The sequence below is a fragment of the Actinacidiphila rubida genome, from assembly GCF_900110255.1.
Taxonomy (GTDB): Bacteria; Actinomycetota; Actinomycetes; order Streptomycetales; family Streptomycetaceae; genus Actinacidiphila; species Actinacidiphila rubida.
Genome location: NZ_FODD01000019.1, coordinates 1 through 114,094 on the forward strand (window position 1 = coordinate 1; position 114,094 = coordinate 114,094).

The window sequence follows — 114,094 nt, forward strand, 5'->3', positions numbered from 1 at the left end:
ACCCGTATGCACATTTCCGAGGAGACGCTTCCGGAGCGCCCCCGACCCCACGGACAAAGGGCACGCATATCAGGGGCGCGGGGAACTGCGCGACAAGCCACGACGAACCGTGCGACGGGCAGGGCGGCCCGGGGGCACCCCGGATGCCGAAGGGGCGCGGGGAACTGCGCGAGCAACCCACCACCGGCCGGTGGACAGCGACGCGCGCGCAAGGGGCAGGACAGGCCCCGCAGGGGGCCGCAGGGGGCCGCGGAGGCCCAGACCCCCTGGCGCGAGCAAGACGGGGCAAAGCAGCGCGCAGCGCAAGGGCTGAGAGACTGGGCGGGAGCGACGGAACGGAACGACGTGAACGCGAACGAGACACCGCGCGCCCCGGAGGCGCGCCGAGCGTGGGCCCGGATCGACCTGGACGCCCTCCGGGCGAACGTGGCCGCGCTCCGGGCGAAGGCCCCCACCGCCGCGTTCATGGCGGTGGTGAAGGCCGACGCGTACGGCCACGGCATGGTCCCGTGCGCGCGCGCCGCCCTGGAGGCCGGCGCGCAGTGGCTGGGCGCGGCCACACCCGAGGAAGCGCTGGCGCTGCGCGCCGCCGGCCTCGGCGGCCGGATGCTGTGCTGGCTGTGGACGCCCGGCGGCCCCTGGCAGGACTGCGTCGAGGCGGACATCGACGTGACCGTGAGCGCCCGGTGGGCGCTCGCCGAGGTGGCGGACGCGGCCCGCAGGGCGAACCGCCCGGCCAGGGTGCAGCTGAAGATCGACGCGGGCCTGGGCCGCAACGGCGCGCAGCCGGCGGAGTGGCCGGACCTCGTGCGCGCGGCGCGGCAGGCGGAGCGGGACGGGCTGATCACCGTCACGGGGGTGTGGGCGCACTTCAGCTGCGCCGACGAGCCCGGCCACCCGTCGATCGCCCGCGAACTCGCCGTCTTCCGCACGGCCGTCGCGCAGGCGGAGGACGCGGGCCTGGAGCCCGAGGTGCGGCACATCGCGAACTCGCCGGGCACCCTCACGCTGCCGGAGGCGCACTACGACCTCGTCCGGCCGGGTGTCGCGATGTACGGGATCTCGCCGGTGCCGCAGACCGCCGGGCCGGAGGACTTCGGGCTGCGCCCGGTGATGACGCTCGCCGCCCGGCTGGCCAGCGTGAAGCAGGTGCCGGGCGGCCACGGCGTCAGCTACGGGCACCACTACGTGACGCCCGGGGCGACCACGCTTGCGCTGGTGCCGCTGGGGTACGCAGACGGTGTGCCCCGGCACGCGTCCGGTGCGGGCCCCGTGCTGGTGGCCGGGAAGTTGCGGACGGTGGCGGGACGGGTGGCGATGGACCAGTTCGTGGTGGACCTCGGCGGTGACCTCGCGTCACCGGGCGACGAGGCGGTGCTGTTCGGGCCGGGCGACGGCGGCGAGCCCACCGCGGAGGACTGGGCCCGGGCCTGCGGCACCATCGCGTACGAGATCGTCACCCGGATCGGCGCCCGGGTGCCGCGCGTCTACGCCGGCGCGCGCTGATGGTCGACGTCAAACGGGCCGGCCTGGTGGGTGCGGCCATCGGCGTGGTGGCCGCGGGCGCCGCGGCGGGCGTGGCGATCGAGCGGGTGACCGTCGGCCGCGGGGTGCGCCGCAAGGCGCGGCTGGCGCTGGACGCGGCCGGCTCGTACGGCGGCCTGCGCGGCACGCCGGGCACGGCGGTCGCCGAGGACGGCACGGAGCTGTACTTCGAGATCGACGAGGTGGAGGTGCCGGCCGAGCCGCAGCGCCCCAAGCGCGGCTGGCTGCGCGGCGGCCGGGGCCGCCAGGCGCCGCTGCCGGTGACGGTGGTCTTCTCGCACGGCTACTGCCTGAGCCAGGACGCCTGGCACTTCCAGCGGGCGGCGCTGCGCGGCGCGGTCCGCACGGTGTTCTGGGACCAGCGCAGCCACGGCCGCAGCGAGCACGGCCACGACCAGGCCGACGGCAAGCCGGTCAGCATCGACCAGCTGGGCCGCGACCTGAAGGCGGTGCTCGACGCGGCGGTGCCGGAGGGCCCGGTGGTCCTGGTGGGCCACTCGATGGGCGGTATGACGGTGATGGCGTTCGCCGACCAGTTCCACGCGTACGTGGCGGAGCGGGTCGCGGGCGTGGCGTTCGTGTCGACGTCGGCGGGGAAGCTGGCGGCGGTGACGTTCGGGCTGCCGGCGGCCGGCGCGCGGGCGTTCCGGGCGGTGGCGCCCGGGGTGCTGCGGATGCTGGGCAGCCAGGTGGACCTGGTGGAGCGGACCCGCCGGGCGACCGCGGACCTGTTCGCGGGGATCATCAAGCGCTACTCGTTCGGCGCCGACGACGTCGACCCGGTGGTCGCCCGGTTCGCCGAGCGCCTGATCGAGGCCACGCCGATCGACGTGGTCGCCGAGTTCTACCCGGCGTTCACCGAGCACGAGAAGGCCGACGCGCTGGCGGTGCTGGAGGGTCTGCCGGGTCTGGTGCTGGCCGGCGACAAGGACCTGCTCACGCCGAGCGCGCACAGCACCGAGATAGCCGAACGGCTGCCCGAGGCCGAACTCGTGCTGGTTCCGGGTGCGGGCCATCTGGTCCTGATGGAGCGACCCGAAGTGGTGAACGCGGCGCTCGCCCGGGTGATCGCGGAGGCCGCGGACACGGTGAGCGCGCCGGTCCCGTCGCGCCTTCGGGAGCTGACGGGCACGGTCGACGCGTAGCATTCGCCAATATGGGCACTCCGCACGACCGGTACCCCGCGGGTACCGCCGAAGACGTTCCGGCCGTCCGCATCACCGTCCGCACCGCCGACCGCATGCGGGAGCTGGGCCAGCGGCTGGCGGGCCTGCTCGCGCCCGGCGACCTGGTCCTGCTCAGCGGTGAGCTGGGCGCCGGCAAGACCACGCTGACCCGGGGCCTGGGCGAGGGCCTCAACGTGCGCGGGGCCGTGACCTCGCCGACGTTCGTCATAGCCCGCGTCCACCCGTCGCTGACCGGCGGCCCCGCGCTCGTCCACGTCGACGCCTACCGCCTGAGCGGCGGCCTCGACGAGATGGAGGACCTCGACCTCGACGTGTCGCTGCCGGAGTCGGTGGTGGTCGTGGAGTGGGGCGAGGGCAAGGTCGAGGAGCTGTCGGAGGCCCGGCTGCAGGTCGTGATCTCCCGCACCATCGGCGGGCCCCACGGCGGGGCGTCCGCCGACGGCGGTGTCGGTGCCGCGGACGCGGCGCCCTCGGCGGACGACGTGCGCGAGGTGACGGTCACCGGTGTCGGCCCCCGCTGGGCCCAGGAGGACCTGACCACCCTCGAGGGCTGACCCCCGGCTGGGCCGCCGACCGGTCCTGCACCTGCGCCCGGTCCGCGCCCACGCCCGTGGTTCGGCCGCGGCCGTCCCGTGGCCGCGCCTGCCGCCGGCCGCGGCCACCCCGCGGCCCTCTGTGGCCGGTCTGCGGCCGGTCTGCGCCCACGTCCGTCGGCAGGTCCGTGGCCGGTCTGTGGCCTCGCCTGCGGCCGGGCAGAGGCCAGCCAGTGGCCGGTCCCCGACCGCTCGATCGGCCACCTTCGAACGGCTCGCCGGGCCCACGCCTGCGACCGGTCCGCGGCCCGCCCCAGCCCTCTGCGGCCGCCTCCCCGGGCCAGCTCTGCGGCCGTCTCCGGGGCCGCTCCGAGCCCCCGTCCCCGCCCGGGCCGGGGGCGGGGGGTCCGGGGGGGCCTTTCGGGTCCTTCATCAGGGGGGCGGCCTGTCGCGGGCGGGTGCGCCGACAGCGTGTCGGGAACATGTTGCGCGGGGGTGGGCGGCCGTGGTCTGCTGGTACGGGCACCTGGTTAGGGCTGCCTAACTTCGTCTGCATGGGGAGGCGCGCATGTCGGCCCACGAGCCGCAGGACCAGCACCACGACGCTCCCGTCCCGCCCGTCCGGCCCGTGACCGCACCCGGCGCGAGCCGTGACGCCACCCCGTCGGTCCGCGATCTTCTGGCGTCCTGTGCCGCGGCCCGCACCGTCTCCACGCCGCCCGCGGACGGGCCGGCGGAACCGCCCGCCGCCGGCGCGCCCGCGCCCGCCGAGCCGTCACGTGGGCGCGACGCGGCCTGACGGCCGCTCGACACGCCCGCTCCCGCTCACCCGGACGGGTGATTTTCCGCCCCGGGTTCGCCCGGGGTCGGCTCAGGCGGCCGGCCGAGGCGGGAGTGGCGGCGGTGACTCCCGGCCGGCACCGGCGACACCGCCCCCGGCGTCCGCGCCGCCTCCGGCGTCCCCGCGGCGCCGTCGCTAGGACACGACCTCGACGGCCGTGCCGATCGTCGCGAACTGCCACAGCGCGGTGCCGTCGTCCCGGCTCTCCCGGATCGCGGACCCCGGCTGCGCGGCCGCCTTGCCCTTCGCGGCGCCCACGGCCGCGCTGAACCCGATGTTGGTGTCGCCGGACTGCGCGAAGAACACCACGTGCTCCACGGGCGCGCCGTCCCCGCCCATGCCGTGCGCGGCCCGCGCGAAGACCTGGTGGGTGCCGAGCGGCGGAGCCGGGTCGCCGGAGCGCACCGGGTAGCTGCGCACCACCCGCTCGGCCCCGCTGACCAGCCACACCCGTTCCCCGGCGATGCTGTAGACCACCCGCATCCCGGAGCCGCAGTCGGCCGGCACGCCCGCGTGCCCGCACGCGGTCACGCCGGAGCCGGCCGCCCGGCGGCCGGCGAGATAGGGGTTGGCGGGCGCCGACTCGGCGGCGACCGCGGTCAGCCCGGTGATGACGGCCAGGGCCGTGGCGGCGACCCCGGCCACCACGAAGCCGGGGGTGAACCGTGCCATGAGAGCTCCCTCGGGTCCGCGCCTGCTGCGGCGCCTCTGCCGGTGTGGGGACGGAACGGCGGCGCGCCGGCCCGCGGCCGCGCGGGAAACGGGCCCTCCGGCCGCGGCCGGGCGCCGTCCGGTCGGCACCGCCGTTCCCCGTGCCCGCCCGCTGTGAACCGCTATCAGGCGAAATGCACTCTTCCGACAGGCCTGGCGACCCCCTCCCGCCACCCGTGCGGCCGCATCCGGCGCCGTACCCTGGGGGCGTGCTGCTGCTTGCCTTCGACACCGCCACGCCCGCCGTCACCGCCGCCCTCCACGACGGGGAGCGGGTGCTCGCCGAGTCCACCGTGATCGACGCCCGCAGGCACGGCGAACTGCTGGTGCCCGCCGTCGACCGCGTGATGGCCGCCGCCGGCCACGCGCTGGCCGACATCACCGGCGTCGTCGTGGGCGTCGGCCCGGGCCCCTACACCGGGCTGCGGGTCGGACTGGTCACCGCGGCGTCGTTCGGCGACGCGCTGGACGTGCCGGTGCACGGTGTGTGCACGCTCGACGGGCTCGCCTGGGCGGCCGGCGAGGCGGGCCTCGAAGGTCCCTTCACCGTGGCCACCGACGCGCGGCGCAAGGAGGTCTACTGGGCCCGCTACGACGGCCCCGCGCGCCGGGTCACCGAGCCGGCCGTGGACCGTCCCGGCGACCTGCCCGCCGAGGTCGCCACCCTGCCCTCGGTCGGCGCCGGAGCGGCCCTCTACCCGGCGGTCTTCACCGACCACCGCTCCGACCCCGCCCACCAGTCGGCCGGCGCGCTGGCCGCGGTCGCGGTGCACCGCCTCGCCACCGGCGGGACGTTCCCGCCCGTGCTGCCGATGTACCTGCGGCGGCCCGACGCCCAGGTGCCCGCCGGCTACAAGGCGGTACTGCCGACGTGACCGAAGCCGTCCTGCGGGACATGCGCTGGTGGGACCTGGACGGCGTACTCGCGCTGGAACACGACCTGTTCCCCGAGGACGCCTGGTCGCGCGGCATGTTCTGGTCCGAACTCGCCGACACCGGGCACCCGGCGGCCAGCCGCACCTACCTCGTCGCCGAGGACGGTGCCGGGCGGCTCGTCGGGTACGCCGGGCTCGCCGCGATCGCCGGAACCGGCGACGTGCAGACCATCGCCGCCGCCCGCGACCACTGGGGCACCGGCCTGGGCGCCCGCCTGCTGACCGAGCTGCTCCGGGCCGCGACCGCCGCCGAGTGCCACGAGGTGCTGCTGGAGGTCCGGGTGGACAACCCGCGGGCGCAGCGCCTTTACGAGCGGTTCGGCTTCGCGGCGATCGGCGTCCGCAAGGGCTACTACCAGCCGGGCAACGTGGACGCGCTGGTCATGCGGCTCGCCGACCCGGCACTGAACACCGTTGAGGAAATCCATGGCTGACGAACCCCTTGTCCTCGGCATCGAGACCTCGTGCGACGAGACCGGTGTCGGCATCGTGCGCGGGCACACCCTGCTCGCCGACGCCGTCGCCTCCAGCGTCGACGAGCACGCGCGCTACGGCGGCGTCGTCCCCGAGGTCGCCAGCCGCGCGCACCTGGAGGCGATGGTCCCCACCATCCAGCGCGCCCTGAAGCAGGCCGGCGTCACCGCCCGCGACCTGGACGGCATCGCCGTCACCGCGGGCCCGGGCCTGGCCGGCGCCCTGCTGGTCGGGGTGTCGGCGGCGAAGGCGTACGCGTACGCCCTCGGCAAGCCGCTGTACGGCGTCAACCACCTGGCCTCCCACATCTGCGTCGACCAGCTGGAGCACGGCGCGCTGCCCGAGCCGACGATGGCGCTGCTGGTCTCCGGCGGCCACTCCTCGCTGCTCCTGGCGCCCGACATCACCAGCGACGTCCGCCCGCTCGGCGCGACGATCGACGACGCGGCGGGCGAGGCCTTCGACAAGGTCGCCCGGGTGCTGGGCCTCGGCTTCCCCGGCGGCCCGGTCATCGACCGCTACGCGCGCGAGGGCGACGCGCGGGCCATCGCGTTCCCGCGCGGCCTGACCGGCGGCCGGGACCCGCTGTACGACTTCTCCTTCTCCGGGCTGAAGACCGCGGTCGCCCGCTGGGTCGAGGCGCGGCGCCGGGACGGCCAGGACGTGCCGGTCGCCGACGTCGCCGCGTCCTTCCAGGAGGCCGTGGTGGACGTGCTGACCCGCAAGGCGGTCCGCGCCTGCCGTGACCACGGCGTCGACCACCTGATGATCGGCGGGGGAGTGGCCGCCAACTCCCGGCTGCGCGCGCTCGCCGAGCAGCGCTGCACCGACGCGGGCATCCGGCTGCGCGTGCCGCGGCCGGGGCTGTGCACGGACAACGGGGCGATGGTCGCCGCGCTCGGCGCCGAGATGGTCGCCCGCGGCCGCGCCGCCTCCACCCTCGACCTGCCCGCCGACTCCTCGCTGCCGGTCACCGAGATCTCCGTGCCGGGCTACGCCCAGCACCCCGCGCCGGTGCCCGCCGGCGCCGGTGCGGGACACGCGCACGACCACGCGCACGGGCACGACCACGTGCACGAGGTGAGCAAGGACAACCTCTACGGATGAACGTCCCCGGATGACCGTCACCCTGATGTGGGAGGCCGCCGCGGCCGACGGCCGCGGCGCCGCGCTGCTGTCCTGGGCGCGCGGGCAGGCCGCGGCGCTGCCCGGTGAACCGGCCCGCCGCGAGTTCCTGACGGCGCCCGGCGACCGGGTCCTGGTGATCACCTGGTGGGACGCGCCGTACGCGGCGGAACTGCCCGAACTGGCCGACCCGCCGCAGGAGTTGGTGCGCCGCGGAGTGCACCGCTGGCGGTTCGTGTCGGTGTCGGTGGAACCTGCGGACCGAAACACGCATCACCCGGAGTGAGTGCGCTGCCCGGCGACCGGTCTCGCCGGGCAGCGCACTCACTCCCGTCCAGCGCGTCCGGCTCCGAGGTAGGCGCTCCTTCCATGCGTGTCACTGTCATGCGTCCCCGACCGCGGCGGTTCCGCGCCGCCCTCACGGCTCTCGCGGTGGGCGGGCTGCTCGCCGCCGCGGGCTGCGCGGGACCGTCCTCGTCCGGCTCCACGGGCTCGCGGAGCCCCTCGGGCGGCCCGTCCGCGAGCGCGGCGCCCGGCAGCGGCGGCGGAAAGGCGGCGCCCGTCCCCAACCGGGCGGCGGCGTTCCGGAAGTGGGGCATACCGCTGCTCCCGCCGCCGCCCGCACCGCCCGCCGTCAAGCCGGTGCACACCGGCGGCCCGCAGATACCCGTGGTCAGCCGGATACCCACCCAGCAGAAGATCGTCTTCGTCACCTTCGACGACGGGGCCGAGAAGGACCCGAAGTTCGTGGACATGATGCGGGACCTGCGGATCCCGTTCACGATGTTCCTCACCGACGCGATCATCAAGAACGACTACGGCTACTTCCGCCCGCTGCAGGCCCTGGGCAACTCGATAGAGGACCACACCCTCACCCACCCCGACCTGCGCACCAGGAGCCTGGCGCAGCAGCGCTCCGAGATCTGCGGCCAGCAGACCCGGCTCACCGGCGAGTACGGCACCCGGCCCGGCCTCTTCCGCCCGCCCTACGGCGCGTACGACGCCGCGACGCGCACCGCCGCGCAGTCCTGCGGGGGCCTGCGGGCGATCATCCTGTGGCGCGAGTCCATGCAGATCAAGAAGGTGGCGTTCCAGGACCCCGGCAAGCGGTTCCACCCCGGCGACATCATCCTCGCCCACTTCCGCGGACCGTCCGAACTCAAGGGCGAGACGATGACGGTGATGGTCCGGAACATGCTGCGGGAGATCGCCCGGCAGGGCTACACGGTGGCCCGCCTGGAGGACTACGTCTGACCGCGGCTGACCGCGGCTGACCCTGTCCGACGGTCCGTCAGGCCCGCTGGTCGGCCGCCGTCGTCGCCCTTGCCGGTACCGCGGCCGGCCGGCCCAGCAGCATCGAGGGCGCGCCGTCCACCCGGGTCAGGAACACCGTCGCCGCGTTCGGGCCCTGCGGCTTCACGCGGCGCCGCACCTCCTCCGGCTCGACCGCGGAGCCGCGCTTCTTGACGGTGAGCGTGCCGACCTCGCGCTCGCGCAGGAGCGCCTTCAGCCGCTTGAGGTTGAACGGCAGCACGTCGGTGAGCTCGTACGCCGTCGCGTACGGGGTGGGGCGGGCGTCGTCGGCCGTAACGTAGGCGATGGTCGGGTCGATCAGGCCGCCGCCGAGCTGCTCGGCGACCGCGGCGACCAGGTGCGCGCGGATGACCGCGCCGTCCGGCTCGTACAGGAACCGGCCCGGCGCGCGGACCACCGCGTCCGGCAGGGCGCCCTCGCCGCTCAGGGCGGCCCCGGACGGCAGCAGCGTCGCCGTGACGGCACCGGGGGACGTGCCGAACCACAGCGCGGCCTCCTTCACGTCGCCGCGGTCCGAGACCCACTCGGCCTCGGCGTCGGCCGGGACGGCGTCGTGCGGGATGCCGGGTGCGACCTTCACGGCGGCGACCGGTGCGGTGCGGGCGGCGGCCACCGCCCACGACAGCGGCGGCGAGTAGGCCTCGGGGTCGAAGATGCGGCGGCCGGCGGCGCGGCCGCGGCGGGCCGGGTCGACGAAGACGGCGTCGGCGCCGGACGTGTCGACGTCGGCGACGTCCGCGCAGCGGACCTCGACGAGGTCGGCGAGACCGAGGGCCGCCGCGTTGGCGCGGGCGACCGCGCAGGTCAGCGGGTCGCGGTCGACGGCGAGTACGGAGATTCCGGCGCGGGCCAGCGCGATGGCGTCGCCGCCGACGCCGGCGCACAGGTCCGCGAGGCGGCGGACGCCGGCGGCGCGGAAGCGGGCGGCGCGGTGGGTGGCGACCGTGGTGCGGGTCGCCTGCTCGACGCCGTCCGGCGTGAAGTACATGCGGGCGGCGTCCGCGCCGAACTTCGCGGCGGCGCGCTGCCGCAGGCGGGCCTGGCCGAGGGCGGCGGACACCAGCGGCGCCGGGTGCTCCCGGCGCAGCCGGGTCGCTGCCGCGAGCTCGTCGGGGGGGTCGTACCCCTCCAGGCCGGCGAGGAGCGCCTGCCCCTCTTCCCCGAGCAGCGCTCCGAACTCCTCCACGTCCACGCCCCCATTCTCCCCGAAGCCCCGCACAGGGGTGCAGGCCCCCAGGGGCGCGAGGTCCCCCAGGCCCCGCCCGGGAGGTGCCCCCAACGCGACCAGCCGTCGCGGGTGCGCCGGATCGCCACCGGCCCGAGGGAGCAGCCCGGTCCGCCCCGGACCACCGGCCGGTGGCCGATCGCTCGCGCGGGGGCACCTGCGCCTCCCGGCCGAAGGCCGGGGGAACCTCTGCCCCCTGGAACGTTCCCCGTCGCCCGCACGGGGCGAACCGGCGTCAGGGAAGGGCGAACCGGTGCCCGTGGAGGGCGAACTCCGCGCGCCGGGAGGCGCACTCCGCGTCGGGAGGCGGCCCTCGCCCGGGGGAGGGCGGGGCCGGGGGCGGGGCGACACCTTGTCGCGCGCCTGGCACTCCGCTTGACCGAGTGCTAAGACCGTCCTAGTCTCGACCCTGGCACTCGGCCCTGCTGAGTGCCAGCACTCAGCGACGGGCAGGTCCGGCACCCGCGACGACGGGCCTACCAGGTCGCCGACCCTGACAGACACTCCCGTGAGCCCTTTGAAGGGGGAGGTCGGATCGTGACGACCGCCAGCACCAAGGTTGCCATCAAGCCGCTTGAGGACCGCATCGTGGTCCAGCCGCTCGATGCCGAGCAGACCACGGCCTCCGGCCTGGTCATCCCGGACACCGCCAAGGAGAAGCCCCAGGAGGGCGTCGTCCTGGCCGTGGGCCCGGGCCGCTTCGAGGACGGCAACCGCCTGCCGCTCGACGTCGCCGTCGGCGACGTCGTGCTGTACAGCAAGTACGGCGGCACCGAGGTGAAGTACAACGGCGAGGAGTACCTCGTCCTCTCGGCTCGCGACGTCCTCGCGATCGTCGAGAAGTAAGTCCAACGGCGCCAGCGCGCGACCGTGATCCCGCCCCGGGTTGTCCGTGTCCTTGAGGCCGGGCCCGGGGCGGTTTCCGTGACACACGACGACAAGACGAGGTAGTTCGCAGGCATGGCCAAGATTCTGAAGTTCGACGAGGACGCCCGTCGCGCCCTTGAGCGCGGCGTCAACAAGCTCGCCGACACCGTGAAGGTGACCATCGGCCCCAAGGGCCGCAATGTCGTCATCGACAAGAAGTTCGGCGCCCCGACCATCACCAACGACGGCGTGACCATCGCCCGCGAGGTGGAGCTCGAGGACCCGTACGAGAACCTGGGCGCCCAGCTCGTCAAGGAGGTGGCGACCAAGACCAACGACATCGCGGGTGACGGCACCACCACCGCGACCGTGCTGGCGCAGGCGCTGGTCCGCGAGGGCCTGCGCAACGTCGCCGCCGGCGCCTCCCCGGCCGCCCTGAAGAAGGGCATCGACGCCGCGGTCAAGGCCGTCTCCGACGAGTTGCTGGCCTCCGCCCGCGCGATCGAGGGCAAGGAGGACATCGCCGCCGTCGCCGCGCTGTCCGCGCAGGACAAGCAGGTCGGCGAGCTGATCGCCGAGGCGATGGACAAGGTCGGCAAGGACGGCGTCATCACCGTCGAGGAGTCCAACACCTTCGGTCTGGAGCTGGACTTCACCGAGGGCATGGCGTTCGACAAGGGTTACCTGTCGCCGTACTTCGTCACCGACCAGGAGCGTATGGAGGCCGTCCTCGACGACCCGTACATCCTGATCCACCAGGGCAAGATCTCCTCGATCCAGGACATGCTGCCGCTGCTGGAGAAGATCATCCAGGCCGGTGGCTCCAAGCCGCTGCTGATCATCGCCGAGGACGTCGACGGCGAGGCGCTGTCGACCCTGGTCGTCAACAAGATCCGCGGCACGTTCAACGCCGTCGCGGTCAAGGCGCCCGGCTTCGGCGACCGCCGCAAGGCCATGCTCGGTGACATCGCGACGCTGACCGGCGCCACGGTCATCGCCGAGGAGGTCGGCCTCAAGCTCGACCAGGCCGGTCTGGACCTGCTGGGCTCCGCCCGTCGCGTCACCGTCACCAAGGACGACACCACCATCGTCGACGGTGCCGGCGACAAGTCCGAGATCGACGGCCGCGTCGGCCAGATCAAGGCCGAGATCGCGACCACGGACTCCGACTGGGACCGCGAGAAGCTGCAGGAGCGCCTGGCCAAGCTGGCCGGCGGCGTCTGCGTCATCAAGGTCGGCGCGGCCACCGAGGTCGAGCTCAAGGAGAAGAAGCACCGTCTCGAGGACGCGATCTCCGCGACCCGTGCGGCCGTCGAGGAGGGCATCGTCTCCGGCGGTGGCTCCGCGCTCGTCCACGCGGTCAAGGTGCTCGAGGGCAACCTGGACAAGTCCGGCGACGAGGCCACCGGTGTCGCGGTCGTGCGCCGCGCCGCGGTCGAGCCGCTGCGCTGGATCGCCGAGAACGCCGGCCTCGAGGGCTACGTGATCACCGCCAAGGTGTCCGAGCTCGACAAGGGCCACGGCTTCAACGCGGCCACCGGCGAGTACGGCGACCTGGTCAAGGCCGGCGTCATCGACCCGGTCAAGGTCACCCGCTCCGCCCTGGAGAACGCGGCGTCCATCGCCTCCCTGCTGCTCACGACCGAGACCCTGGTCGTCGAGAAGAAGGAAGAGGAGCCCGCCGAGGCCGGTCACGGCCACGGCCACTCGCACTGACGCGAGCGCGCTCCGCACCGCGGCCTGAGGCCCGGCGTCCCCTCGGGGCGCTGGGCCTCACCCGTGCCGGGGCCCGTCAGGACGGCATGCTGACGACGCCGAGCTGGCGCATCATGCCGAGCGTGTCCCAGTGCCACCAGCCCTCGGCGATCAGCCGGTCGCGGAAGGCGAACGTGGTGGTGCCGGACATGTCGACGGTCCTGCCGCTCGCCGGGATGCCGCGCAGCGGGCCGGTGTTGGTGCCGTGCCACGTCCACCGGGTCGCCACCCGGTCGCCCTCGGCGATCTGGTCCTCGACGGTGAACGCGAAGTCGGGGAACGCGTCGCGGTAGCCGAGGGTCTCCTCGCGGAACGCGTCGACGCCGCGGGTCTCGGTGCCCTTGGCCATGTCGTGGTCGAGGTAGTCCTCGGCGAACAGCGCGCGGTACGCGGCCGGCTCGTCGCGCCCGCACGTGTCGAGCAGGAAGCTGCGCACGGCGTCCTTGTTGAGCTGCTCGTCGCGCACCACGTCGAGGTCGGTGAACGTCGGCGTCTCGTCGCAGAGCGCGACCATCTCCTCGAAGATCCGGCTGGTCTCGGGCAGGCCGGAGTTCCGCATCGCGTCCTCGTAGGACGGGAACTCCACGATCTCCACGTAGTGGCCGTCGGTGGCCCGGTCCCTGCCGACGACCGCGTGGGTGGCGGTGCGCCTGCCGCGCGTGACCTCGACCCAGGTGTCCATGAGCCGGTTCATTTCGTCGTACTTGCTGGTCTTGCAGTCGATGAGCTGGACGAACGTCATGGCGCCTCCTCGGTCCACGCCGGTCCACCTGTCCCCTGTCCATTTTAGGGCGGTTCGCGACGTGGACTCCGGGGCGTGGAGCGCGGCCGGGCGCCTCAGCGGGGCGTCCGCGGACCCGGCGGGTTCTTGGGGTCGTAGCGGCGGCCGGTGCGGGTGGACGCGGCGGCGAACATCCGGGTCGGGGTGTGCCGGGCCAGCGCGACGGCGAGCTTGTAGCGCGGGTCGGGCACGCTGACCGTGCGGCCGCGGGCCAGGTCGCGCAGGGCCGCCGCCACCACCTTGTCGGCGTCGAGCCACGCCCACGAGGGCAGCGCGTCCGCGTTCATGCCGGCCCGCGCGTGGAACTCGGTCCGTACGAAGCCCGGGCACAGCGCGAGGAGGCGGACACCGCTGCCGCGCAGTTCCTGCGCGGCTCCCTCGGTGAAGCGGACCACCCACGCCTTGCTCGCGCCGTACGTGCCGCGCGGCATGAACGCGGCGACCGACGCCACGTTGACGACGGCGCCGCGTCCGCGCTCCCGCATGCCCTCGGCGGCGGCCGCGGTCAGCCGCAGCACGGCCTCGCAGTGCAGCCGCAGCATGCGCAGCTCGTCGGCCATCGGGGCCACGAGGAACGTGCCGCGGTTGCCGAAGCCGGCGTTGTTGACGAGCAGGTCGACCGGCCGGGATGCGTCGCGCAGCCGCTCCTCGACGGCCGCGATACCCGGCTCCGTGGCGAGGTCGGCGGCCAGCACCTCGACCGCCACCCCGTACCGCTCCCGCAGCTCGTCCGCGGTCCGCCCGAGTCGCTCCTCGTCGCGCGAGACGAGTACCAACGCATGCCCTTTCGCGGCCAGTTGACGGGCGAACGCGGCTCCGATGCCCGCGGTGGGGCCGGTCACCAGTGAGGTGGTCATAGCCGAAGCCTAGGACGCGCCCCCGGGGGGCGGGAGCGCTATCGCGCCACGCCTCGGGACAGCCGGTCCTGGACGGACGTGAGGTACGACGTGTTGAGGGTGTCCCGTGCGGCGAGCACCCGCGGCAGCAGTGCGGGCTCGGTCGTCATCGCGCGGAACAGGAACGCGACGGTCACCTCGTGGTCCGGGCGCGACAGCACGGTGACGGGGTCGCCGGGCGCGACCGGCCCGGGGACCACGACGCGGAAGAACGGGCCGGGGCGGACGGCCTGCGTGAAGCGCTTCACCCAGCCCTTCTCGTCCAGCCGGCCGGCGAAGGTGCGGCACGGGATCCGTCCGGAGGTCACCTCCAGCACCAGGTGTTCGCCGATCCGCCAGCGCTCGCCAACCAGCGCGGCGTTGACGTCGATGCCGGTGGTGGTGAGGTTCTCGCCGAACATCCCGGGCATCAGGGGCCGGCCCAGCTCCCGCTCCCAGTGGTCCAGGTCCTCGCGGGCGTAGGCGTACACGGCCTGGTCGTCGCCGCCGTGGAAGCGCAGGTCGCAGACCGTGTCCCCGGCCAGGCCGCCGCCGGCCGAGCCGCGCGGGCCCGGCGCGGCCACCCGCACGGGGCCGTCCGCCGGGCGCTTGTCGATGCCGGTGACGCCGCCCGCGCTGTCCGTGTAGGGGACGGCCATAGGGCGGGAGACGTTCACGGAGAGCACGTGGGGCATGGGTGCACCTTACGAGGTCGCGTCGGGCCGGGTGCGGGACAGCCGGCGCCGGACCGCCTCGTGGTCCTCGGGTGGAAGTCCCGGCAGGTCGGCCAGCAGCGGCAGCAGCTCCGGCTCTGAGGTGAACGCCCGGAAGCTCTCGGCGACGGTCACCCGGCGGTCGTCCGGACGCGACTCCACGGTCAGCTCGTCGCCCGCCGCGAGCTCGCCGGGCTCGACGACCCGCAGGTACGGGCCCGGGCGGACGGCCCGCGTGAACGTCCGCAGCCAGCCCTCCTCGTCCAGCCAGCCGGCGAACGTCGCACACGGGATGCGCGGGCACGACACCTCCAGCAGCACCGAGCCGATCCGCCAGCGCTCGCCGATCAGCGCGGCGTTGACGTCGATGCCGGTGGTGGTGAGGTTCTCGCCGAACGCGCCGGAGGCCAGGGGGCGGCCCAGTTCCCCTTCCCAGTGGTCGAGGTCCTCCCGGGCGTACGCGTAGACCGCCTGGTAGTCGCCACCGTGGTGGCGGACGTCATGGACCCGGTCGCCGGCCAGGCCCACCGCGCCGGTGCCCTTCGGCCCCGGGGACGTCACCGCGACGGGGCCAGCCACCGGCTGCTTGTCGATGCCGGTCGACGGCAGGCGCTTCCACGGGTTCGGCCGCGGGCGCCCGACGTTGACGCTGAGGACGTGGGGCACGGTCAGCCCTCCCGGAGGTACGGGGTCGTGGTGCTGAGCTCGGCGAAGCCGAGGCGCTTCAGGATCGGGCGGCTGTCGTCGGAGGCGTCGACCTGCAGGTAGCGGATACCGCGGGTGGCGGCGAGGCCCGCCCGGTGGACGACGAGCGCGCGGTAGATGCCGCGGCCGCGCCACTCGGCGCGGGTGCCGCCGCCCCACAGGCTCGCGAAGTCCGTGCCCGGATGGACCTCCATCCGGGCCGAGCACACCGGCACGTCGCCGGCCATCGCCACGAGCAGTGTCAGCGTGCCGTCCGCGGTGCGCGGCAGCTCTTCGAGGAGGCGGGCGTGCAGGCGGGCGGCGCTGGTGCCGAAGGCCGCCTCGTGGGCGGCCGCGACGAGGGCGACGCCGGCGGCGTCGGTCACCGTCTCCAGCCGGACGCCGTCCGGCAGCCGGACGTCCCGCGGCAGCGCGGCCACCTCCGCGACCATCAGCGTCTCCCTCGGCTCCGCGACGAAGGCGGCGCGGCGCAGGCGGTCGCCGAGGTCCGCGGGGCGGTCGTGGCCGTACAGCTTCCACTCCAGCTCCTTGCCCTCCGGGCCGGACAGCCAGGTCACCTGCGCGTCGATCTCCGCGTCCGCGGTGGTCTCGTCGAGGTCGGACCAGATGACGGCGGCCCAGTCGCTGCCGCTGTGCCGGCGAACCCGTGCGGTGGGTTCGACGTGCACGTCGGGGCCCTCTGGTGCGGCGTCGCGGCGCATCTGGCGGTCGAACTCGGCGAGTACGTGTGCGTGGTCCATCCCCGCATTGCAGCACGTAGTGCTGCGTCCACCAACGGAATTACCTCGGGCCCCCCGGGGTTCGGCCGGCGGGTTGCCCCCGGGGCCTGCTCGTTTCCACCGGCCGGTGGGTGGCTCGGCTTCCGGGGTGCCCCTTGCGGTGCGTTGCCGTGTCCCGGCCGGTGGTGGGTTGCTCGCGCAGTTCCCCGCGCCCCCAATTTCGTGCCCTTTGTCCATGGGGTCGGGGGCGCTCCGGAAGCGTCTCCTCGGAAATGTGCATACGGGTACCGCCACCGACTTGCCCGGGGGCCGCGCACATTTCTCTGCGGGGAGCACTTCCTCCCCACCCCCTCCCGCTTAGACACCGTGCGGCGGGGGACATCGACACAGCCAATGTCCCCCGCAGACGGGGACGGGCCGGAGGGGGACGATCCGGGTGTGTCCCCGCAGAGCTTTGCAAGGCCCCGGCCCACCAATCTGGAAGAAGCCGCCATGCAAAGGTCGAGGAGACACTCCCGGAGTGGCCCCTGACCCCACCCACGGACGTGCACCGCCAGGGGCGCGGGGTCCCCCAGCCTTCGGCCGGGAGGTGCCCCCAACGCGACAAGCCACGACGGCGCGGCACAGGCCGGAACAAGCCCCGGGGGCACCCCGTTGGCCGAGCAAGCCCCGGAGGCACACCCCGTTGGGCCCCGGAGGGAGGTTCAGGAGAGCGCGGCCAGGGCGGTGGCGATGTCGGCGGGGGTGGTGAAGAGGTGCGGAGCGAACCGCAGGTTACCCGCGCGAGCGGAGAAGCGGATCCCCGCCGCGGCCAGCCGCGCCTCCGCGCCCTGCGGCATACCGGGAACGGCGACGATCGCCGACTCACCGGCGATCGGCGCATGGCCGAGCCCGGCCAGCCCGTCGCGAAGGCTCGCTGCCAGCGCCACGTCGTGCGCGTGGATCGCGGCGACGCCGATCTCCTCGATGAGGGAGAGCGACGCCGCCGCGCCGACGAAGGACAGGTACGCGGGGCGCGCGTCGAACTGCCGGGCGCCCGGGGCGAGCCGGGGGACGGGGCCGTAGCAGGAGGCCCACGGGTCGTCCGCCGCGTACCACCCGGCGAACGCCGGGGACAGCGTCTCCTCGGCCCCCTCCGCGACCGTCAGGAAGCATGCTCCGTGCGGGCTGAGCAGCCACTTGTAGCCGTGGCAGACGAGGTAGTCGTAGAGCGTGGCGTCCACCGGCAGCCAGCCCACCGACTGGGTGCCGTCCAGCAGCACCCGCGCGCCGTGCGCGTCCGCCGCCGCGCGGATCGCGGCCAGGTCGGCCACCCGCCCGTCCGCGGACTGCGCGGCGCTGACCGCGACCAGCGCGGTGCCCGGGCGGACCGCCTCGGCCACCGCCTCCAGCGGGACGATCCGCAGGTCGAGGCCGCCGCGCCCGGCGAAGGGCTGGACGAGCGAGCTGAAGTCGCCCTCGGCGACGACCACGTCGGCCCCTTCGGGCAACCCCGTGGCGATCAGGCCGACGGCCTGGGCGACGGTCCCGCCGAGCGCGACCCGCTCCACCGGCACGCCGGTGATCCGCGCGTACGCGGCCCGCGCGGCGGCGACCGCCGCCTCGTACCGGTCGGAGGAGGGCCGGCCCGCCTCCCACGCGTCCGTCGCCTCGCGCATCGCGGCCACCGCGCGCCGCGGCGGCACACCGAGGGTGGCGGTGTTCAGGTAGCCCGGTTCGAGCGTGGGGAATTCGGCGACGACCGCCGCCGCGAGTGCGTCCATGGCCCCAGCGTGGCCGCGCCCGCTCCCAAAGTCCATTGCGAAAAACTGCCAGGTACCCCTAAGCGCCGCTTATGGTTGAGGGATGATCGAGGCCCGTCACCTTCGTGTGCTGCGCGCTGTCGCGCGCACCGGCTCCTTCTCGGCCGCCGCCCGCGACCTCGGCTGCACCCAGCCGGCCGTCAGCCAGCAGATGAAGGCGCTGGAGCAGAGCGCCGGCACCCCGCTGCTGGTCCGCGGACCCCGCGAGATGCGCCTGACGCAGGCCGGCGAGGCCCTGGTCCGGCACGCGGCCGGCATCATCGCCGGGCTGACCGCCGCCGAGGAGGAGGTCGCCGCGATCGCCGGGCTGCGGGCCGGCCGGGTGCGTCTCGGCTCGTTCCCGTCGGGCAGTTCGACGCTCGTGCCGAGCGCCGTCGCGGAGATGCGCACCCATCACCCGGGCACCAAGATCTCGCTGGTGGAGGCCGAGCCGCCGCGCTCGGTGGACATGCTGCGCGCGGGCGACTGCGACATCACGCTCGCGTTCCGGTACGTCGACCTGCCGACGCCGTCCGAGGAGTCCTGGGAGGACCTGGTGGTCCGGCCGCTGCTCACGGACCGGCTGGTCGGCCTGGTCCCGGCCGGGCACCGGCTGGCCGGGCGGGAGGAGCCGGTGGCGATCGGCGACCTGGCCGAGGAGGAGTGGATCGCCGGCTGCCCGCGCTGCCGCCGGCATCTGGTGGAGGTGTGTGAGCGGGCCGGGTTCAGCCCGCGGATCGACTTCGCGACGGACGACTACCCGGCGGTCGTCGGCCTGGTGGCCGCGGGCCTGGGCGTCGCGGTGCTGCCGCAGCTGGCGCTGGAGTCGGTGCGGCCCAAGGGCGTCGCGGTGGTGGAGGTGCTGCCGGCCGTGGAGCGCGAGATCGTCGCCCTGACGCTGCCGGACCTCGCGCACGTGCCGGCCGTCGACATGATGCTCGGCCGCCTGGCCCGCGCCGCCCTGCGGCAGGGCGTCCGCCCGGACGCCGCCGCTCACGCCTGACGGGGCGGCGCCGCCGCGCCACCCCGTGCGTCCGTCTGCCCGGCCTCCGCTGCCGCAAGCCGCGCCGCCCCGTGCTGCCACGGGGCGACGGTGCGGCGATGACTGGAGAATCGATTTTTCAGGGGGAGAGCACGTGGCCGTGCTGGTACTCGGCCCGGTGCTCGTACGCGTGCTCGCGGCGCCTGCGGTGCCCGCCGGCGTGCACGTCGTGGTCCAGATCCCCGTCCAGCTCGTGGTCGTCGCGCTCGTCGTCGTCGCGGTCGGCGGACCGGTTCCGCGAGCGGCCCATCATGGCCTCGCGCTCGTCCTCGGTGAGCCCGCCCCAGACGCCGTAGGGCTCGCGTACGGCCAGGGCGTGCGTCGCGCACTCGGCGCGCACCGGGCAGCGCATGCACACCTCCTTGGCGGCGGCCTCACGCGCGCTCCGGGCGGCGCCCCGCTCGCCCTCGGGATGGAAGAACAACGAGCTGTCGACACCGCGGCAGGCGGCCACGAGCTGCCAGTCCCAGAGATCGGCGTTCGGTCCGGGAAGGCGGGAGAAGTCTGCCATTGCTCATCCCCTCGGAGCGTGCGTGAAGGTCATGGAGCTCGATCTTCCGACCGTCTCCGACCGTACATCTACTGTCGTAGTAGATGTAAATATGACTCATCGCCAATCTAGCGGCGATTACCCCGCACAACAGAAAAGAGCCGCCAAACAGTGCAAACCCTGACATCAGCGGCGTAACAGCCGATCGGCAGCATCCCGGTGCGAACCCGAGGGGCGCGCAGACCTCCTCCGGGCGCCAAGAAAGCGCTGTCTCACCCGTTCCGACCTGCGGCGTGGGCCTTCAGTACACGGACGATCACGTAGAGTGCCGATGACTACGACCAAACTTCGTAACTCTTTCGGGTGAGGGTCGTTGAGTGAGGCGGAAGCGGTTGGCGGAGCACATGAATCGGGCACCTGCCCGAGCCCGTCCATCGCATCGGTGAAGACACGGTGAAGATTCGTACTTCGTACAGCCTGGAGGCACAACGTGACGCGGTTCAGCTGCGGGGGGCGGCCATGACTTCCGTCCTCGTCTGCGACGACTCCCCGCTCGCCCGAGAGGCCCTGCGCCGCGCGGTGGCCACCGTGCCCGGCGTCGAGCGTGTAACCACCGCGGCCAACGGCGAGGAAGTCCTCCGCCGCTGGGGGGCCGACCGCTCGGACCTCATCCTCATGGATGTCCGCATGCCCGGCCTCGGCGGCGTGGAGACGGTGCGGCGGCTGCTGTCCGCCGACCCCGGCGCCCGCATCATCATGCTGACCGTCGCCGAGGATCTCGACGGCGTGGCCCTCGCGGTCGCCGCCGGCGCCCGCGGCTACCTGCACAAGGACGCCTCGCGCGCCGAACTGCGGGCCACGGTCACGCAGGCCCTGGCCGACCCCACCTGGCGGCTCGCCCCGCGCCGGCTGCGGTCGGCCGAGATGGGCGCGGCGCCCACGCTCACCGCACGCGAGATCCAGGTGCTGGAGGGCATGAGCCACGGACGGTCCAACGCGGAGATCGGCCGCGAGCTGTTCCTGTCCGAGGACACGGTGAAGACCCACGCCAGGCGGCTGTTCAAGAAGCTCGGCGCCTCGGACCGGGCCCACGCGGTGGCCCTCGGCTTCCGCTGGGGCCTGGTGCGCTGAACCGGGCCCGGCCCGGCTCCGCGCACTGTGGTGTCGCCCACAACTCCTCGGTTTCCCGGGGGAGGACGCATGCTTGACGTATGGACTTCCTCGGGGATCGGCGGGGGCCGCACATGGTGGAGATGACAGTGCCCGCGGCGACGCGGGCGGCGGGCACGGCCGCGGGCGCGGCGCCAAGTGCCGCGCGGGGCGCGGCGCCGGGTGCGGACGAGCCCGCGCATAACGCTTCGGTGCAGAAGTACGACCGCGATGCGGCGGAACGTCCCGCGGCGAGGCACCATGGGTGGATGCGCGACGACGACACCCCGGCCATCGGTGCCCTCGTTCGTCGTGCCGTCGACGGCGACGAGAGGGCCACGCACGACCTCCTCGCCCACGTCCACCCGCTGGCGGAGCGCTACTGCCGCACCAAGCTGTCCCGGCTGCCCGGCGACGCCCGGCACTTCGTGGACGACCTGGCGCAGGAGGTGTGCCTGGCGGTGCTGTGCGCGCTGCCGCGCTACCGGGACCTGGGGCGGCCGTTCGAGGCGTTCGTCGTCTCCATCGCCGCCCACAAGGTCGCCGATCTGCAGCGGGCCGCCATGCGCGGCCCCGGCGCCGCGGTGCCGTCGGACGAGATGCCGGAGAAGCCGGACGACTCGCTCGGGCCCGAGGAGCGCGCGCTGCTGAACAGCGACGCGGCCTGGGCCAAGAAGCTGCTCGACCGGCTGCCGGACCACCTGCGCGAGCTGGTGCTGCTGCGGGTCGCGGTCGGACTCAGCGCCGAGGAGACCGGACAGGTGCTCGGCATGTCGCCCGGAGCGGTACGTGTGGCGCAGCACCGCGCGCTCACCCGGCTGCGGGCGATCGCCGAGGAGACCGCGGGTGCGCACGCCGGGGACGCGTCGGGTCTCAGCGCGTGACGGCACACCCCGCATAAGCGGGCGTACCGGACGGTCAAGGGAATACCGGCGGAGCTACTACCATTGAAAATCTCGCCGGGCAAGACCATTCGGAAGGGTGTCATGTCGCTGAACGCCGACGGAGTAGCCGAGAAGTTCGCCACGCTCGGACTGACCTACGACGATGTGCTGCTCCTGCCGGGGGCGTCCGAGGTGCTGCCGAACGAGGTGGACATCTCGTCGCTCATCTCCCGCAACGTCAAGGTGAACATCCCGCTGCTGTCCGCGGCGATGGACAAGGTCACCGAGGCGCGGATGGCCATCGCGATGGCCCGCCAGGGCGGCGTGGGCGTGCTGCACCGCAACCTCTCGATCGAGGACCAGGTCAGCCAGGTCGACCTGGTCAAGCGGTCCGAGTCCGGGATGGTCACCGACCCGATCACGGTCCGCCCCGACGCCACGCTGGCCGACGCCGACGCGCTGTGCGCGCGCTTCCGGATCAGCGGCGTGCCCGTCACCGACGAGTCCGGCCGGCTGCTGGGCATCGTCACCAACCGCGACATGGCCTTCGAGAGCGACCGCGCCCGCCAGGTCCGCGAGGTCATGACCCCGATGCCGCTGGTCACCGGCGAGGTGGGCATCTCCGGCGTCGACGCGATGGCGCTGCTGCGCCGCCACAAGATCGAGAAGCTGCCGCTGGTCGACGCCGATGGCCGGCTGCGCGGCCTGATCACCGTCAAGGACTTCGTCAAGGCCGAGCAGTACCCGCACGCGGCGAAGGACGCCGAGGGCCGGCTGCTGGTCGGCGCGGCCGTCGGCGCGAGCCCCGAGGCCCTGGACCGCGCGCAGGCGCTGGTCGGGGCGGGCGTGGACTTCCTGGTCGTCGACACCTCGCACGGCCACAACAGCAACGCGCTGAACTGGATGGCGAAGATCAAGTCGAACGTCCCGGTGGACGTCGTCGGCGGCAACATCGCCACCCGCGACGGCGCGAAGGCGCTGATCGACGCGGGCGTGGACGGCGTCAAGGTGGGCGTCGGCCCCGGCTCCATCTGCACCACCCGCGTGGTCGCCGGCATCGGCGTGCCGCAGGTCACCGCGATCTACGAGGCCGCTCAGGCCTGCATCGACGCCGGGGTGCCGGTGATCGGCGACGGCGGCCTGCAGTACAGCGGCGACATCGGCAAGGCGCTGGCCGCGGGTGCGAGCAGCGTCATGCTGGGCAGCCTGCTGGCCGGCTGCGAGGAGTCCCCGGGCGAGCTGCTGTTCATCAACGGCAAGCAGTTCAAGTCCTACCGCGGCATGGGGTCGCTCGGCGCGATGCAGTCGCGCGGGCAGGGCCGCTCGTACTCCAAGGACCGCTACTTCCAGGCCGAGGTCTCCTCCGACGACAAGCTCGTGCCCGAGGGCGTCGAGGGCCAGGTGCCGTTCCGCGGCCCGCTGTCCGCGGTGCTGCACCAGCTGGTCGGCGGCCTGCGCCAGACCATGGGCTACGTCGGCGCGACGACCGTCGCGGAGATGGAGTCCAAGGGGCGGTTCGTGCGGATCACCGCGGCGGGGCTCAAGGAGTCCCACCCGCACGACATCCAGATGACCGTCGAGGCCCCCAACTACCACGGCTGAGGTCCTCGCGGAGCGTGCGCCGACCGTCAGGGGCGCGGGGTCTCCCCGCGCCCCTGACGGCTGACCCGGCCGTTCCGGTCGGAACGGGCGGGGGCGGCGTACGGGATACTGAGGGCGGAGCCAGAAAAGAGAGGCGCAGGACGTGACTGAGATCGAGATCGGCCGGGGCAAGCGGGGCCGCAGGGCCTACGCGTTCGACGACATCGCCGTGGTGCCGAGCCGGCGGACCCGGGACCCGAAGGAGGTCTCGATCGCCTGGCAGATCGACGCCTACCGCTTCGAGCTGCCGTTCCTCGCCGCGCCCATGGACTCGGTCGTCTCCCCGGAGACGGCGATCCGCATCGGCAACCTCGGCGGCCTGGGCGTGCTGAACCTCGAGGGCCTGTGGACCCGCTACGACGACCCCGAGCCGCTGCTCGCCGAGATCGCCGAGCTGGACGACCACCGCGCCACCGCCCGGCTGCAGGAGATCTACGGCGCGCCGATCCGCGAGGAGCTGATCGGGCAGCGCATCAAGGAGGTCCGCGACGCCGGCGTCGTCACCGCCGCCGCGCTGTCCCCGCAGCGCACCGCGCAGTTCTCCAAGGCCGTGGTCGACGCCGGCGTGGACCTGTTCGTGATCCGCGGCACCACCGTCTCCGCCGAGCACGTCTCCGGCTCGCACGAGCCGCTGAACCTCAAGCAGTTCATCTACGAGCTCGACGTGCCGGTGATCGTCGGCGGCTGCGCCACGTACACCGCGGCGCTGCACCTGATGCGGACCGGCGCGGCGGGCGTGCTCGTCGGGTTCGGCGGCGGCGCCGCCCACACCACCCGCAGCGTGCTGGGCATCCAGGTGCCGATGGCCACCGCGGTCGCCGACGTGGCCGCGGCCCGCCGCGACTACATGGACGAGTCCGGCGGCCGCTACGTGCACGTCATCGCCGACGGCGGCTTCGGTGCGAGCGGCGACCTGCCGAAGGCCGTCGCGTGCGGCGCGGACGCGGTGATGATGGGCTCGCCGCTGGCTCGGGCGACCGACGCCCCCGGCCGCGGGTTCCACTGGGGCATGGAGGCCGTCAACCCCGAGCTGCCGCGCGGCAAGCGGATGAACCTCGGCACCACGGGCACCACCGAGGAGATCCTGCTCGGCCCGTCCCACGCGCCCGACGGATCGATGAACTTCTTCGGCGCCCTGCGCCGGTCGATGGCCACCACCGGCTACTCGGACCTGAAGGAGTTCCAGCGCGTCGAGGTCACGGTCTCGCCGACCCACCACCGCTGAGCGCCCTCCCGGCAGGGAGTCACCACGCGCGTGGGGCCCGTACCGCGGATGCGGTACGGGCCCCACGCGCGGTGCGGTCAGCGCGCCAGGCGCTTGGTGAAGAGGAAGCCCTCGGCGCCCGCGATCGCGAAGAACAGGAAGTCCTTGGCGTCCATGGACTCCTTCCAGGCGTGCTGCAGAAAGCTGAAGTGCTGGGTGAAGACGTCGACGACGCCGACGTCGTTGGTGCTGGAAATGATCAGCGCGAGGCCGAACAACTGGCCCAGGTAGACGCCGAGCAGGGCCAGCGGGACGCCCACGAAGGGCAGCAACGGGTTGCGGCCACCGGCCTTGGCCAGTGCGAAGCCCACGAGTGCGCCCACGGCGAGTGCCGCGTAGCCGATCTCGTGCTTGATGCCCTTGATCAGCAGCCCGTACAGGAGGGCGGCGACGACGGTGGCGCCGAGACCGGCCAGGATGCCCAGGGCGGCATTGTCCCGCTGCGGCGCGAGCGGGGCCGGCGGCGGGTACGCGGCGGGGTTGAAGCCGGACTGCGGCGGGGCGCCGTAGGGGGACTGCGGCGGCGGGCCGTACGGGTTCTGGCCGGGCGCGGCTTGCTGCGGCGGTGCGGCGTACGGGTTCTGGCCGGGCGCTGGCTGCTGCGGCGGTGGGTAGTTGGCGCTCATGGACGTTCCCCCGGGGACGTGACCGAATCGCACGAACGAGCGGCGTGCGAAAGTGACGCCGAAATCTAGCAGCGGGGTACGACACCGGGACAAGGCGATTCATCCGGTCGTTACACGACCACTACACCCCGTACCGGAACCCTTCGGCCGCTCCCGGCCGGCTCCGGCTGTGTCCGAGTCGGGCCGGGCGCGTCCGTCACAGCCGGGCCGCGGCGCCCGCCGGGGTCGCGCCGCGGGTGTCGAGCAGCAGCTGGGCCTTGACCGCCAGCCCCTGCAAGTCGTAGGTGCGGTGGTGCTGCAGAAGGAGCGTCAGGTCGGCCTCGGCGGCCGCCTCCCACAGCGAGTCGGCACGCGGCACGGGCCGGTCCAGCACCCGCCACTGCGGCACGTACGGGTCGTGGTAGCCGAGTTGGGCGCCCAGTTCGATCAGCCGGGTCCCGATCTCGCGGGCGGGCGCGCCCTCCTGGTCGGCGAGGTCGGCCTTGTAGGTGACGCCGAGCAGCAGCACGCGGGCGCCGCGCAGCGACTTGCCGTGCTCGTTGAGCAGCGCGGCGGCCCGCTGGACGACGTACCTGGGCATCCGGGAGTTGACCTCCTGGGCGAGCTCGACCATCCGCAGCGGGTGGCCGGGCAGCCGGGAGCGGCCGTCGGCCGCGGCGGTGGCGAACGGCGGTGCCGCGCCGGGGTCCAGGGCCGGCGCGTGCCCGCCGACGCCCGGACCGGGCCGGAACGCCTGGAATCCGAACGGCTTGGTCTCGGCACAGCGGATGACGTCCCACACGTCGATGCCCAGGCCGTGGCAGAACACCGCCATCTCGTTGGCGAAGGCGATGTTGACGTGCCGGTAGTCGGTCTCGAGCAGCTTCACCGCCTCGGCCTCGCGCGGCCCGCGGGCGCGCACCACCCGCTCGGTGAGCCGGCCGTAGAAGGCGGCCGCCGCCTCGGTGCAGGCCGGGGTGAGACCGCCCACCACCTTGGGGGTGTTGGCGAGGTGGAAGGCGCGGTTGCCGGGGTCGAGGCGGCTGGGGGAGTAGGCCAGGTGGAAGTCCCGGCCGGCCCGCAGGCCGTGCGCCTCCAGCAGCGGCCGCAGGAACTCCTCGGTGGTGCCGGGGTAGACGGCCGACTCCAGGACGACGGTGGTGTGCGGACGCAGGTGCGCGGCGAGCGCGCGGGCGGCCGCCGCCACGGCGGTCAGGTCGGGGCTGCCGCCGTCGACGGCCTCGCCGAGCGGGGTGGGCGCGCAGATCACGGCGGTCCTGACCCGGCCGAGGACGGCCGGGTCGCTGCTGGCACGGAAGCCGCAGGCGAGCATGCGGCGCAGGTCGGCGGCGGCGAGGGCGCCCGGGGGGACGCGGCCGGCGTTGATGTCGGCGACCACCGCGGGGTCGGCGTCGTAGCCGATGACGCCGACGCCGGCGGCGGTGGCCGCCTGGGCGAGGGGGAGTCCGGTGTGGCCGAGTCCGAGTACGGCGAGGTCTGCGGGCATGGCTTCAGTCCTCCACGAATGGCCCCAGGAAGAGCGTTAAAACAGGCTAACCAGACAAATCACTGATATGACCAAGCGGCGCGCCGTACAGGGCCGCAGCCGCACTCCGGCGGCATATTCGGCCGCACCCCGGCGGCACCACCGGCCGCACCCCGGCGCCACCACCGGCCAGGCGTCGGCGGGTCGTCCTCCCCGCTCCCCGCGCGGCCGGTCCCGGCCCGGCGTCGGCTGGCCCCTCACCGGCATCACCGTCACTATCGAGAGGGCATCAGGAAACGACGCGGAAGCGGGCCGACCCCCGGCACCGCAGTCACGGAGGTACGGATGCGTACGACAACCCTCGGCCCGTCTGACCGGTCGGACGCGCTCGCCCGGATGGCCGAGCAGGAGCTCGACGTCCTCGTGGTGGGCGGCGGCGTGGTGGGCGCGGGAACCGCGCTGGACGCGACCACCCGCGGCCTGACGACCGGGCTGGTGGAGGCCCGCGACTGGGCGTCCGGCACCTCCAGCAGGTCCAGCAAGCTCATCCACGGCGGCCTGCGCTATCTGGAGATGCTCGACTTCGCGCTGGTCCGCGAGGCGCTCAAGGAGCGCGGCCTGCTGCTGGAGAAGCTCGCCCCGCACCTGGTGCGGCCGGTGCCGTTCCTGTACCCGCTGCAGCACAAGGGGTGGGAGCGGATCTACGCCGGATCGGGCGTGGCGCTGTACGACGGCATGTCGATCTCCTCCGGGCACGGCCGCGGCCTGCCCCTGCACCGCCACCTGTCCCGCAAGCACGCCCTGCGGGTGGCGCCCTGCCTGCGCAAGGACGCCCTGGTGGGCGCCCTGCAGTACTACGACGCCCAGGTCGACGACGCCCGGCTGGTGGTCACGCTGGCGCGCACCGCGGCCGAGTACGGCGCGCAGGTCGCCAACGGCGCGAAGGTCGTCGCGTTCCTGCGCGAGGGCGAGCGGGTGGTGGGCGCCCGGGTGCAGGACGTGGAGGCCGGCGGCGAGTACGAGGTCAGGGCCCGCCAGGTGGTCAACGCCACCGGCGTGTGGACCGACGACACGCAGGCGCTGATCGGCGAGCGCGGCCAGTTCCACGTCCGCGCCTCCAAGGGCGTCCACCTGGTGGTGCCCAAGGACCGCATCCACTCCACCACCGGCCTGATCCTGCGCACCGAGAAGAGCGTGCTGTTCGTCATCCCCTGGGGCCGGCACTGGATCGTCGGCACCACGGACACCGACTGGGACCTGGACAAGGCGCACCCGGCGGCGTCCAGCGCCGACATCGACTACGTGCTCGAACACGTCAACTCCGTGTTGTCGACGCCGCTGACCAGGGACGACGTGCAGGGGGTGTACGCGGGTCTGCGCCCGCTGCTGGCCGGCGAGTCCGACGCGACGAGCAAGCTGTCGCGCGAGCACACCGTCGCGCACCCCGTTCCCGGCCTGGTGGTGGTGGCCGGCGGCAAGTACACGACGTACCGGGTGATGGCCAAGGACGCGGTGGACGAGGCCGTGCACGGCCTCAGCCAGCGGGTCGCGCCGTGCTGCACCGAGGAGGTGCCGCTGCTGGGCGCCGACGGCTACCAGGCGTTGTGGAACGCCCGTGCCCGCACCGCGGCCCGCACCGGCGTGCACGTCGCCCGGGTGGAGCATCTGCTCAACCGGTACGGCTCGCTGTCCGAGGAGGTGCTGGACCTCATCGCCGACGACGCCTCGCTGGGCGCCCCGCTCACCGGCGCGGACGACTACCTGCGGGCCGAGATCGTGTACGCGGCCAAGGCCGAGGGCGCGCGCCATCTCGAGGACGTGCTGACCCGCAGGACCCGGATCTCCATCGAGACGTTCGACCGCGGCACGCGCACCGCGCGCGAGGCCGCCGAGCTGATGGCACCCGTCCTGGGCTGGGACCAGGCGCAGATCGACCGCGAGGTGGAGCACTACGAGAAGCGCGTCGAGGCCGAGCGCGAGTCGCAGCTCCAACCCGACGACCAGACCGCGGATGCCGCCCGGTTGGGCGCTCCGGATATCGTTCCTCTCTAGGCGGATTGCCTGGGCGCGGAAGCACGCACGCGCGATCGGGGGAGCAGGCGGAGGAGCGCAGATGGTCGGGCAGGTCGACGAGGGACGATTGGTAGCGGGCCGCTACCGGCTGCTGGAGCGGATAGGGCGCGGCGGGATGGGCACCGTGTGGCGCGCCGAGGACGAACTCCTCGGCCGCCAGGTGGCCGTGAAGAAACTGCACCCGCCGCAACCCCACATGGCCGACGACGAACTCGCCACGCTCTTCGAGCGCACCCGCCGCGAGGCCCGGGCCGCGGCCCGCATCAGCCACCCCAACGTGATCGTCGTGCACGACGTGGTCGACGACGCGGGACTGCCGTCGATCGTCATGGAGTACGTCCCGTCCGTCACCCTCGGCGAACTGCTCAAGGAGCAGGGCCCGCTGCCCGTCGAGGAGGCCGCCAGGATCGGCCGCGGCATGATCGCCGCACTGCGCGCCGCCCACTCGGCCGGCGTGCTCCACCGGGACGTCAAGCCCGGCAACGTGCTGCTCGGCGGGACCGGCGGCAGCGGCTACCCGGCCGGCGAGGAGGGCGCGCGGGGAGGGGGCAGGATCGTCCTCACCGACTTCGGCATCGCCCAGGCGTCCGGGACGTCCACGCTGACCCGCACCGGCGAACTGATCGGCTCCATCGACTTCCTGTCGCCCGAGCGGATCCGCGGCACCGTGCCCGGGCCCGAGGCCGACCTGTGGGCGCTGGGCGCCACGCTCTACCAGGCCGTGGACGGCAGTTCGCCGTTCCGCAGGCCCACCGCGATCGAGACCGCGTACGCGATCGCCGAGGACGTCGTGGAGCCGCCGGCCGGCGCGGGCGCGCTCACCGAGGTCATCCGCGGCCTGCTGGCCAAGGAGCCGGAGCGGCGGCTGTCGGCCGAGCAGGCCGAACGGATGCTGCGGCTGCCGGTGGCCGACGAGGACACCGCGCTCGTCGGGCGGTTCACCTCCCGGCCGGCCGCGCAGGAGGCGCCGACCGCGATCGTCCCGCACCCGCGGGACGAGGCCGGCCAACCCCCTTATCCCCAGGCCCAGTACGCCCAGTCCCCGTACGCGGCGCCCGCGTACGGCACCGGCACCGGCAGCGGCACCGGCCCGCTGCCGCAGGCGACCGGCCCGCAGCAGCCCCCGCGCGACACCGGCGGGCAGCACCTCCCGCCGGGCCGCCGCAAGCGCCGGGTGGCGCCCTGGCTGGCCGGCGCGCTCGCGGTCGCGGTGCTGGCGGCCGGAGCCGCCTTCGCGGTGCGCCAGATGCGCGACGACAACGCCACCGGTACGCCCCCGGCGCCCACCACCACACCGACGCCGACCGGGCCCCCGCCCACCACGGCGGCGCCCACCACCACGCCCGCGACTCCGGTGACCAGCCCGCCGCCGCCCGTGCCCGACGGCTACCGGCTGGTCGACATGCCCGAGCGCGGCTACTCCGTGCCGGTGCCCGACAAGTGGCACCGCAAGGTCAGCCAGGGCGGCGACCAGATGGACTTCGTCGACCCCACGGGCCGGGTCGACCTCAAGGTCAGCGCCCTGGAGTACGGCACCAGCAGCCCGCTGGACCACTGGAAGTCCCTGGAGCCGCAGACCGCGAGCCAGGTCGGCCCCAGCTACCATCGCGAACGGCTCGACTCCACCGAGCAGTTCGGGGACCCGGCGGCGATCTGGGAGTTCACCTTCCAGGGCTCGGTGCGCAAGTACCACGCGATCGATCTGGGCTTCGGCAAGCCGGGCGGCACCGAGTACGCGATCTACCTGTCGGCCCCGGACTCCTCCTGGCAGAAGTACCGCGAGGTCTTCGACACCGCCGTGGCCGGATTCCGGCTCTCCGCCGGATAGGCCGAGTTCGCCGGACAGGTCGCGTTGGCCGGGTTCGCATCCCCGTCCCCGCTTCGGGGATGATGGGTACTCACGCCGTTCGACCAGGATCCCGGATCCTTGAAAGCAGCACCGCACGGCGCCGACGCAGCACCGTCACACGACGCCCACGACAGCCCCCGGAAGATGCCGGCACACCAGAGGGACACCATGACCGACGCCGAACGTACCGACGGACGCCTCCTCGCCGGCCGGTACCGCCTCGGCGGCATGCTCGGCAAGGGCGGCATGGGCACGGTGTGGCGGGCCGTCGACGAGACGCTCGGCCGCACCGTCGCCGTCAAGGAGCTGCGCTTCCCCGGGAACGTCGACGAGGACGAGAAGCGCCGCCTGGTGACCCGCACCCTGCGCGAGGCCAAGGCGACCGCCCGCATCCGCAACACCGGCGCGATCACCGTCTTCGACGTGGTCAAGGAGGACGACCGGCCGTGGATCGTCATGGAGCTGGTCGAGGGCCGCTCGCTCGCCGACGTGATCCGCGAGGACGGCCCGCTGACCCCGCGCCGTGCCGCCGAGGTCGGCCTGGTGCTGCTGGACGTGCTGAAGGCCGCGCACGCCGAGGGCATCCTGCACCGCGACGTGAAGCCGTCCAACGTCCTGATCGCCGACGGCGGTTCGGCCGCCGGCACTGACACGGGCGGCGACCGGGTCGTGCTCAGCGACTTCGGCATCGCGCAGATCGACGGCGACCCGTCGGTGACGTCCACCGGCATGCTCGTCGGCGCGCCCTCGTACATCTCGCCGGAGCGGGCCCGCGGGCAGAAGCCCGGCCCGCCGGCCGACCTGTGGTCGCTCGGCGCCCTGCTGTACGCGGCGGTCGAGGGTCGTCCGCCGTACGACAAGGGCTCGGCGATCGCCACGCTCACCGCGGTGATGACCGAGCCCGTCGGCCCGATGACCAAGGCCGGGCCCCTCGCCGACGCCATCCGCGGACTGCTGGTCAAGGACCCCGCGCAGCGCCTCGATGACGCGGGCGCCCGCGCGCTGCTCACCGCGGTGGCCGCGATGCCGGACCGGCCGGCCGCGCCGCCCGCGGGCGGCGACAGTGCGCGCACCACGGTGATGGAGCGGCCCGCCACCGCGGCCGAGGGCGCGGCGGCCGGTGCTGCCGCGGCCGGTGCCGCCCCCGTCTCCGACGGCCGCACCTCCGCCCTGCCGCAGGACGCGGCGCCCGCCGCCGCGGCGGCGGGAGCCGGTGACCAGGCGCGGATGCGCGCGGCACTGCGGTCGGTGCGGAAGGCGGCGAAGCCGAAGCCCGCGCCGGAGCCGGGCACGCCCGCGACCACCCGCCGGCCCGCGCCCTCCTCGCTCAGCGACGTGGTGCCGCGCCGCGCGATGCTCATCGCCGCCGTCGTGGTCGCGATCGCCCTGATCGGCACGGTGATAGGGATCGTGGCCGCCAACTCCGGTGGCGGCAAGGGCGGTTCCGGCGACACCAAGAACGGGTCCACCGGAGGGGCGTCGACCACCCCCGCCACCACCGCCCCGGCCACCGGCGGCGGGCAGGACAAGAACGGCAAGGGCAAGGGGAAGGGCAACGGCAAGGGCGACGACCAGGGTGACCAGACGGACGCGGGCAAGACCCCGGCGTCCGGGCAGCCTTCGGCGGGCGCCCCGTCCCCGGGCACGGCCCCGGGAGCGGTGCCGGCCGGCTGGCACGTGGTGACGATCGCGAGCGCGCACTACTCCCTCGCCCTGCCGCCCGGCTGGAAGCAGCTGAAGACCGTGGAGGCCGGCGCCGGCGCCGTGTTCGGGATCCCCGGCCACACCTTCCCGCAGGTCCTCGTCGACTTCACTCCCACGCCGGGCAAGGACGCCGCCGCCCAATGGCGCACCAACGAGCCCGGGGTGGGAAGCCACACCCCCGGCTACCAGTTCCTCTCCATCAAGCCGGTCTCCTACCGGAACTACCCCACCGCCGCGGACTGGGAGTTCACGCGGTCCGGCGACGGTTCGCGGGTGCACGTCAGGAACCGCGGTTTCGTCGTGGACCGCACGCACGGCTACGCGATCATGGTGTCGCTGCCGGTGGACCAGTGGAACGGCGCCGGCGGTGCCGCGATCCTCAGCGGCTTCTACTCCTCGTTCAAGCCGACGGCCTGACCACCGGCCGCCTTAGCACGTATCGTGAGGAGGCGTGGACCGTCCGCATCCGCAAGTGTCCGGATCGGATCGGTTCATGGGGAAGAACGACCGGGCCGAAGGGGGGCACCGTGGACGACTACGCAGGGCGGGTGCTCGCCGGCCGCTACCGGCTGCCCAGGCCCGTCGCCGACGAGTTCGAACTCGCCGAGACCCGCGCGTTCGACACGTACAGCGGGCAGGAGGTGCTGGTCCACCAGGTCCTGCTGCCGGAGGTCGTGAGCGCCGAACTCCCCGACGGGCCGGGCGGGTTCGAAGATCCCGAGGAGCTGGGCGAGAGCGCGCGGCGGGCCCTGGAGGCGGCCCGCGCCGCGGCCGCCGTCCCCGACCATCCGCGCATGGTGCAGGTCTTCGACATCTTCGTCGAGGACGGCAGCCTGTGGATCGCCAGCGAACTGGTGCCGGGCCGCCCGCTGGCCGCGTTACTCGTCGAGCGCCCGCTCGACGCCTTCCGCGCCGCGGAGGTCGCCGCCGACGTGCTGACCGCGCTGCGCGCGCTGCACGCCTACGGCTGGACGCACCGCAACGTCACGGCCGGCACCGTGCTGGTCCTCGACGACGGGCGGGCCATGCTCACCGGGCTCGCGGCCGGCGCGGCCCAGGAGGCGCTGTGCGGCTACGACCCGGTGCCGGAAGAGGTGCTGGCCGGGCACGGCGGCACCGGGGGCACCGACGGCGACGAGCGCTCCGACGGCGAGGGCGGCGCCGAACCACCGCGCCGCGGGCCGCAGTCGGCGCTGGAGCAGGAGCGGGCCCGGCAGAACCGGATCACCGTCGTCGGAGCGGTCACCGAGCGCTGGTCGCCCGAGCAGGCCCACACGGTGCACGAGAACTGGCGGCTGTCGCCGCCGGTCGGCCCGGCGGCCGATCTGTGGGCGCTGGGGGCGCTGCTGTTCCGCAGCGTGCAGGGCCACCCGCCCTACCCCGAGGAATCCGCCGCGGAACTGGTGCAGTTGGTGTGCGCGGAGCCGCCGGCGTTCGCCGAGGACTGCGGGCCGCTGCGGCCGGTCGTGGAGTCGCTGCTGCGGCCCGACCCCGAAGAGCGCCCTGAACCGGAGGAGTTGGGCGGCTGGCTGCGCTCCCTGGTCCGCGCGGCGCCCGAACCCGACGTCGGCCAGGCCACCGTCCAGGTGCCGACCGATCCGGCGCGGCTGCCGGTCAAGCGGCGCCGCGGCGAGCTCGTGCGGCGCAGGCGCAAGGCGGCGGCCGCGGCGGCCGCCGCGGCCGAGGGCGCCGCGCAGCACCGCAGGCACGCCCGCGGCAAGCAGGCCAGGCCCGGGAAGCCGGCGAAGCCCGCCGGGCCGGCGAAGCCCGCGCGGTCCTCGGGGACCGTTCCGCAGCCCCGCGCGTCGGCGGCCCCGGCCGCGCCCGTCAGGTCCGGCGCCCGCATCCCGCGCCAGTCCGGCGCCGAGCGCAGCGAGATGCGCCAGGAGCAGCTGTACCACCGCGAGCAGGTCGTCTCGCGCCGTCCCGGTCGCGAGGACGCGCCGCGGCGGCTGGGCGCGGGCCTGCTGATCGCGGTGCTGGTCGTGCTCGTCGCCGTGGTGCTGTACGCGCTGCTGGCGATGCCGCACCGCGACGCGTCGAGCAACGGCGCCGGCGGGACCCGCACCGTGCCGGCCGCGATGTCCGGCGGCGGGGACGGCAAGAACGGCGACACGTCGAAGCCGGCCACCAGCGCACCGGCGACGCACGCGCCCACCCAGGCACCGACCACCCACGCCGCGCCGCCGCCGGCCGTCACCGCGCCGCCCGACCTGGGCAGCGACTTCGTGATGCGCACCGACCCGGCCGGCTTCACGGTCGCCGTCCACACCGGCTGGGCCCGCTCCGGCGAGAACGCCCACCACCAGGTCCGCTACGCCGGCAGCGACCTCCAGATGCTCGTCGTGCCGGGCCGCGACCGGGCCACCGGCGACAGCCAGGACCCGCTGGCCTACCAGCTGGTCGAGCCCGAGCTCGCCGACTTCCGCGCGTCCGCCTGGTCCTCGGCGTCCGGTCTGCAGACGCTGGACCTGCGCGGCCACAGTGCCGCCGAGGGCGAGTACACGTGGCGTGACGCCGACGACCGGACCGTCTACGCCCGCAACCTCGCGGTGCAGATCGGCGGCCGCTACCACGTCATCCTCATCACCGGCCCCGACGCCGAACGCGCCGCCGTCCAGCGCGCGTTCGACAAGGCCGTCGAGACCTACGCGTCAACCGGCTGACAGCCGCTCCGTGTTCCGGCGGCCGCGGGTTCGGTGGCCCTTGAGGGAGCGGGAGTTGCGGACGTCGCGAGGTGGTTGCGGACGCGTGAGGGGATGGTGGCCGTCGGGGGGCGGCGTGCCCGGTGTGCGGCATCATGGGCCGTATGGCAAGTGACGGGGGACAAGCCACGGCGGCACGGGAGCCACGGGACGTGGTGGCCGGGCGCTACCGGATCACCGGGCGGCTGGGCCGCGGCGGGATGGGCACGGTGTGGCGGGCCGACGACGAGTTGCTGCGGCGGCCCGTCGCGGTGAAGGAACTGCACCTGGCGGCCGGACTCCAGGTCGGGGTGACCGACGTGGAGTCCGGCCGGCAGCACGACCGGGCCCTGCGGGAGGCGCGGAGCGTGGCGCGGATCCGGCACCCGCACGTCGTGGTCGTGCACGACGTGGTGGAGCAGGACGGCCGGCCGTGGATCGTGATGGAGCTGGTCGAGGGACGCTCGCTGGCCGACGTGCTGCGCGAGGACGGGCCGCTGCGGCCGCGCGAGGCCGCGCGCATCTGCGGGGCCGTCGCGGGCGCGCTGCTCGCCGCGCACCAGCACGGCATCCAGCACCGGGACGTGAAGCCGGCGAACGTGCTGATCGAGCGGGCCTCGGGCCGCGTGGTGCTCACCGACTTCGGCATCGCCCGGATCCCGGGCAGCGCCACCATCAGCGACACCGGCTCGTTCGTCGGCTCCCCGGAGTACACCGCGCCGGAACGCATGGCGGGCCGCGGAGCGGGCCCCGAGTCGGACCTGTGGTCGCTGGGCGCGCTGCTGTGCGCCGCGGTGGACGGCCAGTCGCCGTTCCACCGGGAGTCCATCGCCGAGGTCGTGCACGCCGTGGCAATCGACGACATCACCCCGCCCGGCACCGTCGGCCCGCTGCTGCCGGTGGTGCGGGGCCTGCTCGACCGGGACCCGGCCCGGCGGATGGCCGCCGCCGAGGTGCGGACGGTGCTGATGGCGTACGCGGAGACCGGCGTCGAGCCGCCCACCCCGGAGGCGCCGACGCCCGAACTGCCCACGCCCGACCGCGGGCCCGTGCCCGTCGCCGGACCGCCCAGCAGCTCGCGCCGCAGGACCGCGGCCGTGCTCGCGGGCGCCGCGCTGATCGCCGTGGTGGCCGGTGCGACGGCGGCGCTGCTCGTCAACCGCGGGGACGCCGGCACGGGGCGGGCCGGGATGCCGCCCGCCACCGCACCCGGGACGACGGCGCCGGCAGCGCCGACGGCTTCGGCGGCGAAGCCCTCGACGGCCCCGGCACGTCCTGTCACCACCGCGAACCCCACCGCACCGGCGCTGCCCAGCGGCTACCGCCAGGTCACCGACCCGCGCGGCTTCTCCGTCGCGCTCCCCGCCCCCTACGAGCGCGAGCCCACCGGGGCGCGGGTGTACTACTGGCTGGTCGGCCACACCTTCCGCTTCGGCGAGCGCGAGCAGCAGCCCGATCCGCGCGGTCCGTACGCGGTCATGCACGACCAGGACACGGCCGCCGCCAGGCCGGGCAGCACCTACCCGGGCTACCGGGACGGGGTGATCACCGCGACGACCATGCACGGCCGGGAGGCCGCGCTGTGGGAGTTCACCTACGACGGCTTCGGCGACGGCAGGGGCGCGCGCCGCACCCTCGACCTGTGCTGGACGGAGGACGGCCGGATGTACGACGTGTGGCTGTCGGCGCCGGTGGCGCGGACCGAGGCCGCGCGCAGCACCTTCGACACGATCCGCGCCAGCTTCACCGGTCGCGCCCAGCGCTGACCTGCGACTTCGCGTACCGCCGGTTACCCGGCTCCCACCTGGGGGGACCAGGACGACGCCACCGTTCGCTGGCGTAGTTGCGCGAATCAAGCAAAAAGTGGCTACTGATGGGTATCCACAGGGCGCCGGACAGTCGTAACCTCACCGGCATGACGGATTCGCCGGAGCCCGGCAGCAGCACGAGCGGCAGCGCCAGCAGCAGCGCCCCCGAGGGCACCCCGGGCAACCCGGCCGCGCCCACGTCGGCCCGCGGCCCGCAGGACGTCGTCACGCCCGAACTGGTCGCGCGCCTGACCCGCGGCGTCGCCGGCTCGGGCAGGACCGCCAACCACACGCCGCTGACCGGCGAGAAGCTGGCCGACCTGCCCGAGGCCACGCCCGAGGAGGTCGCCGAGGCCTTCGACCGCGCCCGGCTCGCCCAGCAGGCCTGGGCGGCCACGCCCGCGCGGCGCCGCGCCGCCGTGCTGCTGCGCTTCCACGACCTCGTGCTCGCCCGGCAGGCCGAGGTCCTCGACCTCATCCAGCTGGAGACCGGCAAGGCCCGGCTGCACGCCCACGAGGAGGTGCAGGTCGTCGCGATGGCCGCCCGGCACTACGGCCTCAAGGCGCCCTCGTACCTGCGGCCCAAGCGGCACTCCGGCGCCATCCCGACCCTCACCAAGGCCCTCGAACTGCGCCAGCCGCGCGGGGTGGTGGGCCAGATCGCGCCGTGGAACTACCCGCTGGAGCTGTCCGTCGGCGACGCGCTCCCCGCGTTCGCCGCCGGCAACGCCGTGGTGATGAAGCCCGACACCGAGACCGCGCTGACGGCGCTGTGGGCCCGCGAGCAGATGATCGAGGCCGGACTGCCCGAAGGCGTCTGGCAGATCGTCATCGGCGAGGGACCCGTGGTGGGCCCGGCCGTGGTCGAGCACGCCGACTACGTGTCGTTCACCGGCTCCACCCGCACCGGCCGCGAGGTCGCCCAGCGCGCCGCGGCCCGCCTGGTCGGCGCCTCCCTCGAACTCGGCGGAAAGAACGCACTCCTGGTGCTGCGCGACGCCGACCTGGACAAGGCCGCCGACGGCGCCGTGCGCGCCTGCTTCGCCTCGGCCGGACAGCTGTGCATCTCCGTCGAGCGGCTGTTCGTGGACGAGTCGGTCGCGGACGCCTTCACCGAGAAGTTCGTCGCGCGCACCAGGGCGATCCGGCTGGGCACCGCGCTCGCCTACGGCGCGGGCATGGGCTCGCTCGTCGGCGAGCGCCAACTGGCCACCGTGGCACGGCACGTGGACGAGGCACGGGAGAAGGGCGCGAAGGTGCTGGCCGGCGGGCGCCCGCGTCCGGACCTGGGCCCGTACGTGTACGAGCCGACGATCCTCGACGGCGTCGAGCCGCCCATGGCCGTGTGCACCGAGGAGACCTTCGGCCCGGTCGTCTCCGTCTACCGCTTCCGTGACGAGGAGGAGGCGATCGAGCGGGCGAACGCCACCGACTACGGCCTCAACTCCAGCGTCTGGAGCCGCGACACGCGCCGCGCGGGCCGGATCGCGGCGCGCCTGCGCTCGGGCACCGTCAACGTCAACGAGGCGTACGCGTCCGCGTACGGCAGCATCCGCGCGCCCATGGGCGGCATGAAGGACTCCGGGCTCGGCCGCCGGCACGGCTCCGAGGGCATCCTGAAGTACACCGAGGCGCAGACCATCGCCACCCAGCGGCTGCTGCCGATGGCGCCGGCGCTCGGCATGGACGACGAGAGGTACGCCGCGTTCCTCAGCCGCTCGCTGCGGCTGATGAAGGCCCTGCGGATGCGCTGACGCGCCCCTCCCCGTCCCGCCGACCCGCCGGACAGAAGGCCCCCCTCTCCGTCAACTCCCCTCATCCCGGAGGAACTCGTGGCACAGGACGACGGTTACGACTACGACGTGGTCGTCATCGGCTCCGGTTTCGGCGGCTCGGTCTCGGCGCTGCGGCTGTCCGAGAAGGGCTACCGGGTCGGAGTGCTGGAGGCCGGGCGGCAGTTCGCGCGCGACGACCTGCCCAAGAGCTCCTGGGACCTGCGCAACTACCTGTGGGCGCCCTCGCTCGGCCTCTACGGGATCCAGCGCATCCACGTGCTCGGCAACGTCCTGGTGCTCGCCGGCGCCGGGGTCGGCGGCGGCTCCCTGAACTACGCCAACACCCTGTACGTACCGCCCCCGGCGTTCTTCCAGGACCGCCAGTGGGGCCACATCACCGACTGGCAGGAGGAGTTGGCGCCGTACTACGACCAGGCGCAGCGCATGCTCGGGGTGCGGCTGAACCCCACGCTCACCCCCTCCGACGTCCATCTCCGGGCGGCCGCCGAGAAGATGGGCGTCGGCGACTCCTTCCACATGGCGCCGGTCGGGGTCTTCTTCGGCGACGGCAAGGACGCCCGCGGCGAGTCGGCGGCCGCGCCCGGCGACGAGGTGCCCGACCCGTACTTCGGCGGGGCCGGGCCGTCCCGCCGGGCCTGCACCGAGTGCGGCGAGTGCATGACCGGCTGCCGGCACGGCGCGAAGAACACCCTCAACGAGAACTACCTCCACCTGGCCCGGCAGGCCGGCGCCACCGTCCATCCGCTGACGACGGTGGTCGCGCTCGGCGAGGACCCGGCCGGCGGCTACCGCGTCACCACCGTCCCCACCGACCAGCGCAAGAAGGGTCCGCGCACGGACCTGCGGGCCCGGCAGGTGGTCGTGGCGGCCGGCACCTACGGCACGCAGACGCTGCTGCACGCGATGCGCGACAGCGGCGGGCTGCCCGCGATCTCGGCCCGCCTCGGCGAGCTGACCCGCACCAACTCCGAGGCCCTGGTGGGCGCGCAGACCTCGCCCGGCCGCTACCGCAAGCGCCACCCCGGCACCGCCCTGGACTTCACCCGGGGCGTCGCCATCACCTCGTCGGTGCACCCCAACGACCACACCCACATCGAGCCGGTCCGCTACGGCCGCGGCTCGAACTCCATGGGCTCGCTGTCCACGCTCGCCGCGCCCTACCGCGGCCGGGTGCCGCGCTGGCTGGAGTTCCTGGGCAACAACCTGCGCCACCCGGTGCTGGCCTGCCGGTCGATGATCACCTACCGCTGGTCGGAGCGGACCATCATCGGCCTGGTCATGCAGACCAGCGACAACTCGCTGACCACGTTCCGGAAGCCGAAGGGCCCGGGCAAGGGGCTGCTCACCGCGCGGCAGGGCCACGGCGCGCCCAATCCCGTGCACATCCCGGAAGGCGCGGAGGCGGCCCGGCTGATCGCCGAGGAGATCGGCGGCTTCCCGGGCAGCAACATCGGCGAGGCCACCGCCCGCCCGCTCACCGCCCACTTCCTGGGCGGCTGCCCGATCGGCGAGGACGCCGAGCACGGCGTCATCGACCCCTACCACCGGCTCTACGGGCACCCGGGCATCCACGTCGTGGACGGCGCCGCGGTCTCGGCGAACCTCGGCGTCAACCCGTCGCTGACGATCACGGCGCAGGCGGAGCGGGCGATGTCGCTGTGGCCCAACAAGGGCGAGGAGGACCCGCGTCCGGCCCAGGGCGAGGGTTACCGGAGGCTGCCCGCGGTCGCACCGCACACGCCCGCGGTTCCCGCCGAGGCGTTCGGCGCGCTGCTGCTGCCGGTGCCGGCGGTGCCGCCCAGGAAGGCGGACACAGCGGGGGAGTCCGGCGGGGAGAGCGCCGCGACGGCGTCAGGGACGTCCTGAACGCCGTGAATGATGTGAACGACCCGAACGACCCGAACGCTCCTGACGACAGGGCCGACCCGAACGCCGGGAACGTCATGAAACAGTCGGTCACGTCCGGAACGTCGCGAACACGCGGTAATGTGTCCTTCGCAGAGCGGCCGGTCCCAAGCGTCCCTGGGAGCCGACCGCCTGTTTGAGTCGTGACCGGGCTGCTGTCCCCTGCCGTCCGGTCACTCGCACCGACGCGAGGTCCCACAGCGGCCGCACGACTGCGGCCGCATCATCGCATCGGTCACACCCCGCCCAGCTGCGTCTGGACGGTGTTCACTCCACGCGTGGTGCTGGCTGACCGCCCCTGGCTGGCACGGACACCACCTCCAACGAACCCGCGGACCACCGGTCACGTGCCGTTCGGGTGATGCCGCCCGAACGGGCGCCCTCAGACGCTGCCGCGGCACAGTTCGAGCAGCGTCATCGCCACGGCCGTCCCCGGGCGGCCCAGCGCCCCGCCGTACGTGCGCAGCACCTCCAGTTCGCGGGCCAGGTGCACCCGCCGGCCGCCGGAGCCGATCCGGGCGGCCTGGATCTCGCCGGACACGCTCATCCGCTCCTGGACGAGCGCGATGATCCGCGCGTCCAGGTCGTCGATGCGCTGCCGCCGGGTGGCGATCAGCGCGTCCGCCGTGGGTGCGGTGGCGCCGCTCCCCGTGCCGGTGGCGCCGGTGACGTTTCCCGTCGTGGTGTTCTCGGTCATGGTCTGCTCCTCGGGGCTGCCGGCCCCGGGACGCGGCCCCGAACGCGACAGGCGCCCCGGGCCGAGTGGCCCGGGGCGCCTGTGAAGTCGCTCGTCAGTAGCTCACGCAACGCGACCATGGCAGCCGGACCAGCCGGTGCCATAGGTAAACGCGAAGGTGCGCGGGTTCATGCGAGCAGTATGGACCACCTACCCGGCGGCCGCGCAAGCCGCCGCCGCGCCGACGGTAGACTCGGAGGCAGGGCCGGCAGGCCCCGACCCCCTGCACACTCCGCCGGAAGGCCGCACGTGGCATCAGCGACCCCAGCCGCCCCCGACCACAGCGCCGGGAACACCGACACCTCCGACAGCACCGCGGACGTGGTGCTCGTCGTCGACTTCGGCGCCCAGTACGCGCAGCTCATCGCGCGCCGCGTGCGCGAGGCCCGGGTGTACAGCGAGATCGTGCCCTCGACCATGCCGGTCGCGGAGATGCTGGCGAAGAACCCGGCGGCGATCATCCTGTCCGGCGGGCCCTCCTCGGTCTACGCCGAGGGCGCCCCGAGCCTGGACCGCGCGATCTTCGAGGCCGGCGTCCCGGTCTTCGGCATGTGCTACGGCTTCCAGCTGATGGCCACCGCGCTCGGCGGCACCGTCGACAACACCGGCGCCCGCGAGTACGGCCGCACCGCGCTGAGCGTCAGCCGGCCCGGCTCGACCCTCTTCGAGGGCACCCCCGCCGAGCAGTCCGTGTGGATGTCGCACGGCGACGCGTGCTCGGCCGCGCCCGAGGGCTTCGCCGTCACCGCGTCCACCGACGTGGTCCCGGTCGCCGCCTTCGAGAACGACGCCGCGAGGCTGTACGGCGTCCAGTACCACCCCGAGGTGCTGCACTCCACGCACGGCCAGCAGATCCTCGAGCACTTCCTGTACCGCGGCGCCGGCATCGCGCCGTCCTGGACCACGTCCAACGTGGTGGACGAGCAGATCGCGCTGATCCGCGAGCAGGTCGGCGACAAGCGGGCGATCTGCGGCCTGTCCGGCGGCGTGGACTCCGCGGTCGCCGCGGCCCTCGTGCAGAAGGCCATCGGTGACCAGCTGACCTGCGTGTACGTCGACCACGGGCTGATGCGCAAGGGCGAGACCGAGCAGGTCGAGAAGGACTTCGTGGCCGCGACCGGCGTGCAGCTGAAGGTCGTGGACGCCTCCGAGCGCTTCCTCGCCGCGCTCGCCGGGGTGTCCGACCCCGAGGAGAAGCGCAAGATCATCGGCCGGGAGTTCATCCGGGTCTTCGAGCAGGCGCAGGCCGAGATCGTCGCCGAGGCCGGCGTGACCGGCGCACCGGTGGAGTTCCTGGTGCAGGGCACGCTGTACCCGGACGTCGTGGAGTCCGGCGGCGGCACCGGCACCGCCAACATCAAGTCGCACCACAACGTCGGCGGCCTCCCCGAGGACCTGCAGTTCCAGCTCGTCGAGCCGCTGCGCAAGCTGTTCAAGGACGAGGTGCGGATGGTCGGCCAGGAACTGGGCCTGCCGGAGGAGATCGTCCAGCGGCAACCGTTCCCCGGCCCCGGCCTCGGCATCCGCATCGTCGGCGAGGTCACCAGGGAGCGCCTGGACCTGCTGCGCGAGGCCGACGCCATCGCCCGCGAGGAGCTGACCGCAGCCGGTCTGGACCGCGAGATCTGGCAGTGCCCCGTGGTGCTGCTGGCCGACGTCCGCAGCGTGGGCGTCCAGGGCGACGGCCGCACCTACGGCCACCCGGTGGTGCTGCGCCCGGTGTCCTCCGAGGACGCCATGACCGCGGACTGGTCCCGCCTGCCGTACGACGTGCTGGCCCGGATCTCCACCCGTATCACCAACGAGGTCAGCGACGTCAACCGCGTGGTCCTCGACGTGACGAGCAAGCCCCCGGGCACCATCGAGTGGGAGTGACCCGGGGCGCGTGACGCGCCGCACCGGGCCCGGAGCCGCCACGGCTCCGGGCCCGGTTTTTTTTCCGCGTACCCCGTGAGTCACCGGCCGCGGGTGTACGTATAGCTCGGCGACGCAGCCGTCCGCGCGCACCCGGAGAACCGTTCCTTCCCGGGTGCGCGCGGTGAGAGAGGTGGAAGAGATGCTGGACCTGTGGCGGGACACCGCGCGACGCTACGCACTGCTGCCGTTGCGGATCTTCCTCGGCGTGACGTTCGTCTACGCCGGGCTGGACAAGCTGACCAGCGACACCTTCTTCACCGACTCGGCCAACGGCTCCCTGGTGCAGATCCTGCACGGGGCGCACGGCACGGCCGCGATCCCGGGGATGATCGACCTGGCCCTCAAGGCGCCGCACGGCTTCGGCTACGCGATCGCGTTCGGCGAGCTCGCCGCCGGCCTCGGCACCCTGGCCGGGCTGCTCGGCCGGGTCGCGGCCACCGGCGGCGCGCTGATCTCGCTCAGCCTGTGGCTGACCGTCAGCTGGTCCACCACGCCGTACTACTACGGCAACGACCTCGTCTACCTGATGGCCTGGTTGCCGCTGGTGCTGGCCGGGGCGCCCTACCTGTCGCTCGACGCGCTGATCACGAAGCGCCGTCGCGGAACGAACCGGGTCCCCCCGCAGTCCGCCGCCGGCGCGCACGACGACCGCGTACCGACCGAACGGCCTGCGTGACGACGGCGGTGACGGCGACCAGCGCCAGGCCGCTGCCCGCCACCGGCACCGTCTCGCGCGTGTCCGACAGGTCCCACACCTGGCCCGCGTCCAGCAGGAACGCCACCGTCAGACCGATCAGCACCAGGCCCATCACCAGGGCCGCCGGCTCGAACCGATGCCTGCGCATCACCGCACCACCTTCACCTGGCCGACGCCCACCGTGACCGTCAGCCGGATCGTGCCGGACGGGATCGTGCCCGGCTCCGCCGGGAGCGAGCGCACCCCGTGCTGCCCGCCGTGGACCTGTACCCCGTCGTTGACTTTGCCGGGCAGCACCAGCTCACCGATCCCCAGGTCGTAGTCGATGCTGACCGCGGCGTCGCGCGGCAGCCGCAGCTCCGCCTGGCCGGCGCCGATCTCCACCTTGGTGGTGACCGTCCGGCCGTCCAGCGCCAGCCGCGACAGGTCCAGGGTGGCGGTGCCCGCGCCGCGCTCGTACGACGGCTGGACCGCGGCCGCCGTCAGCGGCTGCCACGTGGTACGGCCCACGCCCTGACCGGACTTGGGGAGCGTGGCCGTGCCGATGAGCGCGGCGAGGATGACCACCGCGAAGAACGTGGTGCCGCCGCGGGCCCGGCCCGCGAACGACGCGACGACGAACGCCGTGCCGAGCACGCCGAGCGCCGCGGACAGGCCGATCTCGGCGCTCACCGCGGTCGGCTGGTACGGCCACGACGCCCCCGTGCCGGCCGCCAGCGCGGTCACCGTGAGCAGGAGGACGACCAGGGAGAACGCCCACGAGGAGTGCGCGCGCCTGACCTGCCGCCGGCGCTCCCGCCAGGCCGCCCGGTCGTCCTCGTCGTACGGGCCGTCGTCCGGACCCCACAGATAGGCCGGCTCCTTCGTCAGCGGCTCCCGCCACCACGAGGGCGCGGCACCGGGCTCCGGCGGCGCCTGCACGGCGGGCGGCGCGTCCGGAACGGCGGTCGCCGCCCGTGTCGCCCCGCCCTCGCTCTGCGGCGGCGCCTCGCCCGCGGCGGCCATCCGGCGGCGCTGCTGCGACCAGTAGACGGCCGCCGCCGTGCCGGTGAGCAGCAGCAGCGAGAACGCCTGGTTGGTGCCGTTGCCGATCATGGACGCGTACAGGCCGCAGCCGACCAGCGCCATCAGTACCGCGGTCAGCGGCGCGCCCTCGATCCGGCCGGACAGCAGCCGGTGCGCCTCGCTCTCCGTCTCGCCCTCCTGCGGGATGACCAGCCAGCCCATGCCGTAGACGATCAGGCCGATGCCACCGGTCAGCGCCAGCACGACGAGCACCACGCGGAAGATCACCGGGTCGACGCCGAAGAAGCGGCCGGCGCCGTGGCACACGCCCGCGATCACCTTGTCGCCGTCGCGCCCGCGGTACAGGCGGAGCCGCTTGGCGCCGTCGCCGTCCGCCGTGTCTGCCGCGTCCGCCGTGTCTGCCGCGTCCGCGGCGGCTGCCGCGGAGGTGCCCGCGCCCGCCGCGGCGCCCTCGGCACGCGAGGGGTCGTGGGGCGGTGTGCCGTCGTGCCCGGGGGAGGGGTCCGTCATACGACCATGGTGGCGGTTCGGCCGCCCGCCCGGCACCCGGCCCCGACCCTGGTCCGACCCTGATCCGTCCCCTGGGGGAGGGCCCTGGGTCACGTCCCGGATCAGGGGGGTCAACCCTGATGCCGCGAGCGGGTGCGGTGTGTGACGATCGGGGGTATGCCAGCCAGCAGCCCGCCCTCCGGCGCGACCGGAGCGTCGTTCCTCGCCCCGCCGGATCCCGGCGACAGCGGAGTGCGCAAGCTCTACCGCAGCTCCGAGGGCCGCATGGTCGGCGGCGTGGCGCGCGGCCTGGCCGGGCACCTCGGGCTGCCCGTGCTGTGGGTGCGGGTCTTCTTCATCGTGCTCGCGGCGTTCAACGGCATCGGGATCCTCGTCTACGCCATCTTCTGGTTCTTCGTGCCACTGGGTGTCGGCGGTGTCGCCGAGGCCAAGGAACCGCGCGACGCCCGCTCCTGGCTGGCCGGCAAACGTCCCGACAAGGGCCAGGTCATCGCGCTGATCGCGCTCGCGGTCGGCACCGGCGTGCTGGTCGACAGCCTCAACCTGGGCGCCGCGAACCGCGCGGTGTGGCCGCTGCTGGTCATCGCGCTGGGCGTCGCCCTGGTGTGGCGGCAGGCGGACAACGCCCGCAAGGCCCGCTGGGTGGAGATGAGCCAGGGCAAGCGGTTCTGGCCGCTGGCCAGGGCCGCCGCCGGCGTGGTGCTGGTGGTCGCCGGCGTCACCGGCTTCATCGTGGTCCGCGGCAGCGGCAGCCACCTCGGCGGCATCCTCCAGGCCGCCCTCGCGGTGCTCGTCGGCGTCGCGCTGATCGCCGGCCCCTACCTGGTGCGGCTGACGCAGGACCTGTCGGCGGAGCGGTTGATGCGCATCCGCGCGCAGGAGCGCGCGGAGGTCGCCGCCCACGTCCACGACTCGGTGCTGCACACCCTGACCCTGATCCAGCGCAACGCCGACGACCCGCGCGAGGTGGCCCGGCTGGCCCGGGCCCAGGAGCGGGAGCTGCGGGCCTGGCTGTACCGGCCCGAGGGCACCGGCCGCGACGACGAGCCGACCACGCTCGCCGAGGCGGTGCGGGCCGCGGCCGCCGAGGTGGAGGACGCGCACGGCGTGCCCGTCGAGGTGGTGTGCGTCGGCGACTGCGCGCTCGACGAGCGACTCGTGTCGCAGATGCAGGCCGCGCGCGAGGCGATGGTCAACGCGGCCAAGTACGGTGGCGGTTCGGCGGGCGAGGCGGTGCAGGTGTACGCCGAGGTCGAGGAGGACCGGGTGTTCGTCTCGGTCCGCGACCACGGCCCCGGTTTCGACCTCGACCAGGTCCCCGAGGACCGCATGGGCGTACGACAATCGATCATCGGGCGGATGGAGCGCAACGGCGGCCAGGCCCGGCTGCGACCCGCCCCCGGCGGGGGAACCGAAGTGGAGCTGGAGATGGAGAGGGCGGCGGCGGCATGAGCACGGAGGAGCAGCGGCGGGTACGGGTGGTGCTCGTCGACGACCACCGGATGTTCCGCACCGGGGTGCAGGCGGAGATCGGCGCCACCGAGGAGACGGGCGTCGAGGTCGTCGGCGAGGCCGCGGACGTCGACCAGGCGGTCGCCGTCGTCACCGCGACCCGGCCCGAGGTGGTGCTGCTGGACGTGCACCTGCCCGGCGGCGGCGGGGTCGAGGTGCTGCGGCGGTGCGCGGCGCTCGCCGCGGACCCGGACCACCCGGTGCGCTTCCTGGCGCTGTCGGTGTCGGACGCGGCCGAGGACGTGATCGGCGTCATCCGCGGCGGCGCGCGCGGCTACGTCACCAAGACCATCACCGGCCCCGACCTGGTCACCTCGATCTTCCGGGTCCGGGACGGCGACGCGGTGTTCTCGCCGCGCCTGGCCGGCTTCGTCCTCGACGCGTTCGCCTCGACCGACGCGCCGCCGGTCGACGAGGACCTGGACCGGCTGACCCAGCGCGAGCGCGAGGTGCTGCGGCTGATCGCCCGCGGCTACGCGTACAAGGAGATCGCCAAGCAGCTGTTCATCTCGGTCAAGACGGTCGAGTCGCACGTCTCGGCGGTGCTGCGCAAGCTGCAGCTGTCCAACCGGCACGAGCTGACCCGCTGGGCGACGGCCCGCCGCCTGGTGTGAGCCGGTGCGGGCCGCCGCCGTCCTCACTCAGGAGCCTAGGGCTCCTCGTCCGGCCAGAGCAGCGTGTAGTTGGGCACCCGGACCGCGCGCTGCTCGACGGGGGTGTCGAGCGACTCCATCGGCACGCCCTCCGGCACGGGGCAGCGGCTGAGGTGGATGCCGACCAGGCACCCGTCGCACCAGAACGCCGCGTATCCCACGCGCTGCTCGGGCTGGCCGGTGAAGGTCAGCCGCAGGTCCTCCGATCCGCAACTGGGGCACGGCCGGTGGTTCGCCCGGCCCGGCAGCGCCTTGTAGTGCTGCTCGTACGCCTCCAGCCACGCTCCCCAACTCGCCGTCAGGGCTTGCATCGTCGCATCTCCCGTCGTCTCGGCTCGCCCGTCCCGGGGCGACAGTCGACATTACGCCGCCGACCGGCCCGCCGGGTCGCTTTCCCCTAACGGTTGACGCACCGCTGACGCCGGTGGAGTGCGCCGGAGCGTTCAGAGCGGACGCAGAAGTTGGCGTGACAGGCTGCGGACCCCGCCGTTCCGGCGTCGCGATCATCCTCTGGAGTTCCCGCAATGAGTCCCACCGTCGTCAACGGGCTGCCGGCCCACATCCTCTTCGTCCACTTCGTGGTGGTGCTGGTCCCGCTGACCGCCCTGGCGGTCGTGGCCGCCGCGGTGCGCCCGGCCTGGGCCCGGCGGATGGGTGTCGTGCTGCCGGTCACGGCCCTGGTGACGCTCGCCCTGGTGCCGGTGACCACGCACGCGGGGGAGTGGCTGGAGAAGCGGGCGGGCCACGGTGCGCTGCTGGAGCGCCACACCGAGCTGGGCGACACCCTGCTGCCGTGGGCGACCGGGCTCTTCCTCGTCGCCACCGCCGTGTGGTGGACCGCGCGCCGGACCGCGCCGGCCGCGGCGCGGGACGGTGCCGCGCCGTCCGGGCTGCTGACCGCCGGCTGGTTCCGGGCCGCCGCGGTGGTCCTGTCGGTCGTGGTCGCCGCGGGCGCGGTCGTGGACGTCTACCGGATAGGCGAGTCCGGCGCGAAGGCCGCGTGGCAGGGCACCGCGCAGTCCGCCCCGGCGTCCCGCTGACCCGGGCCGCCGGACGCGCGGTGGCGCGACCGTAGCGGCGGCTCCCGCGGCGCCCCGCGGCTCCCCGTAGCGCCCGCGTCGTGCATCGTGGTGGACAGCGCGCGGGCGAATTTGACACGGTGGTCCCGGGCCGGGCCGTGGGGGCGTACGGCCGCCAACGGGGGAGCACCGATGACGACCAGTGCCGCCACGCCGCGACTCGCGCCGGAGACAGCCGCGTTCTACACCGCGCAGAGCACGTTCAGCGATCCGGGGGAGATGGCCGGCCTGTTCGCGGACCTCCCCCGGGACGTCGGCGAACTCGGCCGCATCGTGCGGGAGTTGATGATCCACCGGGTCGAGCCCGGATTCTGGGACGTCCCCGTCGACGAGCAGCGGATGCACGACGACGCCGAGACGCGCTACGTCGACGACATCCTGCGGCTGATCACGTCCCGCAGCGGGGAGCCGCTGTCCTGCCCGCGCCCGTACGGTGAGCGATTCGTGGGCATCTGCCGGGACTTCACGCTGCTGCACGTCTCGATGCTGCGGCACGTGGGCGTCCCGGCCCGGCTGCGCTCGGGCTTCGCCGACTACTTCGGCACCGACGGCTTCCACTACGACCATGTCGTCACCGAGTACTGGGACGACCGGCGCGGCTGGCTGCTCGCCGACGCCCAGATCCTCGAACCCGTCCGCTACCCGATGGACTTCGACCCGCTGGACATCCCCCGCGACCGCTTCCTGATGGCCGGCCGGGCCTGGCGGGCGATCCGGTCCGGCGCCGCGGACCCGGCGACCTTCGGACTGCCGCCGGCCGGCTCCGCACTGACCGGCCTCGGGTTCGTCGCCGGCAACATCAGGCTCGACGTGGCCGCGCTCAACAAGGTCGAGACGCTGCTGTGGGACGTGTGGGGAAGCAGCGCGTCCGAGACGGCCGTCGAGGAGGCGGGCCGCGCGATCGCCGACGACCTCCTCGCGCTCTACGACCAGGCCGCGCTGATCAGCTCCGACGACGTCCCGTTCGAGGCGGCCCGCGAACTCTTCGTGACGAGCGACGAGTTGCGCACCCCGCGCACCGTCACCAGCCTCACCCTCTTCAACGGGTCCCCGCGCGTGACCCTGCGATGACGCGAACTGCCCGGTTCCCGCCGGACGCACGGAGATAGAATCGCGTCGCCCGGCCCGGGCGACGCCCGCCGGAGACCGGCCCCATCCCTCGCCCACGACTTCCCAGCGCCCCGGCGCATGACCGCAACCCTTTGGGGGGGATTGTGCTCGCTTCCACCCGCACGCCGTCGGGCGCGCGCCGCCGCCTGACGGCGGCCTGCACGGCGGGCGTACTCGCCGCGTGCGCCCTCGCGCTGAGTCCGGCCGGCACCGCGCGCGCCGACTCCGCGCCGCCGCACACCGCGTCGCCCTACGCCGCGTCCCCGTACTCCGCCGCGCGGCCGTCGGCCGCGCCGCACCCCGGGGTCCTGCACGCCAAGGCCCCGGCCGCGCCGGGCCCCGCCTTCGTCCTGCCCAGGCGCGCCCGGACGCTGTCCACCGCGGCCGCGGCCGACGCGCTGACCACCCCGCGCTACGACGTGGACGGCGACGGCTTCGCGGACTTCCTCACGCAGGAGGTCGACGGCACCGTCCACCAGCTGGCGAGTGCCGCCGGCAGCTGGAAGTCGCTCGGCCAGAGCCCCACGACGTACCGCGACATCCTCACGCCCGGCAATCTCGACAGCGCGTCCGCCGGCCCCGAGATCCTGTCGCTGACCACCACCGGCCTGCTGTCGATGTGGGCGCACACCGCGTTCCCGACCGGCACGGCCACGTGGACCGGCAAGGGCTGGAACGCCTACAACAAGGTCGTGGCCGTCGGCGACATCGACGGCGACGGCTTCGGCGACCTGCTCGCCCGCACCCCCTCCGGCGACCTGTACCTGTACAAGGGCACCGGCAGCGCCACCGCGCCGTTCGCCGCGCGGGTCAAGGTCGGCAGCAGCTTCGGCGGCTACGACCAGCTGATCGGCGCCGGCGACATCGGCGCGACCGGCCACGAGACGCTGGTCGCCCGCGACCTCGCCGGCGACCTGTGGATGTACACCCTCGACGGGACCGCGGCCGACCCGCTGTCGGCCCGGGTGGAGATCGGCACCGGCTGGAACCTCTACAACCAGCTCGTCGGCATCGGCGACGAGAGCGGCGCCGTCGGCGGCATCCTCGGCCGCGCGCAGAACGGCGACCTCTTCTACTACGAGGGCACCGGGACGGTCTCCGGTCCCAGCGGCACCCTCACCGCGCGGCGGGCCATCAGCACGGGCTGGAACAGCCTGCTGGTCGTCGGCCAGGGCAGCGTGCCGCTGTGGGGGAAGAACGACCTGTACGCCCAGACCTCCGGCGGCGACCTCTTCTACTACTACGGCAGCTTCACCGGCGGCGTCAGCGCCCGGCTGCGGGTGGGCGACCCCGGCCAGTGGAAGGGCTCCAGGCTCCTGACCTCGGTGTCGCTGTCCCAGAAGGACGAGGAACCGCTGCTGGAGATCTACAACAACGTCCTCTACAACGACACCCCGGGCTTCACCGCCACCAGCTCCGGGTGGGGCCAGTACACCACCGTCTTCGGTCCCGGCGACCTCAACGGCGACGGCCGCTCGGACCTGCTGGCCCGCGACGCGAGCGGCGTGCTGTGGATCATGACCGGCAAGGGCGACGGCACGTTCTACGGCCGCGGCAAGGTCGGCGCGGGCTGGGGCGGTTACACCGCGCTGACCGGAGCGGGGGACATCAACGGCGACGGCCTCCCCGACATCGTGGCCCGCAGCGGCGACGGCCACCTCTACCTCTACCTGGGGACGGGCTCCGGCCCCACGCCGTTCCAGCCGCGCATCGACATCGGCGCGGGCTGGAACATCTACGCCAGGCTCGCCTCGCCCGGCGACCTGGACGGCGACGGCCGCGCGGACCTCGTCGGCGTGACCGCCGGCGGGCAGCTCTACCGCTACAGCGGCTCCGGCCACACCGGCACCGCCACGTTCAGGCCCCGCGTCCAGATCGGCACCGCCGGCTGGAACGGCTACAGCGCGCTGTTCTGACCGCCGGCCGGCTCAGCCGGGCCGGGTCGCTCCCGCGAAGGGCATCTCCGAGACGGGGGCGATCCGGACCGGCGCGCCGGGGTGCGGCGCGTGGATCATCTGCCCGCCGCCGATGTAGATGCCGACGTGGCTGACGCCGGAGTAGAAGAACACCAGGTCCCCGGGGAGCAGTCCGGACTCCGGGACCCGGGTGCCGGCGTTGATCTGGGTGTAGGTGGTGCGCGGCAGGGCCACGCCGGCCGACCGCCACGCCGCCTGCGTCAGCCCCGAGCAGTCGTAGGCGTTGGGGCCGGTGGCGCCCCACACGTAGGGCAGGCCCAGCGCGCGGTAGGCGAACGCGACGGCCTGGGCGGCGCGCGCCGAGGGCGCGCCCGCGGCGACGGTCAGCGGCGGGCGGACGGTGGAGCGGTTCGCGGCGGACGCGCTGTTCTGGTCCGGGCCGTCGGCGGCGTTCACCGCCGCGCGGTCCGCGGGACTGAGCTGGGCGAGCAGCGCCTGCGCGGCGGCCAGGGTGCGCTGCACCGTCTGCTTGCGGGCCGCGAGCCGGGACTGCGCCGCCCGCAGGGCGTCGAGCCGGCCGGCCGCCTCGGCCCGGGTCTGGGCCATGCCGCGCTGCTGCGCGATCAGCCGGTCCAGCGCCGCGGACTGCCGGTTCCCCAACTGGTCGAGCATCCCGGCCTGTTCCAGGTAGGCCTGCGGGGACGAGCTGAGCACGAGCTGCAGCGACGGGTCGAGGGAGCCCGACCGGTACTGCGCCGCGGCGACCGTCCCGAGCGCGTCCCGGGTGGCGTTGAGCGCGGCGGCCTTGCGCGCCAGCTCGTCCTGCAGCCCGTTCAGCGCCTTCTGCGCCGCGTCCGCCTGCTGCTTGGCGCCGTCGTACTGCTCGGTCGCCCGCTCGGCCTCCTGGTACAGGGTCTGCACCTTGGCCTTGACCTCCTCCGGTGTGAGCCGGGGCTGTGCGTTGCCGGTCTCGCCGAACAGGGACACCGACGCGGCCGAGGCCAGGGCGAGGGTGCAGGCGGCGCGGGAGACGGTGACGCGGGGTCTGGGCGGGCGACTGTGTGAGGCCATGCGGCCGTCACTCCTTCCGGAGGTGGGTCCGGCGGCGCCTGCACGGGGGAACAGGACGCCGCCGGACCTCGGCGGAGGCGGCCGGCCGCCGGGCGACGGCGCTGCGTCGGACGGCGGGGGGATCGGCCACCTGTCGAGCGACGCTAAACCTCGACGGGGCGGGAAGGGGGGCGATGGACCGGGACTGGTGCCCTTCCGGCCGGGCCCGACCGGAACCGACCGCCGTTCGACGGGTGACCCGCCCGCTTTCGCACCCGCCCTGACCGAAGCGCCCCGCAGCCCCACCAGGATCGGCGCCAAGCCGGCGGTGCTGGTCGTGATCCTGGGCCCGGTCCACGTCGAGCGCGACGAGGAGCGGGTGGACCGCGCGACGTTCGGCGCGGTGGGTGCGCTGACCACGCTCACCCTCTTCATCGCCGTGCTCCGGACGTGGCACGGCCGCGCGGCCCTGCTCCGGGGGAGCGGACCGCGCGGCCGGGCTGCTGCTGTGCTGCTGTGCGTCAGGCGACGCGGCGGGCGGCCGCGAACGGCATCCAGCTCATCGGCGCGATCTCCACGGTCGCGCCGGTGTGCGGGGCGTGCACGATCTGCCCGTTGCCCAGGTAGATGCCCACGTGCGAGATGCCCGAGTAGAAGAACACCAGGTCGCCCGGCTGCAGATCGGCCTGGGAGACGGCGACGCCGTCCTTGACCTGGTCCCAGGTGGTGCGGCCGATGCTGACGCCCGCCGCGCGGTACGCGGCCTGGGTCAGCCCGGAGCAGTCGTACGAGCTGGGGCCGGTACCGCCGGACACGTACGGCTTGCCGCGCTGGGACAGGGCGAACTGGATGGCCGCGGCGGCGCGTCCGCTCGCCGGACCGGAGTACGTGTAGCTGGTGGTCGCGGCCGAGGTCGACGGCTGCAGCGCGGCGAGCTTCTGCTTCTGCGCCGCGGTGAGGCTGTTCAGCAGCTTCTGCGCGGCCGCCAGCTTCGTCTGCAGGTTCTTCTTCTCGGTCGCCAGCTTGCTCTGCGCACTGGTCAGCTGGTCCAGGCTCGAGGTGGCCTGAGCGCGCTGGATGTTGGCCTGCTCCTCCTGGACCTTGAAGGTCTGCAGGGCGTCTTCCTGCGTGGTGGAGAGCCGGTCCATCATGTGCGTCTGCTGCAGGAACTGCTCCGGGTCGTCGGACAGGAGCAGCTGCGTGGTCTGGTCCAGGCCGCCGTCGCGGTACTGGGCGGTGGCGAACTGGCCCAGCACGCGCCGGGTCTCGTTCATCTGCTGCGTCTTCTGGGCGACCTGCTCGAGGAGCTGGTTGGCCTTGGCGCGCTCCGCCGAGGTCTTCTCCTTGGCCTGGTCGTACTGCTGGGTGGCCACCTCGGCCTGCTGGTTGAGCGAGTCGATCTGCTTCTTGACCTCGGTGATCGAGGGCTTGGCAGGTGCCGCGTTCGCGGTCTCGCTCATCAGGGTGACCGATGCCAGTGCCGCCGCGGTGACTCCGACCGCCGCGCGCGGCGCGGCGCTGGCGAGAATCCGGGTACGCGGCTTGCGGTGCGACGCCACTGCTGGCGACTCCTTCCGTGGACCGCCGACCGGGTTAGCTGACGGGTTCGGGCTGGGAAGGCTGCCCTACGGTACGGACGCTTGCGGGCGTCTGTCCCGATTCACCCCAATTACTGCTGGTGGGTCCCCGGTTCCGGCCGCCGGCCGGATTAGGCGGAGGTGACGTGCTGCCGGCACTTGCGCCGGCGGGAGGCAGGTCACCTAGCGGGCTACGGTAATCAACTGATACGGCTCTTGGGAAGTTTGGATCGCAATGTGACCGAAATCGGTTCGTGATCTTACGGGTCGTGACGGCGGTTCAGGGGATCAATACGGGCGAACCGCGGCGTAGAAGGGCATTTCCGTGATCGGCGCGATCTTGACGACGGTGCCCGTGTGCGGAGCGTGAATCATCTCGCCGCCGCCGATGTACATGCCGACGTGGCTGACGTCGCTGAAGAAGAAGATCAGGTCGCCCGGCTGCAGGTTCGCCTCCGAGACCCGGGTGCCGACGTTCACCTGGTCGTAGGTGGTGCGCGGCAGGTTGATGCCGGCCGCCTTGTAGGCCGCCTGCGTCAGACCCGAGCAGTCGAACGAGTCGGGGCCGGTGGCGCCCCACACGTACGGCTTGCCGATCTGCTGGCGGGCGAAGGCGATCGCCTGCTGGGCGACCGAGGAGTTGGACGGCGTGGTCGTGGTCGGAGCCGTCGACGAGCCCGAAGACCCCGACGACTTCGCCTTGGCCGCGGCCGCCTTGGCCGCCGCCAGCTGCTGGGCGGCCTCCCTGGCCTTGATCTTCGCCGCCGCCAGCTGGGCCTCTCGCTCCTGTTCGAGCTGCAGCAGGGCCAGCCGCTCCTTCTCCTTCGCGGTCAGGCTGTTGAGGAGGTGCTGGGCCGCGGCGAGCTTGGTCTGCACGTCCTGCTTGGCGGCCTTGAGCTTCGCCTGCTGCTCGGTGAGCGTGGTCAGGCTCTTGGCCGCCTCCACGCGCTGCTGCGTCGCGGCGACCTGCTGCACGCGGAACGACTCGACGGCCGCCTTCTGCCGCTGCGCCAGGACGTCGGTCAGGTGCAGCTGGTCCACGAGGTCCTGCGGGCTGCCGGAGAGCATGTAGCGGGTGGTCGACTCGTCGCCGCCGCCCCGGTACTGCGCGGCCGCGTACTGGCCGAGCTGCCGGCGGGCGTCGTTGAGCGTCTGGGTCCTCCGGGCCACCTGTGCCAGCAGCTTGTCGACCTTGGCGTTCTGCTGGTCGACCTGCTCCTTGGCGCCGTCGTACTGCTCCGTGGCGACCTCGGCCAGGTGCATCAGCTTGTCGACCTGGGTCTTGATGTCGGCGATGGACGGCGGCGGTGGCGGGGCGGCGTTGGCCGTCTCGCTCAGCAGCGTCACGGTCGCGAGAGCGGCGGTGGTGATGCCCACCGCCGCCCGTGGTCCGGTCGTGCTGAGAATTGCGGGTTTTGCCTTACGGTGCGTCGCCATGGCGGGCGGACTCCTTTCGGACGCGAACCGGTGTGGCTGGTGCGGGAACGTAGCCGAGGCGCCGGTCCGCGCGGAAGCCCCATGTCCGATAAGGCCCGATACCTTTTCGTAATCTTTTGCTCGAACGGATGTGCCGTCACGCAGCGTGCTGGGGAGGACACGGCCGTGTGCCGTTCCGGCCCGGTGAACCGGGCATGAACCGGGACGGACTGTCGGCGGAGCGGCCTAGACTCAGGAGGCGATGAGCAGCCTCTTTGACGACAGCTTCCTGGCCGGCCTCGACGCGGCCCACGGCCCGTCCGACGACGGACCGCCCCCGCCACCGGACGGGGAGCACGACACACCGGACCACGAGCCGGAGGGCCTGTTCGGCGACCGGTTCGACCGCCCGCCGCCGGCCCGTGACGCCCACTACCGCGACGGCGCCGCCCGTCCCGCCGTGGACCCCGCGCAGCTGCTGGAGGGCCTCAACCCGCAGCAGCGCGCCGCCGTGGAGCACTCCGGCGGACCGCTGCTCATCGTGGCCGGCGCCGGCTCCGGCAAGACCCGTGTGCTCACCCAGCGCATCGCGTACCTGCTGTACGCCCGGCACGTGCACCCCGGCTCGATCCTGGCGATCACCTTCACCAACAAGGCCGCCGGCGAGATGAAGGAGCGGGTGGAGCAGCTGGTCGGCCCGCGGGCCGGCGCCATGTGGGTGTCGACGTTCCACAGCGCGTGCGTGCGCATCCTGCGCCGCGAGTCGAAGAGGCTCGGCTTCACCTCGTCGTTCTCGATCTACGACGCCGCCGACTCCAAGCGCCTGATGGCCCTGGTCTGCCAGCGCGACCTGGACCTGGACCCCAAGCAGTTCCCGCCGAAGTCGTTCAGCGCCAAGATCTCCAACCTCAAGAACGAGCTCATCGACGAGGAGACCTTCGCCGCCCAGGCCGAGAACCCCTTCGACAAGAAGCTCGCCGAGGCGTACACGCTGTACCAGTCGCGGTTGCGCGAGGCCAACGCGCTGGACTTCGACGACATCATCATGACCACGGTCAACCTGCTGCAGGCGTTCCCGGACGTCGCCGAGCACTACCGGCGGCGCTTCCGGCACGTCCTGGTCGACGAGTACCAGGACACCAACCACGCCCAGTACACGCTGGTCCGCGAGCTGGTCGGCACCGAGCCCGCCGAGGGCGCGGAGGGCGAGGAGGACGGCGGCACCGAGGGTGCGGAGGACGGCGGGACCGCCGCACCGCTGCCGCCGCCCGCGGAGCTGTGCGTGGTGGGTGACGCCGACCAGTCGATCTACGCGTTCCGCGGCGCCACCATCCGCAACATCCTCCAGTTCGAGGAGGACTACCCGCAGGCCCGCACGATCCTGCTGGAGCAGAACTACCGCTCCACGCAGACGATCCTGACCGCGGCCAACGCCGTCATCGAGCGCAACGCCGGCCGCCGCGCCAAGAACCTGTGGACCGAGTCCGGCGACGGGCCGGTCATCACCGGCTACGTCGCCGACCAGGAGCACGACGAGGCGCAGTTCGTCGCCGACGAGATAGACCGGCTCACCGACGCCGGCCAGGCCCGCCCCGGCGACGTCGCGGTCTTCTACCGCACCAACGCCCAGTCCCGCGTGTTCGAGGAGGTGTTCATCCGCGTCGGCCTGCCCTACAAGGTCGTCGGCGGGGTGCGCTTCTACGAGCGGCGCGAGGTCCGGGACGTGCTGGCGTACCTGCGGGTGCTGGCCAACCCCGAGGACGGCGTGCCGCTGCGCCGCATCCTCAACGTCCCCAAGCGCGGCATCGGCGATCGCGCCGAGGCGATGGTCGACGCGCTGGCGCAGCGCGAGCGGATCTCCTTCGCGCAGGCGCTGCGCCGGGTCGACGAGGCGTACGGCATGGCCGCCCGGTCCGCGAACGCCGTCAGGCGCTTCAACACGCTCATGGACGAGCTGCGCACCGTCGTGGAGTCCGGCGCGGGCCCCGCGGTCGTCCTGGAGGCCGTGCTGGAACGCACGGGCTACCTGGCGGAGTTGCAGGCGTCCACCGATCCGCAGGACGAGACCCGCGTCGAGAACCTTCAGGAACTCGCCGCTGTGGCACTGGAGTTCGAGCAGGATCGGGGCGAGGACGGCGGCGGCACCCTGGCGGAGTTCCTGGAACGCGTCGCGCTGGTCGCCGACTCCGACGAGATCCCGGACGAGGACGCGGAGTCCGGGGGCGTCATCACGTTGATGACCCTGCACACCGCGAAGGGCCTGGAGTTCCCCGTGGTGTTCCTGACCGGCATGGAGGACGGCGTCTTCCCGCACATGCGCGCGCTCGGCCAGGTCAAGGAGCTGGAGGAGGAGCGGCGGCTGGCGTACGTCGGCATCACCCGCGCCCGCGAGCGCCTCTACCTGACCCGCGCGACGATGCGCAGCGCCTGGGGCCAGCCGTCCTACAACCCGCCGTCGCGGTTCCTGGAGGAGATCCCGGACGACCTCATCGAGTGGAAGCGCACCGGCGGGTCCCCGTCGGGGGGCTTCGGCTCGCGCTCCGGCGGCGGGGACGGAGCGGTGTCCAAGGCGGCGGCGTCGCTGTCGTCCACGCTGGCCGCGCGCGGCCGTTCGGGCTCCGGCGGCTTCGCCACCCGCCGGTCCGGCGACCGGCCGGTGATCTCACTGGCCGTCGGCGACCGCGTCACCCACGACCAGTTCGGCCTGGGCACGGTCGTCGCGGTCACCGGACGCCCCGGCGACGAGAAGGCCACCATCGACTTCGGGGACGAGCGGCCCAAGCAGCTGCTGCTGCGCTACGCGCCCGTCGAGAAGCTGTAGGACGCGCCGGCCCGGCGTCCGGTCGCGGTCCCGCGCGCGGGACCGCGACCCGGGGCGGAGGTGAGCGCCCGCGGGCCGGGCGTGACGGCCTGGCTCAGCGCGGGTCGAGGCCGTGCGCGAGGAGCCACGGCAGGGGGTCGATCGGGGACCCGCCGTGCGGGCGGACCTCGAGGTGCAGGTGCGGGCCCGTGGTGTTGCCGGTGTTGCCCGAGTAGGCGATGACCGTGCCGGCCTTCACCGACCCCGACCGGATCTTGGTGCTGCTCAGGTGGCAGTACCAGGTCTCGGTGCCGTCGGGCGCGGTGACGATCGCCATGTTGCCGTACGAGGGGTTCCACTGCGTGCGGACCGTGCCGTCCGTCACCGCCATCACCGGGGTGCCCACCTGGACCGGGAAGTCGATGCCGGTGTGCAGCGCCATCCAGTTGACGCCGGCCTGACCGAAGTACGCGCTCAGGCCCTTCTGCGTCACCGGCAGCACGAACTTCGGCCGCAGCGCCTCCTTGCGGGCCGCCGCCGCCTGCGCGGCCTGCTTCGCCGCGGCCTGGCGCTCCTTCAGGTCCAGCCGCTCCTGGGAGCGGTTGGCGCGGGTCGCGAAGTCGCCGGCGTCGCGGCTCGCACCGGTCAGCTGGCGGTCGAGCTGCTGCGTCGGCGCGTGGGCCGACGCGTCGGCCTGGGCCGTGCTGCCGGAGCCCTGGGCCATGCCCACTCCGGCGACCGCCGCGGCGCCGACCGCCGCCACGCCCATCACGGCCACCGACGGCACGGCGACCGTCAGCAGCGCGGAGCGCTTCGCGGGCTTGCGGCGGCGGCTGCGCGCCGCGGGCTCGCCGTCGGTGAACCCGTCCGCGGAGTAGCCGTCGCTCGCGTAGTCGTGGCGGGCCGCGGGCTCGTCGTGCAGGGAGGCGGCCGCGTAGTCCTCGTCCAGGAGGTCGTCGTCGGACGCCGTGTCGTAGCGGGCGGCGTCGTCGACGGAACCCTCGGCCCCGGCGCCGCCGGGAACGTGGTGCCCGGCGTACGGGTCCCCGGCGTAGGGATCGCCGGCGTACAGGTCGTCCACCGCGTAGCCGCCCGTGTCGTACCCGGGCGCCGGCTGCTGCTGGACGTGCTGCTGCTGGCCGGGGTGGCCGGGCTGGCCGTGCTGTCCTTGGGCGTGGCCCTGTCCCTGCCCCTGCCCGTAGTCCGGGGGGAGCTGCTCGTACATGCCGGTGTCGCCGGAGGCGTCGTAGCCGTACCCGTATCCGTAGCCGTACGTCGGATACGCGCCCGAGTCCCAGTCCTGCTGCTGCGGCTGCTGCAGCGGCTGGGCCTGCGGGAACGTGGTGAACGTGCCGGTGTCGTAGTAGCCGGTGCCGGCCACCGTCGGCGCCTGGACCTGGGGCTGGACCTGCGGCTGGCCGTACGCGTACGGGTCGTAGCCCGCGTGGCCGCCGGTGTCCCAGGACTGTGTGGCGCCCGGGTCGTACGGGTAGCCGTAGCCCTGGACCGGGGCCTGCGCCTGGGTCTGGCCGGGGAACGGCGAGTACTGCTGCGGGATCGCGTAGGCGCCGGTGGCGTCATCGGCGAAGACGGTGCCGACGGTCTGGTAGGAGCCCGTGGAATAAGGGTCGTACCCGTAGGCGTCGTAGTCGGGGGTATACCCCGACGGGGGACCTTCGTTCACCGACAGCTTCTCTTTCGCCTCGGCAGCAGGAGAATTAGCGGCGACTGTAGCCCTCCGTGCCCGGCCGCGACAATCTCTCCCGAGGACCTGGCGTCCGGCTTGCCCGGTGTTCGGTCGATATTCGACCGTTACGTGTCCGTTATGCGGCGTCGGCCGCGCCCGGCCGCGCGGGTCCTCCCGCCAGCTCGCGGCGGATCTCGGCGGCCACCGTGCCGTTCACCGGGAGGGCGAGATGCCCGATACCGGTGACCTTGATGTTCTTCACCGACAGGTCCGCGTGTTCGAGGCGCGCCGCCTCCACGGGGATCATCAGCTGGTCCAGGTCGCTCCAGAACGCCACGAAACGCGTCCGGCAGCGGTGCGCGGGGGCCGCCAGCTCCTCCAGCACCGGCGAGCCCGGGCGCATCTGCCGGGCCAGCGGGTGCGGGGTGAGGGCCGGGACGGCACGGGTCCCGCCATGCGGCGTACCCAGCGTGACCAGGGTCCGCACCCGGGTGTCACCGCCCAGGCACTGCACGTAGTAGCGCGCTATCAGCCCGCCCAGGCTGTGCGCGACGATGTCCACCCGCCGCTCGCCCGTCTCCTCGCAGATCCGTTCGATGTGCGTCCCGAGCACGGCGGCGGCCGTGCGTACGTCAAAGGTGAGCGGTGAGTAGTTGACGGCCTGGACCTGCGTCCAGCCGTTGCGCTGCAGGGAGCGGCGCAGCAGGGCGAAGGCGGAGCGGTTGTCCACGAAACCGTGCACCAGGAGCACCGGCGGCCGGGAACCGGCCGCAGGGCCCCGGCGGGCCTGGGGCCTGCGGGACCGGGACTCCGGCGACGCGGGGGCGCCGGTCCGCGGATCGCCGTCCAGCGGCACGGCGGGGGGCGGCGGGGGGCCGTCGGTGCCGGGGGCCGGGCCCGGGCGTCCCGCGGCGCCGTCGTGCGGCCCGTCGGGTCGCCGTTCGTGCGGGGCGTGCGAGCGCTCGGGGAGGATCCCCGTCGGATAGAGCAGGACGTGCCCGGCGAGCACGGCCAGATCGATGGCGGTGGCACGGACCAGTCCGGCTCCGTGCCCCAGGAAACTGCTGCCCGGTTCTTCACCACCCGGCTCGGCCCCCGGCGGCTTGGCGGCCATGGCCCACCTCCCGTCAGCGGCACCGGGGTCGTCATCGACCCGCGGACCGCTCTCGGCGGAAGCCGGAGCGGAGGCCGCATCCCGCGCCCTGCGGCTGAGAGCGCGGAGATGCGGCGTCCTGACAGCGGCTCTTCGAGGAAGCTCGCAGGTCCGGTGCGGTCCCGGCGTCCCGTGCCGTGGTGGACCGCGGCGGACCTGCGTTCCGTCGACTGTCTCTCCTATGTGATTTCCCCCTCGCCGCGTCCCGTAAAACTGACGCGCCCCAGGCCCGGGCGATAACGTTCGTTCACGCCGTGCTGCGCAGCAGCCGTACCCATGGAGGCAGTGATGGGAGTGACCGGACCGATCCGCGTCGTGGTCGCCAAGCCGGGTCTCGACGGCCACGACCGCGGTGCGAAGGTCATCGCGCGGGCGCTGCGCGACGCCGGCATGGAGGTCATCTACACCGGGCTGCACCAGACGCCCGAGCAGGTCGTCGACACCGCGATCCAGGAGGACGCCGACGCGATCGGCCTGTCGATCCTGTCCGGCGCGCACATGACGCTCTTCGCCAAGGTGATCGCGCTGCTCAAGGAGCGCGACGCGGAGGACATCAAGGTCTTCGGCGGCGGCATCATCCCCGAGGCCGACATCCCGCCGCTCAAGGAGCTGGGTGTCGCCGCGATCTTCACGCCCGGGACGTCCACCGCCGACGTCGTCACCTGGGTCAACGCCAACGTGCGGCACCCTGCCGACGCCTGAGCGCCCCCGTTCCACCGCCGTCGCCGCCCGGTCACTCCACGTGACCGGGTCAGGGTGTTCCGGGCGCCCCAGGTATGCCGGGTGTGCCGGCTGTGCCGGGGTTCCCGTCGCCCGGTGGTGTGCCCCGCAGCTCGGCCAGCATCACGGCGCGTAGCCGCATGGTGCCGGTGAGCCGCTGGAACGCCTCCGACCAGTACGTGCTCGCCCCCGGCGAACCGTCCGGCGGCTCCTCCGCGGCCGCGCTCAGCACCGCGACCTGCTCGACCGCGTCCGGATCCAGGCAGCGCTCCGCCAGGCCCATCACCCCGCTGAAGCTCCACGGGTAGCTGCCGCCCTCCCGTGCGATGTCCAGCGCGTCCACCACCGCGCGGCCCAGCGGGCGCGTCCACGGCACCGCGCAGACCCCGAGCATCTGGAACGCCTCCGACAGGCCGTTCGCCGCGATGAACCGCGCGACCCACTCGGCACGCTCCGCGGCGGGCAGCACCGACAGCAGCTTCGCCGGGTCCCCGACCGCGGTGACCGGTGCGGCCGGCTTCGGCGGCGGACCCAGCAGCGCCCGCGCCCACCCCGCGTCGCGCTGCCGCACCGCGGCCCGGCACCACGCGGCGTGCAGGTCGGACTGCCAGTCGTCCAGCACCGGCAGCGCGACGATCTCCTCCGGGCTGCGGCCGCCGAACCGGTCCGGCCACGCCGACAGCGGTGCCGAGTCCACCAACTGGCCCAGCCACCAGGCGCGTTCACCCCGGCCGCTGGGGGCCTTCGCGGCGACGCCGTCCCGCTCCATCGCCGGGTCGCAGGCGTACGGCGCCTCCACCGTGATGCCGTCCGGGCCCAGCGACACGCAGCTGCGCGCCCGTTCCGCCATCCGCGCGGCCAGCGCGGAGCGGGGCAGCGCCGACAGCAGCTCCGCGGCGGTCGTCCGGACGTTGCGGCTGCGGTCCGACAGCGCCTGCTCCAGGAACTCCTCGTCCGCGGCGGACAGCCCGGTGCGCAGCGCGTCCAGGAACATCAGCCGGTCCTCGGCGCGTTCGGTGCGCCACGACCCGTCGAGCAGGGCCAGGGCCGCGGCGGGATCGGCCAGCCGCAGCCGCGTCAGCAGGGCGATGCGTTCGGCGAACAGGCCCTCCTCCCACAGCGTGCGGACGTCTCCGTCCGTCGCCTGCACCGCGCCCTGGCCGGCGCGCAGCGCGAACTTCCAGTCCGCGTTGAGCGCGGCCAGCCACAGGCCGCGCGGGCCCGCCAGCGCCAGGGCGTCCGCGCGCAGGTCGGTACGGGCGCGGGCCGCGTCCAGCAGCGCGGGCAGCAGCGCCGGCGGCGCGGCGAAGCCCTCGCGGCGGGCCGCCGCCAGCCACTGCGGCAGCAGCTCGGCGAGATTCGGCGCGGATCCGCGCCGGCCCCGTGCGGCGTCCGCCGTCCGGTCGACCAGCAGCATCCCCAGCCGGCGCCGGGCCGCCTCCGGCAGCTCGGGCCGCCGGTCCGCCGGCGCGACGGGCGGCCGCTCCCCGGCCACCCCGGGCCGCACCCCCGCGCGCCGCCGCACCACCCCGCTCGCCGCGGCGTCCAGCAGCGCCACCGCCGCTTCCTCCGCGTCCCCGACCACCCCTACCGGCCGCCGCCGCTCCGTCCCCAGCAGCGCACTCCCCACCAGGTCGTCCCAACTCCCCACGCCCACCCCTCCATCCACCATCCCGCTCCTGCCAACCGACCCCGCACCCACCGGCACTTCCAGCCCTCCGCCTTTCCTTCCCCGCCACCGCGGCACCGTCCGGCAGTGCCGAACCGCCCTGGCGGGCGGTGTTTGCCTCCCCGCGCGGTGCGGCGCCGTCGGGTGCCGTCACCCGGTTGAGGGCCGCGCCCTCTTCCCGCGTGGCGGCGCGTCGCCATCGCGTGGCCACCAGGTGGTGCCGAACCCGCCGTGGCGGGCGGGCACCCGCCGCGCGGTGCGGCGCCCTTCGCCTGTCGTCCCCTGCCTTCACGGCCGGTTGCCGTGGGGCCGGTTGAGGGCCGCGCGCCCTCTTCCCGCGTGGCGGCGCGTGGCCGCCGCGTGCCACCTGGTGCCGAACCCGCCCTGGTGGGCGGGCGTCCGCCGCGCGGTGCGGCGCCGTCGCCTGTCGTCCCCTGCCTTCACGGCCGGTTGCCGTGGGGCCGGTTGAGGGCCGCGCGCCCTCTTCCCCTCTCCGTGGCGTGTGGCCGCCGCGTGCCACCCGGTGCCGAACCCGCCCTGGCGGGCGGGCATCCGCCGCGTGCTCCCCGCGCGGTGCGGCGCCGTCGGGTGCCGTCACCCGGTTGAGGGCCGCGCCCCCTTCCCGCGTCGCCCCGCGTGGCCGTCCTTCGCTGCGCGACCCTCTTGGTGCGGGGACGTCCCGTCGCTCACGGGGGGTGTCGGGCCGTGCCCCGGTCCCTCAAGGTGTCCCGGGCGGCCGGTAGGTCGACCTGGCCAGGCGAGAGGCCGGTTGTTCACGGCGTCAGCGGGGTCGGTGTGGGGCTGCTGGGGGTCCACGCGGTGAGGGGGCGGAAGCCCGTGGGGCCGAGCTCGCCGAAGGCGGTGAGCGGGTGGCCGCCCGAGAGCGCGGCGAAGCGCCACTGGGGGGCGGACCCCGCGAGCGGGATCGCGTCCTCACGCGTCGCGTCGGCGACCTGCCACCTCGCATCGCCCGGTATCGGCACCACGTCCCCGAGCAGCACCGGCCACGCGTCCAGCCAGGGGTCGTCCGCGAGCGCCGCGCCGTAGGAGTCGAGCGCGGCCGCGACCGGCACGCCCCGCGGCACCGCCTCCGCCCGGCGGGCGGTGCCGTGCTGCGTGCCCAGCACCGCCCTCAGCGGGAGGGCCGACGGGTAGTAGGCCACCTCCGCCTCGATCACCGCGCCCACCGGCAGCACCAGTTCCGGCGCCCGCCCCGCCGCACCGAACGACAGCAGCAGCGCGAACCGCCCGGCCGCCTCGTCGTACAGCCATATGCGCCGGGTGGTCAGCCGGTCGTCCGCCATGTCGTACTGGGCGAGCACCAGCCAGTGGCCACGCACCGTCGGCCCGGCCAGCAACTCCGCGCTGTCCACGGTGAATCCGACTCTCGACCGCACCGTTCCGGCGAGCGGGTCGGGCAGCCGCTCGCGGCCCAGATAGCCGCGGGCCAGCAGGTGCAGTAGCGCCGTCTCCTCCAGCATCCGCGACGGCCAGTCGCCCCCGCCGGCCGGCACCGTGCCCAACTCCCGGACGCGCGAGGCGAGTCCCGGCGCCTGCGCGTCCACCATGCGCGCCGCGATCTCGTCCCACTGCCGGTAGCCGTCGCGGTCCGCCCCGGCCAGCCCGCCGCGCAGCAGATCGGCGAGCCGCTGCTCCAACTCGGCCGCGCCGCCCTCGACCCGCACCGCCCGGCGGTCCGCCCGGCGTCTGGCGGCCTCCGGATCGGCCGGCCCGCCCGCCTTCGCCGGCGCACCCGCCGCCGTCGACGCCTGCGACTCCGCCTTCTTGCGCCGGGCGGCCGTCCACTGCTCCACCCACTCCGGCTCGGCCGCGGCCGCTATCGGTCCCGCGTCCCCCTCCGACCACAGCAGCAACAGCCCGAGTGCGTGCTTGCAGGGGAACTTGCGGCTCGGGCAGGAGCAGCGGAACGCCGGACCGCCGATGTCCACCACCGTCTGGTACGGCGTGCTGCCGCTCCCCTTGCACAGGCCCCACACCGCCGTGCCCGCCACCCCGGTGCCGGACCACGGCGCGGGCGTCGCGAGCCTGGCGCCCGCTTTCCGTGATGCCGCGTCAGGCGCCAGCGCGAGCACCTGATCCGCCGTCCACCGTGCTTCCGTCTCCATGCCCACGACGGTAGATCGCCCCTCTGACAATCGCTCCCACCTGCCCGGATCGCTGTCGGTGACGAATTGTCAGTGGCCGGGTGCATCGTGGAGATCAGCAACGGACGAGCCCGGGCCGACCCGGTCCCGGAGTGAGTGGGGGAGAGCCATGCCCGAATCGACGAGTGCCCTGACGAGTGCCGGGAGCGGCACGGAACAGGCACTGCGGCCGCACGCGGAATCCGCCTTCGCGGCGGAGCTCGCCGCGCTCGCCGCGACGGACGACCGCCCGCGCCCGTCCCGCTGGAACCTGTCGCCGTGGGCCGTCGCCACCTACCTCCTCGGCGGCACGCTGCCGGACGGCACGGTGATCACGCCGAAGTACGTCGGCCCGCGCCGCATCGTCGAGGTGGCCGTCACGACCCTGGCCACCGACCGCGCGCTGCTGCTGCTCGGCGTGCCGGGCACCGCCAAGACGTGGGTGTCGGAACACCTGGCCGCGGCCGTCAGCGGCGACTCGACGCTGCTGGTGCAGGGCACCGCAGGCACGCCGGAGGAGGCCATCCGCTACGGGTGGAACTACGCGCAGCTGCTGACGCACGGCCCGAGCCGGGCGGCCCTGGTACCCAGTCCGGTGATGCGCGCGATGGCCGAGGGCCGCATCGCCCGCGTCGAGGAACTGACCCGCATCCCGGCCGACGTCCAGGACACCCTGATCACCATCCTGTCCGAGAAGACGCTGCCGATACCGGAGTTGGGCACCGAGACGCAGGCGGTGCGCGGCTTCAACCTGATCGCGACCGCCAACGACCGCGACCGCGGGGTCAACGACCTGTCGAGCGCGCTGCGCCGCCGCTTCAACACGGTGGTGCTGCCGCTGCCCGCGTCCGCCGAGGACGAGGTCGACATCGTGTCGCGCCGCGTCGGCCAGATCGGCACGAGCCTGGACCTGCCGGCCGTGCCGCACGGCACCGACGAGATCCGCCGGGTGGTGACGGTCTTCCGTGAGCTGCGCGGCGGCATCACCGAGGACGGCCGGACGAAGGTCAAGTCCCCGTCGGGCACGCTCTCCACGGCCGAGGCGATCTCCGTGATCACCAACGGCCTCGCGCTGGCCGCCCACTTCGGCGACGGCGTGCTGCGCGCCGGCGACGTCGCCGCGGGCATCCTCGGCGCGGTCGTCCGCGACCCGGCCGCGGACCGCCTCGTGTGGCAGGAGTACCTGGAGACGGTCGTGCGCGAGCGGGAGGGGTGGAAGGACTTCTACCGCGCCTGCCGCGAGGTGTCGGCATGACCGCGGACGACGACCTCCTGCTGCTGGGCGTGCGCCACCACGGCCCCGGCTCGGCCCGGGCGGTGCGGGCCGCGCTGGACGCGTACCGGCCGCAGTGCGTGCTGATCGAGGGGCCGCCGGAGGCCGACGCGCTGACGGCGCTCGCCGGGGACCCGGCCATGCGGCCGCCGGTGGCGCTGCTCGCCCACGTCGTGGACGAGCCGGCCCGCGCCGGGTTCTGGCCGTTCGCCGAGTTCTCCCCGGAGTGGGTGGCGCTGCGGTGGGCCGCCAAGGCGGGTGCCGAGGTCCGCTTCGTCGACCTGCCCGCCGCGCACACCCTCGCCCTGCGTGACGCCGAGGCCGACGACGGCGCGGACCCGTCGCCCACCGCCCCCGACGCTCAACACGTCCCGGCCGCACCGGACATCGCCGGCACCGGCGCGGACGCGGCGGGCGACGAGGGGGACGGAGCGGCGGAGGGCGGGAGCGACCCCGGCACGGGCTCGGACGACGATCCGGTCGCCGCGGTCCGCATCGACCCGCTGGCCGTCCTCGCGCGGACCGCGGGCTACGAGGACCCGGAGCGCTGGTGGGAGGACGCGGTCGAACACCGCACGGCGGCGGGGCACTCCAGCGGCACGGACGGAGCTGACGGCGCGACCGGCACGACTGCCGACGCGCAAGGCGCGGAGGAGGAGCGCCGGGCCGCGGCCCTCGCCCCGTTCGCCGCGCTCGCCGAGGCGATGACCGCGCTCCGGGAGACGTACGGCGACGGCGGGCACACCCGGGACCCCGTGCGCGAGGCCCACATGCGCCTGCGCGTCCGCGAGGCCCGCCGCGCCCACGCCCGCACCGCCGTGGTGTGCGGGGCCTGGCACGTCCCGGCGCTGGCCGCGAAGACGACCGCCACCGCGGACCGCGCACTGCTCAAGGGCCTGCCCAAGGTCAAGGTCGAGACCACCTGGGTACCGTGGACGCACCGCCGGCTCGCCCGGGCCAGCGGCTACGGCGCGGGCATCGACTCGCCGGGCTGGTACCGGCACCTGTTCACGGCCCCGGACCGCCCCGTCACGCGGTGGATGACGAAGGTCGCCGGCCTCCTGCGCGAGGAGGACTACCCGGTGTCGTCCGCACACGTCATCGAGGCGGTGCGCCTGGCCGACACCCTCGCCGCGATGCGCGGCCGGCCGCTCGCCGGCCTCGGCGAGACCACCGACGCGATCCGCGCGGTGATGTGCGACGGCTCGGACGTGCCGCTGGCCCTGATCCAGGACCGGCTGGTCGTCGGCGACGTGCTCGGCGAGGTCCCGCCCGACGCGCCGGCCGTCCCGCTGGCCCGCGACCTGGCCCGCGAGCAGCGCGCGCTGCGCCTCAAGCCGGAAGCGCTGGAACGCGAGCTGGAGCTGGACCTGCGCAAGGACCTGGACGCGGCCCGCAGCCGTCTGCTGCACCGGCTGCGCCTGCTGCGGATCGGCTGGGGCGAACCCGCCGCCGGGCGCAACGGCCACGGCACCTTCCGTGAGGCATGGCGGCTGCGATGGGAGCCGGAGGCCGCGATCCAGGTCGCCGAGGCCGGGATCTGGGGCACCACCGTGGAGTCCGCGGCGAGCGCCCGCGCCGAGGACCTCGCGGTGCACGCCACCACGCTCGCCGAGGTCACCGCCGTCGCCGAGCAGTGCCTGCCGGCCGGTCTGTCCGGCGCGCTGCCCACCGTGATGCGGGTCCTCGCCGACCGTGCCGCGCTCGACGCCGACGTCGCGCACCTGGCCGCGGCGCTGCCCGCGCTGGTGCGCGCGGTCCGCTACGGCGACGTCCGCGGCACCGACTCCGCGGCGCTCGGCACCGTGGCCCACGGGCTGGCGCAGCGGATCTGCGTCGGCTTCCCGGCCGCGTGCACCGGCCTCGACGCCGACGCGGCCCGCTCCCTGCGGACCCATCTGGACGAGGTGCACCGCGCGATCGGCCTGCTGCCCGGCCCGGACGCGCCAGCGGCGACGGCGGCGGCTCCCGGCCCCGACCCAGCACGGGAACTGCGCGACCGCTGGGCCGCGGTCCTGCGGACGCTGGCCGAGCGGGACGAGTCGATACCCGGCCTGCTGCGCGGCGCCGCCGCCCGCCTGCTGATGGACGACGGCCGGCTGGACGCCGCCGAGGCCGCGCGGCTGATGGGCCTCGCCCTGTCGCCCGGCACCCCGCCGGGCGAGGCCGCCGCGTGGATCGAGGGGTTCCTGGCCGGCGGCGGCATCCTGCTCGTCCACGACGAGCGGCTGCTGGCCCTGATCGACGGATGGCTGGCCGGGGTGTCCGGGGAGTCGTTCACCGACGTCCTGCCGCTGCTGCGCCGCACGTTCTCCGACTTCGAGCCCGGCGTGCGGCGCAGCGTCGGCGAACTGGTGCGCCGCGGCCCCGCGGTGGCCCGCCGCGGCACCGGCCCGGCCGACGCGGGGCTGCCCGGGTTCGGCGCGGACCTGGACGACCGCCGCGCCGACGCCGCCGCCCACACCGTCCGGCTGCTGCTGGGCACGCTCACCACAACGGATCTGGGGGAACTGGGAGATGACTGACGTTCGGGATGTTCAGGACGTGCGGGACGCCGCCGCGGAACGCCTGCGGCGCTGGCGGCTCGTGCTCGGCGGCGGCGCCGACGGCACCGGCTGCGAACTGTCCGGGCGGGACGCCGCGATGGACCGCACCCTGGCCGCCCTCTACGGCGGCGGTCGCGGCGGCGGCACCGCGCCCGGCCGTGGCGCCGACCGGTCCGCCGGCCTGGGCGGCTCCGCGCCGCAGGTCGCCCGCTGGCTCGGCGACATCCGCACCTACTTCCCCAGTTCCGTCGTGCAGGTGATGCAGCGCGACGCCATCGACCGGCTCGGGCTGTCCGCGCTGCTGCTGGAACCCGAGATGCTGGAGGCGGTGGAGGCCGACGTCCACCTCGTCGGCACCCTGCTGTCGCTGAACAAGGCGATGCCCGAGACCACCCGGGAGACCGCACGGGCCGTGGTGCGCAAGGTCGTCGAGGACCTGGAGAAGCGGCTCGCGACCCGCACCCGGGCCACCCTCACCGGCGCGCTCGACCGTTCCGCGCGGGTCAGCCGCCCCCGCCACCGGGACATCGACTGGGACCGCACCATCCGCGCCAACCTCCGCCACTACCTGCCCGAGCACGGCACGATCGTGCCGGAGCGGCTGATCGGCTACGGCCGGGCGGACCAGTCGGTGAAGAAGGACGTGGTGCTGTGCATCGACCAGTCCGGCTCGATGGCCGCGTCCGTCGTCTACGCCTCCGTCTTCGGCGCGGTCCTCGCCTCGATGCGGTCCATCGCGACCAAACTGGTCGTCTTCGACACCGCCGTGGTCGATCTGACCGACCAGCTCGACGACCCCGTCGACGTGCTGTTCGGCACGCAGCTGGGCGGCGGCACCGACATCAACCGGGCGCTGGCCTACTGCCAGTCGCTGGTCACCCGGCCCGCGGACACCGTCGTCGTGCTGATCAGCGACCTCTACGAGGGCGGCATCCGGGACGGGATGCTCAAACGGGTGGCGGCGATGAAGGCGGCCGGGGTGCAGTTCGTGGCGCTGCTCGCGCTCAGCGACGAGGGCGCGCCCGCGTACGACCGGGAGCACGCGGCGGCGCTCGCCGCCCTCGGCGCGCCCGCCTTCGCCTGCACGCCCGACCTCTTCCCCGAGGTCATGGCGGCCGCGATAGAGAAGCGCCCGCTCCCGGTGCCCGAAGCGTGACGGGCGGCCGTCGGACAGGGGTGCGATCTGTGAAGGTGCGCAGGCTGTGACCGTTCTCACCGCTCTCATGCCAGTCGCGATTTAGGCCCCCACGGCCCGCGGCGATAACCTGCAAGACGGACATGCCGCGTACTCGGTCACCGTGTGCGCTTCCCTTGTGACAGTGCAGTCGCCCTGCCCGTAGCGGCACGCCCAGGCAGACCAGGCAGCGCTGTACCACTGGCGGCAGCAGCCTGCGAAGCCCTGACATCCAGGGAAAATCCAGGAATACCAGGGAAAAGGGAGACGGACGCGCGTGGACCTGTTCGAGTACCAGGCGAGGGACCTCTTCGCCAAGCACGGGGTACCGGTGCTGGCCGGTGAAGTCATCGACACGCCTGAGGCGGCGCGCGAGATCACCGAGCGTCTCGGCGGCAAGTCGGTTGTCAAGGCCCAGGTCAAGGTGGGCGGCCGCGGCAAGGCGGGCGGCGTGAAGCTGGCCGCCACTCCGGACGAGGCCGTCGCGCGTGCGACGGACATCCTCGGCATGGACATCAAGGGCCACACGGTCCACAAGGTGATGATCGCCGAGACGGCCCCGGAGATCCTGGAGGAGTACTACGTCTCCTTCCTGCTGGACCGGGCGAACCGCACCTTCCTGTCCATCGCCTCCGTCGAGGGCGGCATGGAGATCGAGGAGGTGGCGGCCAACCGTCCCGAGGCCGTCGCGAAGATCGCGATCGACGCCATCGACGGTGTGGACGAGGCCAAGGCCCGCGAGATCGCCGCGGCCGCCAAGTTCCCGGCCGAGGTCGCCGACAAGGTCGCCGCGGTGCTGGTCAGCCTGTGGGACACCTTCATCAAGTCGGACGCCCTCCTGGTCGAGGTCAACCCGCTGGCGAAGGTCGCCTCCGGCGAGGTCATCGCCCTCGACGGCAAGGTGTCGCTCGACGACAACGCCGAGTTCCGCCACCCCGAGTACGCGGAGCTGCACGACCTGGCCGCCGCCAACCCGCTCGAGGCGGCCGCCAAGGAGAAGGGCCTCAACTACGTCAAGCTGGAGGGCGAGGTCGGCATCATCGGCAACGGCGCCGGCCTGGTCATGAGCACCCTGGACGTCGTCGCCTACGCCGGCGAGGCGCACGGCGGCGTGAAGCCCGCCAACTTCCTGGACATCGGCGGCGGCGCGTCCGCGCAGGTCATGGCGAACGGCCTGGAGATCATCCTGGGCGACCCGGACGTGCGCTCGGTCTTCGTCAACGTCTTCGGCGGCATCACCGCGTGCGACGAGGTCGCCAACGGCATCGTCCAGGCGCTCAAGCTCCTGGAGGACCGCGGCGAGAAGGTCGAGAAGCCGCTCGTCGTCCGCCTCGACGGCAACAACGCCGAGCTGGGCCGGAAGATCCTCACCGACGCCAACCACCCGCTGGTGCAGCGCGTCGACACCATGGACGGCGCGGCCGACAAGGCCGCCGAGCTGGCCGCCGCCAAGTAAGCACAAGGACGAGGACTCACACCACCATGGCTATCTGGCTCAACAAGGACAGCAAGGTCATCGTCCAGGGCATGACCGGCGCCACGGGCATGAAGCACACCCGCCTCATGCTCGGTGACGGCACCAACGTCGTGGGCGGCGTCAACCCGCGCAAGGCGGGGCAGACCGTGGACTTCGACGGCACCGAGGTACCCGTGTTCGGGACCGTCAAGGAGGCCATCGAGAAGACCGGCGCCGACGTCTCCGTCATCTTCGTGCCGGAGAAGTTCACCAAGGACGCCGTCGTCGAGGCCATCGACGCGGAGATCCCGCTGGCCGTCGTCATCACCGAGGGCATCGCCGTGCACGACTCGGCGGCGTTCTGGGCGTACGCCGGCAAGAAGGGCAACAAGACCCGCATCATCGGCCCGAACTGCCCCGGCATCATCACCCCGGGCCAGTCGAACGTCGGCATCATCCCGGGCGACATCACGAAGCCGGGCCGCATCGGCCTGGTCTCCAAGTCCGGCACGCTGACGTACCAGATGATGTACGAGCTGCGCGACATCGGCTTCTCGACCGCGGTCGGCATCGGCGGCGACCCGATCATCGGCACCACGCACATCGACGCGCTCGCCGCGTTCGAGGCCGACCCCGACACCGACCTGATCGTGATGATCGGTGAGATCGGCGGCGACGCCGAGGAGCGTGCCGCGGCGTTCATCGAGAAGAACGTGACGAAGCCGGTCGTCGGCTACGTCGCGGGCTTCACCGCGCCCGAGGGCAAGACCATGGGCCACGCCGGCGCCATCGTCTCCGGTTCCTCCGGCACCGCCCAGGCGAAGAAGGAGGCCCTGGAGGCCGCGGGCGTCAAGGTCGGCAAGACGCCGTCCGAGACCGCGCGTCTGGCCCGGGACATCCTCGGCGGCTGATGCCGCGGCACCTGCGCGCAGCCGCGCTCACGGCAGGGGACGGCGTCCCCGGCCGCGCGCGCTGAGCACCGCGAACGGCGCGAGCCCGTCCCCTCACGGGGACGGGCTCGCGCCGTTCGCGTGGGATGCGGTGGCCCCGGGCGTGACCGGGGTGAGCGGGTCGAGCCGGGCGGCCGCGCCGGCGGCGCCCCCGGCCGGCTGCGGACCGCCGAGACCCGTGCCCACGGCGCCGCCCGCGCCGGTGTCCGCGCCGTTTCCGTCGGGACCGGTCGCGTCCGGGCCGGGCGTCCGCGGCCGGGTGCGGAGGTCCGGCGCGTGCGGTGCGGCCGCCGACGGGTTCGCGGCCGCCGTGCCGGCAAGCCCCGGCCCAGACCCCAGCCCCGGCCCCGGCGCTGTCGCTGCCGCCGTCGCGGAGCCGTGCGGGGGCGGGGTGGACCGGAGCGGGACCTCGACCCGGGTGGTGGGCGGCATCGTGGTCGCGGTCGCCGCCGGATGCGGGCCGGAGGGTGCGGACGAGGCGGACGAGGCGGCACCCGCGGGGGAGTGGCCCCCGGTGCGGGCCGGAGCCGTCGCGCCCGGGCCCTTCCGCGGCCCGGCGGGCGGGGCCGGCACGGCCGTGCCGGTGGCCCGCGGTGTCGCGGGCGGCGTCGCCGCGCGCGGGGCCAGCGGCGCCCACGGCGGGCCCGCGGGCGGCGTGCCGGCGCCGGTCCCCGGGGTGACCAGCGGGGCGGACGGCGGGGTGAACGCCGGGACGAACGCGGGGGCGTTGGCCGCGTGCGGGCGGCCGGGGGCCGGGGCGTCCGGCTGCGGCGGGGGCGAGTGCCGGCCGGTGCCGGGCCCGGCGACGACCACCACCAGCGTGACCGCCGCGATGAGCCCGGTCAGGGCGAACGCGCCCGCGGTGCGGTGCCGCGCGCCGCGCTCGCTCGCGTCCCGCACCCCGGCCGGTGCCTGCGGCGGCTCCGGCCCGGTGTCGAGCAGCGCGCCCAGCCGCGTCGACAGCGGTTCCGCGGACTCGGGCCCGGCGGCGGACAGTTCCTCGCGGGCGTGGGTGATCCGGGCGGCCGTCGACAGCGTGCTCGCCTCGACCTCCGCGGCCGCGTCGGGCAGGTCGAGTCCCAGCCCGTCGTAGAGCAGCAGGGCCCGGCGGTGCGCCGGCGGCAGGTCGAGCAGCGCCGCCTCCAGCGAGCCCTCGGCGGCACGCGGCTGCGGGCGGTGGCCGGCGCCCGGGATCCAGCGCTGCCACGGCGCGAGGGCGTACTCGTACGCCGCCGCCCGCACCCAGCCCACCGGGTCGCTGTCCTGGGCGACCTCGGGCCAGCGCTGCCAGGCGAGGTCGAACGCCCGCACCACGGCGTGGCGGGCGAAGACCGGATCGCCGGTGAGCAGTTCGACCTGGCGCAGCAGGGGGCCGGCGCCGCGGACGTAGAGGGCGTCGAAGGCGGCTTCCGGGCCGCCGGGGAGCGCGGAGCGGCCCGGCCGGCCGGACTCGCCCGTACGGTCGGGCTGGTCGGGCTGGTCGGCCTGGTGGGGCCGGCCGGCGTCGGCCCGGTCGCCCTCGGGGCGCGCGGCGGGGTGAGGGCGCGGCGGCGCACTGCCCGGTCCCGCCACGGACGCCTGGCCGGGCGCCTCCGCGGACACCTCGACCGGCGGGCGGGTCGCCTCGACGGGCCGGTACGCCGCCGCCACCGGGTGGTACGCGCGAGCGGCCAGCACGTGGGCGCGCGCGCCGGGCGCGGCCGCCGGGGTGTGCTGCGGGCCGGGCGCCCGCCCTCGGTGCGCCGGACGCGCGCCCGCCTCGACGGCCGGCGTCGCCTCGGGCTGGGCCCTGCCGGGGGGCGCCGCGGCGCCCGGCGCGGGGGCACCACCCGGAGCGGCCCTGCTGCTCCTGGCGGGCGGGGCGTCGGCGCCGCCGTCGCTGTGCCGCTTCCTCCGGGGGCTCATCGCGGCACTCCTTCGACACCGGGCGGGCAGGCGGCTGTCGGAGCATCCGATGGTCGGAAAAAAAGACACATAAGGTTCATGCTGGGCGACACGACGACCTTTCGCGCGCTGCCGGGGCGAAACGGGTGTTCTTGGCAGCATGGGACGCCGTGACGCACACCACCGACTCCCGCCAGGCCCATGCCGTGACCCCGCGACCGCACGCGCGGTGGGCCTCGGAACGGGTGTCCGCGCTCACCGCGGGCGTCGCCGCCGCCGGGCTGGGCCTCGGCGTGCCGGCGGTGACCGTCCTGCTGCTGTGGATCGGCTCGCCCTACCCCGACAGCGGGCTCGGCGGCGCGCTGCACCTCACCGCCGCGCTGTGGCTGCTCGCGCAGGGCGCGGAACTCGTCCGCACCGGCACGGCGTCCGGCGACCCCGCGCCCGTCGCGCTCGTTCCGCTGCTGCTCAGCGTCGTCCCCGCGTGGCTGCTGTACCGCGGGACGTCGTCGGCGATCGCGGGGGAGCGGGGCGGCGAGGACGGGGCGGCGGACGCCGCGGGTGATTCCGGTGACACCCGTCCGGACGGCGGCCGATCCGGCGCGGACGAGCCGCCCGACGTGCGCCGGGCCGTCACCGTCGCCGGGTGGGTGCTGGCCGGGTACCTGACCGTCGCCGCGGTCGCCGCCGCCTACGCGTCCTCCGGCCCGATCCGCGTCGCACCGCTCAGCGTGCCGTACGTGCCGCTGTTCGCGGCGGTGGCCGTGGCGTGCGGGGCGTGGTCCGGATGCGGGCGGCCCCCGCTCGCCTCGTGGCTCCCGCTGCCCCGCGGGTACGCGGAGGAGGCCGCGGCGGCGCTGCGGGCCGCGGCCGTCGGGTGCGGCGTCCTGCTCGGCGGCGGCGCGCTGCTGGGCGGGGCCGCGCTGGCCTGGCACGGCGGCGCGGTCGCCCAGACCTACGGCCGGCTCAGCGGCCCCGGCTCGGGCCGCATCGCGGTCCTGCTGCTCGCCGCCGCGCTCACGCCGAACCTCGCGGTGTGGGCGGCGTCGTACGCGCTCGGCACCGGGTTCTGCGTCGGCGCGGGCAGCGTCGTCGCTCCCGCGGGAGCGTCCGGGTACCCGCTGCTGCCGTCGTTCCCGCTGCTCGCGGCGCTGCCGGGAACCGGAGGCGGCGGCGTGCTCGGCTGGGCGACGCTGGCGGTTCCGGCGGCCGCCGCGGGCGCGGTCGCCTGGTGCGCGGGCGGCGCGGGCCTGGGCCTGTGGCGGACGGTCCGGGTGACGTGTGGAGCGGCACTGCTGCACGGGGTGGGGCTCGCGGTCGCCGCGGCGTGGGCGGGCGGCGCGCTCGGCGACGACGTGCTCGCGACGTTCGGCCCCACGTGGTGGCTGACCGGGTCCGCGGCCGCGGCGTGGGTGCTGGCCCTCGCCGTCCCCGGGGCGCTCGCCCTCTCCTGGCACGTCGCGCACCCCGCCCACGCGTGGCGCCCCCGGGTCCCCTCGATCCCCCGCCCGGCGCTGCCCGCCCTCCCGGCCTTCCGTCGCGCCGCACCTCCGCCGTCCCCCGTGCCGACCCCCGTCCCCCTCCCTCCCCCCGCGGACCCCCTTCCGTGGCCGACGCCCCCACCGTTCCCCCCGCCCCTCCCCCCGATCCCGCCCACGGCCCCCACCACCACCCCCGACTGACCCGCCACGACGGCGGCCCGCAGCCCTGGCGGCGGTGGTGGCGTGCGGGCGGGGTGCCCGCACCAGCCCGAGGCCCCGCGCACCTGATGGTGGGCGGGGCCTCGGGGCGGTGCGGGTGGGGCTACGGGCTACTGGCGGAAAGCGGGGAGGTCGCGCAGGGGAGTGGGGAGCAGCTTCGTGCAGGCGTGCGCGGCGGGCTGGGTGAGCGCGTCCGACTTGCACGTGTAGTAGTCGCGGTACGCGAACTGGAAGCCGTACGTCGCGGCGACGATCGCCAGGGCCACCGCGCTGGTCACCACACCGGTCCACGCGGCGGTGAGGAAGGAGCGCTGCGCGTCCGGGCCGGGGGCCGGCGGCGCGGGCCGGGGCGACTGCGTCGCGTCGGCCAGCGCGGACGCCGCCGCCGACCTGGCGGACGCGCGGTCCTCCGGGGACATCCGCAGCGCGCTGATGCCCCAGTACAGCGCGAGCGCGCCCAGCAGCAGGCCGATCGCGGTCCAGCCGAGGAGCGCGAAGATCAGGCCCCAGCCGCCGCACACCAGCGCGTAGCGGGACCGGCGGTGCGCCGGGTCCGTCGGGTCGAACCGGGGGCCGTTGCCCTGCGGGCCGTTCGGCGCGTCCTGGTTCTGCGGGCGGCGCGCGAACGGGTCCGGCCGCCCGGACTGCGGCTGCCGGCTGCTCCACTGGCTGCCCCATGCCGGGGGCGGTGGAGGCGGCGGGCCGCCCTGCGGGTCGGGGGAGGAGCCGTCGCCGGTGGAGTCCCCTCCGGACGGAGACCCGTCACCGGAGCCTCCCCGGTCGCCGCCCTCCCCGGACGGGTTCTCCGGCTGCCGCGGCTGCCAGGGCCGGTCCGGCGCCCCCGCGGGCGGCGGCGCGAACGGGTTGTCCCGCTGATCGCCCTCGGGCGCGCGCAGCACAAGTCGGTAGCTGCCGCTGCTCATGATGTGATGCGCCATTCCCTTGGGCTCGACTCCTCCGGTCAGTGACTGCCCCGTACGAACTTCCATTCTCCGCCAGACGCTACCGTCCGCGCGCTCCCCCGTCCCGCGGGGGCCGTCCTGAGTGCCGGTATCGTTGCTGACGGTCGGCGGCCTCGTAGGGTTCCCCGGAATTCGAACGGCCCCCGCATCGTACGATCGTCCAATACCGCACCGCCTCGAGGGAGCCCCCGCCAGTGGCCGCCCGCACCCCCGCCCGCCCTGACCGCACCGACGGTTCCGGCAGCTCCGACCCCGCCGACGGCTCCGCCGCCCCGGACCGCACCGCCCGCCTGGTGGTGCTCGTCTCCGGGTCGGGCACCAACCTGCAGGCGCTGATCGACGCGATCGCCGCCGACCCGGACTACGGCGCGCGGATCGTCGCCGTCGGCGCCGACCGCGACGGCATCGCCGGTCTGGAGCGGGCCGAGCGCGCCGGGATCCCCACCTTCGTCGTGCGGGTCAAGGACCACGCCGACCGCGCCGGCTGGGACGAGGCGCTGACCCGGGCCACGGCCGCGTTCGCGCCGGACCTGGTGGTCTCCGCCGGGTTCATGAAGATCGTCGGCGCGGCGTTCCTCGCCAGGTTCGGGGGGCGGCTGGTCAACACCCACCCCGCGCTGCTGCCGAGTTTCCCCGGCGCCCACGGCGTGCGCGACGCACTCGCGTACGGCGTGAAGGTCACCGGGTGCACCGTCCACTTCGTCGACGACGGCGTCGACAGCGGGCCCGTCATCGCGCAGAGCGTGGTCGAGGTCCGCGAGGACGACACGGAGGACGCGCTCCACGAGCGCATCAAGGACGTCGAACGGCGGCTGCTCGTCGACGTCGTAGGGCGGCTGTCGCGCGACGGCTACCGCATCGAAGGACGAAAGGTACGGATCCCGGCATGAGCGCCGACGTCACCACCACGGACACCGCGGACGCACAGGCGAAGCGGCCCTTCCGCCGCGCACTGATCAGCGTCTACGACAAGACCGGCCTGGAGGACCTGGCGCGCGGCCTGCACGCGGCCGGCGTCGAGCTGGTGTCGACCGGGTCGACCGCGGCCCGCATCGCCGCCGCCGGAGTGCCCGTCACCAAGGTCGAGGAGCTGACCGGCTTCCCCGAGTGCCTGGACGGCCGGGTCAAGACGCTGCACCCGAAGGTGCACGCCGGCATCCTCGCCGACCTGCGGCTGCCCGACCACCGGCAGCAGCTGGAAGACCTCGAGGTCCGGCCGTTCGAGCTGGTCGTGGTGAACCTGTACCCGTTCCGGGAGACGGTCGCCTCCGGCGCGAGCGACGACGAGTGCGTGGAGCAGATCGACATCGGCGGGCCGTCGATGGTCCGCGCCGCGGCCAAGAACCACCCCTCGGTGGCCGTCGTCACCAGCCCCGCCCGGTACGCCGACGTCCTGGCCGCCGCGCAGCACGGCGGCTTCGACCTCACCACCCGCAAGCGGCTGGCCGCCGAGGCGTTCCAGCACACCGCGGCCTACGACGTGGCCGTGGCCTCGTGGTTCGCCGACGGCTACGCGGCGGACGGCGACAGCGGCTTCCCCGACTTCACCGGTGCGACGTACCGGCGGCAGAGCATCCTGCGCTACGGCGAGAACCCGCACCAGGGCGCCGCGCTCTACACCGACGGCTCGGGCGCGGGCCTGGCCGGCGCGGAGCAGTTGCACGGCAAGGAGATGTCGTACAACAACTACGTCGACACCGAGGCCGCGCGCCGCGCCGCCTACGACCACGACGAGCCGTGCGTGGCGATCATCAAGCACGCGAACCCGTGCGGGATCGCCGTCGGCACGGACGTCGCCGAGGCGCACCGCAAGGCGAACGCCTGCGACCCGACGTCGGCGTTCGGCGGCGTCATCGCCGTGAACCGGCCGGTGTCGGTGGCCATGGCCGAGCAGGTCGCGGAGATCTTCACCGAGGTCGTCGTCGCGCCCGGCTACGAGGACGGCGCCCTGGAGGTGCTCGCCCGCAAGAAGAACATCCGGGTGCTGCGCTGCGCGGACGCGCCGCGGGCGGAGACGGAGCACCGGCCGATCGAGGGCGGCGTGCTGGTCCAGGTCAAGGACCGGCTGCAGGCCCCCGGCGACGACGTGGCGACGTGGACGCTGGCCAGCGGCGAGGCGCTGTCCCCGGCCGAGCTGGACGAGCTGGCGTTCGCCTGGCGGGCGTGCCGCGCGGTGAAGTCCAACGCGATCCTGCTGGCCAAGGACGGCGCGAGCGTGGGCGTCGGCATGGGCCAGGTCAACCGGGTCGACTCGGCGCGGCTGGCGGTCGCCCGGGCCGGTGCCGAGCGCGCTGCCGGCTCCTTCGCGGCCTCCGACGCGTTCTTCCCGTTCCCCGACGGCTTCGAGGTGCTCGCCGAGGCGGGCGTCAAGGCCGTGGCGCAGCCGGGCGGTTCGGTCCGCGACGAGCTGGTCGTCGAGGCCGCCGCCAAGGCCGGCGTGACGATGTACTTCACCGGCACCCGCCACTTCTTCCACTGACCGCGCGGCCGGCGCACACCGGCCGCGCCCCGTCCGGACGCCCAACGGCCGGCGGCCGCACCCCCGTTGCGGGGATGCGGCCGCCGGCCGTTCGGGTTCCGGGCCTCGCCGGGCCGTCCGCGTGCGCGGCCCTCGGTCAGTGCGGGTCCTTGATGACCACCGTGTGCACGCACTTGTCGGCGAACGTCTGCCGCTTCCTGTCCCACAGCGGCCACAGGTAACCCAGGTAGCAGGACAGGGAGTCGAGGACGTGCAGCAGCCGGCGGCCGAACGCCAGGCCGAAGCCGAGCGTCGAGCCGTCCCGTTCGCGCAGCAGACGGATGCCCACGATGCGCTTGCCGGGCGTCTGCCCGGTGGTGCCCTCGCGGTAGCAGAGGAACAGGCCGGCGGCGAACATCAGCACGCCGCCCACCAGCATCAGCACGATGGAGCTGGCCGGCACCGCGGGCCTCGCGCAGTCCGAACGCGCGATCCCCACGTCGTCGCAGTGCTTCCAGGCCGTCGCGACCTTCAGGGAGAACCGCAGGTACCCCGCCATGAACAGGCCGTACGGCACGAGCATGACCATCAGGCCGTCCAGCAGCGTCGCGCCCAGCCGGGCACCCCAGCTCGCCAGCGGCGGCATGCCCGTCGGGGCCGCCGGGTACGGCGGCATCGCGCCGTACGGCGGCGGGTAGCCGCCCTGCTGCGGGTATCCCGCCTGCTGCGGGAACGGCGGGTAGGCCCCCGGCTGCCCCTGCTGGCCCGGCTGGCCGTACGGGTACTGCGGGTACGCCGGCTGCTGCGGGTAGCCGTAGGGCTGCTGCGGCTGCGGCTCCCCGTAGGGGTTCGCGGGACCGGGGGGCTGGCTCACGTGCGGTTCCTTCGAGCGGAGGGGCGGAGGCGGCGGCGTAGCCGAGGGGGGACCGGCACATCGTGGTCCCGGCGCCGCGCGCGGCGCAAGGGACAAACCCGCCCGTTCCGAGGACCGGACGGGACCTGATTGGCCGCCCGCCCCGGCGATCCGCGAGTATGGGGTCATGACCGCCCAGATTCTCGATGGCAAGGCCACGTCCGCCGCGATCAAGGCAGAGCTGACCGAGCGCGTCCAGCAGCTGCGGGCCCGCGGCATCACGCCCGGCCTGGGCACGCTGCTCGTCGGCGACGACCCGGGCAGCAAGTGGTACGTCGCCGGCAAGCACCGCGACTGCGCCGAGGTCGGCATCGCCTCCATCCAGCGCGAGCTCCCCGCGACCGCGACGCAGGACGAGATCGAGGCGGTCGTCCGCGAGCTCAACGCCGATCCGGCCTGCACCGGCTACATCGTGCAGCTGCCGCTGCCCAAGGGCATCGACACCAACCGGGTGCTGGAGCTGATGGACCCGGACAAGGACGCGGACGGGCTGCACCCGATGAGCCTGGGCCGCCTCGTGCTCGGCATCCCCGGACCGCTGCCCTGCACCCCCAACGGCATCGTGGAACTGCTGCGGCGCCACGGCGTGGAGATCAACGGCGCGCACGTGGTGGTCGTCGGCCGCGGCATCACCGTCGGCCGGTCGATCGGTCTGCTGCTCACCCGCAAGTCGGAGAACGCCACGGTGACGCTGTGCCACACCGGCACCCGTGACCTGTCGGCGCAGCTGCGCCAGGCCGACATCGTGGTGGCCGCGGCGGGCGTGCCGCACATCATCAAGCCCGAGGACGTCAAGCAGGGCGCGGCCGTGCTGGACGTCGGCGTCAGCCGCGACGAGAACGGCAAGATCGTCGGCGACGTGCACCCCGGGGTGGCCGAGGTCGCCGGATGGCTGTCGCCGAACCCCGGCGGGGTCGGCCCGATGACGCGGGCGATGCTGCTGGCGAACGTCGTCGAGGCGGCGGGCCGTGTCGGCTGACGCGCGGCCGGAGCCGGCCTGGCGCCACTCCGCGCCCCGCGAGCCGGGCGGCCGTCCGGCCGTCACCCGCGGCACCGCGCGCCCCGAGGGCGGCGGGCGCGCGGCGGGCGGGGACGCGCCGGCGCCGGCGCGGCAGTGGCCGATCCTCGTGGTCATAGGCGGTGTGGCGCTCGGCCTCGTCGTCACCGCGACGGGGGCGTTCCGCGCCGGCACGATCCTCGTGGCCGTCGCGCTCCTCGTCGGCGCGGGCCTGCGGTGGGTCGTCACCAACGTCGGCATGCTCGCGGTGCGCAGCCGCTTCACCGACGTGCTCACCTACGGCGTCCTCGGGCTGGCGATTCTTCTCCTGGCGCTGATGGCCCAGCCCGACCCGCTGATCCGCATCCCGTTCCTCGAGGACATCATCCACTTCAGCGTCCGCTGACGCCTGCGGGCGGCGGTGCCGCGCGTTCCGCTCCCGTCCGGGGCTCGTCCTGCCCCTTGTTCGCCGTTGCCGTCGCACGGCCGGTGGTGGGTTGCTCGCGTTGGGGGCACCCCCCGGCCGAAGGCTGGGGGACCTCGCGCCCCCTTCGGCTTCCGGGGTGCCTCGCGCTGCGCGCTGCCGTCTGCGGGTCTCGTCGTGGCTGGTCGCGCAGTTCCTCGCGCCCCTGGCGGTGCAGGTTCGTGGGTGGGGTCAGGGGCCACTCCGGGTGTGTCTCCTCGAACTGTGCGTGCACCGTTCTCCCGTTCGGTGGGGCGGGTGGATGCACAGTTCTGCGGGGACACACCCGGATCGTCCCCTTCCGGCCGGTCCCCGTCTGCGGGAGGACATAGCTTGGCCGTGTCCCATGTCCCCCGCCGCACGGTGGGTGAGTGGGAGGGGGTGGGGAGGAAGTGCTCCCCGCAGAGAAATGTGCGTGGTCCCCGGGTGCGGATACGTACGAACCCGTATGCACATTTCCGAGGAGACGCTTCCGGAGCGCCCCCGACCCCACGGACAAAGGGCACGCACACCAGGGGCGCGAGGAACTGCGCGACAAGCCACGACGAACCGTGCGACGGCGACGCATGCGCAAGGGGCTGGACGAGCCCCGTACGGGCGCGGGGTCCCCCAGCCTTCGGCCGGGAGGTGCCCCCAGCGCGACAAGCCGAGACGGCGCGGCACACGGCAGCGCGCAGCGCGTGGCACCCCGGAAGCCGAGCCACCCACCGGCCGGTGGACGGCCGGCAAGCCCCGGGGGCACCCCGTCGTCGGGTGACCCGCCGGGAGGGCGCCTAGCACAGGTGGGGGCTGTGCCGGAGGGAGTGGGGCAAAAAGAGAAGGCCGCGGGGGTGGGGGCTCTAGCGTGGGGCCGTCGGGCGACGGGAGGGGGCGGCGTGGGGCAGTGGGAGCCGTTGGCGGACCGCATCCCGGTGGACGTGCGGCGCCTGGCGACGCAGCTGCGCCGGATGAAGGACCGCAGCGGCCTGACCGTTCCCGCGCTGGCGGCCCGCACCGCGCAGCCGCCGGACGCGTGGGAGCGCGCGTTCGCAGGACGGCACCTGCCCCCGCTGGACGCCGTGGAGGTGCTGGCGCAGGTCAGCGGCGCGGACTACGACCGGATCGGCGCCCTCTGGAAGCTCGCCGAGAAAGCCGCGACCGGCTCGGGTGACCGTGGCCGCGGCCGGCCCCTGCCGCAGCCGGACCCGCTCGACCCGCTGAGCCCCGAGGAGGGGCTGCCGCGCCGCAGCCGCCGGCTGCTGCTGCTCGCGACCGTCGGCGCCCTCGCCGTCGCCGCGCTCGTCGCCGTGCTGCTCACCGCGGGTCCGAGCACCGGCCGCGTCCCGCCCGGCACGGCCGGGCCCACGGCCGGCGGCCCCGCGGTCCCGGAGCGCGGGCCGAGCCCGTCCGGCTCCGGAACCCGTACCGGCGGCGGGAGTTCGGCCGGCACCGGCACGCCCAGCACCGCGGGCCCGTCCGCCGGCACCCGCGGCGGCGACCGCCCGTCGCCCGCGATGGACTCGCTGTCCCCGACGTCGCGCCCGTCCGCCTCGCCGGGCAGCCCGCGTGGTACCGGCGCCGCACCGCCGTCCGCACCGGGCACCGGCGGCCAGAGCGGTGGCGGCACCACTACGGCCCCGCCCGCCACCACCGCGGGAGGCGGTTCCGGAGGCCCGTCGAGCCCGTCCGGCCCCACCCCCAGCCCCAGCAGCTCCCGCGTCTGCCTCGGCCTGATCGTCCTCGGCGTGTGCCTCGGCTGAGGCCCGCCGGCCGGCGGCGGGCGACCGGTGACCGTCACCACACGACCGTGCGTGTGGGCGGCGGGCGGCGCGCGATAGCCTGACGGATGGCTCTCTTGACGCCGAGAGATCCACGAGAAGGGCCGCTCGGGCCACTGCCGGGGCGACCGCAACCCGCCGCAGCACACCGCAGCAAAGGCCAGGAGAAGGCAATGACTCGCACTCCCGTCAACGTCACCGTCACCGGAGCGGCCGGCCAGATCGGCTACGCCCTGCTCTTCCGCATCGCCTCGGGCCACCTGCTCGGCGCGGACGTGCCGGTGAAGCTTCGGCTGCTGGAGATCCCGCAGGGCCTGAAGGCCGCCGAGGGCACCGCGATGGAGCTGGACGACGCGGCCTTCCCGCTGCTGCGCGGCATCGACATCACCGACGACCCGAACGTCGCGTTCGACGGCGCCAACGTCGCGCTGCTGGTCGGCGCCCGCCCCCGTACCAAGGGCATGGAGCGCGGCGACCTGCTGTCGGCCAACGGCGGCATCTTCAAGCCGCAGGGCAAGGCCATCAACGACCACGCGGCCGACGACATCAAGGTCCTCGTGGTCGGCAACCCGGCCAACACCAACGCGCTGATCGCCCAGTCCAACGCCCCGGACGTGCCGGCCGAGCGCTTCACCGCGATGACCCGCCTCGACCACAACCGCGCGATCGCGCAGCTCGCGAAGAAGACCGGCGTGCAGGTCGCCGACATCAAGCGCCTCACCATCTGGGGCAACCACTCCGCGACGCAGTACCCGGACATCTTCCACGCGGAGGTCGCGGGCAAGAACGCCGCCGAGGTCGTGGGCGACGAGCAGTGGCTGGCCGACACCTTCATCCCGACCGTCGCCAAGCGCGGCGCGGCCATCATCGAGGCCCGCGGCGCCTCCTCGGCCGCGTCCGCCGCGTCCGCCGCGCTCGACCACGTCCACACCTGGGTGAACGGCACCGCCGAGGGCGACTGGACCTCCATGGGCATCGTGTCCGACGGCTCCTACGGCGTGCCGGCCGGCCTGATCTCGTCGTTCCCGGTCACCACCAAGGACGGCGCGTACGAGATCGTCCAGGGCCTGGACATCAACGCGTTCTCGCGCCCCCGCATCGACGCGTCGGTGCAGGAGCTGGAGGAGGAGCGCGCCGCGGTGCGCGAGCTCGGCCTCATCTGAGCCGCTTCATCCGAGCCGGTCGGCCGGGCCGGCGCACGGCCGGCCCGTTCGTGACGAGGGGCGCCACGCGACGCGTGGCGCCCCTCGCGCGTGCTCACTTGTGGACGTTCGTCACGTTGTGGCCGTTGACGTTGACCTCGTTGTGGATGTCGCCGACGTGGAAGTCGACGAGCCCGCACAGCAGGCACCCAGGTGTGCCGGCCGGCGGCGGCGGGGCGTCCGAGACCGTGACGTCGGCGGTGCCGTTGGATGCGCTGCAGCCGTCGTCGCCGTTGTAGGCGGCGGTGATCGTGTGCGTCCCGGTGGTGGTGAAGCCGGTCGTCAGGGTGGAGTGCCCGTCGGCCGAGACGGGTGCGGTCGCCAGCAGGTTCGGGCCGTCGAAGAAGCTCACGCCGAGGCCCCCGCTGGGGTCGGAGCCGCACGTCACGGTCGCGTCGAGGGTGACGAGCCGGTCGACCGCCGCGGACGCGGGCGACGCCTGCACGCTGGTCGACGACGGGTCGGCGGCGGCGGCCGGCGGGGCGAGGGACACCACCGCGGCGGCCGCCGCGAGGACGACCACGAGTCCGGCTCTTCTTTCGCGCCAAGCTTTCACTGCAGTGGCCTCCTCGTTGGGACCGGTGAACGGGCGGGTTCGCGTCACCGTTCGGACCGCGACGTCGTGACCTTATGGTGTGTTTCGCGGCTTTTCGGGGAGGTCTGTGCCCGGCCGAACCCACCTGGGTCAGCGGCTGACCCGAATGGTCCGGGCCCGCGCGCCCTGGCGGCGCGTGACGTGGGGAGGCGCGGCCCGCCGCCGCGTCAGGGTTCCAGCGAGGCCCGGACGAGGCCGGTCAGCTCGTCGTCGGGCAGGGCGGCCGCGTCCTTCGAGCGGAGGCGCAGGGTGGACCTGCCGCTGAGGAACTCCGGGTGGCGGGCGGTGAAGCCGGCGGCGCGTTCCTTGTCCCAGCCGTAGAACGAGACGCCGTGCTGCCACACCCCCACGTGCAGCTTGCGGGTGCCGACCCGGTAGGTGGGCATGCCGTAGGACAGCACCACCTCCGCCTCCGGGTAGGCCCCCAGGATCAGCCGGTGCACGCGGTCGAACAGCGGGCGGTGCTCGGGGGCGATCCCGTCGATGTACGTCCGCACCTCGGGGTCCATGGGGCTCATGGTGGTCGAGCGTAGGACAGACCCTAGATGGCGGGCGGTGAGACCCGCAGGTAGGTCAGCGCGTTGCTGGTGCCGCCGGGCGTCGTCGCGGTCACCGGGACGGAACCCGCCGCACCGGCCGGGGCGACGGCGGCCACGGTGGTGTCGGCGACCACGGTGAACGCGGCGGCCGCGGAGCCGAAGCGCACGGCGGTCGTCGTGGTCAGCCCGGTGCCGGTCAGGGTGACGTCCGCGACGCCCGTGCCCGCGGGCGGGACGACGCTGACCGAGGTGGGCGTGTTGGCCGCGACGGTGGCGAGGCGGTCGCCGAAGTGGACGGCGGTGGCGTTCGCCAGGTTGACGCCGGTGACGGTGACGGTCGTGCCGCCGCTGGTGGGGCCTTGGTTCGGGCTGATGGGCATGCGGGAGTCCTCCTCACCCGGAATGCGCGGCATGTCCGAGCAGTGACCGGTGGGGGCGGTCCACGGGCGGCGTTCCGGCCGGGTGCGCGCCGGCGTTCCGGGCCACTGGCGGTGACGGGTCCGCGCACGTCGTGACGGGCGCGGACGGCGTGCACGGGACGGCGTGCACGGGCGCCGTGCGGGGACGGGGTCCGGAGCCGGACCGCCGCCCGGGGACGCCGCCACTGGCATTAAGCCATCCGGGTGATGCCGCCACCAGGGAAAGGGTGCCGGTTCAACCGTTTGGCGGAGCGCTCGCGGTGTGCGCAGGCGCTTTCGGGCGGCGCGTGGAACGTGGGCGCGCGGATGCGTCAGCCCACGGACTCCGCGAGCACCTCGCACAGCAGGTCCACCGCGCCGGTGAACGCGTGCTCCGGAGGGGTGCCGTAGCCGATGACGAGGGCGGGCGGCGCGTCGGCCGGCGCGCCGAAGGTCGGCAGCCCGCCCAGCGCCAGGCCCCGCCGGTGGGCGCGGGTGATCACGGCGTCCAACGGGCCCGCCTCGGGCGGCAGTTCGACCAGTGCGTGCAGTCCGGCGGCGATCCCCGAGACCCGGGCGCCCGGCACCCGCTCGGCGAGCGCGGCCACCAGCCGGTCCCGGCGCTCCCGGTAGTGCAGCCGCATCCTGCGCACGTGCCGGTCGTAGCCGCCGGACGCGATGAACTCCGCGAGCGTCAACTGCTCCAGCACCGGCGACTGGTGGTCCGCCAGCCGCTTCTCCCTGACCACCGCCTCCAGCAGATGCGGCGGCACCGCGATCCACGCCAGCCGCAGGGCCGGTGCCAGGCTCTTGCTGGCGGTCCCGGCGTAGACGACGTGGTCGGGGGCCAGGCCCTGCAGCGCCCCGACGGGCTGCCGGTCGTACCGGAACTCGCCGTCGTAGTCGTCCTCGACGACGAGCCCGCCGGTGGCCCGCGCCCACGCGGTCACCGCGGTCCTGCGCTCGGGGGAGAGCCGCACGCCCATCGGGAACTGGTGGGCCGGGGTGAGCAGGACCGCCGCCACGTCGGCCCCGGCCCGCTCCAGCGGCGCGACCTGGGCGCCGTCGGCGTCGAGGGGCAGCGGCAGCACCCCCAGCCCGTGGGACCGCAGCAGGGTGTGCAGGTCCGGCAGCCCCGCCTCCTCCACGGCCACCGTCCGCGCGCCGCGGGCCCGCAGCACCCGCGCCAGCAGGCCCACCGCCTGGACGTAGCCGGAGCACGCCACCAGCCGGTCCGGATCGGTGCGCACGCCCCGGACGCGGGCCAGGTAACCGGCCAGTTCGGTGCGCAGCTCGACCCGGCCGCGCGGGTCCGCGTAGCCGAACGCCTCGTTCGGCGCGGCGTTCAGCGCGCGCCGGGCGGCGGCCGTCCACGCGGTGCGGGGGAACGCCGACAGGTCGGGGGAGCCCGGCCACAGCACGTACGGCAGGCTGGTGGCGAACGGCACCAGCTCGGCGCGCCCGGTCCGCGGCCCCTCCGCGGCGCCCGCGCCCGCCAGGTCGGCCGCGGGCCGGCGGCGCGGGGCCGGGCGTTCCGCGACGGACGTGCCCGAGCCCTGGCGCGCGGTCAGCCAGCCCTCCGCGACGAGCTGCCCGTACGCGTCGGCGACGGTGTTGCGGGCCACGCCCAGGTCGCGGGCCAGCACGCGGCTGGACGGCAGCCGGCTGCCGGGCGCGAGCCGCCCGTCGCGGACCGCCTCGCGCAGCGCGCCCTCCAGCGCGGCGCGCGAGTGGCGGCCCGCCAGGTCGAGCAGCAGGTCGTAGTCGCCGCCGCGGTCGGAAATGGCCCATCCGTTCATAGGTCAAGTGGACCACGGGGCAGAGCCACTGTGCCTCTACGGTGGTGCCATGACGACGATCTCCGCAAGCACCAAGTCCGCCGGGGCCGCCTCGGCCGGGGCACCTGTTCCCGCGCCGCCGCGCCGGATCGACCTGATGGACCGGGCGCCGGACTTCTACCAGGCGATGTTCGCGCTGGACAAGGCCGCCGCCCGCGGACTCGACCCGGTGGTGCGCGAGCTCGTCCGCATCCGCGTCTCCCAGCTCAACGGCTGCGCGTTCTGCGTCGACAAGCACAGCGCGGACGCGCGGGCGCACGGCCTGTCCGAGCAGAAGCTGTACGGCGTCACCGTGTGGCGCGAGACGCCGTTCTTCACCGCGCGCGAGCGGGCCGCGCTCGCGCTGGCCGAGGCGGTCACCGAGCTCGGCGCGCACGGCGTGCCGGACGCCGCCTACGACGAGGCGGCGGCGCTCTTCGACGAGGACGAGCTGCCGCGGCTGATCGCGATGTGCGTGACGATGAACGCGTGGAACCGGATCGGCGTGACGTGCCGGCTGTCGCCGGCGGTCCGGGACTGATCCGCCGACCTGCTGATCCGCTGACGCCGGACCGGCGCGGGCACGGCGTTCCGGCTCTCAGTCGGCCTCGCCGGTCTCGCCCGTCCCGCCGGCCTCCTCGCGCGCGGGGGCGACCTCGCCGAAGCGCGCGAGGGCCAGCGCGCCCAGGACGGCGAGCACGAACCCCGCGATGGCGACCGGGCCCCACCCCTGCCGGGTCTTGTCGCCGAGCGCGAGGACGCCGACGAGCGCCGGGCCGATCGTCTCGCCGATCACCATCCCCGCGGTCGCCACGGTCACCGAGCCCCGCTGCAGCGCGGACGTCAGGAGCAGGAACGCGGCGCCGCCGCCGAGCAGCAGCGCGTACAGGGCCGGGTTGCCGAACAGGGCCGCGGGGGACAGGCCGTCGATGAGGCGCACCGCGACCTCGACGATGCCGAAGCCGAAGCCCGCGCCCAGACCGAGGACCGCGGCCCGCCACGTACCGGACAGGCGGCCCGCCGCCATGCCGATGAGCAGCACCGCGCCCGCGGCGGCCAGCGTGGACCAGCGCAGGGCGGTGCCGCCGTGGCTGGTGCCCTCCGCACCCGCGGACACCCCCAGCAGTGCGAGGCCGCCGCACACCGCGCCCACGGCCGACCACTCCTGGCGGGACAGCGAGGTGTGCAGCATCCGGCTCGCGGTGATCGCGGTCACCGCGAGGCTGGAGGCGATGGCCGCGCCGACGGCGTAGATGGGGAGGGCGCGGAGCGCCACCAGCTCCAGCAGGAAGCCGACGCCGTCCACGGCGAGGCCCATCAGGTACGTCCACTGCCGCAGCGCCCGGGCGAGCAGGCGGGTGTCCACGCCGGAGCCCGTCCCGGGCGCGGCCGCCCGCGCGCCGACGGCCTGCAGCACCGAGGCCACACCGAAGCACAGGCTGGCGCCGAGCGCCGCGATCATCCCCAAGAGCACGGTTCACCCTACGACGGTCCGGCTCCCCCCACGGATAGCCGCCCAACGGCGGGCCCCCACCCCGGGGCGCGGACCTCTCCTCGGGGTTCGCCCCGTGGGGGCGAAGGGCGCGTGCCGGCCGGAGGTGGGAGGGCTCGCGCCCCGGGAGGGGGTGAGGTGTTTTCGGGCCCGCCCTGTGCGGGTGAAGGGCGGGCCCATGCTCCTGGGGGAGGGGGAAGTCAGCGGGGGAGCGCGCTGTGGAGCTGGTCGAGAGACCAGTCGAGGTCTTCCTTGGTGATCACGAGCGGCGGCGCCAGGCGGATCGTGGAGCCGTGGGTGTCCTTGACGAGGACGCCGCGGGCGAGCAGCCGTTCGGAGACCTCGCGGCCGGTGCCGAGCGCGGGGTCGATGTCGACGCCGGCCCACAGCCCGCGGCCGCGGACCTCGGTGACGCCGGAACCGGTGAGCGCGGCCAGCCCGCGGTGGAGGTGGGTGCCCAGCTCCGCCGCCCGCTCCTGGTACTCCCCGGTCCGCAGCATCGCGATCACCTCCAGGCCGACCGCGCAGGCCAGCGGGTTCCCGCCGAAGGTGGACCCGTGCTCGCCGGGCTTGAAGACCCCGAGCACGTCGTGGGAGGAGACGACCGCCGAGACCGGCACCACGCCGCCGCCGAGCGCCTTGCCGAGCACGTACACGTCCGGCACGACGTCCTCGTGCTCGCACGCGAAGGTGCGGCCGGTGCGGCCGAGCCCGGACTGGATCTCGTCCGCCATGAACAGCACGTTCCGCTCGGTGGTGAGCCGCCGCACCCCGGCCAGGTAGCCGGGCGGCGGCACGAGCACGCCGGCCTCGCCCTGGATCGGCTCCAGCAGCACGGCGACCGTGTCGTCGTCGACCGCGGCCTCCACGGCCGCCAGGTCGCCGTACGGCACGATCGTGAAGCCGGGTGTGTACGGCCCGAAGTCCGCACGGGCCTCGGGGTCGGTGGAGAAGCTGACGATCGTCGTGGTGCGGCCGTGGAAGTTGTCGGCGGCCACCACGATCCTCGCCCGCCCGTCGGGCACGCCCTTGACCCGGTACCCCCACTTCCGCGCGGTCTTGATCGCGGTCTCGACCGCCTCCGCGCCGGTGTTCATCGGCAGCACCGTCTCCATGCCGCACAGCTCGGCCAGCTCCGCGCAGAACGCGGCGAACCGGTCGTGGTGGAAGGCCCGCGAGGTGAGGGTGACCCGGTCGAGCTGCGCCTTGGCGGCGGCGATCAGCCGCGGATTGCCGTGGCCGAAGTTGAGCGCCGAGTACCCGGCGAGCATGTCGAGGTAGCGGCGGCCCTCGACGTCCGTCATCCACGCGCCCTCGGCGGTGGCGACCACGACGGGCAGCGGGTGGTAGTTGTGCGCGCTGTGCGCCTCGGCGGCCGCGATCTGGCGGTCGGTGGCGGTGGCCGCGGTGTCCCCGGGGGTGGTGGGGGTACCGGAAGTGGTGGTCACGTGCGTACTCCGTTCGTCGTGCGTCGGGAGGACCCAGGGCGGACGCCCCGGTGAGCGGGAGGCCCGGGTGACGGTGGCCTGCCGGCCTGCCGGCCTGCCCACGACGCGGCCGGGGTGGTGCCCCTGTCCGCCGTGTCCGTCGGTTCTATCGTCGCTCGTCCGCGGTGACGTGAAACCTTTCGGGCGATCGGCCGGGCGGGCGCCGGTTCCGGCAGGCCCGCACAGGGGTGTGGAGGGCGCGCCCGCACCTGAGAGAATGGGCGCATGGCCTCTGAACGTCCCCGCGCACTCTCCGGCATCCAGCCCACCGCCGGCTCCTTCCACCTGGGCAACTACCTCGGTGCGATCCGCCAGTACGTGGCGCTGCAGGAGACCCACGACGCGTTCTACATGGTCGTCGACCTGCATGCCATCACCGTGCCGCAGGACCCGGCGGAGCTGCGTGCCAACACCCGGCTCGCCGCGGCGCAGCTGCTGGCCGCGGGCCTGGACCCGGACCGGTGCACGCTGTTCGTCCAGAGCCACGTGCCCGAGCACGCGCAGCTCGGCTGGGTGATGAACTGCCTGACCGGGTTCGGCGAGGCCTCGCGGATGACGCAGTTCAAGGACAAGTCCGCGAAGCAGGGCGCGGACCGGGCCACCGTCGGCCTGTTCACGTACCCGATCCTGCAGGTCGCCGACATCCTGCTGTACCAGGCGGACGCCGTTCCGGTGGGCGAGGACCAGCGCCAGCACATCGAGCTGACCCGCGACCTGGCGGAGCGCTTCAACACGCGCTTCGGGGACACCTTCACCGTCCCCGCGCCGCACATCGTGCGGGAGGTCGCCAAGATCTACGACCTCCAGGACCCGTCGGCGAAGATGAGCAAGTCGTCTGCCACGCCGAAGGGCCTGGTCAACCTGCTGGACGAGCCGAACGTGTCGGCGAAGAAGTTCAAGAGCGCGGTGACCGACACCGACACGGTGATCCGGTTCGACGAGGCGGACAAGCCGGGCGTGAGCAACCTGCTCACGATTCACTCGGCCCTCACCGGTACCACAATCCCGGAACTCGAGGAGCGGTACGCCGGCAAGGGCTACGGTGCGCTGAAGACCGATCTCGCGGAGATCTTCGTGGCCTGGGTCACGCCGTTCCGCGAGCGGACGCAGGAGTACCTGGGGGACCCGGAGACGTTGGACTCCGTGCTGGCCAAGGGGGCCGAGAAGGCGCGTGCGGTGGCCGCGGAGACGCTGGCCGCCGCGTACGACCGGATCGGGTTCCTGCCGGCCAAGCACTGACCGGCCGGGCCGCCCGGGAGGAGGGGCCCGCGGGGCTGTGACGGAAGTCGCTCCCGGCGGGCTCGTGCGCGCGCGACACTGAGACGGGGTGGCTTGCCCCGGCGTGACCGAAGTGACCGGCCGCGCCGGACGGCCGTACGGCGGGCAGTGGCCGGACGGCCCGGGAGTGAACTGGGAAGGGGTGAACGCACGTGGCAGCGGACAGCACCACGATCGGCGTGTCCATCGCGGTCCCTGAGCCGTACGGGCGGCTGCTGCAAGAGCGCCGGGCCGGTTTCGGCGATCCCGCGGCGTACGCCATTCCCACCCACATCACGCTGCTGCCGCCGACCGAGGTGGCGATCCCGGAACTGCCCCGCTTCGGCCTGCACCTGTCGCGGGTCGCCGCCGGGAGCCGCTCCTTCCGTATGCGGCTCGACGGCACCGACTCCTTCCGCCCCCTGTCGCCCGTGGTCTACGTGCGGGTCGCCGAGGGCACGGTGGAGTGCGCAGGGCTGCAGGAGGCCGTGCGCTCGGGCCCGGTGGAGCGCGAGCTGCAGTTCCCGTACCACCCGCACGTCACCGTCGCGCACGGCATCGCCGACGCGGCGATGGACCGCGCGCAGGCCGAGCTGGCGGCCTTCACCGCCTCCTGGACGGCCGGCGGCTTCGCCCTCTACGAGCAGGGTGCCGACGACGTGTGGCGCAAACTGCGCGACTACCCCTTCGGCGCCGAGGAGCGCCCCGTCCTCCCCCAACAGCTGGGCATCCGCGCCGGTTCGAGCCTCTGACGGTCCGTCCGGGCCGGTCCGCCGCCTACAGCGGCAGGCGGCGGAAGAGGGGGCGGGGCATGAGGCGGAGGGCGGCCATCACCGGGCGCAGGGCCGCGGGCACCCAGACGACCTCCGTGCGGCGGCGCAGGCCCGCCTCGACGGCCTCGGCGACCGCGTCCGCGGTGGTGGCCATGGGAGCCTCCCGGCGGCCCTCGGTCATCCGGGTGCGGACGAAGCCGGGCCGGACGACCATGACGTGCACGCCGCAGCCGTGCAGCGCGTCACCGAGGCCCTGTGCGAACGCGTCCAGGCCGGCCTTGCTGCTGCCGTAGATGAAGTTCGACCGCCTCGCCCGCTCGCCGGCCACCGAGGAGAGCACCACCAGCGAGCCGTGGCCCTGGTGCTGCAGGGCCGTGCCGCACACCAGGGCGGCGGAGACCCCCCCGGTGTAGTTGGTCTGCGCGACCCGGGCCGCCGCGGCCGGGTCCTGCTCGTCGCGCGCCTGGTCGCCGAGCACACCGAAGGCGAGCAGCACGGTGTCGATGTCGCCGTCGGCGAAGACCTTGCCGAGGACCTCCTCGTGCGTGTCCGGCTCCAGCGCGTCGAAGGCCACCGTCATGGTCTCCGCGCCCAGCGCCCGCAGGTCCTGCGCGGCCTGTTCCAGGGCGGGGGAGGGGCGCCCGGCCAGGTAGACCCGGCGGGTGCGGCGGGCGATCAGCCGGCGGGCGGTGGCCAGCCCGATCTCGGACGTGCCGCCGAGCAGCAGCAGGGTCTGGGGAGCGCCGAACGCGTCTTTCACGAGGTCCTCCAGTTGGTCGGTCGCGGCCCCGCCCTCCGGACGCCCGGCGCGGGTCTCACAGGGCGAGGCGCCGGGCGAGGTCGGACGTGAGGGCGCCGTGCGGGTCGTACCGGGCGCGCAGCTCGCGGAAGTCGTCGAGCCGCGGGTACATCCGCGCGAGCATGTCGGGGCGCAGCCGGGAGTCCTTGGCGAGGTAGACGCGGCCGCCCACGGCGGCCACCTCCTCGTCGAGCTCGTCCAGCAGCGCCCCGAGTCCTGGCATGGCGGCGGGGATGTCGAGGGCCAGCGTCCATCCCGGCATCGGGAAGGACAGCCAGCCCGGGTCGCCGTCCCCGAACCGCTTGAGCACCGCGAGGAACGACGGGCAGCCGTGGGCGCCGATCCGCCGCACGATCCTGCGCAGCGCCTCCTCGTGGCCGTAACCGATCACGAACTGGTACTGGACGAAGCCGCCGCGGCCGTAGATGCGGTTCCAGTCGGGCACCCCGTCCAGCGGGTGGAAGAACGTGGAGAGCCGCTGGAGGCGGCCGCTGCCGGTGCGGGCCTTGCGGTACCAGAACTCGTTGAACGCGCCGACGGTGCGGCGGGTCAGCAGGCCCTCGGGGATCATCCGGGGCGGCGCCGGGAGGCGGCCGGGCCGGAAGGCCAGCGGGTCGCGGCGGGCGGCGGCGCCGAGCGCGTCCAGCGGGGCGTGGTCGCCGCGGGTGAGCACCGCGCGGCCGGTGCGGGCGCCGCGGGCCAGCAGGTCGATCCAGGCGACCGAGTAGCGGTAGCGGTGGTCGTTGGCGGCCAGCCGGGCCATCAGGTCGTCGAGGTCGGCGGCGCGTTCGGTGTCGACCCGCATCAGGGACGTCCGGACCGGCAGCAGTTCGACGGTCGCGGCCAGGATGACCCCGGTCAGGCCCATCCCGCCGGCGGTGGCCCAGAACAGCTCGGGTTCGTCCTGCGGGGTGACCAGCCGGGTCTCGCCGTCGCCGGTCAGCAGTTCGAGGGCCCGCACGTGGCGGCTGAACGAGCCGGACACGTGGTGGTTCTTGCCGTGGATGTCGGCGCTGATCGCCCCGCCGACGGTGACGTAACGGGTCCCGGGGGTGACCGGCACGAACCAGCCGAGCGGCAGCAGGACCTGCATGAGCTTGTGCAGCGACACGCCGGCGTCGCACACCACCAGCCCGTTGACCGCGTCGATCTCGTGGATGCGGTCCAGGCCCGTCATGTCGAGCACGGCCCCGCCCGCGTTCTGCGCCGCGTCGCCGTAGGCCCGGCCGAGCCCGCGGGCGATGGCGCCGCGCCCGCTGTGCGCGGCCTCCCGCAGGGCCGCCGCGGCCTCCTCGTAGGAGGCGGGCCGCAGCAGCCGGGCCGCGGTGGGCGCGGTGCGGCCCCAGCCGCTCACCGGGGTCGGGGCCGGGGCGGTGTCGGGCGCTGGGGGGAGGACGGCCATACCGCGACCGTAGCGCCGCGAAGCATCCGTATTGCGTTTTTTGCCGCTTATGCCGATTTTCTCACTGAGACGGGCGCACACCGATACGCACCGGGTCTCCACGCACGGTAAAGACTGATTGTCAGATAAGGGGCGGTACGACCACTTCTGAGGGAGATCCGCCGATGCGTTACGACCATCAGCTCCTCGCCACACTGCGCCGGTTCGGCGCGGACCCCGCCGTTGCCGGAACCGCGAAGGGACTCTCCCTCGCGGGGGAGCACGCAGCGGTCTGGATCGCCGTCGGCCTCGCCGGCGCGAGCGCGGACCGCGTCAGACGCCGTGCGTGGCTGCGGGCGACGGCGCTGGTCGCCGGATCGCACGCGGCGAGCATCGCGGTGAAGCGCGTGGTGCGCCGGCCGCGCCCCCAACTGCCCAGCGACGAGCCGCTCGTCCGGATCACCGGCCGGCACGGCTTCCCCAGCTCGCACGCCGCCTCCTCCGCCGCGGCCGCCACCGCCTACTGCGCGGTGCTGGCCGCTGGCCCGCTGGCCCGCGCCGTGCCGCTGCTGCCACCGCTGGCCGCCGCGATGTGCCTGTCGCGGCTCGTGGCGGGCGTGCACTACCCGACCGACGTCGCCTGCGGCGCGCTGCTGGGCGGCGTCGTGGCCCGGCTCGGCCGCGACTGGACCCTCGCGGCCGGCACGGCCGCCGCGGCCGCCGCCCCGCTCACCGCGGCGCTGCCGCCCTACCTGGCGGGTGACGGCCATGACTGAGCGCTCCACCGCCGTGACCGCCGTCATCAACGAGCCGGGTCCGGCCGTCGCCGACCTCGTCACCCCGGCGTCCACCGCCGGCCTGGCCGCCGGCCTGCTGCGCACCTGCCGGCCCCGGCAGTGGGTCAAGAACGGGCTGGTGCTGGCGGCGCCGTTCGCCGCCGCCCGGCTGCTGACCGTCCCCGAACTCGCCCAGCTCGGCGTGGTCTTCGTCCTGTTCACCGCCTGCTCGGCCGCGGTGTACCTGATCAACGACGCGCGCGACGCCGAGGCCGACCGGGCCCACCCCGTCAAGTGCCTGCGCCCGGTGGCCAGCGGGCAGGTGCCGGCCGCCGCCGCGTACGCCGCGGGAACGCTGCTGGCCGTGCTGGCCACCGCCGTGGCGGCCGTGGCCTGCAACGTCGACACCGCGGGCCTGCTCGCCGGGTACGTCGCCATACAGCTCGCCTACTGCGTCTGGCTCAAGCACGTCCTGGTCGTGGACCTGTTCATCGTCACCACCGGCTTCCTCATGCGGGCCATGGCCGGCGGGATCGCGCTGGGCATCGAGCTGTCCCGCTGGTTCCTGATCACCGCGGGCTTCTGCGCCCTGTTCATGGTCGCCGCCAAGCGCTACTCCGAACTCGTCCTGATGGCCGGTCAGGACGGCGAGGTCGGCGCCTCCCGCGCGCTGCTCGGCGCCTACACCCCCGGCTACCTGCGCTTCGTCTGGCAGCTCGCGGCGGGCGTGGCCGTCCTCGCGTACTGCCTGTGGGCGGTGGAGACCGGCGCGAGGGGCGCGGGCTGGCTGCCGTGGCGGCAGCTGTCGATGATCCCGTTCATCCTGTCGGTGATGCGCTACGCGGTGTTCGCCGACGCCGGGTCCGCGGGCGCCCCGGAGGACGTGGTCCTGCGCGACAGGGCCCTGACGGTCCTCGGCGCGACGTGGGGCGCCCTGTACGTTCTGGCCGTGGTGAACCGATGAGCGGCGCGTGAGGCCGCGCAGCCCGATCGCGGCGGAGGCCCTGGGCTTCGCCGTCGCCGGGAGCGCCGCCTACGCCGCCGACCTCGGGCTGTTCGTGCTGCTGCGCGGACCGGGCGGGCTCGGCCCGCTCACCGCCAAGTCCCTGTCGTTCCTGGCCGGCTGCACGGTCGCCTACGCGGGCAACGCGCTGGGCACCTACCGCAGCCGGCCGCCCGCCGTCAGCCGCGCCCGGCAGTGCGGCGTGTTCTTCGCGGTCAACCTGGCCGGCGCCGTCATCCAGCTGCTGTGCCTGGCCGTCTCCCACTACCTGCTCGGCCTCACCACCCCGCGCGACGACGTCGTCTCCGGCGCGGGCATCGGCATGGCGCTGGCCACCGTGCTGCGGTTCTGGGGGACCCGCACCTACGTCTTCGGGCCGGCCCCGGCCCGCCGGTCCGCGCACCGCAAGCGTGCCCCCGCCGCGGGAGGGTAGCCGCCTCCCATGGACTGGTTGACCCGGCTGCCGTGGATCGGCCCCCGCGTCGCCGCGCTCCTGCGCACCCACGCGTGGCGGGCGTTCGCCCACCTGCAGGACGTGCACTGGACACGGCTCGCCGCGGCGATCACCTTCACCAGTTTCCTCTCGCTGTTCCCCCTCCTCGCGCTGTCCGCGGCGATCGGGGCCGCGCTGCTGTCCCAGCACCAGCTGGACACGCTGGAGCACAAGATCGAGGAGCAGATCCCCGGCATCTCCGGGCAGTTGGACATCCAGGGCCTGGTCGACAACGCGGGCACCGTCAGCGTCATCGCCGGCGCGCTGCTGGCGTTCACCGGCATCGGCTGGATCGGCTCGGTGCGCGACTGCCTGCGCGCCGTGTGGGGGCGCGACAAGGACGAGCGGAACCCGATCGTCGGCAAGGCCCTGGACGGCGGCATCCTGCTGGGCCTGGGCGTGGCCGTGCTGGTCTCGCTGGGCTCGTCCGGCTTCGCGACCGCCGCGGTCAACTGGACCGCCGACAAGTCGGGGATCAGCCACCACGGACCGGTGCGGGTGCTGCTGACCGTCGTCGGGCTCCTGCTGTCCGTCGTCGCCGACTTCCTGATCCTGGTGTACCTGCTGACGCTGCTGCCCGGCGTCGACCCGCCGCGCCGCTCGGTGGTGACGGCCGCGCTGATCGGGGCGGTGGGCTTCGAGCTGCTGAAGGTGCTGATCAGCGGCTACCTGCAGAAAGTCGCCGGGAAGAGTCTGTACGGCGCGTTCGGCACGCCCGTCGCGCTGCTGCTGTGGTTCAACTTCATGGCCAAACTGCTGCTGTACTGCGCCGCCTGGACGGCCACGCCGGTCCACGCGCCGCCGCCCGCGACGACGGCGGACCCCGGGGACGAGGAGTCTCCGGGGTCCGAAGCGACCGGCCGCGACAGCGGTGGCCCTGACGCCGGGGGTCGTGACGCCGGGGGCCGTGATGCTGAGGGCCGTGATGCCGGGGGAGGCGTCAGCGGCGGTGACGTCAGCGGCCGCGACGGCGGCGGCCGCCCCGCCGGCGGCGCCCACCGATGGGAGCCCCCGCCCCCCGCACCTCCGCGGGAAGGGGACGACGGCGGCGCACGACCATGATCAGCACGGCCAGCAGCGCCGCGGTGCCCACCGCGATCCCTGCGGCCGTCCACAGGCCGCCGCCGGAGGAGCCCGTCGACGTCGCGGCCCGCAGTGCGGGCGAGGCCGACGTCGCCGGGGACGGCGGCGCGGTGTGCGGCAGCTTGCTCAGCGGCGGCACCAGCGTGCCCACCGGCTGGATGCTCGGACCGGCCTTGAAGCCCCAGTCCAGCAGCGAGGCCGCCTCGCGGTAGACGAGGTTGTGGGCGTCGTGCGACGGGTTCATGACCGTCACCAGCAGGGTGCGGCCGCCGCGCTGGGCCACGCCGGTGAACGTCGCGCCCGCGTTGGTGGTGTCGCCGTTCTTGACGCCCGCTATCCCGGAGTACCGGCTGATGTCGTAGTCACCGCTGAGCAGGCGGTTGGTGTTCTGGATCGCGAAGGTCTCGCGGGTCTTCGTCGCCTTGCCCGACTTGTCCTTCTTGTACTCGCCGGGGAACTGGGCCGTCGCGGTCGAGCAGTACTCGCGGAAGTCCGCGTTCTGCAGGCCCTGGCGGGCGAAGAGCGTGAGGTCGTAGGCGCTGCTGACCTGCCCGGGCTCGTCGTAGCCGTCCGGCGTGACGACGTGGGTGTCGTTCGCCTGGAGCTCGTGGGCCTCGGCGTTCATCTGCGTCACGGTGGCGGCGACGCCGCCGTTCATCGCGGACAGCACGTGCACCGCGTCGTTGCCCGAACGCAGGAACACCCCGAGCCAGAGGTCCTTCACCGTGTAGGTGAGGTTCTCCTCTATCCCGACCAGGCTGCTGCCCTCGCCCATGCCCTCCAGGTCCGAGTGCGCGACCTTGTGGACGGTGGTCTTCGGGAACTTCGGCAGCACCGTGTCGGCGAACAGCATCTTCAGGGTGCTGGCCGGCGGGAGCTTCCAGTGCGCGTCGTGCGCGGCGAGGACGGCGCCGGTCTCCGCGTCCGCGACGATCCACGAACGGGACGTGATCCTGGGCGGCAGCGCGGGCACGCCCGCGGCGGCGTTGACCTGTGTACCCGCCGTGGCGAGCCGGTCCCCGCCGACGCCCGACATCTGGGCCGGGGGTCTCGGCGTCGGCTTGGGCGCGGCGGTCGCGGTCCCCGCGAGTACGGTCCCGCCCAGCAGCGCGGCGGTCATGGACACGGCCAGGGCACGTCGGCGGGCGGCGGCGGTCGTCGTCATGAGCACCCGCCGAACCGTACAGGGCCCTCCCGCACATACGTACCACCGGGTCCGCCCCCATCGGGGTGACGCTTCCCACGCCCCCTCGGCGGAACCGCGGCGCCCGCCCGGACATACTGGACGTCATGAAGCTCAGCCGCCGCGTCTCCTGGTTCCTCGTCGCCTTCGGCGTCTGGTCCGTGATCGTCTGGACCACCTTCGTCAAGAACCTCTGGAAGGACACCAGCGGTCTCGCCTTCCACCACGGCGACCACTCCTCGCCGACCGCCTACTTCTGGATCCACCTCACCCTGGCGGTCGTCTCCTTCCTCCTGGGCCTGGCCATCGGCACGCTCGGCCTGCGCGGCCTCCGCGCGCTGCGCCGCGAGTCGGCGGCCGCGGCCGCGGCCACCGACCCCGAGCGCACTCCCGAGGTCTCCTCCCGCTGAACATCCGCTGCGCGGGGCGTTCTGGCCTTACGCGTAGGAAGACAGCAGCTCGTCCAGCGTCCAGACTGTGGCCGCGACGCCTGACGTGCGGGCCAGATAGCGGTCCCGCTCGATCAGGATGTTCAGGTCGCCGCATCCGAGCCGGTTGCACGCGTGCTCGACCAGCGTGCTTCCGGTGCGTCCGCCAGCGAGCAGCGCGTCCAGATGCGCGGCATTCCACTCGACCTCGTTGAGTGCCCACGGAGCGTCGCCGTTGACCACCGCGCGCAGCATCACATCAAACCGTTCGGCACAAATGCGCCGCTGATGGCCGTCGTTGAGCTGGGCTATGTGGTTGCCCGTCTCGATGATCGCGGTCACCGGAAGCAGCAGGTCGCAGTCGTGGGCCTTCTGCTTTGCGTGGTACTGCTCGACGACCTTCGCGCGGTCCTGGCACTTGACGGGAATCCCCAGCAGATTGCACAGGACAGAGGTGTCCACGAATTCAACCCTGCGCGCCACGCCTCACCCGATCCCCAGCAGTCGGTCGAACTCGCTGTAGTCCCGGTCACGGCGCGGGCTCGTGTCGAGGCGTCCCTGCGTGACCACCTCACCGAGGGAGCCGGACGCCATGGCCGTCGGGTAGCCGTCGAGTTCGGTGAGCCGGGTGAGACGACTGCTGCCCGACTCGCGGTCGCGCCAGCAGACCACCACACCGTCGTGGTCTTCGGCGTCCAGAGCGGAGAGAAGCGCCGGACTGTGCGTGGTGATCAGTACCTCGGTGCTGTTGGCCGCCCCGGCCTGGCGGACGAGCCCGAGGACTTCGGAAGCCTGCGACGGGTGGAGGCCGTTCTCCAGCTCCTCGATCACGAGCATCAGTGATCGCTCGTTCTGCTCCGCCTTCGTGTGCCCGAGGTCGAGACCACCGCCACCGGTGAGCAGCGATGTCGTGATCGCAAGGAATCGGAGCATTCCGTCGCTCATCTCACGGGCCGGTGTCAGACCGAGGGGGCCCTCATTGAGCGCGATCATGACGTCACCCAGGTCGGACCGGGTGACGGCAAGCGTTTCGATCTCGTGGTCGGCGAGGCCGCGTAGCAATTCGACCAGGCGCCGGAAGAGGGGCTTGTCCGTGCGCTCGATGTTCCCCACCGCGGCCGACAGGTTCTCCGCGGTCCGGCGCAGGTTGCTGTCCCGGGACGGAACGTACTGCCGCATCAGGTGAGGTACCGGGTCGAGGTGGAAGACACCTTCCAGCGTGGAGATCATCGTCTCGGCGCACCAGACGCTGTCTGTGCCACCTTGCGTCTCCGGAGCAACTCGCAAGGGCAGCTGTGAGGTGAGCAAGCGGGAACCGCGGAACCGCACGCTTGGGTCGCGGCCTCTCTTCCCGTTGTGCCAGGTGGCCCAGAGGTCGCCGACCTGGGGGTTCGCTTCGCCGCTCTCCAGGACGTGCCTGCGTCCTTCCGCCGTTGGGCCGGTCAACCGCTCCTTGATGATCTGTACCTCGGGCTCGACCTGCACTGTGACCTCAAGGTCGATGGGCCCCCACTGGGTCCGCACGGTGCACCCCAGGGCGAATCGATCGGAGCCGTGCGGTACGCACCCGGCCAACCCGCCACGCACGGCACCTTCGGGGCCGCGCCGGCTCTCCAGCGCCTCGGTAATGTCATCGCCCCGGGCCAACCGGGAGAGCACTTCGAGTCCGTCGAGCGCGTTGGACTTTCCGCTGCTGTTACGGCCGATGAGAGTGGTCAGTGGCGCCAGCGGGAGCACCTGGTTGCGAAAGCTCTTGAAGGCGGTCAGCCGGACCTCTTCGATGCCCTGAACAGTCACACGGCTCAAGCTACCCCAGAGCGACATCAACCAGCCCTCTCTGAGAGGAGCCCGTCTACCGAGCGAATGTCGGGCAGGGCGACCTCCGCCCACACGGTCTTGCCGACCTCGCGTGAGGAGACGCCCCAGGCGCGCGTCAGCGCCTGGACGAGTAAGAGGCCGCGGCCGGACTCCGCGTCGTCCGCCGGCGGCAACGGCGAGACGGCGGGCCGGACCTCCCCCCGGGCGTCGCTGACCTCGACGCGGATCACCCCGGTCGCCCGGTCGAGGGTGAGCCGCAGCTCGAAGTCCCGCCCGGCGACGCGGCCGTGAGTGACGGCGTTGGCGGCGAGCTCGGCCACGACGGAGGCGGCGCTCTCCGCCGGGTCGCTGTCGTGCGGCACGCCCCACGCGGCCAGTTGACCGAGGGTGAGTCGCCGCGCCGCGTCGTGCCGGCTGCCGCGCGGGTGCCGGGGAGCATGCGGACGAAGGGGCAGGTCCGGGTGGAGATTTCGGTGTTCACGTGACAGAGCGTGGCCGCTGGTGCATAGGCTGACCAGTGATGAGGCCGGGACGGAGCGTGACCTGTCCGGCTGCCCTGAGCGCGTGTCCGGGCGTCCGGGTGCGCATGGCGGGGGTGGGCCGATGACGGCCGGTACCGGTACGGGATCCGCGGAGTTCCCGGCACACTCGGGCGGCGGCACCGAGGAGCAGGACTAGGACGACGGCGCGACGGACATCCTCAAGACCGTCGGCCGCCAGGTGAAGCTGTGGCGCGAGCGCGCGGGCCTCCGCCAGGCGGAGTTGGGCCGCCGCATCGGCTACAGCGAGGAGCTGGTCTCCTCCGTCGAGCGGGGTCGGCGCGCACCGAAGCCGGAGTTCCTGGACGCGGCGGACGACGTCCTCGACGCGGGCGGCATGCTCGCCACGTTCAAGGAGGACGTGGAACGCGCGCGGTACCCGAAGAAGGTCCGGGACCTGGCGCGCTTGGAGGCTGACGCGGTCGAACTTCGTGCCTACGCCGGCACCGTGGTCCACGGCTTGCTTCAGACCGATGCGTACGCAAGTGAGTTGTACCGGTTGCACAGGCCGGTGATGGACGACGACGTCATCGAGGTCAACGTGGCCGCTCGCATGGACCGTCAGCGGATCTTCGCTCGCCGTCCCGCGCCCTTCCTGAGCTTCGTTCAAGAGGAAGCGACCTTGCTCCGTCCGGTCGGCGGCCGGATGGTGCTGCGCGAACAGCTGAAACGGCTGCTGGAGCTGGGCCAGTTGAGGCACGTGGAAATCCAGGTGATGCCGACCGCCCGGGAGGACCATGCTGGCCTTGGCGGATCGTTCCGGCTTATCGTTCCTCGAAACGGACCGCAGGTGGGGCACGTTGAGGTTCAGCAGTTCAGTCGAGTAGTCGACGATCAGAAGGACGTCCGCCGCCTGGATGCCCTCTACGGAATCATCCGCGCGCAGGCTCTCACGCCGCGCGAGTCACTGGCGTTCATCGAGAAAGTGCTTGGAGAGACATGACGAGCAAGCCCTCGGCCGGTATGAGCGCGGCTGGCCCGAACTGGTTCAAGAGCAGCTACAGCACAGCTGAGGGCCCCGACTGCGTCGAGGTCGCGGCCTGCCCCGAGGCCGTGCACGTCCGGGACTCCAAGGACCCGCAGGGCCCGCGCCTCACGTTCGCCCCCACGGAGTGGACCGCGTTCCTCGCGTACGCCGCCGACCGCGTCTGAGCCGGCAGGCTGGCGCTCCGCGTCGCCCGCACCCGGAGGGTGTGCAAAAATCGCACACATGGAAACCGCGCAGAATTGGGGAGAGGTCGGCGAGCGGATCACCGAAGCCCGCCTCGCCGCGGGTCTGAACCAGGGCGATCTCGCCTCGGCGGTCGGCGTGGACCGCACGGCAGTCGTCCGCATCGAAGCCGGCGAGCGGCGTATCACCGCGCTGGAGTTGTCCCGGCTGGCCGAGGCCCTGGGGGTTCCGCTGGCGCACCTGCTGTCGCGTCCGCTGCCGGCTCTCGTATCGCGCCGTACCGTCCTGGAAGACACCGCTGACGACACCTCACGCTCCCGCTACCGGCTCGACGCCCGCCTGGAGGAGCACGCCCGGTTCGCCGCGTGGCTCGTCTCGCACGGATTCCTGCGGCCACCGCACCTCGATGACGTGCTGCTGAGCGCCCCTGGTGCCTCACCCGAACCGCACTCGCTGGCCCGAGCCGCCCGCGCGGCCGCGGGCGTGCCCGACGGCCCGCTCGGCCCGCTGGCCGACGTCCTGGAGTCCTTCGGTCTTTACGTGACCGTCGTGGAGGAGTCAGGCGAGGGGGCCTCCCTCCTGCAGGACGGGTACGGCGTGGCCGTTGTCAGCGGCGAGCCCCAGCCCGGCCGCCGACGGTGGACGGCAGCTCATGAGCTGGGACACCACCTGCTCCAGGACGAGTACCACAGCGACGCGGGAGTCGCCGCCGGGCGGGACGAGCGTGAACAGCTCATCGACCGCTTCGCCGAGGAGTTCCTGCTTCCCGCGGACGATCTGCGGTCCGCCTGGGCGGAGACCGAGGCCGGGCAGAGCCCACGGGCGGTCCTTCTGGACATCGCGGCCCTCTACCGCATGTCGTGGAGCGCGGTGGTCAACCGCGCTCGGCACCTGGGCCTCGTCGACGGTACGGACGCCCGGCGCTACAAGGCGGACATACCGCAGCGCGGTGATTTCCTCGCGGCTCACGGCCGGCAACCGGTACCGGACCTGGAGGCCGGTGCGACGGGCGCGCAATGGCGCAAGGCGGCCATCGCGGCGTGGACCGCCGGCGCGGTCACCGGCCCCCGCGCGGTCGAACTGGTCTACGACGCCATCGGTGTGGACGAACTTCCCAGCCGCGACCTGGAGGACGAGCTGCCGTGACCGTCCCACCTCTGTTATCGCGCGCGACGGGACCGGTGCTGGTCTGGGACACCTCGCCTCTGCTGCATTCCGTCACGGCGGGAAAGATCGACGTGCTGCACGACTTCGCCCGCACCTGGAGCGGCGGACCGCGGCGCAACGTGACCACCGAGACGGTGCGGCACGAGATCACTCGCCAGGGAGTGGGCCTGGACGGGCTCGACTGGCTCGACGTGGTCCGCCTGGACGACCTCGACGAGCTGAACTCCCTTGTCGTCTGGATGGAACGCGTCTCGGGTCAGAAGTCCAACCAGGGCGAGGCGACCGTCCTCGCCTGGGCCGACCTGTACGGGGCTGTCGCGGTGGTCGACGACGGTGACGCGCGCAGGATCGGCCGCAAGCACGGACTCGGCGTCTGCGGCTCGCTGCGGATCGTGGCCGAAGCCCTGGCGGACGGACGGACGACCGAGTACGTGGCGACCACGTTCGTGGACACCTTGATCGGATCCGGTATGCGCTATCCCTGCGAGGTCGGAGGATTCCTGCCGTGGGCCAAGCAGAACGGACTCCTCTGATGGGCCGTCTCAAGTGAGCGGCCACGCCCAGCCGGGCCATCCGCCGGTGTAGCGCCACAACTGGTGGTCGTCCAGCGGGTGGAGGCTCCGCGCCACTGCGGCGAGGTCGTCGTCCGGGCGGTCGTCGTCGACGGTGACCCGGACCAGGACGCCGTGCAGCAGCGTTGCGTACCCGCGGAAGCCCGTGCCGTAGAGCTCCCAGGCGTCCGGGCCGGAGGGCGTGCAGCCCGGGTCCGGAACGGACATGGTGTCGTCGTCGGGCAGCTCGTTCTCGGGCACGGTGTCGTACGTCACCGCCACCGTCAGATCCCGGCACGGGTCCGTTCCGGCCGGGGACACGGTCACCACCCCCTGCGACATGCCATCGATGTTGCTGTCCTGGAAGAAGACGACGACCCGCGTCCCGAACGGGCCGGTCGTCAAGGGAGTCTGCTCGCCCCCGGGCCAGTCGACCGCGGCGATCAGGTCGCGAGGGGTGGCCGGATGGGCGTGGCGCCACCCGTCGGCCGCCAGGTGTTCCTGCGCGGTCCGCAGCGGCAGGACGCCCGCGCCGATCATCGCGGCCGAGGCCAGAGCGGCCGCCACCGCGGCGGCGCGGTGCATGGTGCACAGCGTGAACACGATCGGGTAGGGCGCGCAGAGCAGGGCCACCGACACCGGCCCGAAAGGCGGCAGGAATCCAGCGCCGGAGACCAGGACGCGGTTCAGGGCGATCATGGCGCAGCCGCCGACGACGAGCACCGCGGTCGTCACCAGGGCGCTTACCGTTCCCCGCTGGACCTGCCGAACCTGGCGCTGCGCCAGGGAAAAGCCGAGCACCTGGCAGACCGTGCACGCCCCGACCCCGAACAGCAGGACCACCGCCACGAGAGCTCCGCCGCCGAGCACCATGTCGTGCCACACGCTCCGCAGCACGCCGATCCCGGTGGCCGAGAGCAGTCCGGCGAGCCAGACCTTCAGGAGCACGCTCCGTGCGGGGGGCCGCAGCGAACCCGCGGTTCGCGGACCGGCGGGCGGACGGGCGGGCAGCGGTCTCGGGGTGGTCGGGCCTGCGGCGGGCATGTCGCGATCCTGTTCTCCCGGCCGGCGCCCTCACCGTCCGGGAGCCCGCCGCAGGCGTCAGGTCGCGGGCTTGCGGGGCTTGCGGCGGCGGGTCGTGGGGGCCGAGGCGTCGGTGGTGGTCGGGCGGTCGGGGAGCGGGGTGCGGCCGATCGTGGGGAGGATGAAGTCCTGGATCAGGCCCTTGGCGTCGCGGACCAGCGGGCGGAACGCCCGGTAGCGGCTCAGGGAGATGACGCGGGCGGCCAGCGGCGTGGAGCGGTGGACGAACTCGCGGGTGCGGGTGGTGTCCGGGCTGCGGTCGAAGACCCAGTAGAGGACGACGACCATCAGGTGCAGCCAGAGCAGGTCGGGCAGCAGTTCGGCGAGTTCCGCGTCGAGCTTCGGGGCGAGGTCGGAGTCCATCAGCACGTCGCGGAACAGGGCGACGGCGGTGGCACGCGCCGGGTGGGACTCGTTGGAGAACGGGCTGAGCGAGCTGTCCGGATCGGCGGCTGTCCGGAAGAACTGCGCCGCGAACTCGTGGTAGTCGGCGGCGCAGTCCAGCCAGGACACGAGGGCGATCTCCAGCCGTTCCGCGAAGTCCCGCACCCCCTCCATGCGGGACGCCGCGTCACGGGCGTGGTCGTGCGTCATCTGGTCGTAGAATCCTTGAATCAAGAACTCTTTCGACTCGAAGTAGTAATACGCGTTGCCGACCGAGACACCGGCCTCGGTGGCGATCGCCCGCATCGTCGTCTTGTCGTAGCCGCGCTCCCGGAAGAGCCGCATCGCGGTCTCCAGGATCACCGCCCGGGTCTGCTCGCTCTTGCCCGTCTTGGGCAGGGCCCGGCCTCCGGGCAGTTCCTCGGCAGCGCGGGCGGCGCCGCCCTTGTTGTCCTCCACGCGGGTGAGCCTAGCCGGGCGGTGAGCAGCCGTCCGTACAGCCGCCGTCCGCGCGGCCCGTGCCGCCCGCGCCGCCCGCGCCGCCCGTGTCGTGCAGCGTCCACCCGCCGCTGCCGTCGTACTCCCACACCGGCTGGGGACCAGCGGCCTCGGGCCCCCCGGCCCCCACCCCGGCCGCCGTCGTGCCGCCGGCCGGGACGCGCGGCGGCCGCGGTGCCGGGTGGCGGTGCGGCTCCGCCGGCTCCCCGCGCCCGGCGCGCTCCCGGTAGCGAGCCGCCGTGAGGACCGCTGCCCTGGCCAGCCGGCGGCCGGCCGGAGTGGTGAGCGTGTGCGAGAACGCCCGGTGGTCGGCGAGCGCCCACAGGCACACCACCCACGCCGTGTCGCCGACGTAGAGCTGACCGCCGTCCCCCACGACCGTCACCTCACGGCGGGCCGCCCCGTCGTGGTCGAGCGCGGGGAACCAGGTGCGGGCCTGCTCGGACCCGACCGGCACCAGGGTGAGCGGCACGAGGTGGCGCTGCCTCCCGAGCCAGCCCGCCACGTACGCGCACAGCCGGCACTGGGCGTCGAACAGGACGGTCAGCGCGCGCACCGGCTGCTGACGCGGCACCGGTCGCTGCCCGGCGGCCGGCGGCCGGCTCACCGGTCGCGGCCGCCCTTCGAGTCGCGGCGATCCCATGGCTCACGCCCCGGCCGGCTTCGGCGCGCCCCACGCGGTCGCGGTGGTCCCGTCGGGGCCCACCGGCGGGTACTGCTCGCGGTCCAGCATCCCCCGGCGCCGGATCCGGTTGAGCACGTAGACGTTGCCCAGGTGCATGACGCCCAGCACCAGCAGCACGACGCCGATCTTCACCGACAGCTCCTCGAAGATCCCCGCCGCGCTGTCGATGCGGTGACCCGATTTCAGGTAGAGGGCGACGAAGCCCAGGTTGACCAGATAGAAGCCGACCACCAGAAGGTGGTTGACGGCGTCCGCCAGCCGCTCGTCGCCGTGCATCACGTCGGCGAGGAAGATCCGGCCGTTGGTGCTCAGGGTGCGGGCCACCCAGACGGTCAGGCAGATGCTGATGACGAGATAGACGACGTACGCGAGGACGGTTCTGTCCATTGCGGTTCCACCCCTCCGTCCGATCCGGCACCGCTCGGCGCCGCTCGGAGACGTGTCCAGGATGATTCCTGAACGTGTTCAAAATCAGTGAACGGCTCGACTGTAGACCGGTTTTTGAACATGTTCAAGCAGAGGGCGAAAAAGGGGCCCGGTTCCGCGGGGGTCGGAACCGGGCCCTGTTCTGGGGGAGTTGCGGGTCAGTCGGTGGAGTGGCTCAGCTCCAGGTCCACGTCGCCGTCACCGTCGCCGTCCTCGTCGCCCTCCGTGATCCGCACGGTGGCGGGGAAGGGCGGGTATCCCAGGGTCAGCAGGGTGTAGCTGCCGGCGTAGAGGTTGCTGAAGGCGTAGGCGCCGTCGGCGCCGGTGCGCACGGACGCCACCTCGTGGCCGTCGGCGTCCTTGAGCACGACTCGGGCGTCCTCCACGGGAGTTCCGTCGGCGCGGCGCACGGTGCCGGTGAGCGTGCCCGTCCCGCTGAGGCGGACGTCGCAGTCCACCGGGCGGTCGGTGGTCATCACGCTCGCGGTCTGCGGGTGGTGGCCCGTCGCGCTCGCGACCAGGACGAAGCTGCCCGCACCCGGAGTCGGCAGCAGGAACGTGCCGTCCTTGTCCGCGCGGGAGCGGCCGACCTGGCGACCGTCGGACGCGATCAGCGTCAGCTCCGCACGCGGGATCGGCAGCGACGCCGATCCCGTCACGCGCCCGCGCACCGCGGGGCCCGTCGCGCCGGAGGCGGCGGGAGCGCCGGTACCCGCGCCCGCGGCGGCGGCGGTGCCCCTGCCCGCTCCCGCGTACGCCACGCCCGTCGCGACGGCGGCGACGGCGACGGCGTCGTCGTCTTCGGCCGGCTCCACCGCCAGGTGCGGCAGGCGGCGGTCGAGCCAGCCCGGCAGCCACCAGTTGGACGACCCGAACAGGTGCATCAGCGACGGCACCAGGACCGTGCGCAGGATGAACGCGTCGAGCGCGACCGCGCCCGCCAGGCCGATGCCGAACATCGCCAGCACCCGCTCGCCGCTGAGCACGAAGGCGAAGAAGACGCAGATCATGATGACGGCCGCGGAGTTGATGACCCGGCTGGTCTCGGCCAGGCCCACCCGCACGGCCCGCGCGTTGTCCTTGGAGTGCACCCACTCCTCGTGCATGCGGCTCACCAGGAAGACCTGGTAGTCCATCGACAGGCCGAACAGCAGCGAGAGCATGATCACCGGCAGGAACGCGTCGATCGGTCCGGCCCGGCCGGCCAGTGAACCGCCCCAGCCCCACTGGAAGACGGCGACCAGCACGCCGAACGACGCGGCGGCGGCGACGAGGTTCATCAGCGCCGCGGTGAGCGGGACCACCAGGCTGCGGAACGCGAACAGCAGCAGCACGAAGCCCAGCGCGATGATCACGCCGATGAACAGCGGGAGTTTGGCGAACAGCACACTCGAGAAGTCCTCGAAGATCGCCGTCTGGCCGCCGACGTAGGCCCGCATGGTGGTGCCCTGCTCGGCCTTCGGCACGACGTCGTGGCGCAGGTGGTCGATCAGGTCGGAGGTGGCCTTGTCCTGCGGGGAGGTGGTGGGCACCGCGCTGACGAACGCGATGGTGCCGGGGTTCGCGGAACTCCCGCCGGTCGCGGCGCCCTTGACCGGCACCCGGGCCGCGAAGGCGATCCCCGGCGTGGACTTCAGGTCCGTCACCAGCCGGTCCACCGCGGCCTGGTCGCCCGCTCCCGGCGCCTCGGCGAGGATCGTCAGCGGGCCGTTGAAGCCCGGTCCGAAGCCGTCCGCCAGCATGTCGTACGCCTTGCGGGTGGTCGTCGTCGTGGGGTTGTTGCCCTGGTCGGAGGAGCCCAGGCGCAGCGACAGCGCGGGAACGGCGAGGGTGGCCATGACCACCACGGCGACCGCGGCCAGCGACCGCGGGTGCCGCTGCAGGAACGACGACCAGCGGGCGGCGGCACCGTTGGCGGCCTCGGTCCGCGGACCGTCGGCGGCCAGCCGGCGGCGCTCGCGGCGGCTGAGGATGCGCGGGCCGAGCGCGCCGAGCAGTGCGGGCAGCAGCGTGACGGCCGCGGCGACGGTGATCACCACGGTCATCGCGGCGGCGACGGCCACGCCGTTGAGGAAGCTCAGCCGCAGGGTGAACATGCCCAGCAGTGCGATGCACACCGTGCTGCCCGCGAACAGCACGGCGCGGCCCGAGGTGTTGAGCGCGGTGACGGCCGCTTCCTCGGGTGTCTTGCCCCGCAGGATGCCGCGGCGGTGCCGGGTGACGACGAACAGCGCGTAGTCGATGCCGACGCCGATGCCGACCAGGGAGGCGAGTTGGGGGGAGAAGTCGGCCACGCTCATGGCGTGGCTGAGCAGCAGGATCGCCGACGAGGAGATGCCGACGCCGAACAGCGCGGTGATGATCGGCATCAGCATGCCGAACAGCGAGCCCAGCGCCAGGAAGAGCACCACGGCCGCGGCGGCGATGCCGACGCCCTCGGCCAGGCCCGGCAGCGGCTGCTCGGCCTGCGCGGGCTTGTTGCCGCCCACCTCGACCTCCAGGCCCTTGGCGCGGGCGGAGTGCGCGGTGTCGATGAGCAGCGTCGCCTGGTCGTTGCTCATGTCGTTGCCGAGCTTGGTGTACGTGATGTTCGCGTACGCCGTGCGGCCGTCCTTGCTGATCTGCGCGGCGCCCGCCGGGTCGTACGGGCTGACGACCGCGCCGACGTCCTTCTGCCGGGCGATCTTCGCGAGCACCGGGGTGATCCGCTCCCGCACCGACGCGTCGTGCACGGTGCCCGAATCGACGTGCCACACGACGGTGTCGGCCTCGCCGGACCGGTCGGGGGCGACCTTGTCCAGCAGGTCGAGCACCTTCGCGGACTCGGTGCCCTTGAGCGAGAACGCGTTGGAGTACGCGTCGCCCGCGGCGTTGCCCGCGGCGCCGACCCCGATCAGGGCCACCAGCCAGAGCAGGATCACCGTCCATTTGTGCCGGAAGCACCATCGCGCCACTACGGCCACGGTCACATCCCCCATCGTCTCTGCGACGTGTGCACCTTGGATGCACGGTCTGCGGTTACACCGCACGGGCTGCTGTCGCCGTGCGGCGGTAACCGGGGGCCGTCCCCCGAACCCCGGCACCTTCAGCCTCGGTGGGCGCTCGCCCCAACTCCAAGCCGAAACGGCTTCTCTCAGGGAACTCCAAAGTTGCCGCCGTCACCCGCCCGCGGCGCCGCGCGGATACTGAGGGCATGACTGAGGGCATGGACGCCGCCACGGGCACGGCCACCGTACTCGTCGTCGAGGACGAGCCGGGCATCGCGGACATCCTGCGGATCACGCTGAAGTACAACGGCTTCACCGTGGTCGGCGCCGCGACGTGCCGGGAGGCGCTGGCCGCCGCCCGCAGGCACCGGCCCGACCTGGTGCTGCTGGACGTGATGCTGCCGGACGGCAGCGGCTGGGAGGTGTGCCGCACCCTGCGCGAGGAGCGGGCCGCCGAGAACGAGGGGGCCGACGCCGGGGACCTCGCGGTCATCTTCGTCACCGCCCGGGACGCGCCGCGCGACGTGGTGGCCGGGCTCGCCCTGGGCGGCGACGACTACATCACCAAGCCGTTCGGCGTCGACGAGGTGGTGGCCCGGGTGCACGCGGTGCTGCGCCGCACCCGCCGCCGGCCGGCCGCCCCCGCGGACCGGGTGCTGCGCCACGCCGACCTGGAGATGGACGAGGCGACGTACACCGTGCGCCGGGCGGGGGAGCCGGTCGAGCTGACGCCCACCGAGTACAACCTGCTGCGGCACCTGCTCCGCAACGCGGGGCGCATTCTCACCAAGGAGCAACTGCTGCAGCATGTCTGGCAGTTCGAGACCGCCGTGTCGTCGACGGTGGTGGAGACCTACATCTCCTATCTGCGCCGCAAGCTGGACCGGTTCGGGCCGCCGCTGATCGAGACGCGGCGCGGCATCGGGTACGGGCTGCTCGCGCAGGACGGCGGGGCGCGGTGAAGAAGTGCGGGTTCTGGCCGCGCCCGCGGTCGCTGCGCGGGCGGTTCACCATCGCCAACGTGACGTTCCTGGCGGCCGGCCTGGTGCTGGCGGCCGCGGCGAGCATCGCCGCCACCTATATGGTCCTCATCGGTCAGATCGACGACTCGCTGAAGTCCTCGCAGACCGCGCTGGCCCGCACCGAGCTGAGCGCGAACGGGCTGCGGCAGCTGTGCACGCTCGCGGACCTGCTGCAGGGAAGCTCCACGCAGGGCCCGGAGGCCGGCGGTGGCACGTCGTCGATCGCGCAGGCCTTCCAGCAGGACCTGTTCGTGGTGCTGGATCCGCACGGGACGCCCGCGACGGTGTGCCAGGACGGCAGCATGCCCGTCGGCCCGGAGCAGCGGCGGCTGGCCGCGGCGCTGCCGGACCCGGCGAAGCTGGCCGCGTCGGGCGACGCGGCGACCGTGGAGAGCGGGTCGATGGAGTACCGGGTGGTCGCGCTGCGGCTGTCCGACGGCACGATCGTCGTCAAGGGCGTGCGGATGAGCGGCGTCAAGCACGCGCTCGTGAAGCTGCTGGGCTGGGAGGCCGGCGCGGGCGCGGTGCTGCTGGCGCTGCTGGCCACCGGGTCGCTGACCGCCGCGCGGCGCCGGCTCAGCCCGCTGGAGGACATGGTGGAGACCGCGTCGGCGATCTCCCAGGGCGACCTGTCGCGCCGCGTCCGCACGGCGCCGCACGGGTCCACCGAGGTCGACGAGTTGAGC

At 74.0% G+C, this 114,094-nt stretch carries 99 protein-coding genes and 1 riboswitch (1 of these 100 cut by a window edge); of the genes, 58 read left to right on the forward strand and 41 right to left on the reverse strand.

Features of this window, described 5'->3' with window-relative positions:
* Positions 1 to 345: 345 nt before the first annotated feature.
* From alr to BMW99_RS19550, 4 genes are all read left to right on the forward strand, one after another.
* Complete coding sequence (alr, locus tag BMW99_RS19535) at positions 346 to 1,506, forward strand: alanine racemase (RefSeq protein ID WP_069467083.1); 1,161 nt, start codon at positions 346 to 348, stop codon at positions 1,504 to 1,506.
* Complete coding sequence (locus BMW99_RS19540) at positions 1,506 to 2,690, forward strand: alpha/beta fold hydrolase (protein ID WP_069467084.1); 1,185 nt, start codon at positions 1,506 to 1,508, stop codon at positions 2,688 to 2,690. The genes alr and BMW99_RS19540 overlap by 1 nt, the downstream gene beginning before the upstream one ends.
* An 11-nt stretch (positions 2,691 to 2,701) precedes the next feature.
* A complete protein-coding gene (gene tsaE, locus BMW99_RS19545; protein WP_075017235.1) occupies positions 2,702 to 3,286 on the forward strand; it encodes a tRNA (adenosine(37)-N6)-threonylcarbamoyltransferase complex ATPase subunit type 1 TsaE in 585 nt (194 codons plus the stop codon).
* Positions 3,287 to 3,833: 547 nt separating this feature from the next.
* The gene (locus tag BMW99_RS19550) at positions 3,834 to 4,064 is read left to right on the forward strand and encodes a hypothetical protein (RefSeq protein ID WP_075017236.1); all 231 of its coding nucleotides are present in this window, start codon (positions 3,834 to 3,836) and stop codon (positions 4,062 to 4,064) included.
* 177 nt (positions 4,065 to 4,241) lie between these two features.
* On the opposite strand, the gene BMW99_RS19555 is transcribed toward BMW99_RS19550, so the two are convergent.
* Complete coding sequence (locus tag BMW99_RS19555; protein ID WP_075017237.1) at positions 4,242 to 4,778, reverse strand: L,D-transpeptidase; 537 nt, start codon at positions 4,776 to 4,778, stop codon at positions 4,242 to 4,244.
* A 248-nt stretch (positions 4,779 to 5,026) separates the two neighbouring features.
* On the opposite strand from BMW99_RS19555, the gene tsaB reads away from it, so the two are divergent.
* The 5 genes from tsaB (at position 5,027) to BMW99_RS19580 (ending at position 8,605) form a co-directional block, all read left to right on the forward strand.
* Positions 5,027 to 5,692 (forward strand): tRNA (adenosine(37)-N6)-threonylcarbamoyltransferase complex dimerization subunit type 1 TsaB, encoded by a 666-nt coding sequence (gene tsaB, locus BMW99_RS19560; protein ID WP_069466053.1) that lies wholly within the window; start codon positions 5,027 to 5,029, stop codon positions 5,690 to 5,692.
* Between the two features lie 20 nt (positions 5,693 to 5,712).
* A complete protein-coding gene (gene rimI / locus BMW99_RS19565; RefSeq protein WP_176735631.1) occupies positions 5,713 to 6,186 on the forward strand; it encodes a ribosomal protein S18-alanine N-acetyltransferase in 474 nt (157 codons plus the stop codon).
* Positions 6,179 to 7,333 (forward strand): tRNA (adenosine(37)-N6)-threonylcarbamoyltransferase complex transferase subunit TsaD, encoded by a 1,155-nt coding sequence (gene tsaD, locus BMW99_RS19570; RefSeq protein ID WP_069466051.1) that lies wholly within the window; start codon positions 6,179 to 6,181, stop codon positions 7,331 to 7,333. Before rimI ends, tsaD begins: the two co-directional genes overlap by 8 nt.
* 10 nt (positions 7,334 to 7,343) lie before the next feature.
* The gene (locus BMW99_RS19575; RefSeq protein ID WP_069466050.1) at positions 7,344 to 7,637 is read left to right on the forward strand and encodes a hypothetical protein; all 294 of its coding nucleotides are present in this window, start codon (positions 7,344 to 7,346) and stop codon (positions 7,635 to 7,637) included.
* An 83-nt stretch (positions 7,638 to 7,720) separates the two neighbouring features.
* A complete protein-coding gene (locus tag BMW99_RS19580) occupies positions 7,721 to 8,605 on the forward strand; it encodes a polysaccharide deacetylase family protein (RefSeq protein WP_069467235.1) in 885 nt (294 codons plus the stop codon).
* A 37-nt stretch (positions 8,606 to 8,642) separates the two neighbouring features.
* Here BMW99_RS19580 and BMW99_RS19585 read toward each other — a convergent pair whose 3' ends face one another.
* Positions 8,643 to 9,857: a class I SAM-dependent methyltransferase gene (locus tag BMW99_RS19585; RefSeq protein WP_069467236.1), complete on the reverse strand. Its 1,215-nt coding sequence runs from the start codon at positions 9,855 to 9,857 to the stop codon at positions 8,643 to 8,645.
* Positions 9,858 to 10,427: 570 nt separating this feature from the next.
* Between BMW99_RS19585 and groES the strand changes: the two genes are divergently transcribed.
* Together groES and groL are read left to right on the forward strand one after the other, a co-directional pair.
* The gene (gene groES / locus BMW99_RS19590) at positions 10,428 to 10,736 is read left to right on the forward strand and encodes a co-chaperone GroES (protein ID WP_075017238.1); all 309 of its coding nucleotides are present in this window, start codon (positions 10,428 to 10,430) and stop codon (positions 10,734 to 10,736) included.
* A gap of 114 nt (positions 10,737 to 10,850) precedes the next feature.
* Positions 10,851 to 12,473, forward strand: a complete 1,623-nt coding sequence (gene groL / locus BMW99_RS19595) for a chaperonin GroEL (protein WP_069465046.1) — start codon at positions 10,851 to 10,853, stop codon at positions 12,471 to 12,473.
* Between the two features lie 76 nt (positions 12,474 to 12,549).
* Here groL and BMW99_RS19600 read toward each other — a convergent pair whose 3' ends face one another.
* The 6 genes from BMW99_RS19600 to BMW99_RS19625 all read right to left on the reverse strand — a co-directional run bounded on the left by BMW99_RS19600 (position 12,550) and on the right by BMW99_RS19625 (position 18,068).
* Positions 12,550 to 13,254 carry an ester cyclase gene (locus BMW99_RS19600; RefSeq protein WP_069465047.1) on the reverse strand — a complete coding sequence of 235 codons (705 nt, stop codon included), beginning with the start codon at positions 13,252 to 13,254 and terminating at the stop codon, positions 12,550 to 12,552.
* Between the two features lie 95 nt (positions 13,255 to 13,349).
* A complete protein-coding gene (locus tag BMW99_RS19605) occupies positions 13,350 to 14,150 on the reverse strand; it encodes an SDR family NAD(P)-dependent oxidoreductase (protein WP_069465048.1) in 801 nt (266 codons plus the stop codon).
* 38 nt (positions 14,151 to 14,188) lie between these two features.
* Positions 14,189 to 14,863 (reverse strand): MOSC domain-containing protein, encoded by a 675-nt coding sequence (locus BMW99_RS19610; protein WP_069465049.1) that lies wholly within the window; start codon positions 14,861 to 14,863, stop codon positions 14,189 to 14,191.
* Between the two features lie 9 nt (positions 14,864 to 14,872).
* Complete coding sequence (locus tag BMW99_RS19615) at positions 14,873 to 15,547, reverse strand: MOSC domain-containing protein (RefSeq protein WP_069465050.1); 675 nt, start codon at positions 15,545 to 15,547, stop codon at positions 14,873 to 14,875.
* Positions 15,548 to 15,549: 2 nt separating this feature from the next.
* Positions 15,550 to 16,326 carry a GNAT family N-acetyltransferase gene (locus BMW99_RS19620; protein WP_069465051.1) on the reverse strand — a complete coding sequence of 259 codons (777 nt, stop codon included), beginning with the start codon at positions 16,324 to 16,326 and terminating at the stop codon, positions 15,550 to 15,552.
* Between the two features lie 683 nt (positions 16,327 to 17,009).
* Positions 17,010 to 18,068 carry an aminotransferase class V-fold PLP-dependent enzyme gene (locus BMW99_RS19625; protein ID WP_075017239.1) on the reverse strand — a complete coding sequence of 353 codons (1,059 nt, stop codon included), beginning with the start codon at positions 18,066 to 18,068 and terminating at the stop codon, positions 17,010 to 17,012.
* Positions 18,069 to 18,150: 82 nt separating this feature from the next.
* Here BMW99_RS19625 and BMW99_RS19630 point away from each other — a divergent pair, with 82 nt between their 5' ends.
* Positions 18,151 to 19,089 (forward strand): LysR family transcriptional regulator, encoded by a 939-nt coding sequence (locus BMW99_RS19630; protein WP_069463039.1) that lies wholly within the window; start codon positions 18,151 to 18,153, stop codon positions 19,087 to 19,089.
* 118 nt (positions 19,090 to 19,207) lie between these two features.
* Here the strand turns inward: BMW99_RS19630 and BMW99_RS19635 are convergent, their stop codons facing one another.
* On the reverse strand, positions 19,208 to 19,639 hold the full coding sequence (locus BMW99_RS19635; RefSeq protein WP_322899600.1) for a WhiB family transcriptional regulator: 432 nt from the start codon (positions 19,637 to 19,639) through the stop codon (positions 19,208 to 19,210).
* Positions 19,640 to 20,137: 498 nt separating this feature from the next.
* Here BMW99_RS19635 and BMW99_RS19640 point away from each other — a divergent pair, with 498 nt between their 5' ends.
* The 4 genes from BMW99_RS19640 to BMW99_RS19655 all read left to right on the forward strand — a co-directional run bounded on the left by BMW99_RS19640 (position 20,138) and on the right by BMW99_RS19655 (position 24,517).
* Positions 20,138 to 20,749, forward strand: coding sequence for a response regulator transcription factor (locus tag BMW99_RS19640; protein ID WP_003948568.1), 612 nt, complete (start codon positions 20,138 to 20,140; stop codon positions 20,747 to 20,749).
* Positions 20,750 to 21,036: 287 nt separating this feature from the next.
* A complete protein-coding gene (locus tag BMW99_RS19645; protein ID WP_069463040.1) occupies positions 21,037 to 21,651 on the forward strand; it encodes a sigma-70 family RNA polymerase sigma factor in 615 nt (204 codons plus the stop codon).
* A 102-nt stretch (positions 21,652 to 21,753) separates the two neighbouring features.
* Entirely contained in the window at positions 21,754 to 23,253 is a 1,500-nt protein-coding gene (gene guaB, locus BMW99_RS19650) for an IMP dehydrogenase (protein WP_069463041.1), read from the forward strand.
* Positions 23,254 to 23,395: 142 nt separating this feature from the next.
* Positions 23,396 to 24,517: a GuaB3 family IMP dehydrogenase-related protein gene (locus BMW99_RS19655; RefSeq protein ID WP_075017240.1), complete on the forward strand. Its 1,122-nt coding sequence runs from the start codon at positions 23,396 to 23,398 to the stop codon at positions 24,515 to 24,517.
* Between the two features lie 77 nt (positions 24,518 to 24,594).
* On the opposite strand, the gene BMW99_RS19660 is transcribed toward BMW99_RS19655, so the two are convergent.
* Both BMW99_RS19660 and BMW99_RS19665 read right to left on the reverse strand, forming a co-directional pair.
* A complete protein-coding gene (locus BMW99_RS19660) occupies positions 24,595 to 25,182 on the reverse strand; it encodes a hypothetical protein (RefSeq protein ID WP_075017241.1) in 588 nt (195 codons plus the stop codon).
* A gap of 196 nt (positions 25,183 to 25,378) precedes the next feature.
* Entirely contained in the window at positions 25,379 to 26,668 is a 1,290-nt protein-coding gene (locus BMW99_RS19665; RefSeq protein WP_069463042.1) for a nucleotide sugar dehydrogenase, read from the reverse strand.
* A 324-nt stretch (positions 26,669 to 26,992) separates the two neighbouring features.
* On the opposite strand from BMW99_RS19665, the gene BMW99_RS19670 reads away from it, so the two are divergent.
* The 7 genes from BMW99_RS19670 (at position 26,993) to BMW99_RS19700 (ending at position 40,427) form a co-directional block, all read left to right on the forward strand.
* Complete coding sequence (locus tag BMW99_RS19670; RefSeq protein ID WP_069463043.1) at positions 26,993 to 28,699, forward strand: glycerol-3-phosphate dehydrogenase/oxidase; 1,707 nt, start codon at positions 26,993 to 26,995, stop codon at positions 28,697 to 28,699.
* 61 nt (positions 28,700 to 28,760) lie between these two features.
* On the forward strand, positions 28,761 to 30,548 hold the full coding sequence (locus tag BMW99_RS19675) for a serine/threonine-protein kinase (RefSeq protein ID WP_075017242.1): 1,788 nt from the start codon (positions 28,761 to 28,763) through the stop codon (positions 30,546 to 30,548).
* A gap of 189 nt (positions 30,549 to 30,737) precedes the next feature.
* Complete coding sequence (locus tag BMW99_RS19680) at positions 30,738 to 32,690, forward strand: serine/threonine-protein kinase (RefSeq protein WP_075017243.1); 1,953 nt, start codon at positions 30,738 to 30,740, stop codon at positions 32,688 to 32,690.
* Positions 32,691 to 32,800: 110 nt separating this feature from the next.
* Positions 32,801 to 34,939, forward strand: coding sequence for a protein kinase family protein (locus BMW99_RS19685; protein WP_075017244.1), 2,139 nt, complete (start codon positions 32,801 to 32,803; stop codon positions 34,937 to 34,939).
* Between the two features lie 143 nt (positions 34,940 to 35,082).
* Complete coding sequence (locus tag BMW99_RS19690) at positions 35,083 to 36,723, forward strand: serine/threonine-protein kinase (RefSeq protein ID WP_075017245.1); 1,641 nt, start codon at positions 35,083 to 35,085, stop codon at positions 36,721 to 36,723.
* 149 nt (positions 36,724 to 36,872) lie between these two features.
* Positions 36,873 to 38,519, forward strand: a complete 1,647-nt coding sequence (locus tag BMW99_RS19695) for a succinic semialdehyde dehydrogenase (RefSeq protein ID WP_069464892.1) — start codon at positions 36,873 to 36,875, stop codon at positions 38,517 to 38,519.
* Between the two features lie 63 nt (positions 38,520 to 38,582).
* Positions 38,583 to 40,427 (forward strand): GMC oxidoreductase, encoded by a 1,845-nt coding sequence (locus BMW99_RS19700; protein ID WP_069464891.1) that lies wholly within the window; start codon positions 38,583 to 38,585, stop codon positions 40,425 to 40,427.
* 421 nt (positions 40,428 to 40,848) lie between these two features.
* On the opposite strand, the gene BMW99_RS19705 is transcribed toward BMW99_RS19700, so the two are convergent.
* Positions 40,849 to 41,163 (reverse strand): chorismate mutase, encoded by a 315-nt coding sequence (locus BMW99_RS19705; RefSeq protein WP_069464893.1) that lies wholly within the window; start codon positions 41,161 to 41,163, stop codon positions 40,849 to 40,851.
* Positions 41,164 to 41,451: 288 nt separating this feature from the next.
* On the opposite strand from BMW99_RS19705, the gene guaA reads away from it, so the two are divergent.
* Complete coding sequence (guaA, locus tag BMW99_RS19710; RefSeq protein WP_075017246.1) at positions 41,452 to 43,077, forward strand: glutamine-hydrolyzing GMP synthase; 1,626 nt, start codon at positions 41,452 to 41,454, stop codon at positions 43,075 to 43,077.
* Between the two features lie 181 nt (positions 43,078 to 43,258).
* Entirely contained in the window at positions 43,259 to 43,795 is a 537-nt protein-coding gene (locus BMW99_RS19715) for a DoxX family protein (RefSeq protein ID WP_069463520.1), read from the forward strand.
* A gap of 168 nt (positions 43,796 to 43,963) precedes the next feature.
* Here the strand turns inward: BMW99_RS19715 and BMW99_RS19725 are convergent, their stop codons facing one another.
* Entirely contained in the window at positions 43,964 to 45,352 is a 1,389-nt protein-coding gene (locus BMW99_RS19725; protein ID WP_079138405.1) for a PspC domain-containing protein, read from the reverse strand.
* A gap of 156 nt (positions 45,353 to 45,508) precedes the next feature.
* Between BMW99_RS19725 and BMW99_RS19730 the strand changes: the two genes are divergently transcribed.
* Both BMW99_RS19730 and BMW99_RS19735 read left to right on the forward strand, forming a co-directional pair.
* Positions 45,509 to 46,804, forward strand: a complete 1,296-nt coding sequence (locus BMW99_RS19730; RefSeq protein ID WP_069463517.1) for an ATP-binding protein — start codon at positions 45,509 to 45,511, stop codon at positions 46,802 to 46,804.
* Positions 46,801 to 47,478, forward strand: coding sequence for a LuxR C-terminal-related transcriptional regulator (locus tag BMW99_RS19735; protein ID WP_069463516.1), 678 nt, complete (start codon positions 46,801 to 46,803; stop codon positions 47,476 to 47,478). The genes BMW99_RS19730 and BMW99_RS19735 overlap by 4 nt, the downstream gene beginning before the upstream one ends.
* A 35-nt stretch (positions 47,479 to 47,513) precedes the next feature.
* Here BMW99_RS19735 and BMW99_RS19740 read toward each other — a convergent pair whose 3' ends face one another.
* The gene (locus BMW99_RS19740; protein ID WP_069463515.1) at positions 47,514 to 47,828 is read right to left on the reverse strand and encodes a hypothetical protein; all 315 of its coding nucleotides are present in this window, start codon (positions 47,826 to 47,828) and stop codon (positions 47,514 to 47,516) included.
* Between the two features lie 213 nt (positions 47,829 to 48,041).
* Between BMW99_RS19740 and BMW99_RS19745 the strand changes: the two genes are divergently transcribed.
* The 3 genes from BMW99_RS19745 (at position 48,042) to BMW99_RS19755 (ending at position 51,622) form a co-directional block, all read left to right on the forward strand.
* A complete protein-coding gene (locus BMW99_RS19745) occupies positions 48,042 to 48,557 on the forward strand; it encodes a DUF2231 domain-containing protein (protein WP_069463514.1) in 516 nt (171 codons plus the stop codon).
* 171 nt (positions 48,558 to 48,728) lie between these two features.
* Positions 48,729 to 49,667, forward strand: a complete 939-nt coding sequence (locus BMW99_RS19750) for a transglutaminase-like domain-containing protein (protein WP_069463513.1) — start codon at positions 48,729 to 48,731, stop codon at positions 49,665 to 49,667.
* A 143-nt stretch (positions 49,668 to 49,810) separates the two neighbouring features.
* A complete protein-coding gene (locus BMW99_RS19755; protein ID WP_069462726.1) occupies positions 49,811 to 51,622 on the forward strand; it encodes an FG-GAP repeat domain-containing protein in 1,812 nt (603 codons plus the stop codon).
* A 12-nt stretch (positions 51,623 to 51,634) separates the two neighbouring features.
* On the opposite strand, the gene BMW99_RS19760 is transcribed toward BMW99_RS19755, so the two are convergent.
* From BMW99_RS19760 to BMW99_RS19770, 3 genes are all read right to left on the reverse strand, one after another.
* A complete protein-coding gene (locus BMW99_RS19760; protein WP_069462727.1) occupies positions 51,635 to 52,693 on the reverse strand; it encodes a C40 family peptidase in 1,059 nt (352 codons plus the stop codon).
* Positions 52,694 to 53,193: 500 nt separating this feature from the next.
* A complete protein-coding gene (locus BMW99_RS19765) occupies positions 53,194 to 54,231 on the reverse strand; it encodes a C40 family peptidase (protein ID WP_069462728.1) in 1,038 nt (345 codons plus the stop codon).
* 8 nt (positions 54,232 to 54,239) lie between these two features.
* A riboswitch (cyclic di-AMP (ydaO/yuaA leader) is annotated at positions 54,240 to 54,397 on the reverse strand.
* Between the two features lie 140 nt (positions 54,398 to 54,537).
* A complete protein-coding gene (locus BMW99_RS19770) occupies positions 54,538 to 55,686 on the reverse strand; it encodes a C40 family peptidase (RefSeq protein WP_069462729.1) in 1,149 nt (382 codons plus the stop codon).
* Positions 55,687 to 55,927: 241 nt separating this feature from the next.
* Between BMW99_RS19770 and pcrA the strand changes: the two genes are divergently transcribed.
* Positions 55,928 to 58,486, forward strand: a complete 2,559-nt coding sequence (gene pcrA / locus BMW99_RS19775; protein WP_069462730.1) for a DNA helicase PcrA — start codon at positions 55,928 to 55,930, stop codon at positions 58,484 to 58,486.
* Positions 58,487 to 58,580: 94 nt separating this feature from the next.
* On the opposite strand, the gene BMW99_RS19780 is transcribed toward pcrA, so the two are convergent.
* Both BMW99_RS19780 and BMW99_RS19785 read right to left on the reverse strand, forming a co-directional pair.
* Positions 58,581 to 60,149 carry a M23 family metallopeptidase gene (locus tag BMW99_RS19780; RefSeq protein WP_069462731.1) on the reverse strand — a complete coding sequence of 523 codons (1,569 nt, stop codon included), beginning with the start codon at positions 60,147 to 60,149 and terminating at the stop codon, positions 58,581 to 58,583.
* A gap of 139 nt (positions 60,150 to 60,288) precedes the next feature.
* On the reverse strand, positions 60,289 to 61,266 hold the full coding sequence (locus BMW99_RS19785; RefSeq protein WP_107485387.1) for a lipase family alpha/beta hydrolase: 978 nt from the start codon (positions 61,264 to 61,266) through the stop codon (positions 60,289 to 60,291).
* 327 nt (positions 61,267 to 61,593) lie between these two features.
* On the opposite strand from BMW99_RS19785, the gene BMW99_RS19790 reads away from it, so the two are divergent.
* The gene (locus tag BMW99_RS19790; RefSeq protein WP_069466725.1) at positions 61,594 to 62,007 is read left to right on the forward strand and encodes a cobalamin B12-binding domain-containing protein; all 414 of its coding nucleotides are present in this window, start codon (positions 61,594 to 61,596) and stop codon (positions 62,005 to 62,007) included.
* 49 nt (positions 62,008 to 62,056) lie between these two features.
* Here the strand turns inward: BMW99_RS19790 and BMW99_RS19795 are convergent, their stop codons facing one another.
* Both BMW99_RS19795 and BMW99_RS19800 read right to left on the reverse strand, forming a co-directional pair.
* Entirely contained in the window at positions 62,057 to 63,697 is a 1,641-nt protein-coding gene (locus BMW99_RS19795) for a DUF5691 domain-containing protein (RefSeq protein ID WP_075017247.1), read from the reverse strand.
* 770 nt (positions 63,698 to 64,467) lie between these two features.
* Positions 64,468 to 65,820 (reverse strand): SWIM zinc finger family protein, encoded by a 1,353-nt coding sequence (locus tag BMW99_RS19800; RefSeq protein WP_069466521.1) that lies wholly within the window; start codon positions 65,818 to 65,820, stop codon positions 64,468 to 64,470.
* Between the two features lie 148 nt (positions 65,821 to 65,968).
* On the opposite strand from BMW99_RS19800, the gene BMW99_RS19805 reads away from it, so the two are divergent.
* The 5 genes from BMW99_RS19805 (at position 65,969) to sucD (ending at position 73,198) form a co-directional block, all read left to right on the forward strand.
* Positions 65,969 to 67,093, forward strand: a complete 1,125-nt coding sequence (locus BMW99_RS19805) for an ATP-binding protein (RefSeq protein WP_075017248.1) — start codon at positions 65,969 to 65,971, stop codon at positions 67,091 to 67,093.
* Positions 67,090 to 69,636 carry a DUF5682 family protein gene (locus tag BMW99_RS19810; RefSeq protein ID WP_075017249.1) on the forward strand — a complete coding sequence of 849 codons (2,547 nt, stop codon included), beginning with the start codon at positions 67,090 to 67,092 and terminating at the stop codon, positions 69,634 to 69,636. Before BMW99_RS19805 ends, BMW99_RS19810 begins: the two co-directional genes overlap by 4 nt.
* A complete protein-coding gene (locus tag BMW99_RS19815) occupies positions 69,629 to 70,813 on the forward strand; it encodes a VWA domain-containing protein (RefSeq protein WP_069463866.1) in 1,185 nt (394 codons plus the stop codon). Before BMW99_RS19810 ends, BMW99_RS19815 begins: the two co-directional genes overlap by 8 nt.
* A gap of 295 nt (positions 70,814 to 71,108) precedes the next feature.
* Positions 71,109 to 72,287: an ADP-forming succinate--CoA ligase subunit beta gene (gene sucC / locus BMW99_RS19820; protein WP_069463867.1), complete on the forward strand. Its 1,179-nt coding sequence runs from the start codon at positions 71,109 to 71,111 to the stop codon at positions 72,285 to 72,287.
* A gap of 26 nt (positions 72,288 to 72,313) precedes the next feature.
* Positions 72,314 to 73,198 (forward strand): succinate--CoA ligase subunit alpha, encoded by an 885-nt coding sequence (sucD, locus tag BMW99_RS19825; protein WP_069463868.1) that lies wholly within the window; start codon positions 72,314 to 72,316, stop codon positions 73,196 to 73,198.
* A gap of 93 nt (positions 73,199 to 73,291) precedes the next feature.
* Here sucD and BMW99_RS19830 read toward each other — a convergent pair whose 3' ends face one another.
* Positions 73,292 to 75,142 carry a hypothetical protein gene (locus tag BMW99_RS19830; RefSeq protein WP_075017250.1) on the reverse strand — a complete coding sequence of 617 codons (1,851 nt, stop codon included), beginning with the start codon at positions 75,140 to 75,142 and terminating at the stop codon, positions 73,292 to 73,294.
* 149 nt (positions 75,143 to 75,291) lie between these two features.
* Here BMW99_RS19830 and BMW99_RS19835 point away from each other — a divergent pair, with 149 nt between their 5' ends.
* Positions 75,292 to 76,803, forward strand: a complete 1,512-nt coding sequence (locus tag BMW99_RS19835; protein WP_075017251.1) for a cell division protein PerM — start codon at positions 75,292 to 75,294, stop codon at positions 76,801 to 76,803.
* 128 nt (positions 76,804 to 76,931) lie between these two features.
* On the opposite strand, the gene BMW99_RS19840 is transcribed toward BMW99_RS19835, so the two are convergent.
* The gene (locus BMW99_RS19840; RefSeq protein WP_069467790.1) at positions 76,932 to 77,759 is read right to left on the reverse strand and encodes a hypothetical protein; all 828 of its coding nucleotides are present in this window, start codon (positions 77,757 to 77,759) and stop codon (positions 76,932 to 76,934) included.
* A gap of 314 nt (positions 77,760 to 78,073) precedes the next feature.
* Here BMW99_RS19840 and purN point away from each other — a divergent pair, with 314 nt between their 5' ends.
* On the forward strand, positions 78,074 to 78,673 hold the full coding sequence (gene purN, locus BMW99_RS19845; protein WP_245791554.1) for a phosphoribosylglycinamide formyltransferase: 600 nt from the start codon (positions 78,074 to 78,076) through the stop codon (positions 78,671 to 78,673).
* Positions 78,670 to 80,262: a bifunctional phosphoribosylaminoimidazolecarboxamide formyltransferase/IMP cyclohydrolase gene (gene purH / locus BMW99_RS19850; RefSeq protein ID WP_069462956.1), complete on the forward strand. Its 1,593-nt coding sequence runs from the start codon at positions 78,670 to 78,672 to the stop codon at positions 80,260 to 80,262. Before purN ends, purH begins: the two co-directional genes overlap by 4 nt.
* 136 nt (positions 80,263 to 80,398) lie before the next feature.
* On the opposite strand, the gene BMW99_RS19855 is transcribed toward purH, so the two are convergent.
* Positions 80,399 to 81,115 carry an RDD family protein gene (locus tag BMW99_RS19855; protein WP_069462955.1) on the reverse strand — a complete coding sequence of 239 codons (717 nt, stop codon included), beginning with the start codon at positions 81,113 to 81,115 and terminating at the stop codon, positions 80,399 to 80,401.
* 166 nt (positions 81,116 to 81,281) lie between these two features.
* Here BMW99_RS19855 and BMW99_RS19860 point away from each other — a divergent pair, with 166 nt between their 5' ends.
* From BMW99_RS19860 to BMW99_RS19875, 4 genes are all read left to right on the forward strand, one after another.
* A complete protein-coding gene (locus BMW99_RS19860; RefSeq protein WP_069462954.1) occupies positions 81,282 to 82,133 on the forward strand; it encodes a bifunctional methylenetetrahydrofolate dehydrogenase/methenyltetrahydrofolate cyclohydrolase in 852 nt (283 codons plus the stop codon).
* Positions 82,123 to 82,557 (forward strand): DUF3017 domain-containing protein, encoded by a 435-nt coding sequence (locus tag BMW99_RS19865; RefSeq protein WP_069462953.1) that lies wholly within the window; start codon positions 82,123 to 82,125, stop codon positions 82,555 to 82,557. The genes BMW99_RS19860 and BMW99_RS19865 overlap by 11 nt, the downstream gene beginning before the upstream one ends.
* A 932-nt stretch (positions 82,558 to 83,489) precedes the next feature.
* Entirely contained in the window at positions 83,490 to 84,353 is an 864-nt protein-coding gene (locus tag BMW99_RS19870) for a helix-turn-helix domain-containing protein (protein ID WP_075017253.1), read from the forward strand.
* 191 nt (positions 84,354 to 84,544) lie between these two features.
* Entirely contained in the window at positions 84,545 to 85,534 is a 990-nt protein-coding gene (locus BMW99_RS19875) for a malate dehydrogenase (RefSeq protein WP_069466083.1), read from the forward strand.
* A gap of 94 nt (positions 85,535 to 85,628) precedes the next feature.
* Here BMW99_RS19875 and BMW99_RS19880 read toward each other — a convergent pair whose 3' ends face one another.
* From BMW99_RS19880 to pdxR, 4 genes are all read right to left on the reverse strand, one after another.
* Entirely contained in the window at positions 85,629 to 86,129 is a 501-nt protein-coding gene (locus tag BMW99_RS19880; protein ID WP_079138843.1) for an Ig-like domain repeat protein, read from the reverse strand.
* Between the two features lie 206 nt (positions 86,130 to 86,335).
* The gene (locus BMW99_RS19885) at positions 86,336 to 86,686 is read right to left on the reverse strand and encodes an iron chaperone (protein ID WP_245791545.1); all 351 of its coding nucleotides are present in this window, start codon (positions 86,684 to 86,686) and stop codon (positions 86,336 to 86,338) included.
* 23 nt (positions 86,687 to 86,709) lie between these two features.
* Entirely contained in the window at positions 86,710 to 87,087 is a 378-nt protein-coding gene (locus BMW99_RS19890; RefSeq protein ID WP_069466081.1) for an IPT/TIG domain-containing protein, read from the reverse strand.
* Positions 87,088 to 87,437: 350 nt separating this feature from the next.
* Positions 87,438 to 88,904, reverse strand: a complete 1,467-nt coding sequence (pdxR, locus tag BMW99_RS19895; RefSeq protein WP_069466080.1) for a MocR-like pyridoxine biosynthesis transcription factor PdxR — start codon at positions 88,902 to 88,904, stop codon at positions 87,438 to 87,440.
* Positions 88,905 to 88,953: 49 nt separating this feature from the next.
* On the opposite strand from pdxR, the gene BMW99_RS19900 reads away from it, so the two are divergent.
* Positions 88,954 to 89,463 carry a carboxymuconolactone decarboxylase family protein gene (locus BMW99_RS19900; RefSeq protein ID WP_079138842.1) on the forward strand — a complete coding sequence of 170 codons (510 nt, stop codon included), beginning with the start codon at positions 88,954 to 88,956 and terminating at the stop codon, positions 89,461 to 89,463.
* A 57-nt stretch (positions 89,464 to 89,520) separates the two neighbouring features.
* Here the strand turns inward: BMW99_RS19900 and BMW99_RS19905 are convergent, their stop codons facing one another.
* Together BMW99_RS19905 and rocD are read right to left on the reverse strand one after the other, a co-directional pair.
* A complete protein-coding gene (locus tag BMW99_RS19905) occupies positions 89,521 to 90,384 on the reverse strand; it encodes a hypothetical protein (RefSeq protein ID WP_075017254.1) in 864 nt (287 codons plus the stop codon).
* 230 nt (positions 90,385 to 90,614) lie between these two features.
* Positions 90,615 to 91,862: an ornithine--oxo-acid transaminase gene (gene rocD, locus BMW99_RS19910; protein WP_069466290.1), complete on the reverse strand. Its 1,248-nt coding sequence runs from the start codon at positions 91,860 to 91,862 to the stop codon at positions 90,615 to 90,617.
* Between the two features lie 264 nt (positions 91,863 to 92,126).
* On the opposite strand from rocD, the gene trpS reads away from it, so the two are divergent.
* Together trpS and BMW99_RS19920 are read left to right on the forward strand one after the other, a co-directional pair.
* Complete coding sequence (gene trpS / locus BMW99_RS19915) at positions 92,127 to 93,140, forward strand: tryptophan--tRNA ligase (protein WP_069466289.1); 1,014 nt, start codon at positions 92,127 to 92,129, stop codon at positions 93,138 to 93,140.
* Positions 93,141 to 93,331: 191 nt separating this feature from the next.
* Positions 93,332 to 93,910 (forward strand): 2'-5' RNA ligase family protein, encoded by a 579-nt coding sequence (locus BMW99_RS19920; protein ID WP_069466288.1) that lies wholly within the window; start codon positions 93,332 to 93,334, stop codon positions 93,908 to 93,910.
* 25 nt (positions 93,911 to 93,935) lie between these two features.
* Here BMW99_RS19920 and BMW99_RS19925 read toward each other — a convergent pair whose 3' ends face one another.
* Together BMW99_RS19925 and BMW99_RS19930 are read right to left on the reverse strand one after the other, a co-directional pair.
* Complete coding sequence (locus BMW99_RS19925; RefSeq protein WP_075017255.1) at positions 93,936 to 94,691, reverse strand: decaprenylphospho-beta-D-erythro-pentofuranosid-2-ulose 2-reductase; 756 nt, start codon at positions 94,689 to 94,691, stop codon at positions 93,936 to 93,938.
* Positions 94,692 to 94,746: 55 nt separating this feature from the next.
* Positions 94,747 to 96,132, reverse strand: a complete 1,386-nt coding sequence (locus tag BMW99_RS19930) for an FAD-binding protein (RefSeq protein ID WP_075017256.1) — start codon at positions 96,130 to 96,132, stop codon at positions 94,747 to 94,749.
* Between the two features lie 164 nt (positions 96,133 to 96,296).
* Between BMW99_RS19930 and BMW99_RS19935 the strand changes: the two genes are divergently transcribed.
* Genes BMW99_RS19935 through BMW99_RS19950 form a run of 4 tightly spaced genes read left to right on the forward strand, consistent with a single transcriptional unit; the run spans position 96,297 to position 99,445 of the window.
* Positions 96,297 to 96,887, forward strand: coding sequence for a phosphatase PAP2 family protein (locus BMW99_RS19935; protein ID WP_069462923.1), 591 nt, complete (start codon positions 96,297 to 96,299; stop codon positions 96,885 to 96,887).
* Entirely contained in the window at positions 96,880 to 97,851 is a 972-nt protein-coding gene (locus BMW99_RS19940; RefSeq protein WP_069462924.1) for a decaprenyl-phosphate phosphoribosyltransferase, read from the forward strand. The genes BMW99_RS19935 and BMW99_RS19940 overlap by 8 nt, the downstream gene beginning before the upstream one ends.
* A 7-nt stretch (positions 97,852 to 97,858) precedes the next feature.
* Complete coding sequence (locus BMW99_RS19945) at positions 97,859 to 98,323, forward strand: GtrA family protein (RefSeq protein WP_069462925.1); 465 nt, start codon at positions 97,859 to 97,861, stop codon at positions 98,321 to 98,323.
* 9 nt (positions 98,324 to 98,332) lie between these two features.
* Complete coding sequence (locus BMW99_RS19950) at positions 98,333 to 99,445, forward strand: YihY/virulence factor BrkB family protein (RefSeq protein ID WP_075017257.1); 1,113 nt, start codon at positions 98,333 to 98,335, stop codon at positions 99,443 to 99,445.
* On the opposite strand, the gene BMW99_RS19955 is transcribed toward BMW99_RS19950, so the two are convergent.
* Positions 99,339 to 100,631, reverse strand: a complete 1,293-nt coding sequence (locus BMW99_RS19955; protein WP_075017258.1) for a D-alanyl-D-alanine carboxypeptidase family protein — start codon at positions 100,629 to 100,631, stop codon at positions 99,339 to 99,341. The two genes, BMW99_RS19950 and BMW99_RS19955, sit on opposite strands and share 107 nt — an antisense overlap.
* A 125-nt stretch (positions 100,632 to 100,756) precedes the next feature.
* On the opposite strand from BMW99_RS19955, the gene BMW99_RS19960 reads away from it, so the two are divergent.
* A complete protein-coding gene (locus BMW99_RS19960; RefSeq protein WP_069464129.1) occupies positions 100,757 to 101,059 on the forward strand; it encodes an SCO4848 family membrane protein in 303 nt (100 codons plus the stop codon).
* A 27-nt stretch (positions 101,060 to 101,086) separates the two neighbouring features.
* Here the strand turns inward: BMW99_RS19960 and BMW99_RS19965 are convergent, their stop codons facing one another.
* From BMW99_RS19965 to BMW99_RS19975, 3 genes are read right to left on the reverse strand one after another with little or no spacing between them, the layout of a single operon-like run.
* Positions 101,087 to 101,539: a hypothetical protein gene (locus BMW99_RS19965; RefSeq protein ID WP_245791546.1), complete on the reverse strand. Its 453-nt coding sequence runs from the start codon at positions 101,537 to 101,539 to the stop codon at positions 101,087 to 101,089.
* A 24-nt stretch (positions 101,540 to 101,563) separates the two neighbouring features.
* Positions 101,564 to 102,874, reverse strand: coding sequence for an AAA family ATPase (locus tag BMW99_RS19970; protein WP_069464136.1), 1,311 nt, complete (start codon positions 102,872 to 102,874; stop codon positions 101,564 to 101,566).
* A gap of 26 nt (positions 102,875 to 102,900) precedes the next feature.
* Positions 102,901 to 103,257: an ATP-binding protein gene (locus tag BMW99_RS19975; protein WP_245791547.1), complete on the reverse strand. Its 357-nt coding sequence runs from the start codon at positions 103,255 to 103,257 to the stop codon at positions 102,901 to 102,903.
* Between the two features lie 358 nt (positions 103,258 to 103,615).
* Between BMW99_RS19975 and BMW99_RS19980 the strand changes: the two genes are divergently transcribed.
* Genes BMW99_RS19980 through BMW99_RS19995 form a run of 4 tightly spaced genes read left to right on the forward strand, consistent with a single transcriptional unit; the run spans position 103,616 to position 106,305 of the window.
* Positions 103,616 to 104,377 carry a helix-turn-helix domain-containing protein gene (locus BMW99_RS19980; protein WP_322899666.1) on the forward strand — a complete coding sequence of 254 codons (762 nt, stop codon included), beginning with the start codon at positions 103,616 to 103,618 and terminating at the stop codon, positions 104,375 to 104,377.
* Entirely contained in the window at positions 104,374 to 104,586 is a 213-nt protein-coding gene (locus BMW99_RS19985) for a DUF397 domain-containing protein (RefSeq protein ID WP_075017259.1), read from the forward strand. The genes BMW99_RS19980 and BMW99_RS19985 overlap by 4 nt, the downstream gene beginning before the upstream one ends.
* A gap of 58 nt (positions 104,587 to 104,644) precedes the next feature.
* The gene (locus tag BMW99_RS19990) at positions 104,645 to 105,751 is read left to right on the forward strand and encodes a helix-turn-helix domain-containing protein (protein WP_069464133.1); all 1,107 of its coding nucleotides are present in this window, start codon (positions 104,645 to 104,647) and stop codon (positions 105,749 to 105,751) included.
* On the forward strand, positions 105,748 to 106,305 hold the full coding sequence (locus tag BMW99_RS19995) for a hypothetical protein (protein WP_141726179.1): 558 nt from the start codon (positions 105,748 to 105,750) through the stop codon (positions 106,303 to 106,305). Before BMW99_RS19990 ends, BMW99_RS19995 begins: the two co-directional genes overlap by 4 nt.
* Before the next feature lie 9 nt (positions 106,306 to 106,314).
* Here BMW99_RS19995 and BMW99_RS20000 read toward each other — a convergent pair whose 3' ends face one another.
* The 5 genes from BMW99_RS20000 to BMW99_RS20020 form a co-directional block, all read right to left on the reverse strand.
* Positions 106,315 to 107,271, reverse strand: coding sequence for a hypothetical protein (locus BMW99_RS20000; protein WP_075017260.1), 957 nt, complete (start codon positions 107,269 to 107,271; stop codon positions 106,315 to 106,317).
* A 153-nt stretch (positions 107,272 to 107,424) separates the two neighbouring features.
* Complete coding sequence (locus tag BMW99_RS20005) at positions 107,425 to 108,249, reverse strand: TetR/AcrR family transcriptional regulator (protein WP_245791548.1); 825 nt, start codon at positions 108,247 to 108,249, stop codon at positions 107,425 to 107,427.
* A gap of 10 nt (positions 108,250 to 108,259) precedes the next feature.
* Positions 108,260 to 108,862: a thiol-disulfide oxidoreductase DCC family protein gene (locus BMW99_RS20010; protein WP_075017261.1), complete on the reverse strand. Its 603-nt coding sequence runs from the start codon at positions 108,860 to 108,862 to the stop codon at positions 108,260 to 108,262.
* A gap of 72 nt (positions 108,863 to 108,934) precedes the next feature.
* Positions 108,935 to 109,360 (reverse strand): hypothetical protein, encoded by a 426-nt coding sequence (locus BMW99_RS20015; protein ID WP_069464411.1) that lies wholly within the window; start codon positions 109,358 to 109,360, stop codon positions 108,935 to 108,937.
* A 197-nt stretch (positions 109,361 to 109,557) separates the two neighbouring features.
* Complete coding sequence (locus tag BMW99_RS20020) at positions 109,558 to 112,368, reverse strand: MMPL family transporter (RefSeq protein WP_407640302.1); 2,811 nt, start codon at positions 112,366 to 112,368, stop codon at positions 109,558 to 109,560.
* Positions 112,369 to 112,592: 224 nt separating this feature from the next.
* Here BMW99_RS20020 and BMW99_RS20025 point away from each other — a divergent pair, with 224 nt between their 5' ends.
* Together BMW99_RS20025 and BMW99_RS20030 are read left to right on the forward strand one after the other, a co-directional pair.
* On the forward strand, positions 112,593 to 113,348 hold the full coding sequence (locus BMW99_RS20025) for a response regulator transcription factor (protein ID WP_245791549.1): 756 nt from the start codon (positions 112,593 to 112,595) through the stop codon (positions 113,346 to 113,348).
* Positions 113,345 to 114,094, forward strand: partial view of a sensor histidine kinase gene (locus BMW99_RS20030; RefSeq protein ID WP_075017262.1) — the 5' portion only. Its footprint extends 768 nt past the window's final position; 750 of the gene's 1,518 nt are visible here — the first part of the coding sequence; its start codon is at positions 113,345 to 113,347; its stop codon lies off the right edge, out of view. Before BMW99_RS20025 ends, BMW99_RS20030 begins: the two co-directional genes overlap by 4 nt.

Coding starts and splice junctions, on each gene's coding strand:
- BMW99_RS19830 (WP_075017250.1), bottom strand. CDS start 75,142: ATGAGCCCCCGGAGGAAGCGGCACAGCGACGGCGGCGCCGACGCCCCG.
- BMW99_RS20025 (WP_245791549.1), top strand. CDS start 112,593: ATGACTGAGGGCATGGACGCCGCCACGGGCACGGCCACCGTACTCGTC.
- BMW99_RS19760 (WP_069462727.1), bottom strand. CDS start 52,693: ATGGCCTCACACAGTCGCCCGCCCAGACCCCGCGTCACCGTCTCCCGC.
- BMW99_RS19670 (WP_069463043.1), top strand. CDS start 26,993: ATGCGTACGACAACCCTCGGCCCGTCTGACCGGTCGGACGCGCTCGCC.
- BMW99_RS19955 (WP_075017258.1), bottom strand. CDS start 100,631: ATGACGACGACCGCCGCCGCCCGCCGACGTGCCCTGGCCGTGTCCATG.
- BMW99_RS19690 (WP_075017245.1), top strand. CDS start 35,083: ATGGCAAGTGACGGGGGACAAGCCACGGCGGCACGGGAGCCACGGGAC.
- BMW99_RS20015 (WP_069464411.1), bottom strand. CDS start 109,360: ATGGACAGAACCGTCCTCGCGTACGTCGTCTATCTCGTCATCAGCATC.
- BMW99_RS19795 (WP_075017247.1), bottom strand. CDS start 63,697: ATGGTGGATGGAGGGGTGGGCGTGGGGAGTTGGGACGACCTGGTGGGG.
- BMW99_RS19885 (WP_245791545.1), bottom strand. CDS start 86,686: ATGAGCCCCATGGACCCCGAGGTGCGGACGTACATCGACGGGATCGCC.
- BMW99_RS19785 (WP_107485387.1), bottom strand. CDS start 61,266: ATGGCCGCCAAGCCGCCGGGGGCCGAGCCGGGTGGTGAAGAACCGGGC.
- BMW99_RS19790 (WP_069466725.1), top strand. CDS start 61,594: ATGGGAGTGACCGGACCGATCCGCGTCGTGGTCGCCAAGCCGGGTCTC.
- BMW99_RS19635 (WP_322899600.1), bottom strand. CDS start 19,639: ATGGCAGACTTCTCCCGCCTTCCCGGACCGAACGCCGATCTCTGGGAC.
- BMW99_RS19810 (WP_075017249.1), top strand. CDS start 67,090: ATGACCGCGGACGACGACCTCCTGCTGCTGGGCGTGCGCCACCACGGC.
- BMW99_RS19680 (WP_075017243.1), top strand. CDS start 30,738: ATGACCGACGCCGAACGTACCGACGGACGCCTCCTCGCCGGCCGGTAC.
- tsaE (WP_075017235.1), top strand. CDS start 2,702: ATGGGCACTCCGCACGACCGGTACCCCGCGGGTACCGCCGAAGACGTT.
- BMW99_RS19935 (WP_069462923.1), top strand. CDS start 96,297: ATGCGTTACGACCATCAGCTCCTCGCCACACTGCGCCGGTTCGGCGCG.
- purH (WP_069462956.1), top strand. CDS start 78,670: ATGAGCGCCGACGTCACCACCACGGACACCGCGGACGCACAGGCGAAG.
- BMW99_RS19580 (WP_069467235.1), top strand. CDS start 7,721: ATGCGTGTCACTGTCATGCGTCCCCGACCGCGGCGGTTCCGCGCCGCC.
- BMW99_RS19800 (WP_069466521.1), bottom strand. CDS start 65,820: ATGGAGACGGAAGCACGGTGGACGGCGGATCAGGTGCTCGCGCTGGCG.
- BMW99_RS19610 (WP_069465049.1), bottom strand. CDS start 14,863: ATGCCCCACGTGCTCTCCGTGAACGTCTCCCGCCCTATGGCCGTCCCC.
- groL (WP_069465046.1), top strand. CDS start 10,851: ATGGCCAAGATTCTGAAGTTCGACGAGGACGCCCGTCGCGCCCTTGAG.
- BMW99_RS19575 (WP_069466050.1), top strand. CDS start 7,344: ATGACCGTCACCCTGATGTGGGAGGCCGCCGCGGCCGACGGCCGCGGC.
- BMW99_RS19985 (WP_075017259.1), top strand. CDS start 104,374: ATGACGAGCAAGCCCTCGGCCGGTATGAGCGCGGCTGGCCCGAACTGG.
- BMW99_RS19715 (WP_069463520.1), top strand. CDS start 43,259: ATGCTGGACCTGTGGCGGGACACCGCGCGACGCTACGCACTGCTGCCG.
- BMW99_RS19540 (WP_069467084.1), top strand. CDS start 1,506: ATGGTCGACGTCAAACGGGCCGGCCTGGTGGGTGCGGCCATCGGCGTG.
- BMW99_RS19735 (WP_069463516.1), top strand. CDS start 46,801: ATGAGCACGGAGGAGCAGCGGCGGGTACGGGTGGTGCTCGTCGACGAC.
- BMW99_RS19745 (WP_069463514.1), top strand. CDS start 48,042: ATGAGTCCCACCGTCGTCAACGGGCTGCCGGCCCACATCCTCTTCGTC.
- BMW99_RS19555 (WP_075017237.1), bottom strand. CDS start 4,778: ATGGCACGGTTCACCCCCGGCTTCGTGGTGGCCGGGGTCGCCGCCACG.
- BMW99_RS19990 (WP_069464133.1), top strand. CDS start 104,645: ATGGAAACCGCGCAGAATTGGGGAGAGGTCGGCGAGCGGATCACCGAA.
- BMW99_RS19630 (WP_069463039.1), top strand. CDS start 18,151: ATGATCGAGGCCCGTCACCTTCGTGTGCTGCGCGCTGTCGCGCGCACC.
- BMW99_RS19940 (WP_069462924.1), top strand. CDS start 96,880: ATGACTGAGCGCTCCACCGCCGTGACCGCCGTCATCAACGAGCCGGGT.
- BMW99_RS19600 (WP_069465047.1), bottom strand. CDS start 13,254: ATGACGTTCGTCCAGCTCATCGACTGCAAGACCAGCAAGTACGACGAA.
- BMW99_RS19730 (WP_069463517.1), top strand. CDS start 45,509: ATGCCAGCCAGCAGCCCGCCCTCCGGCGCGACCGGAGCGTCGTTCCTC.
- BMW99_RS19705 (WP_069464893.1), bottom strand. CDS start 41,163: ATGACCGAGAACACCACGACGGGAAACGTCACCGGCGCCACCGGCACG.
- BMW99_RS19805 (WP_075017248.1), top strand. CDS start 65,969: ATGCCCGAATCGACGAGTGCCCTGACGAGTGCCGGGAGCGGCACGGAA.
- BMW99_RS19950 (WP_075017257.1), top strand. CDS start 98,333: ATGGACTGGTTGACCCGGCTGCCGTGGATCGGCCCCCGCGTCGCCGCG.
- BMW99_RS19675 (WP_075017242.1), top strand. CDS start 28,761: ATGGTCGGGCAGGTCGACGAGGGACGATTGGTAGCGGGCCGCTACCGG.
- BMW99_RS19640 (WP_003948568.1), top strand. CDS start 20,138: ATGACTTCCGTCCTCGTCTGCGACGACTCCCCGCTCGCCCGAGAGGCC.
- BMW99_RS19740 (WP_069463515.1), bottom strand. CDS start 47,828: ATGCAAGCCCTGACGGCGAGTTGGGGAGCGTGGCTGGAGGCGTACGAG.
- rimI (WP_176735631.1), top strand. CDS start 5,713: ATGCGCTGGTGGGACCTGGACGGCGTACTCGCGCTGGAACACGACCTG.
- BMW99_RS19550 (WP_075017236.1), top strand. CDS start 3,834: ATGTCGGCCCACGAGCCGCAGGACCAGCACCACGACGCTCCCGTCCCG.
- BMW99_RS19770 (WP_069462729.1), bottom strand. CDS start 55,686: ATGGCGACGCACCGTAAGGCAAAACCCGCAATTCTCAGCACGACCGGA.
- BMW99_RS19625 (WP_075017239.1), bottom strand. CDS start 18,068: ATGGACGCACTCGCGGCGGCGGTCGTCGCCGAATTCCCCACGCTCGAA.
- guaB (WP_069463041.1), top strand. CDS start 21,754: ATGTCGCTGAACGCCGACGGAGTAGCCGAGAAGTTCGCCACGCTCGGA.
- BMW99_RS19660 (WP_075017241.1), bottom strand. CDS start 25,182: ATGAGCGCCAACTACCCACCGCCGCAGCAGCCAGCGCCCGGCCAGAAC.
- BMW99_RS19725 (WP_079138405.1), bottom strand. CDS start 45,352: ATGACGGACCCCTCCCCCGGGCACGACGGCACACCGCCCCACGACCCC.
- trpS (WP_069466289.1), top strand. CDS start 92,127: ATGGCCTCTGAACGTCCCCGCGCACTCTCCGGCATCCAGCCCACCGCC.
- BMW99_RS19665 (WP_069463042.1), bottom strand. CDS start 26,668: ATGCCCGCAGACCTCGCCGTACTCGGACTCGGCCACACCGGACTCCCC.
- tsaD (WP_069466051.1), top strand. CDS start 6,179: ATGGCTGACGAACCCCTTGTCCTCGGCATCGAGACCTCGTGCGACGAG.
- BMW99_RS19875 (WP_069466083.1), top strand. CDS start 84,545: ATGACTCGCACTCCCGTCAACGTCACCGTCACCGGAGCGGCCGGCCAG.
- BMW99_RS19620 (WP_069465051.1), bottom strand. CDS start 16,326: ATGGACCACGCACACGTACTCGCCGAGTTCGACCGCCAGATGCGCCGC.
- BMW99_RS19900 (WP_079138842.1), top strand. CDS start 88,954: ATGACGACGATCTCCGCAAGCACCAAGTCCGCCGGGGCCGCCTCGGCC.
- BMW99_RS19890 (WP_069466081.1), bottom strand. CDS start 87,087: ATGCCCATCAGCCCGAACCAAGGCCCCACCAGCGGCGGCACGACCGTC.
- BMW99_RS19815 (WP_069463866.1), top strand. CDS start 69,629: ATGACTGACGTTCGGGATGTTCAGGACGTGCGGGACGCCGCCGCGGAA.
- sucD (WP_069463868.1), top strand. CDS start 72,314: ATGGCTATCTGGCTCAACAAGGACAGCAAGGTCATCGTCCAGGGCATG.
- BMW99_RS19840 (WP_069467790.1), bottom strand. CDS start 77,759: ATGGCGCATCACATCATGAGCAGCGGCAGCTACCGACTTGTGCTGCGC.
- BMW99_RS19930 (WP_075017256.1), bottom strand. CDS start 96,132: ATGGCCGTCCTCCCCCCAGCGCCCGACACCGCCCCGGCCCCGACCCCG.
- BMW99_RS19695 (WP_069464892.1), top strand. CDS start 36,873: ATGACGGATTCGCCGGAGCCCGGCAGCAGCACGAGCGGCAGCGCCAGC.
- pcrA (WP_069462730.1), top strand. CDS start 55,928: ATGAGCAGCCTCTTTGACGACAGCTTCCTGGCCGGCCTCGACGCGGCC.
- BMW99_RS19860 (WP_069462954.1), top strand. CDS start 81,282: ATGACCGCCCAGATTCTCGATGGCAAGGCCACGTCCGCCGCGATCAAG.
- BMW99_RS19605 (WP_069465048.1), bottom strand. CDS start 14,150: ATGACCACCTCACTGGTGACCGGCCCCACCGCGGGCATCGGAGCCGCG.
- BMW99_RS19645 (WP_069463040.1), top strand. CDS start 21,037: ATGCGCGACGACGACACCCCGGCCATCGGTGCCCTCGTTCGTCGTGCC.
- BMW99_RS19960 (WP_069464129.1), top strand. CDS start 100,757: ATGAAGCTCAGCCGCCGCGTCTCCTGGTTCCTCGTCGCCTTCGGCGTC.
- BMW99_RS19750 (WP_069463513.1), top strand. CDS start 48,729: ATGACGACCAGTGCCGCCACGCCGCGACTCGCGCCGGAGACAGCCGCG.
- pdxR (WP_069466080.1), bottom strand. CDS start 88,904: ATGAACGGATGGGCCATTTCCGACCGCGGCGGCGACTACGACCTGCTG.
- BMW99_RS19905 (WP_075017254.1), bottom strand. CDS start 90,384: ATGATCGCGGCGCTCGGCGCCAGCCTGTGCTTCGGTGTGGCCTCGGTG.